Here is a 113,670-nt window from a genome sequence, read left to right as displayed (position 1 = left end):
ACCGTTGCTGGCCGGTTTCAGCCATCGTTTCGGTGCGCTGCTGGGCGCGGGGCTGATCCAGTTCGCGCTTCAGACGGTGGGCACGATCTGTCTGATGCTGACAGTGGGCCGGCACGTGCCGATCACCGTGTTCGCAGGCCTCAGCGTCGCGCTCACAGTGGCGGTCACGAGCGCGATGTGGTTCCAACCGGCCCTTGTGTTCTTTGGTCATCAGGATCCGCTATCGGCCACGGCGGGGAGCATGCGCGCCCTGGCTCTGAACTGGCGCGCGCTGTGTGTCCATATCGTGGTCGGCACCATCGGGCTCGCCGTGCTCGGCGTGACGATTCGGCTGATGGTGATGGTCGTACGCGCGGTAGCCGACATGCCGTCGCTTGCGATCCCACTGGGCGCAATCGGCATCCTATGGTTCGCTCTGCTGGCTCTGGCGACGACGGCTGTGCTCGGCGTATCGATCTATATCGCGTTCCGGGATATCTTTGCGCTGCGCGAGGAAGCCAGTATTCATCTTTGAGCCGATCGGCACGGCCTCTTCGCTGCTCGCCGACGAGTATCGCGCGTACACTGGCTGGACAGCCTGAATTCACCGCACTCCCTGCCATGAACAGCGCCGAGTTCGAGCGCCGATACGGGCGTCATATGGCGCCCCCTGCCAAGCGACTGCTGGCCGGCGAACTGCTTACCCCACTACGGCTCGCGCTCGATCCGGCGCAATGGCGAATGCTCCCGCACGAGCCCGTCGGCGACGGACGCCCTGTAATGCTGCTGCCGGGGCTGGGCGCCGGGCCGGGCTCGATGTGGATGATCCGGCGGCATCTGCGCCGCTGCGGCTTTCGGACCTGGGACTGGGGCCAGGGGACGAATCATGGCGATGTACAGGCGCTCGCGCCGCGCGTGATCGAGCGGCTGGAACGGCTCGGCGCCCGTCTCGCGCAGCCGTTATCGCTGGTCGGGTGGAGCCTGGGCGGCTATATCGCACGCGAGATCACCCGCGAACGCCCGGACCTTGTCCACCGCGTGGTCACGCTCGGCAGCCCGGTGGTGGGTGGACCGAAATATACGAGCGTCGCACACGTCTACGAGCGGCGCGGCATTCGCAGCGACGATGCCGAAGCCGCGACCCTGGCGCGCTATGCCGTACCGCTGCGGCGCCCCGTGTGCGCGCTGTACAGCGCCTCGGATGGCGTGGTGGCCTGGCAGGCCTGTATCGACCGCTTCAGCGATGACGTCGAGCATATCCGAGTGACCGGCAGCCACGTCGGTCTCGGCTTTTCCAAACAGGTGCTGCGACGTCTGCCCGGCCTGCTCGTCGGCGAGTCGTGATCGGCCCGCCCGGCGCGCAGCCGACGCCCGCGTCGGCGGTCCCGCCCTCGCAGCGGAAAGCTGTGTTTTCGATCGCCGCTCTGTCTGCTCACGCCCGCACAGCGAGAGTCTCGACCAGACAGGCCAGGCGGTGCGGTTTTTCCACCATGGCGTCGTGACAAGCATCGAATTCGACGAACGACCAGCCGGGTTGATCACGCGCCCATGCGGCGCTGGGTTCGACCGCCGGGTACCGCGGGCGGGTACAACGAATATAAGTACAAGCGGCCCCGTTACCTACGGGGTGGGCCAACTTCAGCGGCTGGGAAAAGCAGCCGAATGCCTGACGCGTCTGCCGACGCGCCACCCAGGCGATCTGGTCGGCGTCGGTCAGGCCGAAACTCTCCGGCGCGATCGGCTCGATGCTGTTCATGCCGCTCGCCCGCGCCATCTCGCGACGGGTGGCGGCGACCTCCTGTGGCATCTCGTCGAGCACAGAACGCCCGTTCTGCAGAATCATGGCATCGAGAAACAACAGACGCGTAACGATCCCGCAGCCCAGGCGGTCGGCCACCCCGCATGCCACCGCCCCGCCCAGGCTGTGCGCGACCAGAGTCAGATCCGACAGCTCCTCCGCCTCGATGACGGCCACGATATCGGCGATGCCGGTATCCAGATCGATCTCGGGTGTCAGCAGATGGGCCCGCTCGCCGGAGCCGGTGAGCGTCGGTGTGACGACACGATGCCCGAAAGCCCGCAACGTTCGCGCAGTCTCCTGCCAGCACCATCCACCGTGCAGGCCCCCATGAAGCAGTAGAAAATCCATCGTGATCCGCTCGTTCGGCGTTGGCTGTGCCCCGGCATCGGGACACGGGACTATCGACGTCCAGACATACGGACGTCAACCGCCACACCCGTTCCGATACGCCGGCATGCAAGCACGTGGGCGTAAAGGCCGCTCCCCGGATCGCCCGGGCCGGCGGTGGGCGAGCCAATCGCGCCCACCCATGCCGGGGGCGAATTCATATAATCTCTCCGATGGCGGACGTGTGTAGAGCACACGGGCTGCCTGTCGGTCTGAGCGGGGCATGGGTTGCATCCGACCGGCGATTCGGAATCCAGCGCCAGGGAGGCCTTCATGAGACTCGCGACATTGTTTTTTCGACCGACACATCACCGCGCAGATCGCGTTGGCCGCCAGAAAACCCTCGCCCTGCGCTGTGCGGCGATCGGCCTGGCCGCAGCTTGCCAGATAGGCGTTGCAACAGCGCAGTCCGACGACACCGAGCGCGACGAATTCTTCTGGCTCGGCGAGATGAATAAGGCCACCGCCGTGATCAACTCCCAGCAAGGCCTGCTGGACAAGGACAAGACGCCGGCCATCGCCCGCGCGCTTCAGGACGTACTCGACGCCGGCAACAAACCGGGCGGCGAACGGCCGGGCCGCGTGATCAAGTTCGAGCCGTTGCTCATCGACGCCGGCGGCATGGACGTGACCCTGCTGCACGCCGGGCGCTCCAGCCAGGATATGCACGCCACCTTCCGTGCCGCGATCCTGCGCGACGACCTGCTCGAACTGGCCGACCATCTCAATACCACGTCGAAGACCCTGGTCGAGCTGGCCGCCCGCCACAAGGCCACGATCGTGCCCAATTACACCAACGGCGTGGCCGCTCAGCCCAACAGTTACGGCCATCAACTGCTGGGCCACGCAGCGGGGCTGGACCGCGATGCCCAGCGCATCCGCCAGGCTTATGAACGAATCGATCGTTCGGCCATGGGCACCACCGTGCTCAACGGCACGAGCTGGCCTCTCGATCGTCAGCGTATGGCCGACTATCTCGGATTCCATGCGGTGGTCGACAACGCCTACGATGCCTCGCAGATCTCGTCGATGGACGAACCGGTGGAAGTGGGTTCCATCGTCACGGCCATCGCCCTGCATACCGGCAATTTCGTCGAGGACCTGCTGACCCAGTACGCCGACCCGCAGCCATGGATGCTGTTGCAGGAAGGCGGCGACAATACCTACGTGTCCAGCTCGATGCCGCAAAAGCGCAACCCGGGGCTGCTCAACTCCACCCGCAGCGACGCATCCTATGCCATCACGCTGGCGCTGGGCCCGATGATGCAGATGCACAACATCACCCCCGGCATGAGCGACCCGAAGGATGCCACCCAGAACTCGGCGATGGTCGATGCCGGCATCACGGTGGTCGACAAGTTCGACAAGATCCTCAAGGCGTTGCGTATCGACCCCGAACGCGCCCTCGCCGAGCTCAACAGCGACTGGACCGCGTCTCAGGAGCTTGCCGATATCCTCATGCGGGAGCACAAGCTGCCTTTCCGCGTAGGGCATCATTTCGCCTCCGGCGTGGTCAGCTATGCGCGCGAGCACGACATCAAGCCGATGGATTTCCCCTACGAGCAGGCCCAGCGGATCTATACCGAGGTCGTGACCGCCGAGGATCCGGAACAGCCGCACGAACTGCCCATGTCCGAGTCGCAGTTCCGCGATGCCCTGGACCCGACGGCTATTGTCAACAACCGCGCCACACGCGGCGGCCCACAGCCAGCCGAAATGGACCGTATGCTCGCCGAGGCCCGTGAACGGCTGAAAAAGCAGGACCAGTGGATCGCCGATCAGCGCGAACATATCGCGAGTTCGCTCGACAAGCTCGACACGGACTTCAACAAGCTGCTTGCGCCCACCGACAACGGCTGAGGCACCCGGCCGGGCCTGCGGTAGCTGCGAGCCCGGCCGTTTCGCCTTCCTCGCCAGCCCGGCTCGGCCTGGCCGGTGGGTGCCGTACTTTCGCGGCCGGCCCACTCTTGACGATCATGCTCGGCACGTAACGCAGACACACTCGGTGCTCGCGCTGTTGCAGCAGCCGGACCCGATAGACCGCCAACTGCCCCGAGCGCCCAGCGCATGCGCGGACCGCGAATCCGGCCGCGGGCGAAATACGACAACCCGTCGAACGCAGCGACTGGCATATCGGCCAGCCGATGGATCGGCATGATTTGTCTCTGTCAGGGCGCACCTGCCCGCGAAGATCACGGTGACTACGCGTTGCAGCCGCCGCAGTCCCGGGGCAGCCGCATGGCTACCTGTCGAACCGGATCACATGGCTCCGGCGCCCGCATCAGCCGAGCCACCGTGACGGGTAACGCCCGGTTATCCTAATCTAGGCCTACGCTACGTTTCTGTCCTTCGATCTTGGCCACGCTGACCGCTATTACCCGCTATCCGATCAAGTCCACCGCAGGCGAAGCGCTGAACTCGGCCGAAGTCACCGAAGAGGGTCTGTGTCGGGATCGACGTTTCATGGTGGTCAAACCGGACGGGCGGTTCGTGACGGCCCGCACCCACCCACAGCTTCAGCGGGTGACGGCGCGCTTCGACGGCCGCTACCTGAGGCTGCTCTGCGACGATCAGACGGCGCTCGACGCATCGCGGGATCACTTCGGCGAGCAGCGGTTCGCGACCGGCGTCTGGGCCGACGATTTCGAAGCCTTCACCACCACTTTTGCGCTCGATGCCTGGTTCAGCCGTATTGTCGCCGAGCCAGTGCATCTGCTCTGGCTCGGCGAGCGATCGGCCCGTTTTCGAGAAACGATCGGCACCCGCGTGAGCTTTGCCGACGGTTATCCGCTACTGCTGACGAGTACCGCCTCGCTGGCCGACGTCAACGCGCGCACTGACGGCACGCACGTGATGGCGCAGTTCAGGCCGAACGTGGTGGTGGCTGGGGTCGATGCCTTCGCCGAGGACGCCTGGCGGCGCATCCGAATCGGCGACGTGGTTTTTCGTGTGGCCAAGCCCTGCGCGCGTTGCGTCATGATCACGGTCGACCCGGCCACCGGCCGACGCCGCACTGATGGCGAACCGCTGCGCACGCTGTCGAGCTATCGTAACCAGGGCAAGGACGTGATGTTTGGCCAGAATCTGATTGCTGAGAACCCCGGCCGACTGAGGCGTGGCGATACGGTCGAAATACTGGAATGAAGCCGACGCACCGTGCCGCAGGCCGGTTTCGCGCCAGCGTCTGGCCGGCTGCCCGGTGGGCAATCGCGACAGGCGCGGTTGCGATCACCATGCGCCCGTAAAAACCGGTACGCAGCAACCAGCATCGCTTGTAATCGCCCGGCCGATCTCGTTTTGCAGCGCGGCAGGTGCCCACAGCGGCCCGCCTGTTCGGCCACGCACCGGCACTGTTGGGGGGACGCCAACAGCAGAACGATAGCTAGACGAAGCGCCCTGGCACCGTGCCGCCCTGTCGAAACCCGGTGCCAGCACCCTCGTCGATGCCTGGATCGACCACCCTGCGAACGGCTGGCTGCGACCGGCCTGGCCGACGGCAGTCGAGGCGCACCAATGCGTGCCGACCGCTCGTCGGGCCATGCTCAGCCGTATCGGTTCAGGCGGCCTGTTCAGTCGGACGAATGAGTATCTCGTTAATGGTGGCATGCCGTGGGCGTGTCACCATATAGCCGATCGCGTCGGCGATATCTCCGGCCTGAAGAAACCCCAGACCCGACGGATTCCGTGCATCCGGGGCGTACTTGTCGCCGCTGGTGGTCATCTCGGTCGTGACGATGCCCGGCTCGACGACGCCGACCCGTACATGCTGCTCGGCCAGTTCGCGGCGCAGTGCTTCGGAGAAGGCATTCACCGCATGCTTGGTCGCCGAATAGACATTGCTGTTCGGCCCGGGTACGCGACGACCTGCGATCGAACTGACGGTCACGATATCGGCGATCTTGCGCCCGCCCTCGGCCGCTCGCACCAGATACGGCAAGGCCGCATGCGTACAGGTGAGCACGCCGTTGATGTTCACCTCCACCATGGCGCGCCAATCCGACAGACGCGATTCACGCGCCGGCGCCCATGTGCCCACGCCGGCGCCGTTGACCAGCAGATCGATACCGCCGAACGCCTCGGCGATCTCGCTCATGGCGGCTGTGACCGCTCCCTCGTCGGTCACGTCCACGGCCCAGACCCGGGCCCGGCCTGTTTCGCCGGCGTTGATCTGGTCCGCCAGTTCGGTCAGGCGATCGGCACGACGAGCCAACAGCGCGACGTTTGCGCCGAGATCCGCCAGCGTTTGCGCCGTGGCAGCCCCGATTCCGCTGGAGGCGCCGGTAATGATTGCCGTGGTCTGTTGCAGTGGCCGTGTCATGGATCGTCCTTAATTAAGAAATGCTGGACGACCACCATGCCAAAGAAAACGACGGCGACCGATACGCGGTGCGACCGACCCGGGTTCGTCTCGATCCGAGCGGTCTTCCACGGCGACGGATCGGCTCCTGTCGACCGGACGCCTTCGACACGTCCGGATCGCGTTCGAATCATCTGTTTTCGGCAGCCACCGACGACCGCCGATGTACCCGACCCGGCCCCACCGGCGGCCGATCGCTTTGTGGCTGTATCGAACCCGCAAGCGAAAGCGGCCGACGCCGCGCTCCGAGCGCCACCCAAGTTCGAAAACACCGGCCCCTGCGCCGCTTCGAGCCAGCCTAGTCGATCATGCGGTGGGCGCTACGCGGGTGGGCCGGGCTCTCGGCGACCGTTTCATTGCGAAAGATCGAGGCACGCGCGCCGTCGCGGCGCAGGATGCGCGCGTTGACCGTGTTGCTGTAGATACGACCGCGGCTCTGCGGATAGCGCACGGCGATCGCAGTCGAGTCGCGCCGGGCATTGATGACGATATTGTCGTGCACCTTGAAGTCGTGCGCCTTGTTCAGATATATGCCGGTGTCGTGCGTGCCGTAGACCCGATTGCCGCGAATCACGCCGCCGCGGGTTTCATATGTGGTATCGCCGTCGCGAAAGAACTTCGCCCCCGTTCCGCCCCCGCCGAACGACAGGCCCACCGAGCTGTTGAACACCTGGTTGTTCTCGATGACGGTGCCGCTCGCGTTGCCCTTGGCAAACACGGCATAGGCTGCATGGCCGTTGGCCTTGAGGATGTTTTCCAGCCGATTGCCGCGAATCACCCAGCCATTGCCGCCCACGATGTCGATACCCTCGACAACGCTGCGCTGACCGGTGCCGCTGAAGCCGATCAGGCAATTCTCGATGAGGCCATCGTCGGAATAGGACTCGTCTCCCCGGGCATATGACGGGCTGGTGACCTTGAAGCCGGACTCGCCGTTATCCCACGTCTTGAGGTTGCGGGCGACGAAGTTGTCCGAGTCGTGATCGACCTGTACGCCGTGATAGGCCGTGTTTTCAAGTGTCATGTGGGCAATCGTGACGTGCTTCGACGCATCGACGACGATATTGCTGCGCACGCGCTGGTCGTTGATGCCCGGCCCGCTGATGACCGTATCGTTGAAATCGTCGGTGCTGCCGGTCACGGTCAGGCGGTCGCGATCATGGATGATGATCTGGCGCACCTGTCGATAACGACCGGGCGCCAGAACAATCGTCTGGCCCGTGGCCGGCGCGTTGGCAATAGCCTGGCGCAGCGCGGCGATCGAATCGACATGCACCGTCGGCCGGTCGAGCGTGCACCCACTGCCAAGGAGTGCGGCCGCGACACACGAAAGCACGACGCAATTGCGGTTGAACACACGTTTCATGGCATCGGCTGCGGTCTCTGCAGGATTGCCCGGCCGTTGGCCGAGGGCGGCTCCAACCCGGCGAAATGAGGACTCGAATATGCAGCACGGCCGCACCACGGGCAAACCGCTCCGGCGGCACGCGGCGCGCGGAACCACCGCCAGCCGCGTGCCGACCGCTGGTGCCAGGCCGTCTTGCGGCCCACCGAGGTTGTACGCCCGCCCGGCCTACGCCCAAAGCCGCAGGTATGCCCCGGCTGCAATCGTGCTAGTAATAGAAGGGTACGAAATAACCGCGCACGAGGAGACGCTGCAAGGGGGTGGGACGCTACACGTTCATCACGATCATCCTGGTCGCCGTGACGCTGGCCGCCGGCGGCATGGCTGTATTCGACTGGCTCCGTCCGGGCGAGATCGTCGACCTGCCGATCCGGCCCATCGCGGGCACGCTGGGGGCCGTGCTGGCGGCCTGGCTGGCCAGCCGTGGCATCGACCGCCTGGTCGACGGCCTGCACGAAGGCCGCCATGCCTGGCAGCGGCGCCTGCGCCGGCTCTTGCACGTCGAGGCCGAGGAGCGTTTCCGTGAAGCCGATCTGTTCGCCGCGCTGGTGCATCTGCTGATCTGGCTGTCGCTGCCGATGCTGCTACTGCATATCTGGGGGCTGTCCAAGGCAAGCATCGAGCTGCTCAATCATTTCGCCTGGACCGGCTTCAAGATCGGCCAACTGCAGGTGATACCGGCCCAGGTGCTGGTCGGCGCGATGCTGCTGGTGGTCGCAGCCGGCGTGATCCGCTGGGTGACCGCGCGAATGGAAACCCAATGGCTGGCGCGCACGCCGCTGGAAAGCCATACGCGCGAAGCCATCGCCACGCTCACCAGCTACGTGTTGTTCGTGATCGCCACCCTGGCCGTGCTCAGCTACGCGGGCCTGGATCTGTCCAAGCTCGCGCTGATCGCCGGCGCACTGTCGGTGGGCATCGGCTTCGGGTTGCAGAACATCGTCAACAACTTCGTCTCGGGACTGATCCTGCTGTTCGAACAACCGATTCGCCGCGGCAATTTCATCAGCGTCGGCGACACCGAGGGCTTTGTCCGACGAGTGCGTATTCGCGGCACCGAACTGGAAACACTCGATCGCATGACGGTGATCGTGCCCAACTCCGAGCTGATCACCAATCATCTGAAGAACTGGAACCTGCGCGATCGGTTCGGGCGCATCATCTGTACGGTCGGCGTGGCCTACGGCAGCGACGTGCGGCGGGTCCAGACGCTGCTGCTGGAGGTTGCGCACGCCCATCACGAGGTGCTCAGCGACGGCGCAGGCGGTGTGCCCAAACCGCTGGCCCTGTTCCGCAATTTCGGCGATTCCACGCTGGATTTCGAACTGCGCTGTTTCGTTCGCGATATCACGCGGCGCTTCATCGTGATATCGGACCTGAACTTCGCGATCGACGCGGCCTTTCGCGATAACGACATCACGATTGCCTTTCCGCAACTCGACGTCTGGCATCGCAGCGCCCCGCCGCAGCCTCAAACGGCCCCGGACGAGCGACTGCCCGAGCCGGCATCGTCGTCGGCCAACGACGACGACTGATGCTGCCCCGCGGCGGCGGGCTCAACCCGGCGGCCGCCCCAGACGGATCGGCCCGCGCACGCGCCGCGCGTCCACCGGTTCGCCACGCTGAGTCACCGTCAGCCGCCCATCAGCACACAGGTCGGCAGCGACCGCTCTCACCGCCGGCATGAGATCACGCCATGCGTCACTGGCCTCCTTGGGGGCGGCCAGTGCCCGAGCGACCTCCGACGGACAGACGGTCTTGCCCGAACCACGCTCGGCAACGGCCGCGAGGATCGCCGTTTCGATCCGTCGATAGAGCGAGGGCGCGAGCGCGGTTTCCTCCTCTGCCCGCGGCGTGTTCACCTGGTCTGTCTCAGCGGCCGGCATCGGAGTCGGCCGACTCGGTTCCCGGGGCCTGCCCGGCACGGATCGCGACCAGCAGATCGGCGATCAGACGTTGCTCGTGGCCGCCGTTCAGCACACCCTCGACGGTCTGCTTGAGCTGCCCCGTGGTCCGGTCGCGATGGGCCACGATCAGCGGGATATCCGAATCGCGATGGGAGGGGCTGCCGTGCCACGAGTGATACAGCGGCGCGAAATAATACCGCTGTGCGACGTCGTCGCGATCGCCGTTGTGGGCCACGAGAATGATATCGCCGGCCCGATCGCCATACGGGCCGATCGTCAGATCGCGCAGGCGCTGCGGCATGTCGACATAGCTGGGATGCGGATTCGCGGCCAGATAGTCAGCCACGGGCTGGGTCTGCCCATGCCCGGTATAGACTTCGAACACATCGGCCTCGGCCCCGTCCGATTGTCCGGTACGCACCAGAATCATGTCGAGCGCCCCACGCATCTCGGGTACCAGCAGGCCGTCTTCGTTGTTGCGATACAGCGCCTCGGCCGCGCTCTTGATATCCGGGCCCCGGGCTGGCTGCGTCCAGTCGCAGGGACTTTCGTGGGTCGGACAGGTCGTGCGATCCGCCAGATAGACATAGGCCAGTGCGCCCTGATAGGCCAGCACCGCATCGAAGAAGACGTCGTCGTCGATTTCCAGCTCATAGGGGCGCAGCGTGAAGCCAGCCTTTTCCAGTACCTGATCGGGTTCGCCTGCCGCAGCGATGTCCAGTGAATGTTCGTCATCGTGCAACACGCCCGTGTGCCCATGATCGGAGGTCAGCACCACGTAGCGATCGTCGAGGGCACCCACCTCATCGAGCGTTTCCCGCAGCTCTTTCATCATTGGCTCGAGGCCTTTCTGCAGATAGTCGCGGCGCGAGGTATCCGGATCGGCATCGTGGATATGCGCATAATGGTCCAGCCCCGGCAGGTAGATCGTGATGACATCGGCGGCCGGCTCGTCCTCGAGCAGGTCACTCATGTTCTCGATGACTTCCTGATCCAGCTCGCGAAACAACGATAACGACTGCTCGCCGGTCAGACGGTCGGTCACGTGCTTGGCGAACAGGCTTTGAAACGCATCGAGCATGGCCGTGCGGTCGGTCAGGATCAACCGGTCCGCGCCGCTGTAGTACTGGTGCATGCCTACCCAGACACGTACCCCCGGATCGGTCTTTCGCATGCGCTCGTAGATGGTCGGCACTTCCAGCAGCTTGTTGGCATAGCCGTCGTTGTAGATCTCGAACACCGGAGTGGCATCGTGGATCGTCACCGGTACCGGCGCGGCGTACTGGCCGGTATCGCGAATGAAGTACTCGTTACCGGTCACGCCGCTCTCGGCCGGGTTGCGGCCGGTGATCATGGTGGCCCAGGACACGCCCGTGGACGATGGCAGCACGCTGACCATCGAGTCCTGCAGATAGGCATGGGCGAGTTCGCCGTCCTGCGTGCCGCCGAGCAGCGCGGCCATTTCCGGCAACTCGGCGGCCTCGAGCATGTCGTAGAGCAAATGCCGATCGATACCGTCGATCGCCACAATCAACAGCTGCGGCGCCTTCCTGGGCGCCGGGCGCTCATCGGCATCGGTCTCCCGCAGCGCAACCTGGTCGCCGGCCACCCAGAACTGCGCGGCCTGCCAGGCGCAGCCGGCCAGCAGTACGGTCACCATACAGGCCGAAAGCGCCCACAGCCGTGCTTGGCCGGATTGTCTCCGGCTATCGATCGCAATCGTCATTGCCTGTCCCCGACCCCTGATTTCGTCACGGCCCATCCGCAGCCGCTGGCCAAAACCATAGCACTCGAGATGATTGGCCCCAAGCGATCGACGGCTATCGAGCGGTGGGCGCGTCTGCTTGCCGCCCGCTGGCGTACAGAAGTGACCCATGGCCAATCGAGGCAGTATGAACAGACGGCGAATTGCCTTCATCGCGTACCTGAGCCTGTGGCTGGCCGGCTGTTCGGACGCGCCGGATGCCCGCGACGTCGAACAGGCGATCGAGCGCAACCTGCAGGCCACGCTCGCCCAACACGCCCAGCTGGCCGAGCGTATCGGCGGCCATGGCGCGCGCGAATTCACCGAACACATGGGTATGCCCGACGCTCACGGTATCGATATTTCCGATGTATCGATCCGCGACCGGCGCGCGCGTGATAACGGCGATTACGAACTCAACATCACTTATCAGGCCACGGTCGGGGATATCTCGCGTCGATCCTCCACGCCGGTGGTCATCGGCCGCCGCGATGGACAGTGGACGGTGCTCAACTAGGGCCTAGTCCTGCGGGCGCGAATCGGGCGAGTTCTCTGGCGGATTCCCGGTCTTGAACTGAACCGCCATCTCCAGCGCGCTGCGACAGAACGTCAAGGCGTGATCGAAGTCCGCTTCGGAGAGCTGGCGGGCGGCGTCGTTGCCGCGATAGATATTCATCCACTGCCGGTCGCGTTCGATCATGGTAGGCAGCCGGCCGATGCCCCAGTCCTCGAGCAGCGCCCACAGCCGGGGGTTGAAACCGCGAACCAGGCTGATCAGGAACGGAATGGGGTCGTTACGAGCCAGCAGCGAGGTCAGCCGCAGGATCAGCTCGAACGAAACCGTGGCCGAGCCCTGTTCCATGGCCTTCAGCACGGTCTTGTCGTCAAGATCCAGCGCCGCAGCGAGATCGTCGACCGACATGCCGGCGGTCGTGCGCGCATCCTGTATCGCGGCGCCTGCCCGCGCCATCCAGGCACGCTGCTCGGCCGAGAACAGCCGCAGCTGAGCCTGGCTGAGTATGAAGGTCGTGCCAATCCGCAGTGTCAGCCCTCCGACCCGCGCGGCCAGCGTGGTGATCGCCGAGCGCGACAGATCGATGGTCAGGCGGTGGGCCTGTTCGAACAGCCGGAAGCGTTCGCGCTTGTCGTCATCCCGGGCCATGGTCGCCTGCCTGGATCGAACCGTTGACCTTCGAGCATACGGGTTTTATGCAGACGCCGCCGGCCGCCTCTCGTCCATGCTGGCGCGCTCGTCGGCGATCTGACGCAGCGCACCTGCCAGGGCCTGCGGATCCTGGGCACCGCTGAGCAGATAGCGGCCGTCGACGATGAACGACGGTACCGACGCCACGCCGGCCTGGCGGTAATAGTCGAGCTCGGCCTGTACATGCTCGGCGTAGCGATCCGAGTCCAGAATCGCATCCACCTCGGTGGCGTCCAGACCGAGCGAGGCCGCGATCTCTTTGAGCAACGCCGGATCCGTGGGGTTTGCGGCGCGACCGAAATACGCATCGAACAGGGCCAGATGGAACGCCTCGTCGCAGCCCTGGCTCTTGGCCCACGCCAGCACGCGATGCACGTCGAAGGTATTCCAGGAACGCCGCTCGGTCGCATGCGAGAAATCGAGATCCAGCGCTTGCGCGGCGTCCACGATCATCTGCTGGTTGGCCCGTATCTCCTCGGCACTGCGGCCGTATTTCTCCATCAGATGTTCGACGATGGGGCGTCCATCGGGCTCGATGTCCGGATTGAGCACGAACGCATGCCATTCGATCTTGGCCTTCACCTGCCCGGCCAACTGATCGAGCGCCTGTTGCAGCCGCCTGAAACCGATCGGACACCAGGGACAGACGACATCGGAAACGAGATCGATCTTGAGATTGGTCATGGTCACTCCGGGAACACTGCGTATTGCCTGACGTTGACGCCCAGTTGCGGCGCTTTCAATGATCAGCCGCCGCCAATCACCACAGATGCGCGATACCGACCCCGGCGAACACGTCGCTGGCGACGTCGTTGAGCCCACTACCGGCATAGACGTCGAACTGGGTCTTCGGCGTGCCCAGGAACGCAAAACCGCCGTTGATGGCATGCGTATCGCGACCGGTGCGGCGCTTGTCGCCGCTGGGAAAGATCCCGTAATACTCGATATAGCTGCTCAACCGTGTGGTCAGTGAAAACCCGCCCGACAGCGAGGCAGCGGTTTCCAGGTTGTAGTCGCCGCTCGAGTCGATCACCTCTGAGAAATTCAGGTTGCCAGAAAGCGCGAACAGGTCGGTGAGCGTCTTGCCCCAGGCGAAGCGCAGGTTGGGCGAGGCCTTCGGGCTGGCCACCTCATCGTCGCCGGTAGGCAGCGAGACTTCGGGTATCACCGACAGCATGGGGGTATAGCGGCCTTCGTCGGCCAGCCGTATCTTGGCGCCGACGAACATATCGCCCGGCCCGTCATGGCCGGGGGCGTTGATGACATAGCCGGCAAATCCGACCCGCAGTTCGACGTTGGGGTCGATGCCGGTACGCAGAAGCACGTCCGGTACGGTGTGCGTCGAGCCGCCGCCCTGGTTGTCGTCGAAGCGATAACCGCCTTCGGCCACATAATGGCCTTGCGGCACCAGCGCGGCGTTATCGCCAAATCCGGGGCGGTCCGCGGGCACGGACACGTCATCGATTCCGACCCGCTCCACCCCCAGCAGACTACGGTCCGCCGCGCCCGCCAGTGTGGCGTGGACGCACAGCACGAGCAGTACACCCGGCACCCCGAGCTGCCCACCAATCGATCGAGCCATCTGCGTCTCCCCGGACTTCGCACCGAGCGGCGGTGCAGGTGCCGTTGCCACGACACGAACCGGCCTCTCATTTGCGGTTAACGATGATCGATACGACTGTTGTGCGCAATACAGGCAATCGACACGGCATGGGTTTTATGCCGTATGCCGATCCGGTCTGGCCTGCCGCGGCTGCAGCGCACCGCTACCACATCAGATCGTCGGGCACCGTGTAGGCGGCATAGGGGTCGTCCGGATCGGCGGGGGTATCGTCTGGCCGGCTCAGCAACCATATCTGCTCGCCGAGGGTTTCCATCAGCCGCTCAGCGGTGGCGCGGGGCACCAGATCGGCCCGGCCGCGATGACGGACGATGCCCAGCCGCCCGGCGGCCAGCTCTCTGCGTTGCGCGTCGCTGACTTCGATCCGCCGGATCTTGCGGTCCACCGTGTAACTGTAGGCCACGCGCTCGTCGGGTTTGCCGGCGGGCTTCACGCGGTTGCGTTCGATGATCTGGGCCACCGACTGGTCGCGCTCCTGGGCCTCACGCTCGGCCTTGCGCTTGGCGTTGAGCTGGCGGTCGCGCTCACGCTTGGCGGCCTCGGCGCGCCCGACTTCGTCGGCCAGCGCCTGCTTTTCTGCGGGCGTCTTGCCTTGGCGTCGCGCGGCCTGGTCGTGTCGGACCTTTTCGCGGCGCGCCTTCTTGGCCTGCTTGGGTTTGGCTAGGCCGCTTGCCAGCAGCTGTTCCTGGAGTGATTTGGCCATCGTTCGATCGTATTGCTGGGGTGCGAGTCGACACCGGGTGACGCATCCTCCCAGTGTGGCAGGATTTCACGCAAGCTGGGCACCGGCGCCGCCTCAGAGCGTGCGCCACGGCACCGGCTCGGGTTGCAGCAACACCGCGCGCACCGTGTCGAGCGCGCGGGCCAGCGCGGCCTGATCCAGCGCCGCGCTCAGGCAGATACGCACCGCCTGCGGCGCCGGTTCGCTGCCCACGCAAAAGGCCTCGGCCGGGGTCACGCGCACGCCGCGGCGTTCGAGCTGATCGACCATGCCAGCCGCGCGCAGGCCGCCGGGCAGCGGCAACCACAGATAGAAGCCGCCCGGGCGCGCCGCGAACTCGATATCGTGCAGGCGTTCGGCCACCAGCGTCTGACGCGCGGCCAGTTCGGCCTCCTGCCAGGCCAGTAGCCGGTCAGCGTCGCCGCTCGCGATCCATTCGCAGACCAGGCTCGCCATCAGCGGCGGCGGCATCCAGCTCTGGGCACGGATGGCCGCGCGCACCCGTGCCGCCAGCATCTGTGGTACCCGCATCACCCCGGTGCGCAGGCCGCCGCCCAGGATCTTGGAAACCGAGAAGAGATAGATCGTGCGTTCCGGCGCGAGCCGATAGAGCGGCGTGCCGCGGTGCGCCGCCGGCAGGTGCATGACCCCGTCTTCGATAAGCCAGAAATCGCGGGCGCGGGCCAGCGCGACGAGGGCCTCGCGGCGTGTCTCGCTCAGCCGCGTGGTGGTGGGGTTGTGATGATCCGGCATCAGATACAGCGCACGAAAGGGCTGGCGGTCATAGCGGCGCGCAAGCGCATCGATATCGATGCCGTCTTCATCGAAGGGCAGCGCGACCGTCCGCAGCCCGAGCTGCTGGGCCGCACTGATCAGACCGGGGTAGCTGAGCGTTTCGGCCGCCAGGCGCGCGTTCGGCCCGCACAGTGCCGACAGCGCCAGGAAGATGCCGTGCATGCCACCCTGATTGACGATCAGCTCGGTCGGATCCATCGGCAAACCGAGCGTATCGAGCCAGTGCGCGATGCACTCGCGGTGGCGTGCCAAGCCGTCCTCCGGCTGGTAGGACACCGCATGGGCGAGCGTGCTGTCCTGGTCGTGCACCGTGGCAACGGCGCGCTTGAGCCCGGCCGCGCGCGCCGGATGCGGCGGCGGCAGTGACAGGCTCAGATCGACCAGACCGGGCGTCGCGGCCGGCTGCTGTACGTGACCGAACGCCGGCGTCGAGGACGGTCGCGCGCGCACGAACGTGCCGCTGCCGACCCGGGCTTCGACATGACCACGCCGTTCCGCTTCGCTGTAAGCGCGCGTGACCGTGCCGGTCGTGACGCCGAGCGCGTGCGCAAGCCGTCGCTGCGGCGTGAGCTTCGCCCCCGCGACAAGCTCGCCGCGCGCGATCGCCGCGGCGATGGCGTCGGCGAGCTGCCGGTACCGAGGCCCGGCCCCGGACAACGTGGGCACCCAAATTGTCATGGTGACAATAAAGCCTTTGACACAATTCCAACCATCCCCGAACCTCCAATCGTCCATCTCGCAAGAGATTGGGACGAATATTGTACCCATACAATCAAAGAAGTGAAATGCTGTGATGATGTCCGCCAGCTGGTTGTTCTCGGTTGTTCTGTTTGCCGTATCCATGACTGCCACACCCGGTCCCAACAACGTCATGCTCACCGCATCGGGGGCGCTGTACGGATATCGCCGGACACTGCCGCATATTCTCGGCATCATGATTGGCTGTCTGGTGCTGTTCACCGCGATCGCACTGGGTCTCGGCATCGTTTTCCAGCGATTTCCACTGGTCCAGCAGGGGCTGCGCATCGCGGGTGCGGTCTATCTGCTGTATCTGGCCTGGAAGATCGCATCGGCGCCGCCGCCCTCGCTGGCCCATGACGCCGATGCGCGGCCGCTCACCTTGTGGCAGGCCGCGCTGTTCCAGTTCGCCAATCCCAAGGCCTGGGTCATGGGGCTGACGTTGATGGCGAGCTTCCTACCCGACGACGGACCGGTGTTTTTCAACGCCCTGGTGCTGGCACTGCTGATGGAGCTGGTCGCGTTTCCCTGTATCTCGTTCTGGGCGGGCTTCGGCATGGCAATATCACGTGTCCTCACCAGCGCCCGCAGCTGGCGCATCTTCAACGCCGTAATGGGCGGAATGACCGCGGCTTGCGTGGTATTCATCCTGTACTGACGTGCCGCAACGGCACTAGGTTTACAGCCAAGCGCGTGCCTGGGCGAGATCACGGCTGAACTGCGCCGTGGCACGTTTGGCGACCTGGGCGTCGGGCAGGCGCAGCAGATACGACGGATGCACGGTCAGCAGAATGCGCCGATCACCATGGGAGACGATCATGCCGCGCTCGCGAGTAACCTGCACAGGCCGGCCCAGAAGTACCCGCCCGGCCGTTGCGCCCATGGCCACGATCAGGGTCGGCTCGACCAGCTCGATCTCGTTGTCCAGCCAGGGCTTGCAAGCGAAGACTTCCGCATCGTCCGGTCGGGCATGCAGACGACGCTTGCCACGCGGCTCGAACTTGAAGTGCTTGACCGCGTTGGTGAGGTACAGCGCGGCACGATCGATCCCGGCCTGAGCCAGCGCACGATCGAGCAGTTGTCCGGCCGGGCCCACGAATGGCCGCCCCGCCAGGTCTTCTGAGTCGCCTGGCTGCTCGCCCACGATCATCACGCGGGCCGTACGCGGTCCTTCGCCGAAGACTGTCTGCGTGGCCTTCTCGCCCAGCGGACAGTTGCAACAGGTACGTGCCTGCAGTGCGAGCCGGTCGAGCGTATTGGCAGGGCTGCGAGCCAAGGCATGGGCATGTTCGGCTTCCGGACTGATCGGCCGCGGTCCGCAGCGCATGACGTCCCGATCCTTGACCTGCTCCTGCATGACCTCGACGCGCCGATCGGCCTCGCGCAGCAACTGCGGAATGAGGTGCGCTTCAGGCATGTTCTTCCAGTACTTGACAGGCATCTCGGACCGCATGGCCGATATCTTGACCCGGGCCGGATTGAATATGCTGCGGTAGTAGGTTCGCCACGCGTCCTCGAGCACATCGCCCTCGGGCGCTGCCGACTTGTCGGTGCCGGGCGAGAACCAGACGCCGCCAGCACTCGCGCCTTCGTAGTGAGCACAGCGATACGGCGTGAGAATCGACCAGCGCATGTTGGCGAATCGACGCCGGAAAAAGCCGCTGGCCTTTTCCACGATGAAATGCTCCGGTTCGAACCAAGCCACATAACGTGGCGCGTCGTCCGGCGCGTCGGGCTCGGCCACGGCGCGAAAACGTACGAACGCTTTCATCTTGTGGATATCGCGGCGTACGGCCTTGGCATAGGCGTTGACACGCGCGACCTGAGGGTCGCCGCTCAACTCGAGCAGATGTCGTTCGCCGTGGGTCAGCCGCCAGAGCAGCTGATACAAAAGCGCCCATCGATCGGCACTGCGATGACACGCAGCGGTGCGTGCCAGCGAGACGAAAGCGCGCGGCACCCGTGGGGCACTGCCGTCCGTCTCGCCCCCGGCCATGGCCTGGCGGTCGGGCTGCCACCAGATCGCCTCGGGCGGCGTGCCGGCCTGCCATTGGGCTCGGGCCGCGGCCTGCCAGCCGGCAAAATCCGGTACGAACGCCACCGCCACCTGATTGCGCGCGCTCCGAACTTCGCCAAACAGCGACGTCTGCTCCATGTTCAACCTCCTCCGGCCGGGCGCACCATACCCGGCCCCAGCTCGACGAGCGCCGCCCGGGTGACCAGCGCGATGACGATTGCCCAACCGAAACTGGCCAGCGTGCCAATGATCACGATTTCGCTCTGATAAGGCCGGCGGGCATATTCGAATCGCAACACCGACTTGGCGGCCATTACAAAGCCGATGGCATTGAACTGGCCGAGCAGTACGAACAGAAAAACCAGCGTGCGTTCGAGCCAGCCGATCCAGGCCCCGGCCCGCGGCAACTCCTCGCTCTGATCGTTGTGGACGAGCCGCGGCGCGGGCCAGAGGCGGCGGAACCCGGCCATGAACGACACCAGCAGGAGATCACCGACCCGAACAGTCAGCCAGAAGCCGCCGGCCAGGACATAGAACGACAGCAGCCAACGGATGGCATCCGCGTCGAGTATCTTCGGCCAGGCGCCGAGGACAAACGCCTGCGGATACAGCCAGGCGGCCACCACTGCGAATACGACATGCGCCGTTTGATCGAGCAGGAAGATATGCAACGCCCGGAAAGGCGCAGCCGTGGTCCAGCGTTCGTTCAACGCAAACGTCTTGATTGAATCGACCGTTGCGTGTGAAAGGACCACCACCCCCAGCGCCGCCCAACCCGAGGCGGACGCCGTGCCCAGACAGGCGCCGGCCGTGACGGCCACGATGGCGATATGCAGGGCAAAAACAGGCCAGCGGTGCTTGGCGGCGACCATGGCCCGTGTCTGGACAACGAAATCGGCCAGCACGTGCGCGAACAGCAGACAGAGCGCGGTTTCGAGCATCACGTCCGCCTGCGGTGCATCGAGCACAGGACGATCATGGATAGACAGCCATAACAAGCTGCTTTACCGAAAACAGCCTTTTACGACTGTTATCGTCGGACTTCATTCCAGCGCCTGTTCGAACGCATGCACGGCGTCCAGTAGCGCATGGCCGCCGGCCCGGGCGAAATGAACCTGCACGGTCTGGGGCTGCACTGAAAGCCGGTCAGCGAGCGCGGCCATGGTCGGCGCCTCCGGTTGAACCAGAGCCAGAAAGATTTCAGCCTGTCGAGAGGTCCAATGACGTGACAACCCGTCGCAGACCGAAAAAAGCCCCTGGGCGAGCGCACGCTCGCCGGCGGTAGCGAACGCGCCGTCGATCCACCAGAGCTGGTGTGTCTTCAACCGTTCGAGGCCACGGCCCGAGCATTCGAATGCGCTACCGCTCGAGGCGGCGAGCGTGTCGGCACGATCGGCCGACCCGATGCCGGCCGCCAGCCGTGTTTCGCCGGCTCCGCAGGCGCTGCGAATGGCGCCGCGCATACACAGGCTGACTCGAAGCGCCCATTTCGGCTGGCCCAGCAACAACTGCCAACCATCGCCGCGAAAACGTTCGTAGTGCACCGGCGCGATCTGCGGCCACGCCGCGACCGTCTCCGCTGCGGATTCGAGCGCGCCCATGACCGCGTCGAACCGATCGGCTCCGAGCGCGCTGGACTTGACGATATCGCCGGTCAGAACACAGACGCAAGATCGGGTCGAGGGCATTGGCAAACCTTTATCCGGGACGGCACAAGGCTAGAATGCAAAACTCTGCTGCGCCGCGCTCGCCGGGGCAAACCGCGCACGCAAGGCGTCGCTGGCGACTTCGCTCAACCCAGGATGATGATTGGCACAGACGATGAACGGCATGGCTTTTCTGACGCCGGCTTTGAGAGCGACCAGATCCTCGAGACGAATCTTCTGCCAGCGCCGGATCTTCAGCAGCTTGTTCACACTCTTGACTCCCACGCCCGGCACGCGCAGCAGTCGCTCGCGCGGATCTCGATTCAGGTCCACCGGAAAGTAGCTGCGGTTACGCAGCGCCCAGGCGAGCTTGGGATCCAGATCCAGATCGAGCATGCCGTGGGCGGGTGCCGCATCCGCACCGGCGGTGATCTCGTCGTGACCGTAGCCATAGAAACGAATCAGCCAGTCGGATTGGTACAACCGATGCTCGCGTACCAGCGAGGTTCGCTGCGCCGGCAGCTTGGCGCTGGCATCCGTGATCGGCGAAAACGCCGAGAAATAAACCCGCTTGAGCTTGTACGCCGAATACAGGTTCGCAGTGGTGGACAGGATCTGGGCATCGGTCGACGGCTCCGCGCCGACGATCATCTGGGTGGACTGGCCGGCCGGCGCGAAGCGCGGCGGCCTGGCCGGCCGCGGCGTGGCATTGCTGATCTTTCGTGCGCCACGCGAGGCTTCGGCGTATTCATCCTGGCGAGCGCGAATACGTGCCATCGACAACCTGATGGTGCGATGGTCCTTTTCCGGCGCCAGATCGGCAAGCGCAATCCGGGTGGGCAGTTCCACGTTGATGCTGAGCCGATCGGCAAAACGCCCGGCATCGGCCAGCAGTTGGCCGTCGGCATCGGGAATGGTCTTGAGATGGATATAGCCGCGAAAGTCGTGATCCATACGCAGGCTGCGGGCGACCTCTACCAGCTGGCTCATCGTGTAGTCCGGCGACTGGATCACGCCCGAGGACAAAAACAGCCCCTCGATATAATTGCGCTTGTAGAAATCCAGGGTCAGATCGACCACTTCCCGGGTGGTAAAGCGCGCCCGCTGCACATTCGACGAATTGCGATTGATGCAATAGCTGCACTCGTAGATACAGAAATTGGTCAGCAGAATCTTGAGCAGCGAGATGCATCGCCCGTCGGGCGCGTACGCGTGACAAATGCCCGAACCTTCCGACGAGCCCACGCCCTGCCCACCCACCGACGAGCGTCGGCTTGTGCCGCTGGACGAGCACGATGCGTCGTACTTGGCAGCATCGGCAAGGATCTCGAGTTTTTTGAGCAGCTCCATACTGTGCATATATACAGCGGCGCCGGGTTTGGATTCAATCCGTGTTTCGACCGATGCCGCGATAGCGCGGGCGCGATGTCCCGCCGACTCAGTCGCCCAGTGGAGCAGCGGTGTGGCACAGCGTCGAGCGCAGCCTGTAGCGCTCGCCGATATGGAAAGTACGCGTGATCATGAATACGTCGTCGAGCTCGTCGAGATAATGCCGGATCACCCGCAGCGCCGGTGAGCCGGTCGGGACCGCAAGTACGGCCGCCGCCTCGGCCGGCATGGTGGTGGCGCTGGCGTTCTGATTGATGGTCAGTGTTCGGCGGCCGTAGCGGCGCTCGATCAGCGCGCTGATCAGAGTATCGGGCTCCCGGGTGACCTGCTCGCCGATCGCGGCATGTGCGATATCGATGAAGTTGTCCGTCCAGCACACCGGCGTCGGCGGCTGATGGCCGCTGTCCAGACGCTGGGTGGCGATACGCAGCCAACGCGAGCCGGCCGCGCATTCCAGTACATCGGCGGTGTCGATATCGATGACGCAGGTCTGGATATGCTCGACGCGACGCTGATGGGTTTCGCCGAACTGCACCAGATCGTCGATCGACGACAGTTGCTGGCGATAGCCGGTTGCCTGCGCCGGCGCCTGTACGCGGGTACCGATGCCCGCGCGACGGGTCACCAGCTGCTGGCGCTCGAGCTGTTCGATCGCCTTGCGCACGGTCTGTCGGCTGACCCCGTGCCGTCGAGCCAGCTCGACTTCCGGCGGCAGTAGCGAGCCCACCGGGTAATGCTGCTCGCGGATCGCGCCGAACAGCGCGCGGGCGACCCGCTGATACCTAGGTTCGGGCATACGCGACCCGGTCGACGAGAGTTTTCATGCCGCAACGATCCCTGTTTGGCCCTCGTCACGCAACGCCCAATCGCTGCGATACCCGGTTGACACCTCATACCCGCTCGTCTACAAATGTACGTACATTTTATTTAGTAAGTACATTTGGTGACGCCGTGCGCGACTCGTATCTCTATCAGGACAGTTTCAGTACGCCGGCCATGCGGGCCATATTCGCCGACCGGCATCAGCTGGAATGCCAGATTCGCGTCGAGGTTGCGTTGGCCCGTGCTCAGGCACGCCTGGGGATCATCCCCGCCGACGCCGCACAAACCATTGCCGAGGTTGCCGACTACGACCGGCTCGACTTGGAACGGCTGAAACACGACACCGAGAACGTCGGCTATCCGATACTGCCGTTGGTCGAGCAGCTGGGCGAACACTGCGGCGATCACGGCGGCTACCTGCACTGGGGCGCGACCACGCAGGACGTCATGGACACCGCACTCGTACTGCAGATGCGCGAAGCACTGGATCTGGTCGCGACCGATCTGCAGACGCTTCGCGCCACACTCGCCGAACTGGCCCGCCGGCATCGGGACACCCCCATGGCCGGCCGGACCCATCTGCAGCATGCGCTGCCGATCACCTTCGGCTACAAGGCGGCCGTCTGGCTGTCGATGTTCGACCGCCACGACGAACGCCTGGCCCAGCTGCGACCGCGTCTCGAGGTGGTCGCATTCTCGGGCGCGGCCGGTACCCTGGCTTCGCTTGGCAATCGTGGTCTGGAGGTACAGGCTGAACTCGCCGCCGAACTCGGGCTTGGCCAGGCGTCGATCAGCTGGCATACCGCACGCGACAGCCTGACTGAAGCTGTCCACTGGCTGGGTCTGGTCACCGCCTCGCTGGGCAAGATCGCACAGGATGTGATGCTGATGATGGCCACCGAGTTCGGAGAAGTCTTCGAACCGTTCGTGCCCGGGCGCGGCGCCAGTAGCACGATGCCGCAGAAGCGCAACCCGATCTCCTGTGAAATCATCTGTGCGGCGGCCAAGAGCGTGCGCCAACAGGCCGCGACCATGCTCGATGCCTCCATCCAGGATTTCGAACGTGCGACCGGCCCGTGGCAGGCGGAATGGATCGCCATTCCCGAGAGCTTCGCGCTCACTTCCGGGGCTTTGGCACAGGCCAACTTCGCGCTCGCCGGTCTGGAGGTCGACGGTGCGCGCATGGCTGCCAACCTGGACATGACTCACGGCCTGATCGTCGCCGAAGCCGTGATGATGGCACTGGCCGACCATACCGGTCGCCAGGCCGCTCACGACATCGTCTATCGCGCCTGTCGCATCGCCAGCGACCAGGCATTGCCGCTGGCCGATGCGCTGGCGGCCGATGAACGCGTCACCGCCCATCTGGATCGTGCCCGGATCCAGGCGCTGACCGACCCGGCCAACTATCTCGGCCAGGCCCCGGCCATGGTCGATCGCGTGCTAGCGGGCACCCGCTGATCGCTGCTGGGCCGACGTTCGAGGTCATCGTCATGCATGTATTGCTCCTGGTTCTCAAACAGTTCTGTGTGCTGCTGATCGTGTGCCTGATCGCACTGCTGGGCACCAACGTGTTCATGCGCTACGCGCTCGGCTCGCCGCTGTTCTCCACCGCCGAGATCTCGCATCTGCTGATGGTGTGGCTGAGCTTCATCGGGCTGGCGGTGGCCGCGGCCGAACGCCGGCACATGGCCATGGATCTGGTCGACACCCTGCTGCCGGTACGTCCGGCGCGCGGATTATCGATCGTGATCAGTCTCGTGGTACTGGCGACGTGTGTGTACATCGTCTACAGCGGCATCCGTCTGGCGCTGTTCAACCAGTCGCTGTACAGCGAGCAGCTGCAGATCTCCTATGCCTGGTTCTACGGCGCGATCCCGGTCGGCTTCGCCTGCTACGCCCTTTTCGAGGCACAGCATCTGATCGGCCTCGTATCCGGCCGGCGCGGGGGCGCGCCGGTGACAGCCGGCCCCAGCTGAAACGCGGCCGCGCTCAAACCCTAACGACAGGAGGAGATCATGATCGTCATCGTGCTGCTGATGCTGGTAGCTCTGATCGCACTCGGCTTTCCGATCGCGATCGCCCTGCTCGTATCGAGCATCTTCTATTTCTTCATGCAGGATGTGCCAGGCATGCTGATCGTCCAGCAGATGATGACCGGCGCGTCGTCGTTCGTGCTGGTCGCCATTCCGTTGTTCATCCTGGCCGGCCAGCTCATGAACAATGGCGGCATCACCCGGCGCATCGTACGCTTCTGCAACGCCCTGCTCGGGCGCGCCAAGGGCGGCCTGGCGCAAGTAAACATTCTGTCCAGCATGATCTTCGCCGGCATCTCCGGCGAAGCGGTGGCGGACACCGCGGGGCTCGGCGGCGTGCTGATCCCGGCGATGAAGAAACATGGCTATTCCGCCGAAGACGCGGGCGCGATTACCGCGGCCGCCTCGGTGGCCGGACCGATCATCCCGCCGAGCATTCCCATGATCATCTGTGCCTCGCTGGCCCAGGTATCGGTCGGGCAGATGTTTCTCGGCGGCGCGCTTCCCGGCCTGCTATTCATCGCGCTGGCCATGCTCTTCACCTATCTCATCGCCGACCGCGCCGGCTTCCCACGCGGTGAGAAATCCGACTGGTCGGAGCTTCGGCATGCCTTCTTCGATGCATTCTGGGCGTTGATGGCGCCTGTGATCATCGTGGGCGGCCTGGTCACGGGCGTGGTCACGGTCACCGAGGCGGCGGTGATCGCCGTGCTGTATGTATTCATCATCGGCCAATTCGTCTATCGCGAGATCGACCTGCGCCAGGTGGTGAGCGAGCTGTGGTACACCGCTGCGCTCAGCGGAGCGATCATGTTCATCCTGGCGGCGGCCAAGGTCTATACCTATGCGCTGACCCGTGAGCAGATTGCGCACGTGCTCACCCAGAGTCTGGACGTGTTCATCAGCTCGCCCCACCTGCTGTTCATGGTCATTATCCTGATCGCGCTGCTGATCGGCGCGATTCTTTCGACCACCGCGGGGCTGCTGCTGATGGTGCCGTTGCTCGCGCCCCTGGTGGATGCCTCGGGGCTGAACCCGATCCATTTCTACGTGCTGGTCACCATTGCGCTATGTATCGGCACGTTGACCCCGCCGGTGGGTATCAACCTGTATCTGGCCGCCTCTATCGCCGAGGCGCCGCCCCAGCGCGTGTTCCTGCGCGCACTGCCCTATCTGCTGCTGTTGCTGGCGATCATCGTGCTCGGCATCTTCATGCCGTCGCTGGTTCTGGCGCTGCCGCATCTCGTCTACGGGAGCTGATCGCCATGTCGTCTGTCAGGATCCGACCCCTGCACGTCGCGCATCGCCCGCGCCGACTCGGCCTTCTCGCATGCCTGGGGCTTGCGCTGATGGCCATGATGGTAGCCCCTGCGCTGGCTGCCGACGCCGAGGCCCGGCCGCTGGCCGAGCTCGACCCGCTGACGCTGCATTTCGGCACCAATGCCCCGGTCAAGTCGCCCAGCGGTCGTGCGGTGGAGAAGTTCGCCGCACTGGTGCACGAGCGCAGCCAGGGCCAGATCACGGTCCGGATCTATCCGGCCAACCAGCTCGGCAGCAACCGCGATATGGTCGAGCAGACCGCACTCGGCGGGCTGGACATGGCCATGGAGGGTCTGGGCATCCTCGGCTATGTCGAGCCGGTCTACAACCTGCTGCAGGTACCGTTTCTGTTCGACAGCCAGGCGCATATCCACAAGGTGCTGGACGGGCCGATCGGCCAGCGTCTGGCGGCCAGCATTCTGGAAAATCGCAATATCAAGCTGCTCAGCCAGACCTGGGATCGGCTGCCGCGGCAGCTGTGCTCCAAGCAACCGATCCGCAGCCCCGCCGACATGGCCAACGTGCTCATCCGGACCGGCTCCAAGGGCGCGACCCAGACCTTCAAGCTGCTCGGCGCCAAGCCCAGCTCGATACCACTCAACGAGCTGTACCTGGCATTACAGAACAACGTGGTCAGTGCCGTCGACCTGCCGGCCGACTATCTCTACAACCTGAGCCTGTACGAGGTCTGTCCGTACATGGACGTCATCAACCACACCTACGGCACCCAGTTCGTGGCCATGAACCGGCGTGTCTACGACAATCTGCCGGACGCCTACCGCGACATCATCGAACAGGCGGTAGCCGACGCCGGACGCTTCAACAACGAGCTCGACCGCACGCTGGAGGCCAAGTACGCCCGCCAGCTGTCGGATCACGGCATGGAAATCGTGCACATCAGTCCGGCGCAGCACGCGGCCTTCAGCGAACAGGTGGCCGACGATATCGACGAACTGGAAGCGATCTGGCCTGCCACCAAGGGCCTGGGCGCCGAAATTCGTGCTGCCGCCCCCGATGACGCCCCGGACCAACCCGCCACGGCCGACGCACAGCCCTGATTCGAATCCGGTTGAAACCGTCATGAAGATCAAACGCATCGTCGAGAAGGACCTGCCGATCAGTTCGCCCGGCGCCAACGCCGTCGTCGACTTTGCCGGGCTGACCACGAGCGTGCTGGCCATCGAGTCCGATCTGGTACGCAACGGCCGGCCGATAGTCGGCTATGGCTTTGGCTCGATCGGACGCTGGTCGGTGGGCGGTCTGCTCCGCGAGCGCTTTCTGCCCCGGCTTACCGCCGCGCCTGCCGAGACGCTGCTCGACGAGCAGGGCCTGATCGATCCGTTTGCCTGCTGGCATATCGCCATGGCCAACGAGAAGCCCGGCGGCCATGGCGAGCGTGCCGTTGCGCTGGGCACACTGGACATGGCGTTGTGGGATCTACGGGCCAAGGCCGAGGGGCTGCCATTGTGGCAGCTGCTGGCCGAGCGTTACCGCCACGGCGAAGCCGACGAGAGCGTGGCTGTCTACGCCGCCGGCGGCTATTACCGCGGCGACGACACCGTGAAAAGCCTCGCCGACGAGATACGTGGCTATATGGATCTCGGTTATACCGCAGCCAAGATCAAGATCGGGGCCGCGCCGCTGGCGACCGATATCAAGCGTGTCGAGGCCGCCATCGACGTACTCGGGTCGGCCGACGCACTGGCCGTGGACGCCAATGGCCGTTTCGATCTGGACACCGCGCTCGCCTACGGACGCGCGCTGTCCCAGTACGACCTGCGCTGGTACGAAGAGCCGGGCGACCCGCTGGATTTTCGTCTACAGGCCGTGCTCGCCGAAACACTCAGCCTGCCACTGGCCACCGGCGAAAACCTGTTCTCGTCGGCCGACGCGCGCAACCTGCTGCGCTATGCGGGCATGCGGCCGGATCGCGATGTGCTGCAGTTCGACTGCGGCCTGTCCTATGGGCTGCCGGACTACCTGAAGACGCTGGACCTGTTGACCACCCATGGCTGGTCGGCGCGGGCGGTCCACCCGCACGGCGGGCATCAGATGTCTCTGAACCTTGCCGCCGGCCTGGGCCTGGGCGGCAACGAATCCTATCCGGGCGTCTTCCAGCCGCTGGGCGGCTTTGCCGACGGTATCCGCGTCGAATCCGGCCGGGTACGGCTACCCGACGCACCGGGGGTCGGGCTGGAACTCAAATCCGAGCTATGGCGTTTCTTGCGCGAGATGCTCTGACCCGGGGCACCGGCGCAGGGTCGACATCGACCCGCGCAAACCGCTACCGACCGTTAACCACGCCTGCGCAAGCGATGCAGCTCCAATTCCGCGGCGTTTCGGAGTGCAGCGTAGGCTTGCACGCACCCAGAGGATGCTCACTCGTTCAGCGGGGGCGTCGATTGCGGCGCACGACGCGCCGGCATGGCCTGCTCGAAGGCATACGCGGCGCGTAGCAGCAAGGGCTCGCTCCACGGCCGCCCGAGCATGGACAGGCCGACCGGCACACCCAGCGGCGCGTTGTCAGTGGCTGCGGAACGGCCGGCCGACAGCGTGACCACGGGCACACCGGTCAGCGCCGCCAGGATTCCGTTGCGTTGTGGTTGCGCCTGTTCGCTGATGGGCGCCACCAGCTGGCGCTGTTCGGGATAGACCAGGATATCCACATCGTGAGCGGCCATGACGCCTGCCAGGGTCGTCTTGAGCCGGTCGATGCCGGCCAGTCGTTCATAATAGTCGGGCTGGGTCATGCCATCGTCCACGGCGGCAGCGGCGGTCAGGAATTTACCCAGCGTAGCCCGGTTGTATTGTCCCGAGTCCAGGATCTGGGCCAACGAATGCACCGGCACATGATCGCCATGATCGGCCAAATAGGCGTTGATCATCTGCTTGTACTCGTATTTCTGTACGTCGTAGGCGCGGCTGAGGTCATCGGTGAACAGCCGCGAATCATCGATCTCTACCAATGTCGCCCCTTGACTCGACAACGTCTCCAGCGCGGTGTCCATCACCTGGTTGACCGGCGCATTCTCCGCGCCATTGCCGAACAGCGTGCGCAGCACGCCCACCCGCAGGCCGTTCAATCCGCCCGGGGTGACAGCTTTGACGTAGGAGTCTGGAATATGGCCCACCGAAAACGCGCTGACGGGGTCGTTCGGATCGTAGCCAGCCATCGCATCGAGCATGATCGCCACATCGGTGACGGTGCGCGCCAGCGGACCGGCCGCGTCCTGGGTATAGGACACCGGCACGATACCGTCACGGCTGATCAACCCCGCAGTCGGCCGCAGGCCCACCACGCCGTTGGCCGACGCCGGCGAGCGCACCGAGTTGACGGTATCCGAGCCGGTACCGGCCACCGCGAAGTCGGCCGCCAGGGCCGCCCCGGTGCCGCCCGACGAGCCGCCCGGGGTGCGCGTCAGGTCGTAGGGGTTCCGGGTCTGGCCGCCAAGCGAACTCAGGCTGATGCCGGTCAGCGCAAACTCGGACAGATTGGTCTTGCCGATTATCAACGCGCCCTGATCGCGCAGACGGGCGACCGAGAAGGCATCGTGCTCCGGTTGAGCGCCGGCCAGCGAGCGGGACGCGGCGGTGGTGGGCATGTCGGCCGTATCGTAATTGTCCTTGAGCACCACCGGCACACACCATAACGGCGTGGCGACGGCGGCCCCGTCGCGGGCGGCATCCAGTGCCCGGGCCTGTGCCATCGCCGCAGGGTTGACGGTGATCATGGCGTTGATCGCCGGACCCTGCTTGTCGTAGGCCGCGATCCGGTCGAGATAATGGCGAGTGACCTGAGCACAGCTGAGCGATCCATCGGCAAACCCCGCCCGCAGCTCGCCGATGGTGACATTCGCGGGCACGGCGGCGGCATGCGCGCTCCCCGCGACCACGGTGGCAAGAATCAGACAGGTTCGGAACGAAACAGAACGCATGGCGGCTCGATGACGGCGAAAGGATATCGAATACCGAGCAATATCCAGGCCAATTCGAATCCGCTTCATTCCGGTCGGGTCGGTGTCACTGCCAGGGATAGGCCGCCACAGGCAGCCCCCGCGCTTCGAGTTCGTGAACGACCGCGCGCCGGGCCTGCACCACGTCGGGCACGGACAGGGCCCGCAACCGGGCGACCTCGTCAGCGCTGAACGGCGGCACGGGATCGTTCGGCGGCGCCTCGGCCCATCGAGTGAAGATGTAGTTCATGACCTCGGCGATACCGGCATCGTCCAGGCCGGAGGCTGTAATCCCCGGTACGTGCATGAGATAGACCCGGCCGTCATGGACGCGCCCGAACGAACCCACGAAGCCACGCAGATCGGGGATGCCGCCGCGTCGACTGCCTGAGCCGTCGGCGCGATGACAGCCGCTGCAATGGATCAGATAACGGGTATGCGCCGCGGGCGCGGCCTCGACGGACACCGCCGGCCACAGACCGGCCGCGGCCAGTACGACGAGCGCTAGCCCTCCCAGCACGGATCGTATCCTCAGACCGAGGCCTATCCGCTCGATGCGTCGTCGACCTGGCCGACGAGCACGGCGACCGTGCAGTGATAGCCCATGGATGAGTTGGCCATGCACCAATTGATATCGTTGTGAAGGGCCATCTGATAGCCGGGCCGCTCGCGTTCGCTGTTCACGCATTCGGTGCCGGTACAGCTGGCCTTGCCGCAGCAGTCGTTGTAGGACACGACGTAGTCCTTGCCATCGGTCGGGTTGCGACAGGTACCCACCCAGGACACCTTGGATGCCTCGGCGCCCGGGGGACAGCTGGTGAGCGTGCCCCCACAGTCGTTGCACAAGTTCCCGTCGATCGCACAGTAGCGCCAGTAGTCACAGGCCGTCGGATCGTCGTCCTGCAGCGTGCCGCCGTTAGGCGTGGCCGCCAGGGCCCGTCCGCCTTGATCGAACGGCAGGACCGGTAGCAGCCCAGTGCCTGCCACGAACAGCGCGGCACGGCCGACGAACCCCCGCCGGCTATAGCGCTGGGCCGCCAGACGTGCCATCTGCTCTGCACCGGCATCGGTGCGGGCCAGGAGCGTATCAAGAAGTCGTTTCATGGCTGTCTATTCCCCGGTGATAGGTCCGTATTCAGGACTGAGCGCTGGGCGCATAGCCGGCTTCGGTCGGCGCCTCGAGATAACCCTGAATGGAGGCCACGCCCATGTCGTGTGCGTTGAACAGGCTTTCCAGTTGCTCGCGTGTGTTGACCAGCCCCTTGGCCCGCACCACGCCCTGGCGGTCGATGACCACGGCATAAGGCAGGCGGGCCACGCGATAGCCCAGACCCAGCTCGGTGGACAGGACATAGTCGAAGTCGTTGAGAGTGGCGGTATCGATGAAACGACGCTGACGGGACTCGTCGCCGTCGCTGGCCAGCACCACTGACAGCCAATCGCTCTCGCTGGCACGGACCGAACGCAGCACTGGAATCAGCTTCTTGCAGATCGGACAGGTCGGTGAGACGAAAAACACCAGCGTGGCCCGCTCGTCCGGCCTGCCGATCGGCACCGCGCCGCCATTCAGGCTGACCAGATCGAACACGGGCGAGGCCTCGCCGACCTTCGGCCCCGAGTCGTTCATCAGCGCGCCCATCGGCGCGATGCGCTCGTAGAGCACGCCGATCTGGCGGGCAAGCACGATGAAACCGAAACACAGGACCAGGAACGCCAGCCCCAGGAACACCACGGCAAAAGTCAGAGCGGTCATCACAATCCTCGAGATGTCAGATACATGCGGTTGGCATTGAGCTGTTCGAACAGTGCATAGAGCGCCAGGGAGAATGCGCCGGTCGCAACGACGGCCAGCGCCGCTGCCAGCGTCAGCGCACTCGGCGCGCATGCCGCGGCGAACAACGCCAGGCCGGCCAGCATGACGTTGCGAACCACAAGCGATGCGCTGAGCACCTGCGGCGCGCCACCGCACCCGCATTCGATATGGGTATGTCCGCGCCTCAGATTGCGCGCGATGATCGCGCCATAGGCGGCCAGCAGACACGCTGCACCGGTCAGACCGGCCGAACGGGTTGCCGGCCACACGATCAAGCCGACCAGCAACCATTCCGCGATCACCACGACCGCCGCGGTCTGGGCGGCATGGCGCGCCGGCACGATCCGATAGTCGGCCACGAAACCCTGAAACTCCGTGAAATCGAGGCTCTTGTGCACCGCCGCGCGCAGCATGATCAGCAGCACCAGCACGCCGGCGGTGCCCGCGGCCAGAGCGAACATCGGACTCATGGGTTGTCCCGGACCGCGGGTGCGGTCATCAGCGAGGTCGTCCAGCCCACGCGATCGTCCGAGGCCGTCTTCTCGAAGTGAAAATCGCGGTCGGCCTCGAGCGTATACACATCCACGCTTTCATCGTCCTCGTTGGCACCGTACAGCGTGGGCGTTTGCCCCTGGCTGACCGCGAGCGAGACCAGATGCGGTGCCTTCGAACGGCCGACGAGCTTCTCGTCCGCCAGGCTGTAGGCCCAGATCTCGTCAGACATATCCTTGTGACTGCCTTCATAGGCAGCGTCGTGCACGATCAGAAAGATCATGTCGTTGGCTGCGTTATAGGCGCTGACCCCATAGCCACCGGGGGCCCAATGCCCTTCGACGCCGTCGGTCACTGCCATTTTCCGAACCAGCGTCGGCTTGTCGGCGCTGTCGTCGACCACATACAGATTGCCGTTGAACGAGGTGAACACCAGATGACCGTCGGTCGTTCGTACCGAGTGCAGGTAGAGTGCGTCGTGCTCCACATCGAAGAAGGGCTCGGACGGCGTGGCCATCGGTTCGTCGGCGTCGACATCATAGGCGTTGAGCGTGCCCGGCCCGCATAGCGTCGTGAAACGATGGCCTTCGACGCTGGGGAAAATGCCGTAGCAGCCCGGCGTGGGAATCTCGCCGACGACCTTCATCGCCTCCAGGTCGACCACGGTCACCGAAGTACCCGGCGTGGCGTTCTGCACGTACAGGTATTTCTCGTCGGCGCTGATCTCCAGCAGATGCTCCATGCCGATGGACTTGACCGCCTTGTTGGGCACGCTCACTTCGGCGATCGGCTCGAGTGTCTTCAGGTCGAAGACCTGCACTACGCTGTCGATGGGCCCGTAGGTATAACGCTTCATGTAGTCGGACAGACCATAGACCTTGCTGTGGTCATGGCTGACGATGAACTGCGATGTCAGCCCGAGCGAAAGCAGTCCCTGGTAGGTCAGCCCGTCCTGGGCATAGACATGAATGCGGCTGGCCCCGTCCCAGCTGGCCTGGTTGACCAGCACGAGCGCACCGCCGTCGGTCGATGGCTTGACGGTGAACGTCTCCGGCTCGAACGCCTTGCCGGTGGCAGGCGCCGCTGCGTTGCCAGCCGCGTGTGCGGCGCCGGCCAGTGACAGCGCACAGATGGCCCCGACCGCGACCGCCCGACGTGAAATCCGATAGAAAAGACTGACTGTCATCGTTGCCCCTGAACGCCGATTTGCCACCTCCGATGCAAGAGGTAGGCCAGCGGCGCCCGGCGCACGACAACGGCCTTAACCGGAACAGCGGTGCCGGCCTGCACCGCCATCGGTCGGCGTGCGCAACAAGCGTGCCCCACGAGCGAACGAAAGCACCGATCAAGAAAAAGGCCGCGGTCGTCGACCGCGGCCCGAGATCATCGGCGGTGCCGATCGAGCTGGCTAACCGAGGAAGTCGATCAACGCTCGGTTGAACTGCTCGGCGTGCGTGGCGTTGATGCCGTGAGGGCCACCCTCGATGAGCGTCAGCGAGCAATCGGCGATCGAATCCACCGATCGCTTGCCGCTGACCTCGAACGGCACGATGCTATCGGCATCGCCGTGAATGACGAGCGTGGGCAGATCGAAGCGTTCCAGATCGGCACGGAAATCGGTGCGGCCGAACGCCGCGATACAGTCCAGCGTGCCCTTGGGCGATGCGAACCAGGCAATATCGCGGTGATACTGACGACTCGCTTCGCTGACCAACAGGCCGCCCTGCTCGGTAGAGAAGAAGCTCGTGGCGAAGTCCTCGAAGAAGGCCAGCCGGTCGTCGGTCACGCCGTGTTCGAACTGCTCGATGGTGGCATCGTCCAGACCACCGTCGGGATTGTCGTCTGCCTTGTACAGATACGGCGGCACCGCGGCGGCCAGCACCGCACCGGCCAGACGTTCGGTGCCATAAGTCCCGATATAGCGCGCGACTTCACCGCCGCCCATGGAAAAGCCGACCAGCGTGGCGCCGCGCAGATCCAGATGCGTCATGAGCGTGTTCAGATCGGCAGCCAGGGTGTCGTAGTCGTAGCCGCCCCATGGTTGCGACGATTTGCCGAAACCACGGCGATCGTAAGTGATCACCCGATGACCCGCCGCCACCAGTGCCGGCACCTGTTTCTCCCACGAACGACCGGACAGGGGCCAGCCGTGGATGAGCACGACCGGCTTGCCGCTGCCATAGTCTTCGTAATACAGCTCGACCGGCGTGTCGTTTTCTCGTGCGACTTCGACAAATGCCATGGAATGCCTCCTCTGTTCGTACCTGCTGGAAGATATGGCGACGACGGTCCGCCGAGACAACCGCCGCCGGCGGCTTCGATGCCGAGCTGATCGATCGCCCGTGCCGTCGGCAGCTCGCTGGAGACGACACTGATCTGCCCGCCAGCACGCTGCAAAGTCGAACCCGGCCGCCGATCCGACACAGGTGCAGCCGCTGTTGCCGACCACCGGTGGCGGTGTCGGGCATGCGTTCAACACGTGATGCACACGACGCGCACTTGGTGCGGCTCATTCCGGGCAGGACCGGCGCGCTCTGTGGTCACGGCGGCGCGATACGGCCGATCACCGCCAGCCCGTGCGAGTCCGGCCTGACCACGACGATTTCCCCGGACGCCGGGAAAACACCTGTCAACGCCGTGATGTTGACCTGATGGGTGACCAGTATCTGCACGCCGGTGTCGGCCTCGGCCAGTCGCTGTTCGATTGCGGCGGTACGCGCCCGGCCTTTGTCACGATCCTCGAAGAAGGAGTTCAACGCCGGCAGCGGACGCACCGGGCCGAGCCCCAGCAGCCGGGCCGTTTCCAGACACCGGCACCACTGGCTGGAATAAACGCTGGCCCGGGCGATGCCATGTTCCCGAAAACGCTGGCCGATGGCACGTGCCTCGGTGCGACCCGCCGCCGACAGAGTGCGCTGAGTGGCACAGTCGTCGAGCACGAACCCGGCCGGATCGCCCGTGCCCGGCGCGCTGGCATGGCGCATGAGTGCAATGGCCTCGCCGCTTGCCAGGCGATGCCACAGGGCCGTGTCATCGGCCGCCAGCGCGGGCGTGCCGGCGACCATTAGCCACAGGACACCCAGACAGAGGCCGATCGCGATACGGGCATGATTCATGGCTCGATCCTCGCCGAATGACAACCACGATTACAACCTTACCCGCTCCGCACGAGCGCTCGTGTAATCTGTGCCGCCCCGAGATTTACGATGGCGGTCATGGCCCAGCAGAATCCCACGCCGAACGCGCGCGTTTCAGCCCGCGCTATCTATCAGAGCATCCGTCAGGACGGCGAACAGGAACTGGCGCGCCCGGTCGGTTCACTGTGGTGGTCCGGGGTGGCCGCGGGTATTGCGATATCCACCTCGGTGGTGGCCAAGGGGCTGCTCCATCTCCACCTGCCGGACAGCGAATGGCGCTCGGTTGTCGAGAATCTTGGCTATTGCGTGGGGTTCATCATCGTGGTGTTCGGCCGCATGCAGCTGTTCACCGAGAACACCATCACGGCGGTGCTGCCGCTCATGGCCGCACCCAGCCGCGACAAGCTCTGGTGCATTCTTCGGCTATGGAGCGTGGTGTTCGCGGCGAATATGGTCGGCACATTCGTGGCCGCCACGTTCACCGATATCATCGGCTTCGCCACCGCCGACCAGCTCGCCGCCTTCCAGCACGTGGCCCAGGCCCTGCTCGACAAGAGCTGGATGGAGATGCTGCTGCACGCGATCCCGGCGGGCTTCTTCGTGGCCGCGCTGGTCTGGATGCTGCCCAACGCACGCGGCTCGGAGGTCTGGATCGTGGTGATTCCGACCTATGTAATCGCACTCGGCGGTTTCGCCCACGTGGTCGTCGGGTCGATGGAGGTCTTTCTGCTCGTACTCGATGGCCAGGTCAGCGTGTTCTCGGGGCTGGTCGACATGCTGCTGCCGATGTTCATCGGCAACGTGCTGGGCGGCACGGTGCTGTTTTCGCTGCTGGCCTACGGTCAGGTACGTCAAGAGATCGACTGACCGCCAGGCGCGCAGCAGATCGGAACAGCGGGGGCTGGTATTGCGCGGCGTTTGCCGCAACACTAGCGTCGCGGGCCGCCTCCCACCCGTGCCCACCGCGCCCGCCGTGACCACACCAACGCCCCGCCGCACCGACCGCCGTCAGCTCCAGCAACTCATTGCCGGTCTGTCGGAAGGCATCATCCTCATCGACTGCGATCGCCATATCCTGTGGGCGAACGAATCGGCGCTGGCCCTGCACGACGTCGAAGGCGTTGATGAGCTCGGCAAGACTGCCGCCGGCTACCGCCGGCGCTATACGCTGACCTATCGCAACAACCACGCACTCGCCCCGGCGCAGTATCCGATCGACCGGCTGCTGGCCGGTGAGGTCTTCGAAGATGTCGTCGTGCGCGTACAACGTCGTGGCGATCCCGACTCCGAGCGCACCCACAGGATGCGGGGACGCATCCTCACCGATGCCCACGGGGAGACAGACTGTCTGGCCCTGATGATCGACGATGTCACCGAGCGTTTCACCGCAGAGGAACGTTTCGAGCGCACCTTCAATGCCAACCCGGCGCCGGCGCTGATCTGTCGGTTGTCGAACCTGCGCTATCTGAGGGTCAACCAGGGTTTCATGGACATGACCGGCTACGTGCGCGAGGACGTCATCGACCAGTCCGTGTACGCCATCGATGTGTTCGCCGCCTCGACCGGGCGCGATCTGGCCATCGAACGTCTCGGTGAAGGCCGCACCATTCCGCAGATGGAGGCGACCCTGTCGTTGCCGGACGGCACGACCAAGCTGGTAGTGGTCGCCGGCCAGCCGATCGATATCGGCGACGAGGCCTGCATGCTGTTCACGTTCATGGACCTGGAGCCGCGCCGTACAGCCGAGGCGGCCCTGCGTCAGAGCGAGGAGCGTTTTGCCACCGCGTTCCGGCTGTCGCCCGTGCCTACGCTGGTGCTCGATCGGGCCAGCGCCGATATCCTCGACGTCAACGATTCCTTCGGTAGCGTGTTTGGCTACAGCTCGGACGACGCCATCGGGCGTTCGGCGATTGCGCTCGGCCTGCTGGGCGATCTGGACCTGGCCGCCCGACTGGATTCGACCGACGGCGCACACGGGATCGAACTACAGGCCCGGGCCGCCGACGACACGCCGATCGACTGCCTGCTGGCTGCCGATGGCGTAACCATTCACGGTCAGGACTGCGTGCTGGTGGTGCTCCAGGACATCAGCGAACGCAAGCGCTCCGAGGCCGAATTGCTGGGCGCGATCGAAGCGGTGATGCGCGATACCTCCTGGTTCAGCCATACCGTGATCGAGAAGCTGGCCAACATCCGCACCGCCAAGCACACGGTGCCCGACGAAGGCCCCAGCCTGTCCGACCTGACCGCGCGCGAACAGGAAGTGCTGGCGCTGATCTGTCGCGGCCAGGCCGACAAGCAGATCGCCCGGACCCTGTCGGTCTCGCTACACACGGTGCGCAACCACGTGGCCAACGTCTATTCGAAGGTCGGCCTGCACAAGCGGGGCGCGGTCATCGTCTGGGCCCGCGAACGCGGCTTTCCCGGCGACGACCCGGCCTGAACGGCCTATACGCCGGTGCAAACATACTAGTTCGACTGGTGCATTTCCGTCTGTTGCGCCGGCCACGGCAACCGTAAAGTTTCAATCGTGAACCGGACGGTTCGCCCGGGCATCCCCGGTGACTGTCATCTACTTTTCTAGGAGTAAGACCATGGTTGACAAGGAACGCATCAAGGGCAAGGCCGAACAGGTCAAGGGTTCGATCAAGGAGCAGGTCGGCAAGGTGACCGGCAACCGCGAAACCGAAGCCGAGGGTCGGGCCGAAAAAAACAAGGGCAAGACGCGCGACAAGGTCGGCAAGGTCAAGGACACCGCACGCGACGTCGTGAAATAGCCCTTCACGCCCCTGTTGATTGACGAGGCGCGTCGGGCGACCGGCGCGCCTTTTTTTCGCCTCGCACAATCTATTGCAGCGTCTTTTAACGACGATCTGCCACTGGAGATGAATGCCATGGTCACCGCTACCCGTTCCCTGCACGGCGCCACGCTACCGACTCAGATTTCCTGGGGCGCCATCCTGTGTGGTTGCGCCCTGTCTCTGATCGCCTATCTGCTGTTCAGCGTCTTCGGTACCGCTCTGGGTACCAGTTCGCTCGACCCGGGCACCGGGGACGACAGCCTCGCCGGTTTCTCGATCGGTGCCGCCGCGGTCTTTGGCGTGGCCAGCGTGGTGGCCATCGGCCTGGGTGCATTCGTGGCCGGACGTGCGGCACCGGCACTCGGGGGCTTGCACGGGGTAATCAGCTGGGCGGTGACCACGCTGGTCACTACCTTCCTGCTGGCCTCGGTGGTCACCGGTATCACCGGCACCGCTTTCAACCTGCTGGGCAGCGGATTGTCCGCGGCCGGCCAGGGCGTAGCCGCCGCCGCACCGGCAGTCGCCGGGAAAGCAAAGCAGGCGCTCGACGATAATGGCGTCAAGCTCGACTGGAACGATCTGAGCGGACAGCTCGACACGCTGCTCAGACAGACGGGCAAATCCGAACTCGACCCGGAACGGCTGAACGACCAGGCCCGGAACAGTGCCAAGGCCGCGGCCGACGATACGCGCCAAACCGCGGCCAATCCGCAACAGGCCGATGAGACCCTCGGCCAATGGTTCAAGCGGGTTCGCGAACAGGGCGCGCAGGCACTCGATGCGGCGGACAAGCAGGCGCTGGTCAATATCATCCAGGCGCGTACCGGCAAGTCGCAGGCCGAAGCCCGCCAGATCGCCGATCGCTATGAAAAGACCTACAACCAGGCGATGGCGAAATATGCCCAGCTCAAGCAGCAGGCCGAAGCCCAGGCCAAGCAGGCGGCGGCCAAGACAGCCGCTGCGGTATCCAAAGCCGCCTGGGTCACCCTGGCGATACTGATCGTCGGCGGACTGATCGCCTATGCCGGCGGCACCGCCGGCCAGCGTCGACGCCAGGCCGCCTACGAGCCAATCTGAACCCGACGATCGGTAGCGCCCACGCGCCGGGCCCGAACCGGCCCGGCGTGTGGGCGTCCGTCGATAGCCACACGCGCGCTCGTGCGAGCGCGAGCCAGATACTACACTCGAAGGCCCGAACGCCGCCGACGGCCGATGCCGATCCCTTTCGATGCTGCCCATATCCAATACCGTCGCCCTCCCAGATCACGAGATCGACCTGCAGGCCATACGCGCCCAGGGCGCCGGGGGTCAGAACGTCAACAAGGTCGCCTCGGCCATTCATCTGCGCTTCGATATCGCGGGCTCCTCGCTACCGCAGATCTACAAGCAACGACTGATGGCACTGCACGATCAGCGGATCAACGCCGACGGCGTGATCGTGATCAAGGCACAGCGGTTTCGCTCGCAGGACAAGAACCGCGAAGACGCGCTGGCACGCCTGCAGACGCTGATTCGCAGCGCCGTGCGCGAGCGCAAGAAACGCAAGGCCACCCGCCCATCGCGCGCGGCGCGCAACAAACGCATGGATCGCAAGACCCGCCATGGCCGGACCAAATCGCTGCGCGGCACACCGGCGCGCGACGACTGATCCCGCCTGGCCCCGTCCCCGGTGATCGTCATTCATGCGCCCATCGACCGGTACGTGCGGTCGCCGGTCACGGCTTTTTCCCGGCGAACCCTCGACACGGTGGGCATCGACTGGCGCGGGCCGGCGACCCCGTCCGCTCGTCGAGCCTTCGCGATGGATCATATGGGCTTGGCGCAGCTGCCCCCGATCACCGATTACATCCTGTACGTTTTCGGGTCGCGTTGGCCTCGGCGTATGGGCCAGCGGAGCGGACGTGCGCCCGCCCCGGAGACCGATGGCACGATGCTGCGACACGCCGGCACGCTCGCGCCTGCCCGTGACAGTACGAGCGGTTGCCGATCAAGGGCGACTTGCGATCAGACAGCGCTGGCCAAGGTATGCATATGACACGTCGACACGCTCTCAGGCCGTCGCTGATGTCCGATAACCCAAGCAGAAGACAGGCATGACCCGCCGACCCTGTTGGCGTCTGGCCGGGGCCGGCAATATCGGCACCATGGCGGCCTGGTACTTGGGCCGGGCAGGACATGGCGTGCGCCTGGCGCGGCCCGGCGCGGCACGACGGCACAAGACGCTTTTCCTGAGCACGGATGAGGCCGCCCGATCACTCGTGCTCGAACCGCCGGCAGACGACGGCGAACCGATCCGTCACCTGGTGCTTGCCTGCAAGACGCCCTGGAACGCTGCCGTGCTCGACGCGCTCCCACTGGCCGACGACGTATGCGTACTGCGACTGCAAAACGGTATCGGTGACCTCCGCGCCTGGCTTCCCGAAAGCGCTCGTCTGATCGAGACTATCACCACGAACGCGGTCAAGGGCCACGACCCGGTCCACCGGATCATGGCAGAGAACCAGACCTGGATGGGCGACGGCGGTCCGCGACCGGGCTGGTTTGCGTCGCTGGCCGATCATTGGCCCGGCCTGGCATGGACGACCGACATCCGATCGCATCAGTGGGCCAAGCTGGTCGCCAACGCCGCGATCAATCCGCTCACCGCGCTGTACGACGTCGACAACGGCCGCCTGCTTGACGATCCGACGCTCTACGAACGGCTGTGTCTGATCACGGCCGAAGCCGATCAGCTGCTTGCCCGACTGGATCCGACCTGGCCGGGTCGTTCGCAGGCCCACGTGGACGCGGTCGCCCGAGCGACGGCGGCCAATACCTCGTCCATGCGGGCCGATGTCCAGAAAGGCGCGATCACGGAGATCGCGGCAATCAACGGCTGGTTACTGGCCCGAGCCGCCGAACTCGGCCTGGACCTGCCGGCCAATCGCGCGGTGGTCCACGCGTTGGCCGGCCGGGCCGCGGATTAACGTGTATCCGCGTGGCCGGTCCACTCGGCGATCACCTCCGGGTGCTCGCTGATAAACGTCGCGGCCGCCTCGTCATAGGAGGTCTGCTCGGCATTCACCAGCATGGTGTTGATCTGCTCGAGACTGTAGTGCATGCGTTTGAGCATGGCATGCACATCGGGCTCACTCTTGGCCAGGCCCTGGCTGGCAATGGCATCGACATGCTCCTTGCCGCCGAGCACGCCCTTGGGATCGTCCAGGTAGCGCAGATCGAAGCGTTGCCACATCCAGTGCGGGCTCCACGCGGTCACCACGATCCATTCATGGCTGTCGATCGCGCTGGCCAAGGCGGCCGTCATCGCCGCGCTGCTCGCGGTGATCAGTCGATAGTCGTCCAGGCCGTAGGTTTCAAGCGCCTCGGCGGACAACGCCATCTCGCCGGCACCGGCGCTGATGCCCTGGATTGTGCCGCCGAGCTTGTCGGCGACCGCCGGCTTGTCCAGATCGGCGATGCTGGCGAGTTGATCTTCGGGCACGTAGGCCGGTACCGCCCAACCGATCCGTGCGCCGTCGAACAATTCGCCGAGATTGTCGACCTGATCGCCGACGCGTTCCATGTAGGCGGCATGCGTACGTGGCAACCAGGCGACCAGAAACAACGAACGGTCGTCGTTGGCGACCCCGAGAAAAGCCGGGCCGACGGACACGGTCTTGAGCTCGACGGGCACATCGTATTCGGACTCGATCACGTCGCGCGCCACCCGGCTCATGACCTGGCCTTCGGCGTATTCGTCGACATAGATGGTGATCGGCGCGTCCTTGGCAAGCGCGCCGCCGGCCGGCAACAATGCGCCCGCGAGTGCGGCCAGTACCATGCAGACGGCCAGAAAACGGGAATGAGGCATGCAGAGACCTTGGCAGGATAGCCAGAAAAGTGATGATTGGGAGTATTGGCAATCGTCGCTGCGACCGCAAACGCGCAGGCTGCGATGCACGGCCGATCACGACCGGCAGTGGCCGGCGTGATGCGTGATCGCGACGCGCTGTTCGCGGCACTGGCCCGCTCGGACTTCCGTCGCCGCTTCGCCCTGTCTGCGCGTGATGCCGGCTATCTCCAGGCTCGCGGACTCGATGAGGTCATGGCCCATGCCGAGCGGTTTATCGATGAGCGGCTGGCACCGGCGGCACCAGTCAACGATGGCCGCCAGACACCGATGCGCGGGCACCCGGTATTCGTCGCCCAGCACGCCACTGCGGCCTGCTGCCGCAGCTGCCTGGCCCGCTGGCACGAGATTCCTGTCGGCCGCGCGCTGACCGTGGAGGAGCGCGCGCACGTGCTCGCCTCGCTGCGCCGCTGGTTGGGCGATGCCCCGCGACGGCGTCCTGGGCGTTCGACACGCCAGCACGAACTGTTCTGAGCGGTTCTGGCCGACGTTCGCCACGCTTGCGTTGACAACGCTTTCGACGCCGGTGGTCAACGCGCGCCCGGCCAGTCGCATACCCGTTGCTGCAACGCGCGCAGCCGACGATCGACAATGCCCTGCTCGTCGAGATGGCCGACGGTATTGTGCAGATACTCCGCGCTCGCCCCGATCATGCCGTGGCCGGTGGCCAGCAATGCGACCACATCATCGTCATCGAGCCGGCCGCAGTAGCACGGATGCGCCGGGTCGACGACAAACGCGATGGACCACAATCGCGGGCCGCCGTCGTCCGGTCGAAGTTCCACCCATCGCGGCTTGTAGACGCCGGTGAGCATCTCGCGCCGCCAGACCATCAGCAGCTCGTGTTCCAGGTCGTCGCCGATTACGCGCAGCGCCACGCCGCGGCAGGAGCCGCCGGGCACGATGCCGAGCATCATGCCCGGCGCTTCGGGGGAACCCCGGGCATAAGTCAGCTTCAGCTGGAAATCGCGATGAAAGCCGTATAGCCGCGCCATGCGCCGTTCGGCCACCGGCACACACGGGTTCCAAAGCAACGAACCGTAAGCGAAAAGCCAGACGCCGTCTGTCGGATCCACGGGGGCGGGCCTAGTGGCGAGCATGCGCTGCATGGACGCGCGAATGGCGTCGTCGCTGTTCAATGCCACTTCCGGGTGGCGTTGCGACATGGCATGTCGAATACCGTCGCGTTCCAGCACCTCGCGAGTAATGCCGTTGGGCAAAAGCGAGGGTCTGGCAGGCTGGGCTGGATCAGTCATGGTCACCCAGTATCGCGCGCACGGCGGCTGGCGGCCAGCCCAGGGCATGGAAATATCGCCATCGCGCACTGTCGACGACAACCCGGGCGGACGTTCGTCGCCCCCTCGTCGTGGCACGTCCGGCGTGATTGCCGCTAAAAGCGTGGTTTCAGCAGCGAACATCGGAGAAAACCGGACCAAAAAACCGCGGCTCAGTCACCGCGCCGATCGCTTCATACAACAACGCGAAAGGAATTCGGCCCACGTGGCGTGCCAGAATGCAAGGCCGATTGTGAAGGCATACCGACAAGGAGACAGGCATGACGCTCGACGAAGACCTGCAGGCGATCCGCCGCAAGCTGGCCGCCATGAAAGACAACGGGGACACGACCTTCGACGAGCGCGAGCGAGAGTTGCTTGCCGATATGCTCGGCAATGCCGAGCAGCGACATGAAGCCGGCGCCGGCCTGGCGGGAAACGGCCGCCAACGTTCCGGCATGCAGCGAGAGATCGATTTCTTCCTCGTGTGTCTGGGGTGGTCGCTCGCGGTGTTCGCGATTCTGGCGACGCTCAACTGGTCCGGCGATCACGCCATGGACGGCGCCGGCGTTTTCGGAGTGGCCTTCGTGGCCGGCTTGAGCGCGGCGGCCCTGCGCGCATTCTATATCGGGGCCTGGCAGCCGGCGGGCCTTGCCGCCTGGCAGATCGTGGCCGGGCTGGTACTCCTGATTTCGCTGATCACCCTGGCCATGGCCGGTGCCATCGGCGCGGCACTGGGCATGGTCGTGGGCGCGGTCGTGTTCCATGCGCTGGTCCGCAACCGTCATGCCCGCCGCGTATCGGTGTCCGAACAGGGCTGATCCACGGGTCGCGCCCGCGGGCTGCCCGCGAAAGATGCACAAAAAAGGCGGGGCCGAGGCCCCGCCTTTTTCTTGGACGACAACGGCCGAACCGTCGCTACGCCACCATGAGTTGGCTCCTAGCCGAACTGGTTCATGGTGTTGTCCTTGCCGCCGGCCTTCAGCGCGCCTTCGCGCGAGAAGAACTCCTTGTGGTCATCGCCGATGTTGGAACCGGCCATGTCCTGATGCTTGACCGTGGCAATGCCTTCGCGGATCTCGACGCGCTGGACGCCCTCCACGTAAGCCAGCATGCCGAGATCGCCGAAGTAGCCCTTGGCGAGCTGATCGGTCGACAGGGCCGCCGTGTGGTAGGTGGGCAGCGTGATCAGGTGATGGAAGATGCCGGCCTTGGCCGAGCCTTCCGCCTGGAAATCCCGCGTCCATTCGTCGGCGAGCTTGCCCAGCTCGGTGTCGTCGTACTTCACGTTCATGAGCTGATCGCGGTCGTAGCCCGACACATCCTTGCCCTGTTCGGCCCAGGCGTCGTACACCTGCTGGCGGAAGTTCAGCGTCCAGTTGAACGACGGGCTGTTGTTGTAGACGAGCTTGGCATCCGGAACCACCTCGCGAATACGATCGACCATGGAGGCGATCTGCTTCACGTGCGGCTTCTCGGTCTCGATCCACAGCAGGTCCGCACCGTTCTGCAGGCTGGTGATGCAGTCCAGCACGACGCGATCCACGCCGGTGCCCTTCTTGAACTCGAACAGGCCGGAGGCCAGACGCTTGACCGCGACCAGCTTGTCGCCCTGCTTGATCACCACGTCGTTCGGCGTGATCTCGGCGGCGTCGGTGATTTCCTTGCCGTCGAGGAAGCTGTTGTACTGGTCACCCAGGTCACCCGGCTCGTTGGAGACCGCAATCTGCTGGGTCAGGCCGGCACCCAGCGAATCGGTACGGGCGACGATGACGCCGTCGTCCACGCCCAGCTCCAGGAACGCATAGCGCACGGCATTGATCTTGGCCAGGAACGAGGCATGCGGCACGGTGACCTTGCCATCCTGATGGCCGCACTGTTTGACGTCCGAGACCTGATTTTCGATCTGGATCGCGCAGGCACCGGCCTCGATCATCTTCTTGGCCAGCAGGTAGGTGGCCTCTTCGTTGCCGAAGCCGGCATCGATATCGGCGATGATCGGAATGACATGGGTCTCGAAGTTGTCGATCTGTTCCTGCGCCTTCTTCGCCTTGACCTCGTCACCGGCTTCCTTCGCCGCCTCCAGATCACGGAAGTAATGGTTGAGCTCCCACGCATCGGCCTGCTTGAGGAAGGTGTAGAGCTCCTCGATCAGCATCGGCACGGTGGTCTTCTCGTGCATGGACTGGTCAGGCAGCGGGCCGAACTCCGAGCGCAGCGCGGCAACCATCCAGCCCGACAGATACAGATAACGGCCTTTTAAGGTGCCGAAATGCTTCTTGATCGAGATGGCCTTCTGCTGGCCGATGAACCCGTGCCAGCAACCCAGGGATTGCGTGTACTTGGACGAATCCTTGTCGTAGGCCGCCATGTCTTCACGCATGATCTTGGCGGTGTACTTGGCGATATCCAGACCGGTGTGGAAACGGTTCTGGGCGCGCAGACGCGCGGCGTGCTCGGGGTTGATTGCCTCCCAGCCGCCGTTCTGGTTATCACGCAGCGACGCAATCGCGTCCACGTCCTTGGAATACTGTGACATCGTCAATCCTCTCGCTTGAAAGATAGGCCCGGCTCGGGCGATACGCCGTCTGACAGCCGTCGGTCGGCGGCACGATCACCGGATGCCGCCATTCTAGGGGGCGCCTGCGAATACGAAAAGTCAATGCGCGTGATATCCGACATTCATGTCATGAATGCAGATCGCCGCGCGCCATTGCGGGCCTACAACCAGGCGATCCCCGCTCAATACAGGGCATCGCCGGTCCCGCCGACGGTGTAGTAACGGCTGTAGTGAAGCGGAAAGTCCGCCCGGCCGGCCGAGCCGGGTACGCCCGGTCCGATGCCACGGGCACGCGCCAGCGCCGCCGGGTCCCGGGTCAGCACGTCGCCGAAATAAGTGCGCTCCGGGGTATCGTCGGTGATCGCCAGACTGCCGAGGACGTCGCGCGCGGCGGCATCGTCGAGCGGTTGACCGATGGCGCTGCAGTAATAGCCGAACAGCGCGCGCCCGGGCCGGTGAAGCGGATCCTCGGCGACCGTGTCCCACGTTCCCACAAAACTCACGCAGCCACGCTCGCCCGCGCCACCGGTGTGTCGATAACGCTGATAACGCAACGCCCCGGGCTCGCGCCGGAGCAGGCTCACCGCGGCAGATGTCTGGACCGCTGGACGCGCGTTGAATCGCCAGCCCATATTCAGTCCGGCCAGATCGTAGTGCGCGAACTCCAGCGCCGTCTGTCGGCCGTTGGCGACCAGATAGACCATCTCTGCGCGGGCCTGCTCGGCCGTAGCGCCGTGGATGGCGAGATAGGCTTCATAGTCGGCCGGATCGCGATACACAACGCTCACGCGCTCGGCGTCGGCATCGAAACCCTGTGTAAATCGCACCGGCCGGTCGGCCACATCGGCAAAAACGGTTGCCGGCGGTGGACTACGAAACAATGCACAGCCCGTCAGAACGAGCGCGGGCAGGATCACGCCGAACACGGTCTGGCGCGCCGCTCGCCGGCGCCAACCTGGCGTATTCATCGGCGGCTGGCCGGCGAAACCCACATCTCGATCACGGCACGGCAGACCGTCTCGCCGCGCGCGTCGCGAATATCCACCGTCACCGGATAGGCGGCGCTTTCAGCGAGGCCGACCGTGGCGTCGGTGTACGCGGTGGCGCTCAGATCCGTCGCTGCCTTTTTCAGATACTCGACCGTCATGCCGCGCGGAATCCAGCGCTGTTCGGTGGAGAGCGTGACCTCGGTCAACACGCCCGCGGCGAGTTCGGCCATATTGCACATCGCGATCGCGTGTACCGTGCCGATATGGTTGGCGACCGCACGCCGTTTGCGAATCGAGACTTCGACATGCCCCGGCTCGACCCTGTGTACCAGCGGGCGAATGCTGGCGAAGTACGGCGCGCGCAGGCACACCGCTCGGCTGAACAGCCACCGCCCGCCAGGTTTGCTGGAGGCGGTGCGCCAAAGACTCAGTACACGGGGCGTTCGGGACATGCTTGGCTCGATGCAACCGCAGCGGCAGCGGCGGCTGGCAAATTGAAGACTTAACCATAGCCGAACCGCGCCGGCTGGACAGCCAGTCGCACACCTACCCCCGGTCGAGCGCCCCGAACTTGACGACATCGCGACGGCTGCTTAAATCATGAGGACCTGTTGTTTCATCGGAGACCGACATGGCTGAATCGAGCGGCACTTATCACGAACCCATCGAGCTGTTGTCCGCCGAGACGCTGGAGGCCCACCGCGGCATCGTCTCGCTCATGGAAGAGCTGGAGGCCATCGACTGGTACAGCCAGCGTATCGACGCGGCAGACGACCCCGCGCTCAAGGCGTTGCTCGCCCATAATCGGGACGAGGAGAAGGAACACGCCATGATGACGCTGGAGTGGCTGCGTCGTCGTGATCCGGCGCTCGATGCACAGATGCGGACCTATCTGTTCGCCGAGGGGGATATTGTCGACGCCGAGGATGCGGCCATGACCGATACCGGTGCTGCGCCGGGCACGGCCGCCGGGGATGGATCACTGGGCATCGGCAGTCTGCGGGGTCGGTCATGAATCACCTGCACCGCGAACTGGCACCGATCACCCCCGCCGCCTGGGCCGAGATCGACGAGGAGGCGAGACAGACGCTCAAGCGCATGCTCGCTGGACGCAAGTTGTTCGATTTCTCCGGCCCGCATGGCTGGGACCATGCCGCGGTCAACCTCGGCCGTGTCCGAGCGCTGAACGACGCGCCGGTAACCGGCGCCCGCTTGCGCCAGCGCGTGGTCCAGCCGCTGATCGAATCGCGTGTCCCCTTCGAGATAGACCGCGACGAACTTGAGGCCGCGGCTCGCGGGGCCTCCGATATCGACCTGGAGGCGGTCACCGACGCCGCACGCAAGGCGGCGCTCATGGAGGACGGCGCGATCTTCAACGGCTACGCCGCCGCGGGCATCGAGGGCGTCATGAGCGCAGCCGAACACGAGCCGCTAGCCATCGGGGACGATTATTCCCGCTACCCGGCACTGGTCGCCGAAGCCACCAACCGCCTGCGCAGCGCCGGCGTCGACGGGCCCTATGCGATCGCTCTGGGACCGCGCTGTCATACCGAACTCAACCGCACCACCGAACACGGTTACCCGGTCATGGACCATGTCCAGCGTCTGCTCAAGGGCCCGATCGTCTGGGCACCGGCGGTCGACGGCGCCGTCATCGTCAGTCTGCGCGGCGGCGACTTCGAACTGCACGTCGGTCAGGATTTTTCGATCGGCTACAGCAGCCATAACGAATCGACCGTACAGCTGTATATCCAGGAAAGTTTCACCGCCCTGGTGTTCGGGCCCGAGGCAGCGGTGGCGCTACGCCACGGCTGACCCGTGCCGCCCTGCCCGCGAAACCTCCGGTGATGACGAGTCATGGCCAGGTCGCGTCGGCGCAGGCCGCGACCTGACCATGATCGTCCTGGCATCGCATGAGTGGCCGCAACGAGCCGCGCGGCTACGACGGCCGGCAGGTGTTTCATCGGTACCTCACAGGCACCGTCGGCTCAACCGCGAATATCCGCCCGTCGCGGCTGAACGGCCGAAGACCGGTCGTGTCCGCCCGACGCCGTACACGCAACACCTAGGGCAGTGGCGCCATGTTCAGACAGGATTAAGCGACAATCGTTAAATTACGATTGAACAATTCAAACGACTTTCGTACAGGCCGGCCGATTCGGCGGGCGTACGTAGGCCGTATCGATGGGAGGACAGCCATGAAGAACAATTTCCGTAACTCGATCGCCGCTGTCGCGCTGCTGGGCATACTGGTCAGCGCGCCGGCCCTGGCACTGGACGACGACACCGTCGATTCCGCCATCGGCGGCGGCCTGGGCGGCGCGGCCGGTGCAGCCATCGGCAACGAAGTCGGCGGCAAGACCGGTGCCGTACTGGGCGGTGCTGCCGGTGCGGCGGGCGGCACCTATATCACCAACGATGGCGACCGCCGTGATTACGATGATCATGACCATCGCCACGGCCACCGCGACCATCACGATCACGGCCGGCACCGCGGCCACGATTAGCCCATGCGTCGACCGAACGACCGCCTTGGTCGCTCGGTATCAGACAAGCCGCCGCCGGCCTATCCGGCGGCGGCTTTTTTGTCGGTGAGCTTCACGGCGGCGCGATCCACGATGCACCAAAGATATTAAGCACCCGATATAGGTCCGTGGCGTCGCGATCAGCCCGTTCCGTCTTGCAGAAGACCGCTCATGAATCGACACCCCGGCCTGTCGGCTGACCGCACGGCCGTGATTGCCGGCGCAGCGAGCGTCATCGGGGCCGAACTGCCCAGCGAGGCGCTCGAACCGACCGCGGCCGAAGTCGAGATCCATGCCCCGTCGCCGGGCAGCGGGTCGACGTGATCGGCCATGGCCTCGATGTCTCTGTTGTGGAGGTGGTGCCCGGGGTGCATCGATACCGACCCGTCCGGTACACGCCACACACAGCGCCCGCTCGAAGCGTGGACCGCCGATCCGGTGGTCGACCAGCTCTTGGCCGGCCTGGTGGCGAACGACTTCTATATCGTGTGGCCGGACGCCGCGGGGATCATCAAAGATGATCGATATCACGCCCGCTGGGCAATGGACGACCTCATACACCACCGGCCGGCGCGATCGCGCCGGCATCCGGAATATGCCGAGGCGTTCGAACGCGTCATACAGGAATCAGAGTCGCCTGGCGTCAGGTTTTGACGGCCGGCGTGTCGTCGCGCTCTTTCTCGCACCCCCGGGCCGACAGAAAATCGCCGAGCCCGGCCAGCGCCGGAATGTGCTCGCAGAAAACACGAATGGTCACCAGCAGCGGAACCGCGATCAGCATGCCCATGATCGACCATAACCAGGCCCAGAGCGCGACCGCCAGAAAGATCACCACCGCATTCATCTCCAGGCGTCGCCCGACGAAGTAAGGGGTGATGAACTGCCCCTCAATGGTAGTCGCCGCAAAGAACAGCAGGCCGGGGAGTATGGATGCGCCGAGGGTATCGAAATTGATCAGCCCCACGATGGTGGCGATGACGATGCCCGAGACCGCCCCCACATACGGCACGTAGTTGAAGACGAAACCGATGACGCCGAACAGCAGCGGATTGGGCATGCCGATCACCCACATCGTCAGCCCGATGGCCACGCCCAGGCCGAGATTGATGGTGGTGATGGTCAACAGATAATGCGATAGCTTGCGCTCGATATCGTGCACGATGGTCATCGCCCGACGCTTGTCCTTGAACGTCGGCAGGACGTGGACGAGCTTTTCATAGAACATGTCCCCGGACAGCAGCAGAAACAGCAGCAGGATCAGCGTGAACAGCGCCTGACCGACGATACCCGGGGCGAGATAAGCCGCGCCCTCGACTACCCCTGGCTTGCGCACGACCACTTCCTGGGCGTTGTCGCCGGCTCCGGGCGTCGTGAGTTCGTTGACTTTCTTGCCCGCGTCGAGCACGGCCTTGGCCGAACCCATGACTTTCTGCAGTTTATGTTCGACCTGGTAGCCGATCTCCGGCGCCCGATCGACCCATCCCCGAATCGGACCGGACAAGGAATACAGCCCGCCGACCAGCGCAGCCACCAGCACGCCGACGATCAGAAACGCCGACACCGCGACCGGAATATGCCGCCGTTCGAGAAACCGCCGGATCGGGCTGAAGATCAGCGCCAGCAGAAACGCCAGCACCACCGGCATGAGGAAATCCCGTGCATAGGCTATGCCGGCCAGCAGCAGCATCAGGAAGATGCCGATTACCGCCCAGCGCGGGGCCGATCCCCCCGCCGGGCCCCGGCGATGCTCCGATCCAGACTCGCTCATCCGTTGTCCCCCCGTCCCGGTCACCCATGTCGCCCGGCGGCGCCGGACTGGGCACGACAGCCAATCCGCCGAACGCTCATTATCATACGAACTGAACGATCGCAGCGGAATTGTGCGGAATTTATTTCAAGATATCAGCCAATCGAACGAGGCGGTCCCGCTCAGGCCGTCGCATGGGCGATCAACGCCGCTACGCCCAGTGTGGCCATGCCTGCACCGACCGTATACAACACGTTGCGGCTTCGCCAGGCCACCAGCACGGCGACCATGGCCGCCCAGACGCGCGGGCTGGCCGGACCGGCCCACACGCCGGCCTGAACGACGACCGGCGGGCACGCCATCGCCGAGAAAACGGCTACCGGCACATAGCGCAGGGCCTGGCGTACACGCGGACCCAACGTCAGATGATCGACCAGCGCAATGAACGAGCAACGCAACCCGAATGTGATCAGCCCTCCGCCGATCAATACGAGCCACAGCCGGATATCGTTCATGGCCGGCCTCCCCGGCCGAGTACGCGCTCGACGGTCAGGCCGGTGGCGATGCCGGCCAGCGCGCCCGCCATCAAGCCAAGATTCCACGGCAGCCCATGCGCTGCGGTGGCGACCACGGCACCGACTATAGCCGCGGCCAACATGGCGCGATCGACGATGGCCGGTACCAGCAATGCGATGAAGGTCAGCGGTACGGCGAAGTCCAGACCCCAGTCGGCCGGCAGGCGCGCGCCCATCAGGGCTCCGACGATCGTACCGGTCTGCCAGGCGGCCCATAGCGGCAATGCGCCGCCCAGAAAGAACGCGATTCGGCGGGCGCGCTCGGGGCGGTGCTCGAAGGCATACAGGCTGAGCATGTATGGCTGATCGGTGAGCGTGTAGCCAACCAGCATCTTGGTCAGACGACTAGCCCCTCGCAGCCATGGCGCCAGCGAGGCGCTGTACATGGTAAAACGCAGGTTGATGAACACGATCGTGAGCAGAATGATCGCCACCGGCGTGCCGTCGACGAGCAGCTGCATCGCCGCGATCTGCGAGGCCCCGGCGAAGATGAAGAGCGAAAAAGCGCTGGCCATCCATGGCGTGTATCCGAGCCGTACCGCGACCACCCCCACGATCAGTGCGAACGGCATGATGCTGATCAGCAACGGCAGGATCGCACGTGCCCCGTCGGCCGCGTCGCGTTTGATCCGGGCCGGTAAAACGTCTGTCATGGCCATCGACCGTACAAGCGGGCGCCGACGTTACCACCGTCGCCGCCACAGGCATACCGGATTCACCGCGCCTGGCCGAGATCGCAGCCGCGCGGTGGGCTATCATCGGTGCTGATATTGTCCCGTCCCGGCCGTGTCCGCCGCCTCATGAATCCGTCTTCGATCCATCGGCTCGCTATGGTCTGTCTGCTTGTACTGACCGGCTGCACCTCGGCCGTCAACCGGCCGCAAACAGCCTCGACCGTACCGGTCGCCGCCGCTACACCCTCGAACCGACCGGTCGACTGGATCGGCCGCTGGCACGCGCCCGACGGCCGCTTCCTGCAGATCATGCCGACCGCACAGCCCGACGCGTACCAGCTGACATTCGGCGCCGACGACGGCACTCAGACCCGGCTGGCCGGCATGGCGAGCATGGATCGCCTGTACTTCACCCGTCGCGGTGAAGCCCTGGCGTTGCGTATCGGGCGCGGCGAGGAGACCGGTCTGCCGGCACTGGCCGGCCGCGCTCCCTGTCTGATCGTCGCACCCGGCACGGAGGGCTATTGCCGTACGCCTGGTACGGCCGACGCGCTACCGCTGACGCCAGGCGCCTATGCGCCGGTCACCGCCGACTGCTGGGCGCCGCCGGCCGCGTCAATGGTGTATTTCGACGGTCAGGCGCTGGAGCCGGCCGAGGCGGCACGCTGCCAGACGCCACTGGTCGATCAACAGGGCGTGATCTTCTCGCTCGCTCGACGGTGTGGCAGCGCGCCCGATACGCCACCGGCGGCGATGGGACAGCGGCGAGTCACCGTGGCCGACGACCAGCGCTTCGCACTCGATTCGGCAACTCACGACACCCGACTATACAAATACTGCCCGGCCGCACAGCTCCCAGCCTCGCTGCGCAGCCCTATGCAGTAACCGCGCTTGCTCAGCCCCCGCCGGATGCCCGCTCCGCCGTCGCCGTTTCCATACGGTACGGCTGGCAGGCCGAGCCCTGAACCACGTCGATGAGTTCGTCGACCGGAAACGCCAGCGCTCGCGCACGCGCTACCAGACGAGTGTGCGTGGTCTCGTCAATCATCGGGGTGCGTGCCAGTATCCATAGATAATCGCGGTCGGAACCGGCGATCAGTACGTGGCGGTAGTCCTCGTCGAGAGCCAGGATGTTGTAGCCGCCATAGAACGGGCCGAAGAAGCTGACCTTGAAACGCCCCGTCTGCGGATCGTCGACGAAATAGGCCTTGCCTTCGGCCTGGCTGATCTCGCCGCTGGCCAGATTCACGCCGCGGTTGATCACGCGTACGCCGCCGTCGTCGCGCCGACTATAGCTGGCACTGACACAGTCCAAGCCGCGTTCGAAGCCGTGATCCAGGCGCGCGATCTCGTACCAGCGGCCCAGATAGCGGTCGAGCTCGAAACCCTGAACCGCGGACGTGCCCTTGGGCAGACCGGCACAGCCGACCATCGCCAGCCCCAACAAAGCAGTGAGCAGACCACGAAACAGTCGGTTCAAAAGGGTGACATGACGCCGCACCGACGGTCTCCGTGAGAGGATGTGTCACGCTATTCTGCCACGCGCTGCTTATGGCATGCGCTGGCTTGACCAAGACAGCCGTCGAGCGTCCGCCGGCCCAATCACGACCCTATCCCCCGCATGAGCAAAAACCCCAACCCGCAGGGCAAAGGCACCTCGCCGGTACTGGCCACGCTGGAATCCCAGCGCAGCCAACTGGCGACGGTACCGCCGAAGCAGATCGATCAGGTCACCACCGAACTCTTCACCAGTCTGTTCGTGCTGGACAGCGAGTTCCGTTTCAAACCGGTGCCTGGGCGGGTCTGTTATCTGTACCGCCGTGACGGCGGCTACTGGCTGGGGCTGACACCACCGGACATGCTGGGCGAAGCCGTTGCCGGGCGTTTCATCGGCACCTGCGTATTGCAACGGGATCTGACCTGGACACTGGCGCTGGCAGACGATGTCGCCGCCGACGAACGATTCATGGCGTGGCTGTCGCGCCGGCGGGCCGCGTTCGAACAGGCGCTGGCCGGCGCCGAGCGGCTCGACGATGTATTGCCGCGCTATGAGTCGCATCTGCCTTTCTACCGCCGCGCTGCCGCGTTCGCGGTGGCGCATTCGCTCGGGCGCTCGATGTCGGCGGCAGGCATCGCCGGGCTGTCCTACGATGCGGCGCTCGGGCGCCTCGCGCGACCGTCATCGTCCGACGACCGAGTCTCTTAGCGGCAGGTCAGTCGCCCGGGTCGGTGATCCGGTGATCGTCGCGTTCGGCCCCGCGCTCGGACAGGAAGTCCCCTACGCCGCGCAGCTCATCGATATGCTCGCAGAACGTCTTGAGTGCAAGCAGTAACGGCAGCGCCACGATCATGCCGATGGCCGACCACAGCCAGGCCCAGAACGAGATGGTCACGAACACCACGACCGTGTTCAGCCGCAGACTGCGTCCGACGAAATACGGCGTGACGAACTGCCCCTCGATGGCGTTGCACAGGAAATACACACCGCCGGCCGCTGCGGCCCAGCCGATCCACTCGAACGACACCATCGCCACCGCTGCGCTGATGAGAATGCCGGCCAGCGCACCCAGGTAGGGCACGAAGTTGAACGTGAACGCGATCACGCCGAACACCAGCGGGCTCGGCATGCCGAGCAGCCACATGCCGACGCCGACGCTCACCCCCAGACCGGCGTTGATGATGACGATGGTCATCAGGTAGTTCGAAAGCTTGCGCTCGATCGTATAAGCGATCGATATCGCCCGGCGCTTGTCCTTGAACGTCGGCATGACATGCACGAGCTTTTCATAGAACATGTCGCCCGAAGCGAGCAGGAACAGCAGCAGCACAAACGTGAATACGAACTGCGCGACCACTGACGGCGCCAGCATCGCCAGGCTCACGGTCACACCCTTGTCTTGCATCTTGACCGTCTGGACCGGCTTCGCGCGTTCCTCGGTCTGCGATTCGGCGAGCTCCTCGATCTTCTCCCGGGCTTCGAACACGCCACTGAGCGATCGTGACACCTTGGCCAGCTTGTCTTCGACCTGACGTTCGATCGAGGGCGCCTTGTCCACCCAGTGCGACACCGGCATCGCCAACGCTGCTACCACCGATGTGAAGCCGATCAACAGGGTCATGACGATCAGCAGAGACGCCAGGGCGCTGTGCAGCCCCCGGCGTTCGAGAAACCGGCGCACCGGCCCGAACACCATGGCAAGCAGAAACGCCAGCACTATGGGGACGAGAAAATTCTTGGCCGCGCCCAAGGCGAAGACCGAGGCGTAGATGAACAGCCCGAGGACGGCCCACCCAGGTAGCTTGGACCTGCGCGTACTTGGAGCGGACGCCGACTCGGCATCGTGATCGGAATCGTTCAGTGCCAAGCCAGACAACTCATATAAAAGGCGGGAAAGCGCTCCAGTCTAGGTACGGGCGGAGCGCCCCGAAACCATCGGTCGCCCATGAATTAACCTTGGTCCGCGCGTGCCAGCGCGGGCTGTTTCAGTCGCCGACGGCGGTTACGGCATCGAACCATTCGACGCGCGGGAAAGATCAACGGCAATGGCTCGAGATCACGGTCGCGATCTGCGGCATGGCATCCACGATTTCCCGCCGCGCACGCCCGCGTACGCGCTTGTAGCCGGAACTGATCGCACGGCTGTGAATACGCTCGGCGCGCTCGTCGGCCATATTGAGCATCGCATCGGCCACGGTATGCCCATGCGCGATGAGGTAGTCGTGAAAATTCTCGTCTCGCGTCTGGCAATCGGCATACAGCGGTTCCAGCTCGGCGACGAACCCCGGCATGAGTTCGCGCACGGTCCGGGTGACAAGATCCGGCTTGAGCCGGAGCGCTACGCTGTAGGCGGTACGCATGGTCATGCCGCGCTTGCCGATCTCTCGCTCAACCAGCGCACACGCATCGCTCACCAATCGCGGAAAGGTATCCGGGGCAAGCAGCTGAGCGCCCAGCGGGCCTTGGGCGCCGACCGGCATATCGGCAGCACGGGTCTGGGTCTGAGTCTGGGCCATGAGATGATCCCCGAAGAAAGAAGACACAGTATGTGTCGGAAGATTGGCGCGCAGTCGAACACGATGCGGTTTAAGGTCAACTGAACATCGACGGCGGGGCTGCAGACTATACCGCTACCGCCGACGCGTATTGACGACCACCAGAATGATGCCCGCCACCACGGCCATGAGAAACCATTGCGAGGCGTAAGCATAGTGGCCGGCCGGCGACAGCCCGACCAGATCTTCGTCCCAGTCGCGTACGAAACCGCCATCGGCGGCCGGGTCCAGCAACAGCAGCCCGTCGGCGACCGGTGCGCCATACTGGCAGCTCACCGCCGCCGCATCCGGATAATTGAGTGCGCGCGGCCACGCGCGCTGCGTGCACGCATTGCCTGCACCGAGGTTGAGCCCCGGTTGCGGAAAGCTGCGCCAGAACCCGAGCACGCGAACCGGTCCGTCCGGTGCCGGGGGGTCGGGCGGCGCCACATGCCCGTCGCCGCGGCGTGGCACCCAGCCACGATCGACCATCACCCGGACGCCGTTGTCGAGTATCACCGGTGTCCAGATCCGATACCCCAGTGCCTGACCGTTGACCTGATCGTTGAGCACGATCTGGTGAGCTCTATCGTACTGTCCGCTCACAATATAGTGACGGCCATAAGTCAGGGCACCGGTGTCGCTGCGCGCCGAATCGCGTGCAGCAGCCGATTTCATGGCCGTAGGGCCGGCCGCGCGTGCGGCCTGTTCGATGGCGACCAGTCCTTCCTTGTAGTGGGCCCGCTGAATCTGCCAGGCGCCGAGCGAACACAGGATCGCCGCAACGATTACGAACAACGCCACGCCCCACCACGGCGGCGAGAAACGGTAAGGCCCTAGCTTCATCACGAGATCCGTTCGCTGGGTACGACCAGGCAGGCACTCGCCGGACGATTCGGCATTCCGGCGCGTGTTTCAAGAGCAAGGATGCCGATGACGTCTCGACGGGTTAATTGATCAGCGTTCAGATGCGGTTCAGGGCACGCATCGTTAAATATTTACTGAACAAACAAAACAACGTGTGCCAAACACGTCAGGAGAGCATCATGAACAAGTCGATTCGCAATACGCTGGCCGCCGGTGCGCTGATCACCTCGCTCGCCAGCGCCCCGGCAATGGCCTTCGACAGCGATACCTGGTCTTCGGCGCTCGGCGGCGGTATCGGCGGCGCGTTGGGCGCAGCCGTCGGCAACGAGATCGGCGGCAACACCGGCGCGGTGATCGGCGGTGCCGTCGGCGCCGCTGGCGGCACCCTGATCACCAACCGCAATGACCGCGACGATCGCTACGATCGCTATGATCGGCGCTATGACGACCGGCGTTATTATGGCCATCGCGGCGACGATCGACGCTTCGGCCGCTACTTCCGGTGATCGTGGATCCGATCGCGGGGCGCACGGCAGCGAACCGGCGCCCCGCGATCAACCGAGCCGCCGCAGGCGACCCGGCCATGCCCGGCTGCTACCGGTCGGCGGCCAGCCGCACCAGGGCCTGGCGAGTCTCGGCCCATCCGAGACAGGCATCGGTGATCGACACGCCGTAATGCAACGCCGACGATATCGGCTGGTTGCCGCTATTCAGATGGCTCTCGATCATCACCCCTGCGATCGCCTGTTCGCCGTCCCGACGCCGGGCGAAGATATCGGCCAGAATCGCCGGCTGACGGCTCGGATCCTTGCCGCTGTTGGCATGGCTGCAGTCGATGATCAAACGCGGATTGAGTCGTGCTGCCTGTAGGGTACGCACGGCGCCCGCCACACTGACCGCATCACAATTGGCCCCTGTCCGGCCGCCCCGCAATATCACATGGGTGTCTGGATTGCCCGGCGTATGAATGGCCGCCGCACGGCCGGCGTCGTCGATACCCATATGAACATGTGCATGCGCCGCGGCCCGCAGGGCATCGCGCGCACTGGCCACGTCGCCGTCGGTGCCGTTCTTGAAGCCGACCGGCATCGCCAGGCCGCTGACGGTCTCTCGATGCGTCTGCGATTCGGTGGTGCGCGCGCCGATCGCCGCCCAGCTGAGCGTATCCTCGATATAGCTCGCCGCGGTCGGCGTGAGAATCTCGCTGGCCACGGGGAGTCCCAGTTGTGCCAATTCGACGAGCAGCGCACGCGCGGCGCGCAGTCCGCCGGCCAGGTTCTGCCCGTCGTCCAGGCCCGGATCATGCATGAGACCTTTCCAGCCCACGGTCGTGCGCGGCTTCTCCACGTAAGCACGCATGACGATCAGCAGACGATCGCCCAATTGATCGGCCAAGGCGGCCAGGCGGCGACCATAGGCCAGTGCGGCATGCGCGTCATGTAGCGAGCAGGGGCCGACGATGACGAGCAGGCGTTCGTCGCGACCGTGGATCACATCGCGTACGGCCTGACGATGGGCGTGGATCTGGGCGATCACCGGCTCTGGCAACGCCAGCTCGCGGCGCAGTTCGGCCGGGCTCGGCAAGCATCGACTGGTGCGGGCCTGACCCGCGGCCACGTCAGGCGGCGACAGAACGGTTTCAAGATCGTTATGGACAGTGGCAACACGCGTGTTCATGGCATTTCCTTGAGCAGACGAGCCCGGATCGGGCAGATGATCGACGGTCGGTCAGGGGGCGATTCGGGATATCGCCCCAGCTAAATCGGACGCGGCTGCGGTATCGGAAATCGTTGGCTTTCATTGGTTCTGTCTCCATGTCGGTTCACGCGCGTGCGTAAACAAAAAACCCCCGGTCGGGATGCCGACCGGGGGTTTTTGAAGACTCTTCGGCAGGCAACCCTAGCGGGGCGCCTGCCGGGTACGGTCAGACGCCTGAGCGGCTAAACCAGTACCCGAAATAAATCGACGACACACCGACGCACGACGGCGCACAGATGGCGTCATCGAGTCGAACGGACGTGTCGGTGGCTATATGCATGAGCCTGTCTTGTTGAACAGCTCGCCGTAGCGTAAACCGCTTCGAGCGCAGGCTCAACAGGGCGGACAGCCAGACGCCCTAACGTCGCAGGCGCCGGGCCGCAGGCAGGTCGCAATCTCCAGACCGGTGCAGCCATGCACATCCTCATATGACGCCTCTGCCCGCAGGCAGTCGCGCGAGCCACGCCGACGGTCGGGACACCGTGAGTGAAATGCCGTGCGTACGATTGCCCACACGGCGGCAGGCGATCTGCGATAGCATCGGAACCTGTTCAATCGTTCAAGAGACGCGCGGCCCTACCGACGCGAGCACAGCATGGATCGAGAAAGCGCAATCTGGGCGGCCCTGGCTGCCGGCACCGCCATTGGCGCGGGCATCATTGCCCGAAAAAGCGCGGCTGCGGCCTGGCGACGCGCGCGCCATGAGGAACCGCCGCTGAATCTCGACAACGAGGATGCGAGCTGGCGATCCATACTAGCCTGGGCCGCGGTCAGCGGATTCTGTGTCGCGTTTGCGCGAGTAGTCGGGCGTGGCGCGGCCACCGGTGCCTGGCGCAAGGCGCTGGGACGCACGCCGCCCTCGGTCTGATTGCCCTACGAGCGGCCGGCACCACGGTCCGGCCGGCCGGTCGAGCTCGACAGCCCAACCATTCGTGGACCGACGGCGCAGCCGGCGCGTAGCCAGGCCGCAGTCCGGTGCCGATCGCCTCTGTGCTGCGCCAAACCCTGTAGGCGCACACTACGCCTGCCCACGCGGGCTGGCTTGCGGCCACCGGCCCATCCGGCATGCCGCTCGCGCCCGGCACCCGAGCGCGCTTTGCTAGACGGTGAGATTGCCCTTGCGCACGGCAAGCTGATCGAGCCGGTGTGCAAGCAACGATGGAAAACGTTTGTACCAGGTCGCGTTCAACGGCGACGGATGCGGTAGCGGATACACACTGAACGTGGCCGCCGACCCGTCCATCCCGTTCAGCGTGACATCCAGCGCTTCGTCGAACCGATCGGTGCGCTGCCAGAACGCTTCGATCCGGGCGCGTTCGACTCGCGACTGACCGATGCCGAACCACAGAAACGCCTCACGGCCCAGCGTGATCAGCGACCGGCCCTGCCATTGTTCGACCAGCAACGCAGTCATCAGCGGATGAAACCGCCGCTTGACCCGCATCGACCACGCCTTGTTGCCGACCGGCTTGTACGGCACCGTGTTGATCCAGAAAAACTCGCGCCCGATGGTCCGGGACGATTCGAAATCCGGCAGCTCGCTACCGTACAGCTGCCGATAGAGCGCGCGACGAACCAGCTGCCCGCCGGCACCGATGAACGGCTCGCCGTGGCGGACTTCATCGCGGCCCGGATCACGCCCGAAAAAACCGACTCGGGCGTCCGGGCGCCCGAGCCCGATGATCGGCTCCAGCGGATCGCGGTCGTAGCGCTGATAGACGTCGTGATCGATCCCCTCGATGTCGGCAGCCAGCTCGCGAAAGCGCTGCCTCTGCGGCGTATCGCAGGCGCTCATCGCCGCGCCGCCCGGCTTTCCCAATGGCTCAAACGTCCTCCACCTGATCGAGATAGGCCCCATAGCCTTCGGCGTCCATTCGCTCGCGCGGGATGAACCGTAGCGATGCCGAATTGATGCAATAACGCAGACCGCCGCGATCGGCCGGCCCGTCGGGAAACACATGTCCCAGATGACTGTCGCCGTGGGCCGAGCGAACCTCGGTGCGAGTCATCCCGTGTGAACGATCCTGAAGCTCGGCGACGTGAGCCGGCTCGATCGGCTTGGTGAAGCTGGGCCAGCCACAGCCGGAATCGTACTTGTCGGACGAGGCGAACAACGGTTCGCCGGAGACGATATCGACATAGATTCCGGCCGATTTATTGTTCAAGTACTCACCGGTACCCGGTGCTTCCGTACCGCTTTCCTGGGTCACCCGATACTGCTCACGGTCGAGCCGGGCGATGGCTTCCGGGTCTTTCGTATAGTTGGCCATGTCGATATCGCAATGAACGTATGAGCAGCCGATGATGCAGCCCGCGGACTGAAAATCAAGCCGACGTAGCCGCGAGCCGGCCCGGCGATCAACAGCTGGCCGGAACCTGTCCTCGGGCGTGTTCTAGAGCGGGCGGCGCGCCGATTGCACGACCGCGGGTATGCCCGGCGCGAGAGGCTCGGCCCGGGCTAGCCCGGCCGCCCCCTTCTTTACGCCAGAGTCGGCACCGTCTTTCGGCGGGCCGGCGACGGTCACGCGGTCGCGACCGGCACTCTTGCTGCGATACAGCGCGCGGTCCGCGCGTCCGATCGCCGCCTCCAGACTTTCTGGCGCCTCCAGGGTGGCCACACCGAGCGAGATGGTACAGGCGACCGTCCCGTCCGGCAGTGGAATCCGGGCATCGGCGATCGTTTTGCGCAAGCGTTCGGCAAAGCCGCAGGCCGCCGCGGTATCGGCATCCGGGAGCAAAAACAGAAACTCCTCGCCGCCCCAGCGCGATGCCGTATACGGGGGCGGGCAGTGTTCCAGAAACAGCGCCGACACACCGCTGAGCACGCGATCCCCGGCATCGTGACCCCAGCGATCGTTGATGTGCTTGAAGCCATCGATATCGGCAATCACGAGCGAGGTTCGGACGGCGCGCTCGGTGCCGAGCGCAAGCTGGGTTGCGGCCACCTCCGACAGATGGCGTCGATTGAACAGGCCGGTCAGCGTGTCGCGTGTGGCCATGTCGCGTAGCCGGCGTTCACTGCGCTGCACCAGGCCGTAGTAGTACCGCGCCGTATAGCTCGCCATCGCGAAGAAGATCGACATGTTGAACAGGCTTAGAAGCCAGAGTGCGGGCTCGAAGAGCGGGTCCAGCGGGCCATAGTGGCGCGCGACTGCATGCAGAATCACATACAACCCGAACAACACGACCAGCGGCCCGATCACCGCGCGCCGGCTACCGCTGACCATGATCGCGGGTATGAACATCAACAGGTAATAGTTGAAGCCGGCATCCCAACCAACCAGCAGCGTACCGACCACGGCATGGCCGATCACCTCGAACCATATCAGGGCCAGTGCCAGGCGATTTCGACGCGCGACCAGTAGCCGGTACGCGCCGATGTACATAGCGACGCTGAGCACGTTCATCCACGCTAGCAGCGGCGAATCCGCCCAGAGAAAGAACACGAAGAAGCCGATGTCGACACTGGCCGCGAGCAACGTGACTCGTCGCGTCATCACCCAGAATGCGGCGTGCGCGGTCGTCGGTCGCCTGACGTTGTTCATGTTGTCCCCCTCATCTGGCGCGCCCGCTTTCGCAGCCGCCACCGATTACGACGCGCCCTGACCTGCCGCTGTGGATCGCCGCAGTCGAGCCGACCGTCTACGAAAAAGCATACAACAGCCGCCCCACCCGACCGCGAAAATGCGGCCGCCGTCCGGCGGCGGCCAGTCGCGCCGGCCGTGATCGTCGGCATGCAGCGTGGGATACACCGCACCGGGCGCCACGCCGCCGCTTCGATGCCCGAAACCGGGCTGTCGCTTTACTTCTTCTACACGCACGCCGGAATCCCGTTCGGTCGCTCGGTGCCGGAGCGTGCACTCGACCCAGGCGTTACCGGCGTCACATGAGAGCTACGTCGGTGGGAGATCGTTGGCCCTGCCCCGGGGCAGCGGTCGACCGCGGATTCGCCCGCTGTCTCAAGTGCGGGTCGCGGCGCCTGTCGACTACGCCAACGCAGCCTGCAGACTTGCGCGTGTCCGCATAAGTCGGGATGGTCCACGATCGTTTCAGCGCGCAGGGTCGAGATCTCACTTATACAGTCGCTGCCGGCCAGGCCGCGGCAGAGGACGCACCATGAATACCGATCTGTTTATCGCCCGCGTGCACGAGGGCTGCTCGCAGCTGGATGTTGAAGCGGTCCACGAACACACTCTGATAACGCTCGACACCCTCTGCGAACAGCTGCCCCAGGAGCAGGCAGAGCATATGGCCGGGCAATTGCCCGACGAGATCGCCGAGGCCGTGCGGGCGGGCGGCAATCGCGCCGATACCAGCGGCGTACCGATGACGCTGGACGAGTTCTACGACAAGCTGATGTTCCGTACCGAACTGGGCACGGAGGATGTACGCGATCTGGCTCGATCGGTCGTGCGCACGCTCGAGCAAGCGCTCAGCGACGGCGAAGCCGATAAGACTATAGCCAATCTCCCCGGCGAGCTTTCGCAGCTGGCCAGGTAAAGACCGGCGGACGAATCGCCAAAGATCGTGTCATCGGTAACCAACCGCTCGATCGGCGGGGCCGGCACGGTCGCCTCACGCCTTGCCTGTTGCGACGATGACCCGTTCTGGCTTCGCTCGCCTGCATCCTGTGAGGAGCCGTCGACAATCCAGATGTTTCCGGGAGTCTTGCCAATGACGCCGATTCTTTATGCACATCGCCTATCGCAGCCATGCCGAGCCGTGGAAATCCTGTTGCTCGAACTCGGGGCCGCATACCGTTGGCACGAGATAGATTTCGCCCAAGGAGAGACGCGTACTCGCTGGTTCCGTGAACAGGTTGCCGGGCAGCAGACCGTGCCCGCGCTGGCGATTCCGCCTGGCGATGACGGACACATGTCGAAGGGTTTCGTACTGGCAGAGAGCCACGCGATCATGCGGTATCTCTGCCGAACCAGTCAGGCGCAGGACATCGCGCAGCGCTGGTACCCCGATCGGCAGGACCCCGTTGGTGCGGCTCGTACTGACCAGTGGATGGCATGGCATCACGGTCACCTGCGCCGGTACGACATGTTTCATGACATCATGAATCTGCACTTGACGCTCCCGATGCTCAAGTCCGAGATTCAGGCGCTCCGCTTGAGGCCGCTCCAGACACGGCTGAACGAGAGCCTCTCTCATCTGGATTCCTGTCTGGGCCAGCCGGCCACGGCTTCGGGTGCAACGCGTTACCTGAACGATTCGGATCACCCGAGCATCGCCGACCTGTCCATGGCATGCGAACTCTATCAACTCGTCGCCGTGGGATACCGTTTCGATCGATATCCGAACGTGTGCGAATGGCTGAAAAGGATTTCACGGCGGACTCATTTCGCGGCTGTATCTCAAGCCATCGCGGAACAGGGCCATACGATCGGCGAAGACAACGCCAGCTATCTCGATCTGGATAACGCGTTCGCCTGAGCCGTACAGGACATCGAGTGCGCCGTTCGCTCACCTGGCCCGCGACGACCGTAGTCGCCCCGCGTCAAGTGCCCGAGGCTCGTTTCTGTTCGTACATACGCTTGTCGGCGCTGGCCAACACGGATTCCAGCGTGTCATCCGCGTCAGCGTTGATATCGGTGGGAACCGACTCGATCCCGTGGTTGAAGAGCAGCCGTTCTGCGGGCTCCGATAGGCCGTTATGAGTCTCGACGGTCTGCGCCAGCCGAGCGACCATCCGTTCGGCGTCGCGCAGGCGGGTGTTGCCGGCGAACAGCACGAATTCGTCGCCGCCCAGGCGTGCGAAGACGTCCGATTCGCGGAAGGTTTCCCGCATCAGATCGGCAAAGCGTCTCAGTGCCCGGTCGCCTGCGGCATGCCCATAGCGGTCGTTGATCTGCTTGAACTGACGCAGGTCGAAATAGATCAGACAGGCCGGCAGCCCGTTGAGCTGGCAGACGCGATAGACGTGGCGCGCCAGAATGCTGAAGCCGCGTCGGTTGGTGATGCCCGTCAGCTCGTCGATGGTCGCAGACTGCACGGTGGCCAGTTCGTGTTCCACCATCACGGCCAGATCGTCGAGCATGGCCAGTTCGCGTTCGCTCATTTCGCGCGGCTGCACATCGAGGATGCACAGCGTACCCAGCGCACAGCCGTTTTCGGCGCGTAGCGGGCGCCCGGCATAAAAACGCATACGGGGCGCACTGCGGGTCAGGGGATTGTCGGCAAAGCGCTCGTCCTCGGTCAGGTCGGGAACGACCAGCGTGGCATCTTCGCAGACCGCGTGGGCACAGAACGATTGCTCGCGCGGCAGGTTGACGATCTGGGTACCGTTCTGCGACTTGGTCCACTGGCGATCGTCAGCGATCAGGTTCACCAGCGCGAACGGCACCCCGAACACACCCCGGGCCAGACGCGTGATGCGATCGAAACGTTCTTCGGCGTCGGTGTCCAGTATTCGCAAAGCCACGAGCGTCTGTAGCCGCTCGCGTTCGTTGGCGGGAATCTCGGGCGATCTCACGATACAACTTACCCCCTGGTCGCTGAATCATCGGTCAGGTTCGCCGTGCACGCGCCGGTTGCCCTCGACGCGGCCATACAAATGTCACCATACCAGTCCACCGCGGGCGTCGCTTTTCGACGGAACATCCCCCGCATCGCGGACTACACGGCGGACAGGCCCGTCAACCGGGGAGCCTTCATGCGCCGCACGCATTGCTGTCCGTCGCTGGTTCTGATCGCCGGCGGCGTAGCCGGGTGCGCCCACCGCCCGACCGAGCAGAGGGCCGACTACGTCTGTCGGCGTGATCGACATATCACGGTGACCTATCGCAGCGCCGACACGGCGATCGTTCAGAGAGGGCCACGCCAGCTGGGCATGCAGGCCGCAGACACGCCGATCGGCGCACGCCATGTGGGTCTCCGTTTGCAATCGCTGGGCACCAGGGGCAACGACGACCGCCTGGGTACGCTGGTCACTCGCGGCTACGACGGCAGCCCGGGCGATGTCGCCGAACGATGTCGCGAGACACAACGCAACTGAGTTGAGCGGCCGGCCTATGCCGGCGGACAAGCGATACGAGTCATATGGACGCACAGACGAAGGCGGGCTGCGGTCGCCGTACTAGCGGATAGACCGTCTCGAACCGACCAGGCCGGCCCTATGAAAGGCCTCGCCCGGGCCGCGGTAACGACCGATAGCCGCAGGGAATCCATCACGAGACGGTACAGCCCGGGCGAGAGATGTCAGTACACCTCAGACCCCGCGCTGTTGCCATCAGTAAAAAGGCCGATGTGACAAGTGCAGCCCGGGCCGGGCTTCTCCGTTGGATATGACAGGGGGAGCCAATCCGGAGAGGGGCACCCCAGCCCAGGGCAGCCGGCCTAGTAGACGCGTCGTACACAGATTACGACAATCAGTATTTCCCCCGACCCCGAAGCGGTGCCATGTCTGACCCCAGGTTCGCCCCGGACCGAGCCCGGGCGTGGTCGGCCGCATCGTCTAGCCGAACCTCCACCGGCGCCCACGTGCGCGTCGATCAACGCCCAACGCCAAATGGCCGAACCGGCCGGTGTGGGACGCCCGGCCAGGCTGAGCGCCATCCCGTCGCCACGCACGGCCGAATGCAGGCATCACCGAGGGCCTAGTCGTCGTGCGGCTCGGCCGGCGCCTCGGCCCGACGGGTTCAACACCGGGGCCGCCAGTCACCGGCGTCAATCCGCCCGGCGTGGCCCCAGCGGCTGCTGGGGCACCTGGCGCAGCTGCGACACGTCATAGCCGATCTGTCTCACCCGTTCGACCAGATCGTCGTAGACCTTGGCTTCGATCTGCGGCTCGCTGGCCATGATCCATACGAAATCGAGCCGCTCGCGGGCCACGATCGTCTGTCGGTAGTCGTCGGCAACATAGGCGATCACGAACTGCATCTTGATCGGCCGGACGAACTGCATGGCCCATACCGCGTTGCCCGTATCGGCGACCACAAACCCGGTCGGCCGCAGGGTTTTTCGGTCACCGTCGAAGCCGTTTTTACGGAAGGTGAACCGCACATCGACACGGTTATCGTCCCCCCGCCGATACCGCTCCACGGCATTGTGCGCGGTGCGCGTGATCGACGGCGGCTTGTGGGCAATGACATACCAGTCGCGCATGTAGCGATCGATATCGACATGCCTGGCGCGAGGAAAATCCCGGCGCGGTCTGATGCTGTCGACGCTCAGACCAAAGGATCGAGTCATGAAAGAGACCACGGCGGCTCCCGGTGCACGCATGGATCGCCTGTATCACGAATCGGCGTGAATGATTGTCGTGCTACTTTCATCGCGGCGGCGCCCCGTTGGCAATCAGTCATACTGCGCATGGGCGGTTTGACACGTCGCAAGCGCGCGCGAATCGCGCGCCTGTTCGTCCGGTCGAAACACGCACCGCCTATCGTCGCGGCTGACTGGTACCCGAATGGCCTGGCGCGGCGGACGACGGCGTGATCGTCAACGCGTGGGTGTTAGTGCGGACAGACAGCCGAGGCCGGTTCTGTTGCACTGGTCGGAGACAATCAAACGAGAGAACTGCATGACCCACGATCCGACACGCCTGGCTTCTTACCTGGAAGGCGCCTCATTCCCGGCCACGGGCGGCGAGCTGGCGGGCGTTGCGGCGAGCAACGGCGCACCCGAGGAAACCCTCGAAGCGCTGCGCGCCTTCGAAGGCGACCACTTCGACAACGCCAACGCAGTCATCGAAGCACTCGGCCAGCGTTCGTCTTAGGACCACGGCCGGCCCGAGCCAGGCATAGTCGGCGACTGTCGAATATGCCCTTTCGGAGTCTGGCCTCTAAACCTGTTGTTGCGGGGCTCTGGATTGGGCTGCAAGCCGGCGTTGGTGGTGGCAGGCCGTTTTCGTGTCAGCGATGCCTTTCCAAATCTCGCGAATGGCCACTTGGTTGCGCCGTGCGGGCGCGCCGCTGTTGGCATTGGCGTCATACGACGCAAACTCACGCGCCGTCGACCGCTTCTTTCAGCTGGGCACGACGCCTTCTCCGGGCCTGTATCTCGGCCTTTCCAAATGGATGATTCATGAGCACACACGCAACTCAGCGTGCGCCCAGCAAGGGCGTCGAATGGCTGGCCCGTTTCGGTTACGCCGCCAAGGGCGTCGTCTATGTCGTCATCGGCGTGCTCGCGGCGATGTCGGCCTTTCATATCGGTGGCCGAACCACAAGCACGCATGGCGCGATGAGCACCATCGGCAGTCAGCCCTTCGGCCAGATCCTGCTTATCGTCATGGCCGCGGGGCTGATCGGCTACGTAATATGGCGCTTCGTTCAGGCGATAAAGGATCCGGAACATCGCGGCCGCAGCCCGGGCGGGCTGCTCAAGCGCGTCGGCCTGCTCGGCAGCGGTGTAATCTATGCATCACTGGCGGTCTACACCATCCGCTTGCTGATCGGTAGCCACAGCAGCGGTGGAGGCAGTACCAAACAGAGCATGACCGCCCGGCTCATGTCGCACGAAGGCGGGGTCTGGCTGGTCGCGGCGATCGGCGCGCTCATCGTCGGCATCGCCATCATGCAGTTCGTGCGCGCCTACAAGCGCGGCTTCGAAAAACGCTGGTCCGTGGCCACGATGGGCCCGACGCAACGGCGCTGGGCAGGCCACATCGCACAATGGGGGCTGAGCGCTCGCGGTGTGGTATTTCTGATCATGGGCGCATTTCTGCTGCTGGGCGCCTGGCAAACCGACCCGGACGAAGCCACCGGCCTCGACGGCGCACTCAACGCACTGTCCGGCGAGAGCTACGGCCTCGTACTGCTCGGCGTGGTGGCTCTCGGTCTGATCTGTTACGGGCTGTATTGCTGGGTCAACGCGATCCATCGTCGGATCGATCCCTGACCCAAAGCCGTCATGTGCCGGCGTGTAGGTCGCTGATCAGACCTCGAGCCACTCGCGGCGCACACGTTCGTCCGCCTCGAGGCTGTCCGGTGTGCCTTCGAACACGATCCGCCCGTGGCCCATCACATACACGCGATGCGATACGCGCATGGCGATGCTCAGGCGTTGTTCGACCAGCAGCACCGACAGCCCCTTGTCCGCGATCGCCAGCAGGAAATCGCCCACCTGCGACACGATCTGCGGCGCGAGGCCCTCGGTGGGCTCATCGATCATGATCAGCTTCGGGTTGCCCATGAGCGTTCGGCACATGGTGAGCATCTGCTGCTCGCCACCGGACAAGCGATCGGCCTGCACGTCCGCGCGCTCCGACAGGCGTGGAAACAGCCGGTAGGCATCGTCGATGGTCCAGTCGGCCTTCGCGCCGACCTTCTGGACGCCCATCTCCAGATTTTCTCTGGTACTCAGCCCGCTGAAGATGAGCCGGTCCTCGGGTACGTAACCGATGCCCTTGCGCGCCACCTGGTGACTTTTCAGGCCGGCCAGCTGCTCGCCGTCGAACCGCACCGACCCGTGCGGTGCCACCAGCCCCATGATCGCCTTGCAGGTGGTCGAACGGCCCACGCCGTTGCGCCCGAGCAGGCTCACGATCTCACCACGGCCAACGTCGAAGTCCACCCCCTGCAGGACATGGCTCTTGCCGTAATAGGCATGCAGATCTCGTACTTCCAGCATCATGGCACCCTCTGATCTATTCGTCCGGCTCGTTCGAGCGCGGCTTGTTCTTGTATGCCGAACGGTCCGGCCCGGGCGGCGTATTCGGGCGCCCGACGTTGGTGGTCGATACGTCTCGCTTTCGCCGAACCACGACCTGGGCCCTGCAGGTCGGCCGCGGCTAGTGCGCCTCGCCCAGATAGGCTTCCTGGACCGCCTCGTTGCCTCGAATCGCCTCCGGTGTGTCGCTGGCGATGACCTGGCCATAGACCAGCACGCTGATCCGGTCGGCCAGTTCGAAGACCACGCCCATGTCGTGTTCAACGATGAGCAGGGTCTTGTCGCGGGTGACGTCCAGGATCATGGCGATGGTGTGGTCGCGCTCGGCCAGCCCCATGCCCGCGGTCGGCTCGTCGAGCAGTATCACATCGGCGCCGCCGGCGATCGTGGAGCCGATCTCGAGCGTGCGCTGCTCGGCATAGGTGAGCAACGAAGCCGGTACATCGCGCCGTGCGGTCAGGCCCAAGCGCTCCAGCCATTGCTCGGCGGCTTCGTTGAGCGCGGTCTGGCGGCCGACCAGATGCCAGAACGAGTACTTGTAGCCCTTGGCCCAGAGCAGCGAGCAGCGCAGATTCTCGAACACCGTCATGTTGTGAAACAGGTTGGTGATCTGAAAGCTGCGGCTCAGCCCGCGACGATTGATCTGGTGCGGCGCCAGCCCGCTGATCCGGCGCCCGTGGAGGTCGATATGGCCCTCGGTCGGGGTATAGCGGCCGCTGATCAGATTGAACAGCGTGGACTTGCCGGCCCCGTTGGGCCCGATGATGGCATGCCGTTCGCCTGCAGCGACGTTCAGATCCACCCCGCGGATGATCGGCGTCTGACCGAAGCGCTTGTGCACGCCCGCCAGCTTCAATGCATCGCTCATGGGCTGTCTCCGGTGGCACTCATGGTTCGGTTGACCTCGGCCCAGCGCGAGCGCACCAGGCGCCGCGCGCCGATCACGCCGGCCAGGCCGGCGGCGAACACGAGCACGGCCACGGCCCATGCGCCTACGTGGGTCGCGGTGACCTCCATATAGAACAGATCGATCGGGCGCGACGGGTCGTAGGCCAGCGACAGCTGGTAGCCCATCTCCACCACGGCCACCAGACCGGCGACGGCCAACAGGGCCGGCACGAGCGCCAAGGCATAGATCGGCAGCAGCCGATGCATCACGCCCGCACGCCAAGGCGCGAAGTGTGCCGTGATGATGCCGGCGATACCGCCGGGTGCGTACATCACCATGAATACGAACAGCAGGCCGAAATAGAGTATCCAGCCTTCGGAGAAGCCGCTCAGCGCGGTATGCATGTAGGTCACGAGCACCGCGCCCAGAATCGGGCCGAAGAACGCGCCGACGCCGCCGATGAAGGTCATCAGCAGCACCATGCCGGACTGCACCAGCCCAACGTTGGGCGCGGTCATGATCTCGAACATGATCGCGAACAGCCCGCCCGCGATGCCGGCAAAAAAACCCGACAGCGAGAACTGGATGAAACGCGCGATGGTCGTGTTGTAGCCCACGAACTGGGCCCGCTCGGGGTTGTCGCGCACGGCGTTGGAAATGCGCCCGAGCGGTGTCCTGGTCAGCAGATACATGAGCAGCGCAGCGACAACCGTCCATGCCCCGATCAGGTAGTAGACCTGGATCGACGGCCCGTAGCTGAACGGCAGCAGGGTCACGTCCAGCACGCGGTTGCCGGAGATGCCGCTTTCGCCGCCGAAGAAATCGGTGAACATGTTCGCGCTCGACTCGACCATCGAACCGATGCCCAGCGTGATCATGGCGAACGTCACCCCGGCCCGCCGGGTCGATATCGAGCCGAAGACGATGCCGAACATCAGCCCGCCCAGACCGCCGATCAGCGGCATCAGCTCGAGCGGAAAACTCCAGACGCCGTCGTTGACTCCCCGGATCGCATGCAGGGTGAAAAAGCCGCCGAGACCGAAGTAGACGGCATGCCCGAAAGAAAGCATGCCGGCTTCGCCGAGCAGCATGTTGTAGGACAGCGCGAAGATGATGAACACGCCCATCTGGCTCATCATCGAAATCGAACTGCTGGAGGTGAAGATATAGGGCAGCACAGCGATGATCAGGCCGAACAGCACCCACATCGCGACCGGCCATAACAATGTACGACGCGCGGATCGACTATCGCTCATGATTCGCGCGCTCCCATCAATCCACGCGGCCGGAAGATGAGGATCAGCACCATCATCAGATAAGGCAGCATCTGGCCGATTCGCGACAGGTTGATATGCGCAAGCCCGCTGCCGACGGTGTCGTTGCCAACGACCACACCGAGGCCGGCCAGCACGTCGGCGATGGAATAGTTGAGACTGATCGCGAACGTGGTTACCAGGCCGATGATCAACGACGACGCGAGTGCGCCGCCCAGCGAGCCCAGGCCGCCGAATACGACCACAACGAACACGATCGGGCCCATGGAAAAGGCCATGCCCGGCTCGGTGACGTAGTAGTTGCCGGCCATCACGCCGGCCAGGCCCGCAAGCCCGGTGCCGAAGGCGAACACCAGCGTGAAGATGCGCGGCACGTCGTGGCCGAGCGCGCCCACCATTTCCGGGTGCGACAACGCCGCACGGATGATCATGCCCACGCGCGTTCGCACCAGCAGCAGATAGATCGCCACGAACATGGCAACGGCCACGAACAGGATGAACCCGCGATAGGCCGGGAAACTGGTGTCGAACAGCGTGAACAGGGTGAAATCCAGCGAGGGGGGAATCTGGTAGTTCACCGGGATCTGGCCCCAGATCAGTACCACCAGTTCGTCGATCACATAGACGAGTCCGAAGGTCAGCAGCAGTTCGGCCACATGCCCGTGCTGGTGGACGTTGCGCAGACCGAAGCGCTCGGTCAGCGCGCCGAGAAACCCCACGAACAGCGGCGCGACAATCAGCGCCACCCAGAACCCGGCTACGGAACTGATGGAATAGGCGCAATAGGCGCCCAGCATATAGAAGCTGGCGTGGGCGAAATTGAGCACGCCCATCATTCCGAAGATCAGCGTCAGGCCGCTGGCCAGCATGAACAACAGCATGCCGTACAGCAGACCGTTGAGTATGGAAAACACAATCGATTCGAGCATCACCGAGCGACCCGCGATGGCTGAATGGGAAAGGCGTGCTTCATCGAAACGACCGACGCGCAGAGCGCGCGCCGGCCATTTGCGACGATCGAACCGGCGTCAGCCGCCGGTCGACGCGAGCTTCAGCTCGACGGCCGCTGCATCTTGCAGCTGCTGTCGACCGCCGTGTCCGCGGCGTCGATCTTGGCATCCATCTTCCAGCCGATGCCGGTGCCCTCGGAGTCGTACTTCGCGTAGTCGGCGGTGAACGTGGAGATGAACAGCGGCTGCAGCAGCTGGTGGTCCTGCTTGCGCATCGTGACCTCGCCGAACGGGGTGTCCATCGTCATGCCTTCCATGGCCTGCGCCACGGCCAGCGGATCGGTGGAACCCGCCTTTTCCATGGCTTTCTTCAGCATGTCCATTTCGGTCTTGATGCGCAGGTAGTAGAACTCGATGCCGTCGTAACGATCCTCGAACTCCTCGAGGATCTCGCGCAACTCGGGTGCGTCGTATTGCTCGACGAGATTCTCCTGCCACTCGGTGACCATCTTCACGTGTTCTGCGCCCGCCTTGCCGAGCGCGGTGGGCGTGCCCAGGCCACCGGCGTAGTAGGTATACCAGTCCACGTCGAGGCCGGCCTGCGAGCCGGCCTTGACCAGCAGCGACAGATCATTGCCCCAGTTACCGGAGATGACCGTGTCGGCGCCGGAGGATTTGATCTGGGACACGTAGGGCGAGAAATCCTTGACCTTGCCCACCGGGTGCAATACGTCGCCCACGATCTGGATATCCGGGCGTTTCTCCTTGAGCATTTGCTTGGCGATACGCGAAATCGCCTGGCCGTGGGAGTAATCCATGTTGATCAGGAAGACTTTCTTGATGTCTTGCTGCTTGGCCATGTAGTCGGTGATGGCCTGCAGCTTCATCGCGCTGTTCGCATCGAAACGGAAATGCCAGAACGAGCATTTGTCGCCGGTCAGCGCCGGGTCGACCGCGGCATAGTTCAGGTAGACGATACGATCGTCGGGGTTGCGACGGTTGTGTTTCTCCACCCCGTCGACGAGCGCACCGCCCACGTGCGAACCGTTACCCTGAGTGATGTAGTGCACGCCCTCGTCGGCCGCCTCACGCAGAATCTGCAGCGACTCCTGTGCACTCGACTTGTTGTCGTACCCGATGATCTCGACGTTCTGGCCGAGAATGCCGCCGTTGGCGTTGATGCGCTCGGCAAGATACTTGAAGTGTTTCAGCCCGGCATCGCCCACGTTCGCGAACGGGCCGGACAACGGGTCGATATAGCCGATCTTGATGGTGTCGTCGGCAGCCTGGCCGATCGCCGGCACGGCCAGCGCTGTCAGCAGGCCGAGCGCGGCCACGGCTCGCCGCACGAGCCTCGGGTAGTTATTCATCACGTCTCCTCCGATTTTTTATCGTGACGTACGCGCCACTTGTAATGGATGTCCTCGCAGCATCCTGACTGGACGCTAGCACCGTCCATCAAAGACCGCAAAGCCTTTGAACAAGGCGCTGCGCGCCTGCGTGATACAGCTATATCAATAGGTTCGGGCGGGCCAGAGGCTCGAACCCACGCCCTGTGCGAGCCACCGTCCCCGGCACGCCGCCGCGTGTGGCTCCGTGTCCGCAGCGCGTTGTACCCGGTCCTACAACCAACGTTTTAGACCGGCCCGGCGACAAGTCCATCCCGGCACGGCCGATCCGCGACAAAAGTTGGCCCGAAAGCGAAAGACAGCCCGAGGGCCAACTGGGCACATTGATCCTGGCGGCATCGATCGGCCGCTGCGAGACCACACAACAACGCCGGAACAGCGGGTGCAACGACATGGACGGGGTACTCGGTCCGCGCAATACCAAGGGGAGAATGGGATGACCACCACAATCAACCGACGAGGCTCGACCGGCGCGCTGCTGCTCGCAGGCGTGGCGCTATTGCTCAACGGCTGCAGCGACGACAATGATCACGACACCCGAGTCGATGACGGCGAGCCGGGCGGCGCCTCGCGCACCGCCGTGATTCAGACCGCGGACGGCCCCGTCCAGGGCAAGCTCAGCGACGATGTCAGCCAGTTTCTGGGTATCCCTTTCGCCGCACCGCCTGTCGGCGATCTGCGCTGGCAGCCGCCACAGGATCCGCCGCCGTGGCAGGACACGCGCGACACGACCGCCTATGGCGATATCTGCGCACAGACGGTCAACCTGGTCGACTTCGCCGTCGAAAGCCAGAGCGAGGACTGTCTTTATCTGAACGTGTTCGCCCCCGCCGATATCGACGCATCGGATGAGCGACCGGTGATGGTATGGATCTATGGCGGCGGCAATTCCGAAGGCGCCACGAACGACTACGACGGCAGCAAGCTGGTCAAGCAGGGCGACGTCATCGTGGTGACCATCGCCTATCGGCTGAACGTGTTTGGCTTCTTCGCCCATCCGGCGATCGACGCCGAGGCGCACGACATCGTCAACTACGGCCTCATGGACCAGCAGGCCGCGCTGCGCTGGGTTAAGAACAACATCGCGGCGTTCGGCGGCGATCCGGGCAACGTCACCATCTTTGGCGAATCCGCGGGCGGCCAGGACGTGCTCGCCAACATGGCCTCGCCGACCGCCGCCGGACTGTTCCACCGCGGCATCGTCGAGAGCGGCGCCTATTCCCTGGACCAGCCCGACCTGGCGACGTCCGAGGCCAACGGCCAGGCGTTCGCCGAGTCCGTCGGTTGCGATGATCAGACGGCAGAGTGTTTGCGCGCGCTTTCCGTCGAACAGATTCAGGAGCTGGGCAGCGGCAACCGTTACAGCAATTCGACGCTGACGGTCGACGGGACCATCCTGACCCAGACCGTCCGGGCCGCGCTCGGCTCGGGCGACTTCAACCAGGTGCCGGTGATCAACGGCGCCAACCGCGACGAGGGCCGTTTCTTCGTGGCCCAGACCGAGTTCGCAAGCGGCACGCCGCTTACAGCCGATGAATACAGCACACAGGTCGAAACCACGTACGGCGCCAACGCGCCTCAGGTGCTCGGCGAATATCCGCTCAGCGATTTCGATTCGCCCAGCGAGGCGCTTAGCGCAATCCAGGGCGATTCGCGCTTCATCTGCCCGATCGAGACCGTATCGACGCTGCTTACTGCGTACGTGCCGGTCTACGAATACGAGTTCGCGGACGAGAACGCGCCGTCCTACTCTCCGCCGACCTCGTATCCGCTCGGCGCCTACCATACGGGCGAGCTGCAGTACCTGTTCCCGCTATATCGCGGCGCCACCGGCCAGGCCAGACCGCTCGACGACGAACAGAGCCAGCTCTCCGATGCAATGGTCAGCTACTGGTCGACATTCGCCGACGCGGGTGACCCGAATTCCGCGGCCGCGCCGGCGTGGCCGGCCTACGACGTCAACGATCCGCGGATCCAGGTCCTCGTCCCGCCGCAACCGCAGACCGAGGATGCCGCGACATTCCGCGAGCGGCACAAGTGCGATTTCTGGGACGGCTTCATGTAACGCCATGAACCGGCCGAGCGCTGCTCGCCAGGGCCGCGCTCGGCCGGTCCATACTGCAATCGATCGCCGCACCGGCCGCTATACCGAGCCGGCGACCGGCCGGGACTGACGTATGCGTGCGCTGCGCCCGGGCTGGCGCAACCCACCGGGTGTAAGCCACCGCTTTTTCGCGTCATCATCCGAAAGAGCCCTGGGCCGCTCGGCCATACGCCGCGTGCGGTCGATTAATGGTGGATCGCGGTCGGCACGCCCGGCCCATTGCCCGCAGCCGGGGCCAATGGCCTAAACTCGGGTGGCCCGGCGACCTATCGACCGTCATGAATAGAGCCGGGCGCCGCGACTCCCAACGCTCAGGAAGCTCTGCATGAAACCCGAAACCATCGCACTGCACGGCGGCTACACGCCGGACGAACAGCACGCCGTGGCCGTACCGCTGCATCAGACCACTTCGTATGCGTTCGACGATGCCCAGCACGCCGCCGACCTGTTCGATCTGAAGGTCCCCGGCAATATCTACAGCCGCATCATGAACCCGACCTGCAGCGTGCTCGAACAGCGCGTCAACGCGCTGGAAGGCGGCGTCGGCGCGCTGGCCATGGCGTCGGGCATGGCCGCGATCACCGCCGCGATTCAGACGATCGCCGAGGCTGGTGACAATATCGTATCGATCAGCGAACTCTACGGCGGCACCTACAACCTGTTCGCGCATACGCTGCCGCGCCAGGGCATGGGCGTGCGTTTCGCCGACAAGGACGATCTGGACGCCATGGCGCAGCTTATCGACGAGCGCACCAAGGCAGTCTATTGCGAATCGATCGGCAACCCGTCCGGCAATATCGCGGACATCGCCCGGCTGGCCGAGATCGCCCATGCCCACGGCGTGCCCTTGATCGTGGACAACACGGTGCCCTCGCCCACGCTGCTGCGCCCAATCGAGCACGGCGCGGATATCGTGGTCCATTCGGCCACCAAGTACATCGGCGGTCATGGCACCACCATCGGTGGGCTGATCGTCGACGCCGGACGCTTTCCCTGGCTCGAGCACGCCGAGCGCTTCCCGCTGCTGACCACGCCCGATGCGTCCTACCACGGCATCAACTACGCCAAGGACGTGGGCGAGGCGGCGTTCATCACCCGCGCCCGGGTGGTGCCGCTGCGCAACATGGGCGGTGCGATGAGCCCCTTCAACGCCTGGATGTTCCTGCAGGGGCTCGAAACCCTGGCCCTGCGCATGGAGCGCGTCTGCGACAACACCCAGCGCATCGCCGAATACCTGGAGGCCCACCCGCGTGTGACCTGGGTCAACTACGCGGGGCTGGCCAGCCACCGCGACAACCATCTGGCACAGCGCTACATGGGCGGCCAGGCCTCCGGGATCCTGTCGTTCGGCATCGAAGGCGGGCTGGATGCCGGGGTGCGCTTCTACAACGCCCTCGAGCTGTTCATCCGACTGGTGAATATCGGCGATGCGAAAAGCTGTGCGGCCATGCCGGCGGCCACCACCCACAGCCAGCTCAACGAGGCCGAACTCGAAAGCGCCGGCGTCACCGCGGACATGGTGCGGCTGTCGGTCGGCATCGAACATATCGACGACCTGATCGCGGATCTGGACCAGGCGCTGGCCGCGGCCAGCTGAGGCGCAGCGGGCGGCCACGCGCCCGGGAGTCTGTTCGTGAGGCCCGTGCGGGCGATGGCACGGGCCCAAATGCCCTGCGAGTTGCAGCGTTTGGCGTATCGAGCCAGGCCTGTCGGTGCGTGTCGCGGGCAGCGGTCGAAAGCGCGTTGAACCCGTCGAACGCTATTGGACAGCGGCTCGGTACGCGCGGCGTCGAGCCGCTGCCATCACCCGATTTCGGCCAGCGTCAGATCGTTGCGGGTGATGGGCACCGCACCATGATCGGTAATCCGCACGGTTTCGCTGAAACCGACGCCGAACGCCGCGGGCTTGCGCAGGCAGATCGGCAGGTGGAAGACCATATCCGGTTCGAACAGCCGCTCGTTGCCGCGCGCGATGAACGCCGACCCCGCCACCCAGGAGGGTGGAAACTGGATTCCGACCGGATAGCCGTACACGCCGGAGAAGAAGGCATCGGCCGCGATCGGCGCCAGTGCCTGTTCGCCGGCGCGGGCCGCAGCATCGAACGTGGCACCGACACGCGCAGCATCCATGACCGCGGCCAGCACGGCCAGACAGACCTCGTGAAAACGACGGATCTCGGCGCTGGCCGTACCGACCACGGCCGTACGCATCAACGGCGCCGTGTAGCGACGTCGGACGGCGCCGAATTCGGTGAACACCACGTCGCCGCGGGCGATGCGATGACCGTCGTGGTTGGTATGAATAATGCCGCTGCGCCGACCGGTCGTCACGATCGGCTGCATGCTCATGAATTCCGAGCCTGCCGAGAGCATGGCCGCCGCGCCGGCGCTGGCGATTTCGTGATCGATCACGCCCGCATCGATCACCCGGGCCGCGGCATCAAGGCCGGTCGCGGTGATCGCCGCGCTCTCGTCCAGATAAGCCAGTTCCGGGGCCGATTTAACCAGCCGCACGTTCTCGACCAGATCACCGATATCGATGAATTCGTGCACGGGCCCGGCTTTCTGCAGAGCGGCCAGCAGCCCGGGGCGCAGCGAGCCGCTCCACAGCCCGGCCCCGACGCGACTGTCCGCATGGCCGCCCAGGCGTCGCATCTGTGCGCTGAGATTGCGTGCCATCGCCACCGGCGATTCCCATGCGTAGCCGACCACCTCGTCGACCCGGCTCAGATAGACCGCCGGGCCGATTTCGATCGCCGGCACGAACAGCACCGTGGCCGTGTCGGAAACCAGCAGCGCGCACTGCACCGAGACCTCGAATGTCCGATAGCCGGTGAGATAGCACAGATCGCCGGGCTCGGTGAGCACGAGCAGATCGAGGCGCGCACTCGCCATTGCCGCACGAACCCGGCTCAGACGCGCGTCGTATTCGCTCGTGTCGAATGCCAGCTCCGGCCGGTCGATCGCCTGTATCAACCGCGCCCGATAGTCTGCGTAATCCATAACCGCCTCGTCTGACCCCTGGCGGACAGCGTATCGATGCCGGCGCCGCAGCGCGAACGGTATCGAGCACGCCCAAGCGATCGGCGGCTGTAGACAACGCAAACAACCGCCGCTGCACCCACCGGCCTAGTCGAAGCGCCAGACCTCGATATTGTTTTCGCGGGCCACGCGGTAATCGCGGCCGAGCGGGACGGCGCGTTCCAGGCCGACACGAGCGAGGGCGTCCATGACGCGCCGGGCTTCGGCGCTGTCCAGCGATTGCACCGTATCGACCGCACGCTGGAGCACGTACAACAGATACGGCTCGGCGCCGACCTCGATCGGCACGCCGCGATAGTGCGTGTTCACCGCGCCGAGCTGACGCCGATGCGGCCGGTCGGCCACCGGTGCGCCGTCGTCCGGACGCTGCTCGGCGATCAAGGCGTCGAAGAAGGCCAACTTGTCGTCGAGCTCCGGAAACATGTCCTCGGCGATATACGCCAGGAACGGTTCCAGCGAAGGCGGAATCGCGTCGTCCGCGACGAAGGCCGGCTCGACGTCCGGATAGTCGACCGTATCCAGGCCCGGCGCCGTCATGCGCTCCACCCATCGAAAAACCCGTGGCGCCCGGGTCTTCATCAGGTTCGCCGGCACCGGATCGCGCCCGAGATGTGCAAACAGCGGTGCGATCAGCCCGTAGTCCGCGATCGACGGCCGCCCGCCCAGCAGATACGGCATGACCGCGAAGTGGGCATCGAGCGTATCCAGCAGGGTTTCGAACGAGCGCTCGATCAGGGCCACCGTTTCGTCGGTGACCCCGAGCATGGGCAGGTAGGAATTCATCCGCCCCATGACTTTTTCCGCGATGGCCTCGCCCGAGCCGCTGACGAAGGCGTGCCAGAGAAAATCACGCTGCTGCTCGAGATACGACCAGCGATAGTGCATGGCGTGCTTGCGCATCGCCTGACCGCCGAAATACTCGATGACGATCGCGAGCACGCGCTGCAACGGCGTTTCCGGATAGACCGGCCAGGCCGATCCGGCGCGTTCGAAATGATCGATGATATCGATCGTGTCCTGAATGATCTCGCCGTCCGGCGTTTCGATCACGGGGATGATCGCGCGGCCCAGCTTCGGCGCGATACGCGCCACGAAATCCGGGTGCGACGTCGGCCGCTCGACATAGGCAATGCCCTGATTGCGCAGATAACAGCGGGCCTTGCCCGTGTACAGCGAGTGGGGCGCCCCGTAGAGCAGCAGGGGGGTGACGGGATCGGACATCGGGCATCTCCTCGGGCGGTTATTCTGCCGCGCTACTGTGCCACAGCGAAACGTCGTTTCGTTTTTGAGGCGACTTGTACCCGACACGGCTGTGGATAACGCGTAAGGGAAGATACTCATGGTGCGACGCAGTATGTGCATGTTGCACTGTTTTGCCATCGGGATGACCCGATGCGATCGACCGCCGAACGTTTTGATGTGGCCCCGGGGACCGGCCACGGCGTCGATCGAAACGAGGAGGCACGACTTATGTCTGCAACCACTGCGCCGAAGAGCGAGGATCTCGGCCGGCTGAGCGCGCACGAGCTGCGCACGCTGTACGAATCCGGCGAGGCCAGCCCGGTGGACGCCACCCAGGCCGCGCTCGACCGGATCGATCGCTTCAATGACGCCGTCAACGCCTATTGCCACGTCGATCACGAAGGCGCGCTCGCCGCGGCCCGTGAATCGGCCGAACGCTGGGCGCGCGGCGAACCGCTGTCGCCGGTCGACGGCATCCCCTGCTCGATCAAGGATCTGGCCGAAGTCAAAGGCATGCCGGCCCGTGCCGGTTCGTTGACCACCAGCGACGAGATCTGCGACTACGACTCGCCGCCGGCGGATTTCATGCGCCGTGCTGGCGCCGTGATTCTGGGCAAGACCAATACCCCGGAATTCGGCTGGAAAGGCGTCACCGACAATCGCGTGTTCGGCGCCACCGGCAACGCCTGGGATACGTCGAAGACGTCCGGCGGCTCGTCCGGCGGTGCGGCTTCTGCGGCCGCGCTCAACATGGGCGTGCTGCATCAGGGCAGCGATTCCGGCGGCTCGATCCGGATTCCGGCCGGCTTCACCGGCGTGTTCGGCTTCAAGCCGACCTTCGGCTGGACGCCGCAGTGGCCGCCGTCCAAGTCGGCCATGCTCGCGAGCATCGGCCCGCTGACGCGCGACCCGCGCGATGCCGCGCTGATGCTCAATCAGATCGGGCGCTATCACCCGGACGATGTCTATGCCCGCGGCGGCCAGCCCGAGGACTGGGGCGCGGACATCGAGCCGTCCGTCGCCGGCCTGCGCATCGCCTATTCGCGCACGCTGGGCTTTGCCAACGTCGACCCGCAGATCGCGAAGGCGGTCGACCAGGTCGCCGAGCGCCTGGAAGCCCTGGGCGCCGAGATCGTCGAGGCCGATCCCGGCATCGAGGAGCCGATCGATATCTATCGCAAGATCTGGTTCACCGGCGCCCGCGTGATCTGGGAAAACATCGACGAGGACCAGCGCGAGATGCTCGACCCTGGCCTGGCGGAGAACGCCGAGCGCGCCGAGGACTGGGCCTCCACCGATCTGTTCCAGGCCATGGACGGCCGCGTACGTCTCGGCGCGCATATGGCGCGCTTCTTCCAGGACTACGACCTGCTGCTGACGCCGACGCTGCCGCTGGAAGCCTTCGCGGTGAATCATCAGGTGCCGCCGGATTCGGACATGCACGACTGGCAGGAGTGGGCCAACTTCTCCTACCCGTTCAACCTGACCGGCCAGCCGGGCGCCTCCGTGCCCTGCGGCTTCACCGACAACGGGCTGCCGATCGGCTTCCAGCTCACCGCCGAGCGCTATCAGGACACGCGCATCATGTCCGCCTGCCGGGCCTATATGGACGCGTACCCGCCGCGCTATCCGGACGTGCCCAACGAAAGCGCGCCGTCGGGAGGCCGGTGATGGCAGCAAACGACAAACCGGAAGCGCCCGATCGCGGCCAGACCCGGGCCGAGCCGGATACCGACCGCGTGATTCGCGATCTGCGCGACTACGTCGAGCGTGACGATCAGAACTTCGTCGAACTGCTCGAAGAGTCGCTGCGCAAGGCGCGCAGCCGCGCGGCCGACGCGCTCGACGATATTCTGTTCGACGCGCTGCGCTGGCCCGAGGATTTCGAGGCCTACACCGAATACGTCGCCGGCTTTCTGCGCTGGGTGCCCTATCAGGGACAGAACGAGGCCTGGAAGAAGCTCGGCGAGCGCGACCAGTACGAACAGGAAGTCTTCGACCGCCTCTGTCATTTCTTCTGGCTGATCGATCAGGATGTCGGCGACCAGCAGGACGCCGTGATCGAGAACGTCGACTGGTTCCGCGATTGGCTGCTCGAATGCGCCCGCGACTGGGGCACATTCCTGAACACCACCGATTCCTTCTCCGAAGAGATCCTGGAAACGTTCATCAAGAACGCGCCGCAGTACCGGATCGAGGAATCGCTGATCGACGGCAAGCCGAATCAGCCGAGCGGCTGGCTGACCTTCAATCAGTTCTTCGCCCGCGAACTCAACGCCGGCCTGCGCCCGATCGCATCCCGTACCGACAACCGGGTGCTCGCCTGCCCGGCCGACTGCAGCTATCAACGCCAGTTCACGATCGGCGAGGATTCCAAGATCCCCGGCACCCGCGTCAAGCGCACCCACCAATACGGCGACGTCTCCGAACTGCTCGGCGACAGTGAATACGCCGAGGCCTTCGCCGGCGGCACCTTCGTGCACTATGCCCTGCCGCCCTCGGCCTACCACCGCTACCACGTGCCGGTGTCGGGCCGGGTACGCGAGAGCTTCGCGGTCGACGGCCGGGCCTATCTGAAGGTAAGCCTCGCCGATGGCGGCTTCAATTCGCACGACGATGCCACCACCGGCTACGAGTTCTCGCAGACCCGCGGCGTGGTGATCCTCGATACCGCCGAATCGGAAGACGGCGACATCGGCCTGGTGGCCGCGGTGCCGGTCGGCATGTCGCATGTCGGCTCGATCAACCTCACCGCCGTGGAAGACACCGACGTCGCCAAGGGCGAGGAGTTCGGCTACTTCCTGTTCGGCGGCTCGGACATGATCCTGATCTTCCAGCGCGATGTCTCGCCCCAGTTCGATACCGAAGGCGGCTTCAGGCCGTTCGGTTCCGAAATCGGCCGTTGCGACCTCCGGTCATAGCCCGAATTTTTCTTAACCACCCGAAGGAGATAGAGCCATGCTCATCCGTACTCATAAAGATGCCGAAAACGATGCCGTCGAAGACGACAAGTGGATCAGCCGCCGCTATACGCTGCGCGCCGACGGCATGGGCCACTCGATGCACGAGACCTACATCAAGCCCGGCAAGGAACTCCACATGTGGTACAAGAACCACAAGGAAACCGTGCTGTGCATCGAAGGCGAAGGCAAGATCCAGGACCTGACCGAAGGCGGGGAATGGGAGCTCAAGCCCGGCGTGCTGTACGCGCTGGACAAGAACCAGCAGCACATCCTCTCCAGCGAGAAGGGCATGACCGTGATCTGTGCCTTCTCCCCAGCGCTGGTCGGGCCTGAATCGCACGACGAACAGGGCAGCTACCCGCTGCTGGACGACGACGGCACCGTGATGCGTCGCTAGCAAGGCCCTCGTATATCGTCGGCTACAAGGCTCGGGCTCGGGCTCGGGCATACGCCGGGGCCATTGTGGCCGCCGGTGTACGGGTTGCGTGTCAGCGCAGGGCATAACACGTGCCGTTCAACCGCGCTCGTTGACTGAAGTGTACCTATCGCGCCTGAGCGTTATACCCCCCACACGCGCCGCCTATACACAACATCATGCGCATGTTTCCGTATAGGACGGCCCCATCGTTGCGCCCGTTTTTCTTGCTTCGATGCGCTAGCGTAGGTAGCCGCATTCGCTGCGATCGGCCCACGCCGGCGAGCGTGTGAAGCGCTTACACATCTGCGAGCGAAATGCTCGTACACCGTGTTCGAGCCGGCCGCCCGTCGTGTGCTACGCCAGTCGCTGCTCGCCGGGGCGTCTCGCCGGCGAAGGCGGCTTGACCGGTGACGAGGCCGGCAAGATCGAGATCACGACCGTGCGTGCCTACGTTGCCTTGGTCCACAACAAGGCCCGGCCGGCATCAAGAAACGCCGCTTCCGGGTCGGGATATTGGGCGACTGAACACCGGCGAACCAGTTCCGGAGACCCGGCGGTTCAGCCGCTAGGCCGCCCCGGTCGCCACCGGTCGCGACGGGTCGCTACTCCAGGCGCTCCACGAGCCGGGATACAGGCGCGGCAACGGCCGGCCCAGCACCGCGCAGGCCAGGATCAGCTGGCAGGCGCTCACCCCGGAACCGCAGTAGCTGATCACGGCGTCGCCGGCGGGCAGCGCCCGGGCCAACTCGTCCGGCGATAGCAGACGGGACTGCGTATCCAGCAGCGACGAGGCGGGCACGTTGTGTGCGCCCGGAATATGGCCGGCCGCCGGATCGAGCGGTTCGTACTCGCCGCGAAAGCGCTCGCCGGCGCGGGCGTCGAGCAGCACCGCATCGCCGCGCGCCACATCGTCGGTCGTGGCGATCAGGCTGTCGTCGAACGTCGGCGTCCAGTCGCTGGGCGTCGGCTCCGTGGTGTCGCTCGACACCGGATAATCGCCAGCACGCCAGGCAGGCCAGCCGCCATCGAGCACACAGGCCGCGGGATGGCCGACCCAGACGAGCATCCACCAGGTACGCGCCGCGGCAATGGCCCCGCCCTGATCGTCGTAGACGACCACCGGGCGCTCAGGCGTGACACCCCAGCGCCGCAAGCGCTCGGCGAACGCCGCCTTGTCCGGCAACGGATGGCGCCCGCCTTCGGGCGACGGCGGCGCGGACAGGTCGCGATCCATATCGGCATGGCGCGCGCCGGGCACATGGGCCTCGCGCCAGAGCGCACGGCCGGCGTCGGCATCCTGCAGCCGCGCTCGCGCATCGAGCACGACGACATCGCGCCCTTCGTCCAGCCACTGCGCGAGCGTGCTCGGCTCGATCAATACGTTGTGCATGACAATCCCTTTGGAAACCCGCGAATCGAAAAGCCGGCATTGCATCACGGTCGATCGAATCTATGCCCGCCGGCGCGCGCGCACAACCACGTAACGGGTCCCGCGGCGTGCGGCGTACTCGACACGAATAAGATAGGCGGTATGACGGCAAGGACCCTGACGGACCGCGTACCGGCGGGGATTCACGGCTGCCATGTGGTTGAGTCGGCAAAAGAATCGCACAGAAATACCTTGCGCGTCGGGTTGTTTCCCGGCGGCCCCGTTCGTAAGCTTTGCGACGCCGACTCGAGCCGATACGAGTTCGGCACGCCGACTTCCCTGGCGGACTTGTGGCGCGCGTTATTCACCACCTGCGCCCTGTCCGGGGAATCGTTCGGCCGCGATTCGGCGCCGGTCCGGTCGCGGTGACAGCCAGAGCAACACGGAATGACATCGCCGGGGCATCTGACATACCACCATGATCGCGCCGATCTGCGCGGTGCCGCCGTGCTGGCGTTCTTCGGCGGGCTGGTCCTGCTGGCGATCGCGCTGCCGATCCTGCATCACGTCGTCGCCGGACCCGTGGCGCTCGGCGTGGGTGCTACCGCCGTCGCGGCCTGGGTGCTGGCCTGGGGCGTGCTCGGGTATCGGTCGCGGGCTGCTCGCGGTCGCGAGGAAGTCGTACGGTTCGACGATACCGGCTTCGAATCACGGCTTTTCGGGCGTATCGCCTTCGCCGATGTCCGTACACACACCACCGACTGCGATTCGCGGCTGTTCCGCTGGGAGATCAGCGCCCCGTCGATGACGCTGCGCCTGGCCGACGGACGCCGGCTGCGCTTTCATCTGGACAGCCGCTATTACCAGCAGGACCTGCAGGACTATGTCGCCTTCATCGATGCCGTACAGGCCGGTCTGCAGGGCGAAGGCGCGGCGTCGGCTTCACTGCCCGGCGCTGCTGCCCTGTTCGGCGAGACGGCGAACGTGGCGCCGGCCGACCGGCCGGAGCGCGTAGCACATTCGGCCGGCGCCACAGCGCCGCGACAGGCCGAACCGGCGCCCGCTAAGGCCCGGCCGACCCAGCCTGCCCGCTCGAGCCGGCGTGCCACCGACGACGACAAGCCCGGGAAACGAGAGCGCCGGTCGGCAGCATCGACCATGAGCCGCGCCAACCGCGACGCCGATCGTCGTTTCAGCCAACAGATGGCACGACACAGCAAGTGGGTTGCACTGGCGGTCGTCCTGCTACCGCTGACGTACAGCATGCGTGCCTGCGATTCCGGCCCGATCAAATCGATGATCGCGCCGAATCCGTTCGAGGGCATGAAGGAGGAGGCGCCCAAGGCGCTCGAACGCAGTGCGGGCGTGCTGCAGCTCGCGGTGGCCGAACAGGGCCCGGTCTATATGTGGGGCCCGGCCGACAGCGACCGCCGGTTCAAGCCCCTGCTCGCGCCGAACATCAAGACGCGCCAGAGCGGTATCGACATGCTGGATACGATGAACACGGCCGGCAGCATCACCGACTTCATCGTCGGCGGTGAGGCCGAAGGCTATCGCATGGGCCTGCAGCACGACGATACGGCCACGCTGACGTCGTATTCACAGATCTCGCTGCGCCCGGTGGACGGCGAATACACGCTGGCGTTTTTCGTGTTGCCGCCACCCGAGGCAGACGACGCCGCACGCCCCGGCGGCTTGCCGCAGATGCACTGGCGTATCCGTTATCGCGAGGTCGCCGATATTTCCGCCAAGCTCGATGAATTCAACGGCGGGCTGCCCATGCCGATCATCACCCGCTGGCTGAAGATGACCCCGCGGCCGACCCTGGTCGTGACCGCATCGCGTTACCAGGGCATGACCGACGAGGCGTTCGAAGCGGCCATCGAGGCAGTGAAAGCGGACTTCGCACGCCGCGGCATCGAGACGAACGGTTTCGAAATACAGCGTTTCGACGACGGTACGGTCGAAAACGCCGGCCCGGCACAGCGCCCCGCCTCGCAAGCCGATGGCGTAGGCGCGGCGCCCGACACATCAGACAGGAGCTCGGGCCCCGATGTCGTCCAGTAAACCCGACCCCTCTACGCCCGAGCGCACCGGCACGGTATTTTTCGTGCGTGCGGCCTGTCGCGAACTCAAGCAGATGTCGATCGAAAACGGTATATCGATCGGCCGGCTGTGCACCGACGCCGGCGTGTTCTTCTTCGATCGCGACCGCTTCGATAGCGCCCTGCTCGGCCGCGGCCTGCGGGGCGACGAACAGGTGGTCATCGGCGCCCATCGGCTGGCCGATGGCACGGCATGGCTGCACTGGCTGGCGCGCAGCAACGGCGATATCTGGGCGCCCGAGCCCGATCGCCGGCCGTGGCTGGCGCCGCTGGCGCTGGTGCTTTCGCCGCTGCCGGTGGCCGCGGCGCTGGCGTTGCCGACGGCCGCCAATATCTTTGTCGTGCTGCTACAGATCATCCTGTGCGTGGTGGCCGGTTTCACCCTGATATGGGCGCTCTACCGGCTCGCGGTGATGGTCCACCCCGGCCGGCGCAAGGTTCGCCGCGGGCTGCGGGCGTTTCGGGCCGGCGAACTCGATCCCCCGCACCGGCCCGGCCCATGCCGCACGCCGGACACGCTCCAGCTTGCCGACGGCGTGCACGGCGGTCTCGGCGTTCTGCAGGACCGGCTCAGCGGCGTGTCGGTGGCGTTTCGGACCTACGGCGCCGGCCGTACCAGCTACAGCGTGCATGAATATCGCCTTGCCTGTGCCGGCGAGCTGTTCTCGCTGCGCACCGGCGCGTGGGAGCTGCGACGCTTCATCGACCCGATCCTGATCCGCCGTGCGCCGCTGTTCCTGGCCGCTGGCGATCAAGTGACGTTGTTGTCCCTGGTCGCCGACGGCGAGATCCGCGGCGTGCTCAACGGCAACGACGGTCTGGCCCATGTCACCTACAAGGGCACCGGCAATACGCCCATCGCACGGCGGTTCGTGCTTGGGCTCGCCGCGTTCTTCATGGTCTTGTTGCCGGCAATGGGCATCAGCTTCGAGGTCTACGACTGGTACGCGCGCGGCGTCGGGCCCGACTACTGGGACTGGGTCGGCCTGCTGAGCTTCAATGCCGGCATGCTGCTGATCGTCATGCTCATCCTCAGCGGGCTGGGCCTGATCGGCGCCATTGCGCATTCGTTTTATATGCGTAAACGCGGCGATCGGCCGATCGAGAAAATCCTGGGCATCGCGTTCGCATGGCGCCGGCGCGCCGGCCATCGCCCCACCGTCAACGAGTTCTACTGATCATGCTGCCCGTCTGGATACGCCCGTGGCTGCTGGCAGCGTTGCTGTGCTACTGCATTTTCGGCGTGTACTGGTATCTGATGGTCGGCTATGCCCAGGGCTGGCACGAAGACGAGCGACAGACGCTGGCGAGCACGCTCGTCGAGCCCATGGCCTGGGATTCGCTGGAGGCCACCGCCGCCGGCGACGATGCGCTGATAAGTGTGGAATCGCGGGGTCGCGATCCCGAAGCCGAAGCCTGTGCCAGCGACGGCGCCTGCCGCAGCCGTTGCCACGCCGAAGGCCAGGTGGCCGCCGGGCCGGACCGGCCGGTGCTCAACTGCCTGGTGAGTCTGCCGCCCACCGACAAGAGCGAAGCCGAGCAGCGTGTCGACCGGCTGATGCGCCAGCGCCATCCGCTCGGCCTGAGTTATCTGCTGCGTAGCGATGGCCGCAAGGTCACCGCAGTCGCGCGCCTGCAGGGCGAGATTCAGGCGATGCGCTGTGGCACCGAGGGGCGCTGCTATCTGCTCGCCAAACTGCCCGATGTCGACGACCGGAGCGTCTTCGTATCCGACGATTTCGGCCATCACTGGCGTCTGGCCGCCCAGGGCGTGCTCGAAAGAGCCTATGTACCCAGGATCGTCGGCATCGACGGGGACCGCGTCTGGGTCGACGGCTTCAAGCGCCTGTATCTGTCGTCCGACGGCGGGCGCCACTGGCGGGTGCTCGCCGACGACGAACGCCTGCTGACCTATCGACCGGAACTGATGAGCGGGTCGTTGACCCACGACAAGAACACCGACCATTTCGACTGGTACCGGGACGACACCGGCATGCTCCATGCCGTGGCCGGCGGACGCTATCAGAGCACGCCCGACTCGGTGATGCTCCAGGTGGATGCCGACAGCGGCGAGATCGTGTCCGCAACGAAATACGACGGCGGCTTCTCCTATATCGAGAACGGGCCCGGCGGGCAGCTTTTCGGCATCTATCGGTCTAACCGACGCGAACGCGACACGCTCTACCGGATACGCGGCGGCGAATTGCAGCCGATACGGGTCGGCGGCCACCAGCCCTTGCGCACGCTGGTGGCCAACGACCACTGGCTGTTGCTCGACGTCGGCCAGAACGACGGCGAACACCGCTCGCTCAGCCGCGACGGCGGCCAGACCTGGCAGGCCATGGACACGATCCGCGTCCGCGATCGCGACGTGTTCGACCCCACCGGCGCCGGCCTTCTGCGCTTCGGCTATACCGATCGCAGCGAATACTTCCCCTATTACTGGATTCGGCCGTAGTGCGTTGCCGGGCCGTCTGCCGGTGCTTGTACAACGCGCCGCGAACCGTTTATGCGGCAGTCATTGTTCAAACGTCGACCGCGTGCAGCCTGGCCTGATCGTCTTTCGACGAGGCGCAAATTGCCAGTCACGCACGACTGCAGATGATCATCCAGAAACAATCGGAGTCGTGATAATCCGTTTGTGTACTGTCCGTTGCCCGCACGGCCTGTCCCTGGGCAAACCGTTGAGATAAAAGCTCCAGGATCCGCTGACACAGGGCTCGACGTACGAAGATCGGAGCGCGCGACGACTAGTCGTCTCTGCGCGTGGTTCGCCCATCCACGAAACGGAACGACAGACCGTGAGTATCGTGCTCGACATATCCGGCGTGGGGGGCCATGAAATGGCCCGGCAGTAGTAGCGTCCCCTGACTCAGACAACGTTCCAGTATTCTCGCCCGCGTACGGTTGGCATCGGTCGGATTCTCACACCCCATGCAACTCCAGTCGGGGTGGTGAATCTGAATCGGATGGTGGATCACATCGCCGGTGAATACGCCGGATTCACGGCCCGCGTGCAGCCAGATGGCAACATGCCCCTCCGTGTGACCAGGCGCAGCTTCGATGGTAATGAGATCATCCAGTTCGTAGCCATCATCGACGATCAACGCCTTGCCGGCCTCGACGATCGGTAAAACACTATCGATGAAACTCTGCAAATGATGGCCGGGTTCATCGGCCGTATTCGTCTCGAAGCGTGCCTGCCAGATTTCGTGTTCCCGACGGCTGATCACGTATTTCGCGTTGGGGAAGGTCGGCACCCATCGTCCATCCACCAAACACGTGTTCCAGCCCACATGATCGGCGTGCAAATGGGTACACATGACGTAGTCCACGTCGGCGGGCTTGACGCCCAGCGCTGCCAGGCGATCGAGAAACGGTGTGTTCAACTCATGCCAGGCCGGCCGCGTCGGGCGCTGCTTGTCGTTGCCGACACATCCGTCGATCAACACTGTCAGCCGCGGCGTGCGAACCAGCCAAGAATGCATGCTCAACGCGATACGATTGGTGTGCGCATCGAAATGCAGCGGCGAAATCCAGTCCTCGTGTCTGGCGAAGTCTTCGCGTGTCGAGTGTTTAAAGAATTGTTGCGCATCGAAGCTGTGGTCATCGGTTTCCCAGACCACATCTAAGCGCGTATCTCCAAGCTTGATCATTCGGTCGCTCAATAGACCCAGGACACCAGGCCCGGGAAGAGAATGATGAGTAGCAGTCCGAGCGTCATCAACAAAACGACGTGGATGAGCTCGGGCCACATGGCACGGACGTCGATAGCGATGATCTTTGCGGCCACGAACGCACAGACCCCCAACGGAGGCGTGATCGCGCCGAGCGATAGATTCACGATCATCAACACACCGAATACCACCGGGTCGACGCCAGCGGTCGTCACCACGGGCAGCAGCACCGGCGTGAGAATGACGATGATCGCGATCGTCTCCATGAACGTGCCGAGTACGAGCAACAGTACGTTGATCATCAGCATGACGAGTATCGGATTGTCCGATACCGACAGCACGAGCGTGGTGAAATGCTGCGGGACCTGTTCGGCTGACAGAATCCAGGCGAGCGGCGAAGAGGTGGCAATGATCAACATGATCGATGCCGTCGATCGGCCGGACGCGACCAACGTCGACACGACGCCGCGTAAATCCAGGCCACGATAATAGAACACGCCGATGAGCAGTACGTAGATCGCGCCAACTGCCGAAGCTTCCGTGGCAGTGAACACGCCGCCGAATATGCCGCCAAGGATGATCAACGGCATGACCAACGCGGGCAATGCGGCCTTGCTCGCCTCGCCTAAGCTGATCTGAGCCAGCTCGGCTTTTGCAAGCCCATAGCCCCGCCGGCGGCTTACGACGTACGCATAGGCACACAGCATCGCCGCTATGAGCAACCCCGGCACCACGGCGCCGGCAAATAGCGACTTGATCGACGCGCCGGCAATCGCGCCGTAGGTCACGAGCGCAATGCTTGGCGGCATGACCGCCCCGAGCGATCCAGATGCTGCCTGAAGCGACGCAACAAAGCCCGGACGATACCCTTGGCGGACCAACTGCGGTTCCATGATCTGACCGATCGCCGCAGTCGAGGCGACCGCAGAACCTGTCAAGGCGCCAAAAAACGTCGTGGCAACAACGCTCGCGATCGCCGAACCGCCCGGCAGGCGCCCGATCAGATACAGAACCAGCCGCATCAAGCCTTCGCTGGCGCCGCTACGCTCCATCAGCACGCCGCACCAGATGAAAAGTGGCAACGCCAGCAGCACGAATGAATCGATACCGGCCACGGTCTGCTGGGCAAGAATCGGAATCGGCGGGTATCCGCTGAGCGTGACGTAGAGCAATACCGCGCACGCCTGTGCAAACGCGATCGGGACGCCGGCCAGAATCAGCGCCAGCAGCACCGCGAGCATCAATAGAATGGCAGTCGACATCAGCTAATCTCGAATCGAAAGCATCGGTTGGGCTAACGCGAGATCGGCCGACGCCGGGCCATGAACAGATCGAAGACGCTCGCTGCCATACGCAACACGGCAATCAATATAAAACCGCCCCCAGCCACCGCGGCGGCGAGGTACATGTACACCGACGGAATACCTGTGGCCGGCATCTTCGAGATGGAAACCACCGGATAGAGCTTCCACGCACCGTAGGCCAGCATCACGCCCGTGGCGCCGATCGCGGCGTACTTGACGAATGCCAGGAAACGGCCGAGCACGCCGTCAGGCTTGAACACCTCGATAGCGATGTGTTCGTCCACGATGGCCAACTCGAGTGCGCATAAGAACGTGAACCAAATCAGCGACAGGCGAGCAATTTCGTCTGCCCAGGACAAGGCGGATCCGAACACATATCGGGCCACGACCTGGCCGAGCGTCGCCACGATGAAGATGAACCACCCCACCACCGACACCGACTCAATCGCGCGGACGACCGCGGTGGCTACCTTTCCGGAGCCGAATTTATGCGCAGTAGCCACGGTGATCTCAGTCGTCGCCGAGAGACGAATATTTCTTCAATGCAGCCCATACGTCCGGCGAGAACTCTTTTTTGTATTTTCTATACACCGGTTTGAGTTCGGCGCGCATCGCATCGCGATCGATATCCGTGACGATCTGCATGCCTTGGTCTCGCAAAAACGCCAGAATTTCTTTTCGGTTCGACTCAAGTTCCGCGGTTACCTGCGGACCGATCTTCGCCGCCTGCGCAAGCAAAATGTCGCGCTGCGCCTGTGTCAACGATTTGAACCGCGACGAATTCATTCCGAGAAAATAAGTCGACGCAATATGGTTCGTGAGCGTCAGATACTTCTGCACCTCGAAAAAGCGCGATCCTTTGATAATGAACAGCGGGTTTTCTTGGCCGTCTACCGTACCCTGCTGCAGGGCCGTGAATAGCTCCGGAAAGGCGATGGGTACCGGACGCGCGCCAAGCGCCTTGAAGGCATCGATACGGATCGGCACTTCAGCCACACGCAGCTTGAGCCCTTTGATATCCGAGGGCTTTTCGACCGGCCGCACGTTATTGGTGAGCTGACGAAAGCCGAATGGGAAATAGCCGATAGGACGCACGCCAAGCGCGGTCAACTTCTTGCCGAGAATCTCTCCAAGGTCGCCGTTATAGGCCGCAGCCATCTGGGCATAGCTGTCCCAGACATATGGCACCTCATCGATAGAAAAATCGTCGCCAAGAGGTGCCTGCGTATTGACACCCAGCGCCGCCATGTCGATCGCCCCGAGACGAACCTGTTCGCTGAGCTGTCGGTCGGAGCCGATCGTAGCGCCGCCATATACCTTCACGCTGATGTCGCCGTCCGACGCTTCGTTCACGTTTTCAGCGAAGGTCTCCAACGCCCGATGAATCGGTGAGTCGATAGGCAGCTCATGGCCCAGCCGTAAATTCAGACTCTTCGCAGCCGCGTTGCCAGAGAACACGGCGGCCGCGGATACGGCGATCAGCAGTCCGCAACGGACCCATCGGATACTAAGACGTTTCATGATTATCTCCCCGGCTGTCTCTTTTGATTAATTGGTTATGGATCCCGATCAAATCGGGATATCGATATCCAGCAACGGTGCATGCTGCTGCGCCCCATAGACATCGGTATCACCGATATCGCCTGCGCTCACCGCGCGAGGAATCGTTGCCTTGAACGCTAATGCAGGTGCGTAGGGCGTAAACAACACGTCTGACTCGGCAACGTCGTAGAGCCTGGCGAACAGCGCTGCGTTGAGCACGTCGCTGTCGGCGACGCGCTTGAAGGTATCGACATCGTCGAACACGACATCGATCGTGAGATGGAACGGTCCCGCATTCTTGCTTTTGCAGACCTTGGCGATATCACGAATCAAAGCCATCGTTAGCCTCCCACCTGCTCGTATTCAATTGGAAACATAGCGGTCGGACTGTCGGTGTCCACTATGTGGTACACGCTGAACCGATAGTGAGGGCCTAACTCGATATCCGAGGGAGAGAACGGAATAGCCATATTTCCCTCCTTGCAGAGACGCCCCGGAAAATCGGAATGCAGCAGTGTGGTGCGGGCGATGGCCACAACCGCATTCGCCTCGTCCTGCGTCGAGGCCACGACTTCGATCACGAAACCAAGCTCGTGGCTCGTAATCTCGGTGACGGGTTCGCGGGCGCCCATCACGCCGTTGCGGCCATAGACCCGGAACGACAAGCCATAACTCTCGGGTGACACACCGAAGGCAGCGGTCTTCTCGGCCACGATTTCGCGTGAACGCTCCAGATAGGGCTCGATCGTATCGATGAGCACCGGGTCTCGGGTACCGCAGATCGCCAGCGCTCTGAATCCGGTCTGTTCGACGCCTTCAAGTTTGACGGTGTATTGCGAAGCCGGCAGCCATTTCATGCCGGTGATCCGCACGGCGCGATCGCTTACGGCCTCGAAGACACATTCGGTGGTGTCCAGCATGCCACCCGGCTCGAAATGATGGACCGGACTCGCGTTTTCGTGGAGGCTGAAATTAGCGACCGATAGCGGCGTACAGCGACGCTCCTGGCTGGTCGGCTCGCATTCGACGTAGTCGGCGCCCACGGTGACGAACAGGCAATCCTCTTTCTTGGGCAGTGCCGGCTCGGCGCCGCATTCCAGCATCTTGCCGGCATACCATGCCTGGGCTTCCGGCAGGCCGGCCCGACGGACCATGGCGACCCACGGCGCGGGATCGGTGCTCCGACCCGAGATGATGACATCGGCACCGGCATCCAAGGCGTCCATGTAAGGCTCTGGCCCCATGGCACCGACGATACGAGTGGCCCGCTCCACGGTATCGGTGGTCAACGGTGGCCGGCTGCCCAGGGCGTTGACTCGCCCTGCTTCAACCCACTCGATGACATCCGCTTGCGCCTGCTCCGAGTGAATGATGGCAAGCTTGAAATGCAGCCCGTCCTCCTGGGCGATCTGGCGAACCATGTCCACGATATTCGCGACGTGCGGCGAACCGCCGGCGCCTCCCGCAGTCGACACGGCGACCGGAATTCCCGCCTCAACGCCGGCGTTCAGCATGAGACGCAGGTCACGGCGCATGGCCAGGTTGGAGCAGAATGCCTTGCCGGCTCCTAGGAAGTATGGGCCGGGATCGACGCTGCCGCCGTCGACGCCGATCATATGCGGCTTGCGCGCTAGTCCCGCACGCAGCGATTCTTCTGGAAAGCCGTAGCCAAGAATCGCGGTCACGGCGAGTAGTCGGACCTCGTTCAAAATAATCTCCTGCAGCGAAAGACACCGCTGTTCGTGGGTGCGAGACGACGATATGCATATTGTCGACAATAGTCAATACACCTGTCGACATTTGTAACATTGCGGCCGTTGTGTTGAATTATGCGCAACAGCCGCTCACCCATACGCAGGAAAACACTTGGAATTCGACCGCCCTCCCTCTCTCAGCGCGGTCACGGCGAAGGCCATCGCGGACGCGATCATGACCGGCCAGTTCGCGCCGGGACAACGCCTACGCGAAGTGGAAATTGCGTCATTACTGGACATAAGCCGTGCCCCGTTGCGGGAGGCTCTACGCGAACTAGCCTCTGACGGCCTGGTTGAGATTCGTCCTAACCGCGGCGCGTTCGTGGCCGATCCGTCTCGGGAGGAGATCGCGCAGATGAGTGTCACGCGCGGGCTGATCGAAGGCGCGGCTGCGCGGCTAGTTACGCATCGCGCTCAGCCAGCATCGCTGCGTCGGCTCGAAGATCTCATGACCACGCTTCTGTCAGCGAACGAACAGAACGATCGTACGAACGTGTTCCGCTCCCATTGGGATTTCCATCGCGCCGTCTGCGAGGAGTCCGGCAATGCATCGCTTCTGCGTGCGTGGTCATCGGCGAGCAGTCTGTTGCGCATTTACTATCGAATGCAGCGCACCGACGCGATCGTGACAAGCAATCGCGCTTTTCTGAAAATTATCCAGGAGGGCCGGCCATCGATAGCCGAGGCGGTATTCCGTGGCCAGATTATCCGTGTGGCGTTTCAGGTCGTCGAACTCGAGATTCCGCCCGAAGTCGCGGCCTACACATCGCACTACCTGGACGCCGACGGAGCCGTGGTGGAGGCGCGCTAGCCAAGTTCGTGTTCGCGTCATGTCAGCCATAAAGACCAACGCTCGACGTGGCCCGAGCCAACGGCGTGCCCGACGCATCGCCGGCGCAGCGCCACTGGCGTCTGTACGCCTGCGACTTGTCGCAAGTCACCGCACCCCGGCCCGCCACCGAGCGCCACCGCTAATCGTCAGCGCGACGGTGCGGCAGGACAGGCGCTGACGCGCACCGGTTCGCCGACTACAACGCCTGGCGCCCGACCGTCACGCACGCCGACGACGGGCCGGGGCACCGCGTAATGCCTCTCCGACCCGCCCTCCCGACGGACGCAGCGTGTCTCAGACGATCATGCCGCCCGTCTTGGTCTCCAGATATTCGGCGATGCCTTCTTGGGCGCCCTCGCGGCCGAGGCCGCTGTCCTTCATGCCGCCGAACGGCGCGGCCGCGCTCGTCGGGTTGATATCGTTGATCCCGATGATGCCGAAGTCCAGGCCCTCGAACGCGCGCATGGCGGTCGAGAGTTTGTCGCTGTAGACATACGCCGCCAGGCCGTACTCGGTATCGTTGGCCAGCGCGATCAGGTCGTCCTCGTCGCGATACGTGATCACCGGCGCGACCGGGCCGAAGGTCTCTTCGCGATAGATCTTCATCGCGGGGGTGACGCCCGACAGAATCGTGGGCGCATAGAAATGCCCGGCCGCGAAGGTCCCTTCACGCAGGCGCTCGCCGCCGTGGTGCAGCTGTGCGCCCTGGGCAACGGCGTCCTGGACCTGGACCTCGATCTTGTCGATGGCGGCTTCGTTGATCAGCGGGCCGATGCCGATGCCCTCGTCCATGCCGTTGCCGACCTGCAGACGGGCGACCCGCCGGGTGAGCTCGCCGAGAAACGCCTCGGCGTGGTCTTCGTGCACATAGATCCGGTTGGGGCTGATACAGGCCTGGCCCATGTTGAGGAACTTGACCAGCGACAGCCCCTTGGCCGCATACACCGGATCGGCATCGGGAAACACCAGCGCCGGGGCGTGGCCGCCCAGTTCCATGGACACCCGCTTGAGATGGAGTGCAGCCTCGGCGTTGAGCTTGCGCCCGACCGCGGTCGAACCGGTGAAGGTGAGCTTGCGCACGCGCCGATCGCTGCAGAAGGCGCGGCCGGTGGCCGTCGGGTCGGACACGGTCAGCAGGTTGACCACGCCCTTGGGAAAACCGGCTTCCTCAAAGATCTCGAACATGGCACGGGCGCACAACGGCGTGCTTTCGGCCGGCTTGAGCACCACCGTACAGCCGGCGGCCAGCGCCGGACCGAGCTTGCGCGTGATCATGGAGATCGGATAGTTCCAGGGCGTGATCGCGCCCACCACGCCCACCGGGTCGCGGCGCACCATGAATCGCTGGTCCGCACGGGCCGACGGCACCATCTGGCCATAGACGCGCTTGGCTTCCTCGGCGAACCAGAGCAGGAAATCCGCGCCGTAGCCCACCTCGGCCAGCGAGGCCTTGAGCGGCTTGCCCTGCTCGCGGGTCATCAATTCCGCCAGCTCGCGCTTGCGCTGGTTCATCAGCTCCCAGGCACGATAGAGCAGTCGGGCGCGGTCATAGGCCGTGGTCGCACGCCAGCCGGCGAACGCCGTATGCGCCGCACCGATCGCGGCGTCGATATCCGCGTCGTTGCAGTCGGGCACCGTATCGATGGTTTCGCCGGTCGCCGGATTGGTGACCGCGAACGTGGGCCGGTCGGTCAGCCATTCGCCGTTGATGAACATCCTCTACTCCAGAAAGTGGGATAGCCCGCTCGGGCAAGCACGCCCATTAACGGCTATTCAGATCAAACACGTGCACCGCGTAGGTCTATACAGAACGGCCCCGGCGCACGCAGACGCCGGGGCCGCAGTGTCGCGCGACGAGGTCGCGAGGCAGGCAGACGCTAGTAGATACCGTTTGTATCCGGTGCTTCCAGCTTCCCGGCATCCACGACGAGGTTGATCGTGGCCAGGTCGTCGCCGGAGAGCGAGTCCATGCCGTCGACCGCTTCGATGAAGCGGGCGCGTTCGCCATCCGACACCAGGTCCTTGGTGTAGTCGGCGAGCTTGGCTTCGTAGTCGGGGCGCTGCCAGGGGGTGTCGCCGCCCGGGTGGGCGTTGGCACGGGTCTTTTCGTCGGCGACTTCCTTACCGTCGGCCAGGCTGATGATCATGCGGCCGCCGTAGGCCTGCACGTTCGGGTCCTGGTCGTGGTAGAGGTCTTCCCAGCGCTGGTCGAACTGGGTTTCGATCCGCGCCATGATCGCGCGCAGCTCGTCTTTCTCGGACTGCGTCGTCTGGTAGGCGCGATCCTTGTGGAATTCACCGGCCTGAATACAACGGGCGATGGCGAACATGATGCTGTGATCCAGCGTGCCGCGCGGCGAATCCGGATCGATCTTCTGCGGGTCCTGGGCGTCGGTGCCGATCACGTGGTGGGTGTGATGGCTGGTTTCCAGCACGATCTTTTCGATCTGATCGAGGTCCACGCTGTCGCCCTTCTTGGGCAGCTGCTCGCGCAGTTGCAGCGCCAGGTCGATGATGGCCTGCCCCTGGTATTCAAAGGCGTACTGCTTCGGATAGGTCTTCATGATGTTGCGCAGCGCGTCGACGCCCGGCTCGGCCAGCTCGACCTTGTAGACCGCATTTTCGTCATCGCGACCGTTCAAGAAGCGGCGGATGATGGAATCCACGCCTTCATAGACCGGGTTCGGGCCCTTGAGGCCGTGCATGGCGTGATTGACAGCCTTGATGGAGATCTCGGCCGAAAAGCCCGGCACGAATTCCTTCTGGGCGCCGATATCGCCCTTGCGCGACTGGCGCGAGGAAATGGCGTTGTGCACCGCGAAGTTGATCGCGTGGTAGGTCTGCTCGGTGTCGAGCCCCAGCATGGACGAAATACCGGCGGCCGTGCCCGCGGCGATATGGGTCATGTGATCGACCTTGTGCTTGTGCAGGCAGATGCCGGTGCCGTCGCCGGTGCCCACCAGCGCCACGTGCACTTCATAGGCCACCACGATGCCGCGCAGGATGTCGGCACCAGATACGCCCAGGTGCTGGCCGACGGCAATGATCGGCGAGATGTTGTCGTCCGGGTGCGAATACTCGGCGGCCAGATAGCAGTCGTCGTTATCCAGAAAACGTACGGCCACGGCGTTGGCAAAGGCGGCCGGCACCGGGCCGAACGTATCCGTCAGCCCCCAGACGGTCGCCTTGCCGGTGCCCTTGGCACTCATGGCGTCGGAGCGTGCCACCTTGACCGCGCGTTCGTTGGCCGCGCCGAGTGCGATCGCGGCGTTGTCGATGATGCGGTTCTTGGCCATCGCCACGGCTTCGTCGTCCTGCGGCGCGTCTTTCGCGCGCGTGGCCAGTTCGGCCAGCTTCCAGGCGAGTTGCTGTTCGCGGGCGAGGTCGCCGCTGGTTTTCTCGACGGCAACGGTGTGGATCGTAGCGGTCATACAACACATTCCTTCTGATTGAACGGGCTCGCCGGCAAGGCACGGCATTTTTCTAGGGCACCGATGTTAAACGATTTGGCGATCGGCCACGCCCACGACGACATCGAGACCGGCCTGAGCCGAATAATCAGCGTTACCGTACCGATCGGCCGGCACGTCATGGCCGGGCACGGCGACGTGATCGAGCGCGCAGCCGCCAGCGACCACACAGCGACCCAAAAACGGCACGGTACCTACGCCGGGCATCTTTTCGATGAGGTGGCAAACCCGCTGACGAGATCGGTCGTTTCGATACCGGAACAACGAGTAATCGGACGGCGACGCGCCCGGCATTGCGCAGCACGACCGGACGATCCCGAAAACGCGCGCGATGGAGAGCCCGTCGATAGTCGCGCTTGTAGGGACGGCCTTCGCCGGCTGGCGGGCGCCAGGCCAGCGTCTCCTCCGGCGCGGATGTGACTGAACACGCAGGAAAACTTCGACAGCCAACGGTGGCCGGGGCTGCGGCGCTCACCGGCATAGCATACCAACGACACGAATCCCTAGGCTCGCATCAGCGCGCGGGCCGACGAGCAAGCGCTGGTATGGCCTGCTATTCTTTTACATGTATATAGCAATTAATGGCACAAGGGGTGTCAAAACGATGGAACGAAGGAATCGTCTGACCGTGGTCATGGGTGTGGCTGCGGTCGTTTTCGGCCTGCTGCTGACGGCCGAGGGCATCTGGCTGACGCGTGTCGGCGGCACGCCGGCGTATCTGGTGGGTGGCATCGGTTATCTGCTCGTCGGCGGGCTGCTGATCGCACGCCGCGGCATCGCCTTCTGGCTGCACCTGGTGCTGTTCGCGGCCGTCGTCGTCTGGTCGTTCGCCGAAACCGGCTTCAATCAGTGGACGGTTTTCACCGCGATCCCCCGGCTCGACGTAACGCTGTTGATCGCCTTGCTGTTGATGCTGCCCTGGGCCTGGCGCGGCATGGCCTCGGCCAAGGCGCCGGCGCTGACGACCGGCCTGGCATCCATCGGGCTGATCGTCGCCGGTATCGGCGTGCTGCTGAGCATGCCGTGGATCAGCCATCCCGATGGCACGGTCGCGAATAACGACAGCGACGACCACGTCACCCTGCCGACGACATCGGTCGACCCTGACGACTGGCCGAGCTGGGGCCGTACCAAGGGCCAGAGCCGATTCTCGCCGCTCGACCAGATCAATGTCGATAACGTCGCCCAGCTGAAAAAAGCCTGGACATATCGCAGCGGCGACATGAACCACGCCTATGACGAATCGCCGCATTGGGGCTCGGAGGCCACGCCGATCAAGATCGGCAACACAGCCTATACCTGTACGCCCAACGCCTGGGTCGTGGCACTCGATGCCACCACCGGCAAACAGCAGTGGAAGTTCAAACCCACGGGAATCGACGATTCGGTCAACAACTTCGTCAACTGCCGCGGCGTGGCCTTTTACAAGGCACCGTCCGATTATCAGGCACCCGACGGGAGCCAGATGTGCGCCACGCGCATCATCGCGCCCACCATGGGTCGGTATATCGTCGCTCTGGATGCCAGGACCGGCAAGAAATGCCCGGGCTTCGGCACCAATGGCATGATCGACCTATCGCAGAACATCGGCCCGATGAAGCCCGGCACGCTGGTACAGACCTCTGCACCGTTGGTGATGAACGGCCGCGTCTATACCGGCGGCAACGTCTTCGACAACTGGTACTGGGGCGAGCCGTCCGGCGTCGTGCGCGCCTGGGACGCCGTCACCGGCCAACTCGTCTGGCACTGGGATCTGGGCAAGACCAACCCCACCGCGCCGTTGGCAGACGGCGAGATCTATACGCCGTCGACCCCCAATGTGTGGGGCCGTATCAGCGGCGATCCGGACAACGATATCGTCTACCTGCCCACCGGCAACGCCACGCCCGACTACTACGGCGGCAATCGCCGGCCGTTCGACGATGAATACTCCGGCTCGATCGTGGCGCTCAACGCGAAGACCGGCAAGGAACTCTGGCACTTCCAGGAAGCGCACACCGACCTGTGGGATTTCGATATCCCGGTCGGCCCGACTCTGGTGCAATGGCCCGACGGGCATGGCGGACACACGCCAGCGCTGGTGTCGACCAACAAACGCGGCCAGGTGTTCGTACTCAACCGGCTGACCGGCGAGCCGATCAAGCGCGTCGTGGAACAGCCCGTCCCCGGCGGGCCGAGCGACGGTGTCTACAACAACGGCTGGCTGTCCAAGACCCAGCCCTACTCGCCCGACGAACCGCAGTTTCCGAAACACGACCTGAGCGCCACCGATATGTGGGGCGCAACGCCGTTCGATCAGATGTGGTGCCGGGTGCGGTTCCAGCAATCGTATTACAAGGGTGATTTCACGCCGCCCACCCGGCAGGGGTCGATCATGTTTCCGACCTTCGACGGCACCAGTGACTGGTACGGCGCATCGTTCTCACCCGACGGTCAGATGAATATCGTGGCCAACTATCTGCCGTTCATTGGGACCCTGATCCCGCGGGACGAAGCCGATCACCCTCCGGCGATACAGCGTTGGGATGGCAAGGGCCTGCCGCCGGACGGTTATGGCGGCGGCACCTGGAAGCCGCAGTACGGCCTGGCCTACGCGATCCACCTGCATCCGTTCCTCAGCCCGATCAAGATGCCGTGCAACGCGCCGCCCTGGGCCACGATCAACCAGATCGATCTGGCCAGCGGCAAAACAAAGTGGTCCGCGCCGCTGGGCAACAGTCGCCATACCGCCCCGTTCAACCTCAAGCAGAATCTGCCTTTGCCCAGCAGCGTGCCGGATCTCGGCGGCGGCGTGATGACGGCCGGCGGCCTGACCTTCATCGCCGGCACCGCCGACAACATGCTGCGTGCCTACGACACCGATACGGGCAAGGTGCTGTGGTCGACCTACCTGCCGGCCGGCGGGCAGGCGAATCCGTCGATTTATCGCGGCGCGGACGGCCGCGAATATGTCGTGATCACGGCCGGCGGCCATCAACCGTTGGGCACGTACCGCGGCGATTACACCATCGCCTTCGCGCTGCCCCAAAAGCCGTCCACATAGACGATACGGCGCAGGGCCTTGCCGGCAGAGGATGATTGGCGTGTCGGATCGAGCGCGTAGGCGTATGCCTGCGCGCCAAGGTCAGCGGCCGCGAAGCCTCTGAACAGCAACGCCGGACAACCTCCGGCGTTGCTTTTTGATCGCGTGGCTATCGACGCCGGCTGCCAGGCTCGGCAATGCAATCGCATCGGTATGGGCAGCAGACACGTCGCAGAAATCGGCCGCCGGCAGCAAGCACTCGGCGTCTCCCCCGGGCGCGGCGGCAAGCTGCGCTGGAACGGCTGCTGTTTCGAATGCATCCGATCGACGAACGCGTCGTCTCAGCCGTATCCGATTCGCAGACTCGTCGGCCGGCGAACGAGCGCGTGTCCGGCTACGCGTGTTCCAGGCAACGGAATCAATAACCTGCGCCATAGCCCGGCTCACGAATTTCAGCCCCGGGCCAGAATCTTTCAGCGGTCACGTGCAACCCGGCCCCACATCGCCGCGAACAGTCGGTGGAACAGCGCATTTGCATCCATAGTTCGACTCGCGTCCAATAGAACGCATAGGCAATCAGATTGCCTGCCATCGAATTACCCGACTCGCCGAATGTCCGATCGAATATCGCGATCTGCGTAAGTGGCCTCGCGGTTTCGATGCTTGGGTTCGTCTGCCGATCGGCCGGCGAGGCCCCGCCAACTTTACGAAAAACCACCACCCAAGGGGTAAGCGATGGAAATGCTGCAGCACGCGTGGGAAAGCGTGCGGTCTTTTCTACACAGCCTGTTCACGACCAACGTGGTCGATGGTCAGAGCCTGTCGGACTACATCACGCTCAAGGCGATGCTGACCGTGGCCGGCGACGTCGTGCTGGCCATCATCATTCTGATGATCGGGATGATGATCGCGCGCTGGGTCGCCCGGCGCCTGCGTCGTACCGCGCAGGCGCGCGGCGATCTCGACAATACGCTGTTCAAGTTTCTCGGCTCGATCGCGCGCTACGTGATCCTCGGGTTCACGTTTCTCTTCATCCTCAACACCTTCGGTATCCAGACCACATCCATCATTGCAGCACTGGGTGCCGCCGGTCTGGCCGTCGGCCTCGCTCTGCAGGGCACGTTGTCCAACATCGCCTCCGGCGTGATGATCATTCTGTTTCGTCCGTTCGCCGAGGGCGACTTCGTCAGCGTGGGCAACGGCGAGATGGGCACGGTGAACGAGATCTCGATCAACTACACGGAGCTTGCGACCGTCGGCAACGTGCAGGTGATCGTGCCGAACTCGGATGTTTGGGGTAACACGATCCACAACTACTCGGTCTACCCCAACCGGCAGGCAGAGTGGACATTCGGCGTCAGCTACGACGCCTCGCTTGCCGAAGCCGAGCGCGTGATCAGCGAGGCCATCAAAGCCGACGACCGTACCCAGACCGACAACGAACCGCTCGTGAAGGTGAGCGGCCTTGGCGCCAGCTCGGTGGATTTTCTCGCCCGAGCCTGGGTCTCGGCGGACGATTATTTCCTCTATCAAAAGGACATCCTGCGCGCGGTGAAAGAGGCCCTGGACGAAGCCGGCATCGGGATCCCCTACCCGCATCGTACGATCGAGTTCCGCAACGGCCTCCCGGAGACCGGAACGGCGGCCGAGGACGGCAACGAAGACACGCCGGCGCGAGACGGCTAACGGACCGCTTATCGCGTGCTGACGAGCAACGATCGCCGGCTACCACGCGCCTCGATGTTCTGGCACCCGCGCAATGACCGGTATCGCACAGAGCAGAACCACCGCAGCCACGAAGTAGATCCATGACTGGGCCTCGGCAGGGTCGCTGGAGCTGGCAATGATCGCGGTCGCGATCGAGATGGTCGCGATCCGCCCCACCTGCATGCACATGGACCGCAACGCCGCGATTGAAGGTGCCCTGTCCGGCGCCAGCTGCAATCCGGCGTTGCGGCTGGACGGGTTCATGGTGCCACCGCCGACGCCGAACAGGAACGTCGCCCCCGCCAGCCAGACATACGGCGGCACGCCCCACCAAGGCGCGGTGGATAACAGCACAAAGCCCATCACGATGAACGCGGCACCGAAATACATCGGCGGCCGATAACCGGTACTACGCAATGCGAATGCGGCCAGCGAGGAAAACGTAATCGCAGCAATACCCTGAGCGGCGAGCAGGGTACCGGCATCGAAAGCGTTCATGCCGTACCGGTTGATGGCATACAACGGCACCAGCACCAATAGACCGATGCTCGCACCCCCATAGAGGATATTGATCAAATTGACGGTGCCGAAACCCGTCCCATGAATCAGCCGCGGATCGATAAAAGGATTGGGCTTGTTCCTGATATGACGCAGGAAATAACCCAGCGCGCCGACGCCCAGAACAAGCGGTGCCAGGAACGACACCGACCCTGCGTGAATTTCCGGCTCGGCCAGATGCGTTACCGCAAACATGGCAAGCAGCAGCCCAACGCCAAAGATCACCAGACCGGTCATATCGAACCGTGCGCGGCGCAACGGCGTTCGCGGTTGATCGCGCGGTACGTATAAGTAGACCAGCGCAGCGACCGTCAGGCCAATGGGCACATTAACGAGGAAGATGCCGCGCCAACTCCAATACGTTACGAACAGGCCGCCGAATATCGGCCCGATCATCGCACCGACCGGAAAGATGCTGCCGAACAAACCCACGTAGCGGTCGCGCGCCGCGCCGAAATGCTGAACGATAATGCCCGTGGCGGCGGGCGTGAAACCCGCCCCGCCTGCGGCTTGTAGCGCACGCAGTGCGATCAGCGTGGCGATATTGTCGGACAGGGCACAGCATAGCGAGGCCGCACTGAACACGGCGACCGAACCCAAGAAGACGTTGCGGTTGCCAAAGCGCACAGCGAGCCGACCGCTGACTGGCAGCATCACGACGAAACCGAACGAGTAAATCGTGATGGTCCAGCTGGCCCAGTTGACTGAAGTATCCAGCCCGGCGGTGAGGGATTCCAGCGCGGTCGCGACTATCGTGCCGTCCAGCGCCATCATCATCAGCGCACAGCCGATCGTGGCAAAAATCCGAACCCGCGGCACCGGTACGTGCTGTTCGGCTAAGCCTGTTGGCTCTTCGGCGGGCTCGTCATCGCAGTCGGCGCTCATCATGTGCATTATACAGCGTCAGGGCGCGTCTAAGCGCTCGTTTTAGAACCGCTGCGGCCTCTAGCGAAACCAGGCCGAACACGCCTGCCACTTTTTTATACACAGTGGTTTACGCTCAACGCCCATCATCGAACGCGCCGGTATTCACGAACCGCACTCGGCGGTCCGCACGACCCGGCTGACCGTCGAATAATGCACGCCGAAATAGGCCCCGATCTCGGCCATGCTGTAACCGCCGGAGCCGAAGGCCGCAACGATTGCTTCATTACGCGTATTGCTCTGGGCAGCATAGTCGGCCAACGGCCTGGCCCGCCCGGCCCGCTGGGCACGCGGCACTTCGGCAAGCGAGCGGTTGGATTGATCGATCTTCGCGCGCATGCGATCGACGAACGCATCGTCGCCCAGCAGCACTTGATTGGCGAGCGCTGCCCACGGCGCGGGCTGGCCGCGACCCTCGGTCACGAACCGCCGGTAGGCGAGCTGTGATTCTTTCAACCGATCGCCGAACGCCGACAGAACCCAATCGGTGGTGAGAAAACCTGGCACGCCCGCACGCCCGGACGTTGCGCGGTAACTGCTCCACGGCCAATCGCCGGCACTGCGCACCATCTGCGCTCGTACCGGGTTGAGCACGACATAACGAGCCACTTCCAAGAGATACGATTCCTTCTGCACGAGAATCGCCTTGTAGCGTTCCTGGAACAGATGCCCCACGCGGCCGTGCCGGCGATTGCTGTACTGGGTATACACCCCGTTCAATTGCCGCATGCCCTTAGACAAATTGCCGTCCGGCGTTTCGATCAGCAGGTGATAGTGGTTCGTCATCTCGCAGTAGGCGTGCACCAACCAGTTGAAGCGATCGGCGACACGCGCGAGAACATCCAGAAACGCGTGCCTGTCTTCATCGTCCTCATAGATCGCTTCCTGGCGATCGCCGCGGGCGGTGACGTGATAGAGCGCGCCGGCGAATTCGAGGCGGAGCGGTCGGGCCATAACTGGCTTGCTGTTGCGGTTTTGAGTTGATTCTAACGCGGTTATGCACGATGCAAGACCTGACCCCAACGCACGGAAACCGGCGGGCAAGCATGGGCGGCTCAGGCATCGATATACGCCGCGAGCTCATCCGGCGTGCCGTTCGGGAATGCCTCTTTCAGATGCGCCACGAACGCCGAGACACGCGCGCTCAGAAACCGGCGGGACGGATACAACGTCCAGAGCGCGATCTCCGGCGCGTCCAGCTCGCCCCATTGCACCAATCGGCCGTCGGCCACATCCCGGCTGGCCAGCGACAGCGGCAGACACGCCGCACCGGCCCCCGCGCGTACCGCGTCCCGAACCATCAGCATCGATGACAGGCGAAGAATCGGCTGAACCGCGATAGACGACGGGCCGCTCGTGGTCACCACGTCCCACGTATCGCGCGTGTCCTCCTGACCGCGGACCACCACCGGCACCGCGTCGTCGCCGGCGGGCCGAGCGACCGCCGGGCTCGCCACCACGACCAGCCGGTCGCGCATGAACACGCGGCCGACCAGGCGTTCCTGCGGCGCCGGGTTGATACGAATCACCAGGTCGTAGGTCTCCTCGACCATATGAACCGCCCGATCCTCGGTGGTGATCTCCACCCGCACCTCGGGATACTTGAGCGCGAACTCGGCGGCGAGTTTGCCGAGCGCGACATGCGAAAAGAGCAACGGCGCGCTGATGCGTAGCCGCCCGCGCGGGCGCTGGCCCCCGGCGCTGATCGCGGCCGTGCTTTCTTCCAGATCCGCCAGCAGCGCGCCTGTTCTCTCATAGAGCGCCTGGCCTTCCTCGGTCAGCTTCAGGCGGTGGCCGCCGCGTTCGAACAGGCGCAGATCGAGGCTGGCTTCCAGCTCCGCGACACGCCGCGACAGCGTGGCTTTCGGGCGCGATGCAGCGCGCGCCGCCTTGCCGAACCCGCCGTGCCGGGCCACGAGGTTGAAGTCGGCAAGCGCAAGCAGATTCATGTGTTCCACCAGTGAGACAGAGCGTCCAAATATAGCGTCTATCGCTACGAAATCGAGCCCGTAGACTTCAAATCGTTCCTCAACACACCTCGGAGATTCACATGACCATCCTCATTACAGGCGCTACCGGCCGCGTCGGCCGTCAGGTTGTCGACCAGCTGGTCGCACGTCAGACCGATGTCCGCGTTCTCGTACGCGACCCGTCGAAAGCGACATTCCCGGCCGGCGTCGATGTCGTGCAGGGCGAGATGCTCGATATCGATGCGATGCGGCGCGCCTTCACCGGCGTATCCACCTTGTTCCTGTTGAATGCGGTGGCCGGCGACGAATTCACCCAGGCCCTGATCGCCCTCAACATCGCCCGCGAGGCCGGCGTCCAGCGCGTCGTGTACCTGTCGGTGATTCACGCCGAGCGTTTCGTGAACGTGCCCCACTTCGCGGTCAAATCCGGCGCCGAACGCATGATCGAGCAGATGGGCTTCAGCGCCACGATTCTGCGCCCCGCGTATTTCATCGATAACGAAATCATGGTCACGGATGTCATCCGTGAGCACGGCGTATACCCGATGCCGATCGGCAGCAAGGGCGTGGCCATGATCGATGTGCGCGATATCGCCGAAGTCGCCGCCCTCGAACTGATCCGCCGCGACCAGTCACCGGCCACGCTGGCAAGCGATACCATCAACCTGGTCGGCCCCGACACGCTCACCGGGTCGGACATCGCCGCGATCTGGTCCGACGTGCTCGGCCGTTCCATCGCCTATGGCGGCGACGACCCCACCGGCTTCGAGCAGAACATGGCCCACGTCATGCCCAAATGGATGGCCTACGAAATGCGTCTGATGGCCGAGCGCTATGTCAGCGACGGCATGGCCCCGGAAGCCGGCGACATCGAGCGACTCACCACGCTGCTGGGCCGGCCGCTGCATTCCTACCGCGACTTCGCCGACCAACAGGTGGTCCCGAATTGATCAGCCGCTTCGGCCACCCCGACTAATCGAACGCGTACCGGGCGCCAACCACCGCCCGCCCTTGGCCAAGTCAGTTCGCTTGGTTAAACGACGAGGCGCCGCACCCGCGGCGCCTTGCACATTACAAGACCCGACTTAGCGTGCGGCTCCAAGCGACGCAAGACTTTTCAAACGCTGTCGCCTGAGCCATCGTCGTTGCATTCTCGCTCAGGATTAATCGATCGCACCAATGTCGAACGCAGTATTTACCGCTTCTGAAAGTTCGATCTACGACGACCTTATAGAAAGCCACTACCACTTCCCGGCCACTTACCGTCGGCAAGTCGAAGCCGCGGTCGGCGATTGGATTGTTTATTACGAGCCGCGGCCTCTCCTGAGTGGGCAGGCGCGCGCCAACTCGCGAATTAAATATACCGCCCCCGGATCAGAACGGATCAGAACGGATCAGAATTCAAATATGCAGTCGACGGATTCTGGATCGCGCTTTCATTCGTCGGACGATCTCAGAATTGCAGACGATTCGAGTAGAAAAAGTTCGTTAAGCGCGAGGAACTCAGTAACATCAGCTGGGCGAGGGCCATCGTCAATAGCCCTCGGGTTATGCATTCTCGGGTTTCTATACATACCGAAAACAGCCTCAAAAAGCTTGGCTCTAGCGATATGTTCCGCAGTGGGCAATTCGCACCCCCAATAGAGGCTAGATTGAACGCCTTGAAATACAGCGGAAAACAAACCGACACCTGACTTTTCTCCTCCACCTATACGGGCTTTAACTTGCGCTTCTAACCGTCGGTAGCCCTCTATCAAAGCCCCGTCTGGATCAACACTAAAACGCAATGCCAGGTCTTCAATCCGCTTATCTACGCCAGCCAAAGGAAGGCGTGACGGGAACAGCCTTGCGAAGTCGATAGGCAATTCTTCGTAATCGCCTTGGATCGCTAGTATGTAGTCGTAAATTCGGCGGGGCCAAATAGGGGATGCGCATTCAATGGAAGATATGTCGCTATATGTGAGAGCGGTATGCTCAAAACGAAACATTAGTGCACTCGATACTTCAACCTCTTCGATTTCGACGCCAAAGAACTCGAATAGCCTAAAGGCCGCCACCAAGCCGCGCGGCCCTTCTCCGGAATACCCTGAACGAAAACCCACGGCTATGGCAATTCGATCAGATTCATTTATTTCCAACAAAAAACCGTGTTTATCCCCCCGTGTTACTAAGTAAGCGAACCGAATTCGATCACCATAGTGGATAAGTCGAGCAAGCGCCTTCAAACACGACTGGGTTGAGCCAGAAGTGCCGTGGTACTCGATAATTGCGATCTTCTCCAAGTCCACTTTCAACCCGACTATTCCTTTTCACGAGAGCAATGAATCAACGCCGCATCACACACAATACAACCCCTGACGCCAGATCTACTTACAAACTTTCTGTGCAACGAGGTTGGCTCTCGAGTCAAATATACTGCTCCCTGATCGAGAATCAGCACCGATCGACTCGAGAATTTCTAGCGATGGGCATCTTCATGGGTTATCGCGGGCGGCTTTTAAGCTATACGGCTACCGCTGTCTCGCACCAAATTTAACTATTATTTAGCAGCTACCTGTTGGTTGTCTTACGCGATCAGCGTATACACCTCTGCTGAGAGAAGTATCTACCCCGTTTCGTACAAAGTTGGAATACCGGCCGCCCGCAAATAGCGGTACGTTTCGTCGTAGTAAGTGGGCTCCCGCGTTGGATCGTCGACATCGCCTGGCGGCACAAAGATCGCCATACCTTGGCGAGCGCGTGTGAGTAACACGCGGTAGGCGTTCAACAAATAACGCTGACGCTCTCGCTTATGGGTTTTGGTCCACCGTGAGCCGCGAAAGCCATGATAGCTCCAATCATCGTTGACACGGCGGAGGTCCGCGTCCCAGGTCATACACACCCAATCCAACTCCAGACCTTGGATATGGAACTCGGTTGCCACGTCTTCCAAGTAGTAGCTCGAACGCGTATCGCGCGCGTCGTTCAGAAACCAATGAACCGGATCAATATTCACCCGAATATCGACGGCATGCGGTTTCATTCGATGGGCCTGCGACGAAGCGACCAAGCCGAATCGCTCATTCCCCCGCGCCTTTTCGCGAACCCAACGTTTTGCGGCGTCGAGATCGCGCGTCACGACAATCGGATACCGTTCAATAAGGGTGGCAGCGATCTCGTGCGCCGTGCCGGGCTCAGAGTCGAGTAACGCTTTGACGAACGCCGAGAGATTCTCGGCGCGAAACGATCGCATCGACACCGCTAGATGCAGGCTTTCTACGGTAAGCAGCTCGCGCTGTTTGGCGAGGTTTTCAAGTGCGCCGCCGGCTGCGTATTCGCGATCGGTCAGCTCTGGCGAAATATAGATCTGCCAGTGCGGAAAGCGGTTATAAAGCGATTCGAGCCAGCCGGCGATCCCGTCCTCGCCCGTATTAATTTCCTGCCCGCCGCCGACTAGACATACGATCACCGCCCAATCTGAGTGGCGGTCCATATAGTCGATTAGAAACTCAGGCTCGGATTGATCAAAGTTCGCAATCCCTTTTCTCCGCGCCATAAAGCTCGACGTACGATCTTGGTTCCATGCCCGCTGGGCCTCATCGAAGATCACGACGTGATCATGCGGCGGCGTTTCACGATCACGAACGCCTTCATCACGAAAGTGATGCACGTTTTGTATAAACGGCTTCACCTTCTGTTTCACCGCCCCCTTACGAACCGGCTCGCCACGCGCCTTAGCCCGAGCTACCTCATCGCGGGTGAGTGCTTCTTGCAAGACCATCACGAGCGGGCCATTGCCGGAAAGGAATACCGCGTGGGTAGGCGCGTCGATATCTCGACGCCTTGTTGCCACGTCGAGCCCCACGAGCGTTTTGCCCGCACCGGGCACGCCGGTAACGAACACAATCGATTTCGTTCGATTCGCCTGCGACTCCAGAATTATTTGATCGACTCGTCCAGAGGTCGCAGCAAGGTTCTTGGCGCCGGCATCATTACGCGCGATCGCATCTACGGAATGCTGGGCGTATAACGCTTGTGCCGCTTCAACAATGGTCGGCGTCGGTTGATACGCAGAGATAGCCCAACGGCGTGTATCGATTGAACCAACGCCTCGGCTAGCGAGCGCCTCATCGATCAAATCAGCTAAACCATTAACGCCACTGCATGCGGGAGGTCGTACGCCGTCAGCGTGCGTCGGCTGCCATGTTTGGTCGCTATGGGCCGCCTTCGTCGCGACGAGAACAGGAAAAATATCCGCCGTGTGGCTGCCGGCGTGGAAATTCTTAAGGTCCAGCCCGTAATCCCACGTCTGGTTAATATCGCCACGATGAAATCGATCGGCGCCGCATTTAAATTCCAGTACGAATAAGGCGGTATCGATGATGACGACCGCGTCGATACGGCTTGCCAGTCGCGGCACCGCGAACTCAAGATAAATCGCGCCTTCGCGCGCTTCTAGCAGCGTTCTGAGAATGCCAATCTCTTCGAGATAAGCGTTCTTCTGCGTTTCCTCGAGGTCTATGCCAGCCGATGCCAGCTGGCCGAGCACAGCGTTCGGTGGCGCCGAACAAAACTCGCGAATGCTCGCACCGTAATAAGCAGGTATCCGGCTTGCCGCATACGGCATGGACGCTTCCAAGTCAGGATCCCCCAGCACAATACATCGCCAACCATCACTCGCAAACGCTTCAAACCTAACAGGTCATAGCTGGCAAATTTTGGATACCGCCCAAGTGTTGCTCTGCAGCCAACCTGCCGATAACAGAAAAAGGGCTAGCGATCGTCAAATCGAGGCGAATAGAGGCACTTTGCCCGCTCGCCCGATAATCATAACGACATAGCGGGGGTTCGAATGATTACTCAGTTTGGAGTGCTTGCAGGCGCACTGGCGATCATTTCACCGCCGTTCTTTATGGTGATAGTCCAACTTCGTTGGAATGAATACCAGGATAAACGAACCGGCCGGCGCCACCCGCTTACCCGCGGTATGCTTCGCCCGCCCGGCCACGAGCTTTCGGAGAAGCGTCGCTCACATGGCATGGATGCCATGTACTGCTTGGCGTTAGGTCCACTATTCGGGTTTATTACGCTGGCGACAGCGTTAGGCATTCCTTATTTCAGGAACGAGCCCGTCTCTGATTTTCTCGTCGCTCTCGCGATCATCACGGTACTGGCCGCCTCAATCTACTCAGGCTTTAGATTACGGCGGATCTTTCGTGAGTTACAGGCCTACCGCCTCGGCTGGGAGGGCGAAGTCGCAACGGCCGAAGAGCTCAACAAGCTCATGCGCGACGGCTTCGAAGTGTTCCACGACCTACCGTGCGGCCGGTTTAATATCGATCATGTTGTGATCGGCCCAACAGGCGTATTCGCCGTAGAAACCAAAGCGCGCTCAAAGCAAAAGCGCAGCGATACGGCAGAAAATGACTACACCGCCAGATTCGACGGCCGGACAATCAACTTCGCAGGCTGGCAGGATCGTAAATGCCTCGAACAAGCCAAACGGCAAGCGCAATGGCTGAGCGAATGGCTTAGTTCAGCGACGGGAGAGCCGACGGTAGCAACGCCTGC

General features: G+C 64.0%; 109 protein-coding genes (2 of these 109 running past the window's edge). 47 read left to right on the top strand and 62 right to left on the bottom strand.

Going from position 1 to position 113,670, the window contains the following annotated elements; translation table 11 throughout:
- Positions 1–514, top strand: the 3' portion of a protein-coding gene (locus T31B1_RS06525) for a hypothetical protein (protein ID WP_353248630.1). The gene continues 293 nt to the left of window position 1, outside the view; only the last 514 of its 807 coding nucleotides appear in the window; its start codon lies beyond the left edge, outside the window; the stop codon is at positions 512–514.
- A gap of 86 nt (positions 515–600) precedes the next feature.
- Entirely contained in the window at positions 601–1,323 is a 723-nt protein-coding gene (locus tag T31B1_RS06520) for an esterase/lipase family protein (RefSeq protein ID WP_353248629.1), read from the top strand.
- 88 nt (positions 1,324–1,411) lie between these two features.
- Here the strand turns inward: T31B1_RS06520 and T31B1_RS06515 are convergent, their stop codons facing one another.
- Positions 1,412–2,128 carry an alpha/beta fold hydrolase gene (locus T31B1_RS06515; RefSeq protein ID WP_353248628.1) on the bottom strand — a complete coding sequence of 239 codons (717 nt, stop codon included), beginning with the start codon at positions 2,126–2,128 and terminating at the stop codon, positions 1,412–1,414.
- 312 nt (positions 2,129–2,440) lie between these two features.
- Here T31B1_RS06515 and T31B1_RS06510 point away from each other — a divergent pair, with 312 nt between their 5' ends.
- Together T31B1_RS06510 and T31B1_RS06505 are read left to right on the top strand one after the other, a co-directional pair.
- Positions 2,441–4,027, top strand: a complete 1,587-nt coding sequence (locus tag T31B1_RS06510; protein WP_353248627.1) for an argininosuccinate lyase — start codon at positions 2,441–2,443, stop codon at positions 4,025–4,027.
- Positions 4,028–4,522: 495 nt separating this feature from the next.
- Positions 4,523–5,311, top strand: a complete 789-nt coding sequence (locus T31B1_RS06505) for an MOSC domain-containing protein (protein WP_353248626.1) — start codon at positions 4,523–4,525, stop codon at positions 5,309–5,311.
- A 412-nt stretch (positions 5,312–5,723) separates the two neighbouring features.
- On the opposite strand, the gene T31B1_RS06500 is transcribed toward T31B1_RS06505, so the two are convergent.
- On the bottom strand, positions 5,724–6,485 hold the full coding sequence (locus tag T31B1_RS06500) for an SDR family oxidoreductase (protein WP_353248625.1): 762 nt from the start codon (positions 6,483–6,485) through the stop codon (positions 5,724–5,726).
- A 337-nt stretch (positions 6,486–6,822) separates the two neighbouring features.
- Entirely contained in the window at positions 6,823–7,890 is a 1,068-nt protein-coding gene (locus tag T31B1_RS06495; protein ID WP_353248624.1) for a right-handed parallel beta-helix repeat-containing protein, read from the bottom strand.
- A 299-nt stretch (positions 7,891–8,189) separates the two neighbouring features.
- Here T31B1_RS06495 and T31B1_RS06490 point away from each other — a divergent pair, with 299 nt between their 5' ends.
- Positions 8,190–9,464 carry a mechanosensitive ion channel family protein gene (locus tag T31B1_RS06490; RefSeq protein WP_353248623.1) on the top strand — a complete coding sequence of 425 codons (1,275 nt, stop codon included), beginning with the start codon at positions 8,190–8,192 and terminating at the stop codon, positions 9,462–9,464.
- A gap of 21 nt (positions 9,465–9,485) precedes the next feature.
- Here the strand turns inward: T31B1_RS06490 and T31B1_RS06485 are convergent, their stop codons facing one another.
- Both T31B1_RS06485 and T31B1_RS06480 read right to left on the bottom strand, forming a co-directional pair.
- Entirely contained in the window at positions 9,486–9,791 is a 306-nt protein-coding gene (locus T31B1_RS06485) for a DUF3253 domain-containing protein (protein ID WP_353248622.1), read from the bottom strand.
- A 10-nt stretch (positions 9,792–9,801) separates the two neighbouring features.
- Positions 9,802–11,562: an alkaline phosphatase family protein gene (locus T31B1_RS06480; protein ID WP_353248621.1), complete on the bottom strand. Its 1,761-nt coding sequence runs from the start codon at positions 11,560–11,562 to the stop codon at positions 9,802–9,804.
- Positions 11,563–11,728: 166 nt separating this feature from the next.
- On the opposite strand from T31B1_RS06480, the gene T31B1_RS06475 reads away from it, so the two are divergent.
- Positions 11,729–12,097: a hypothetical protein gene (locus T31B1_RS06475; RefSeq protein WP_353248620.1), complete on the top strand. Its 369-nt coding sequence runs from the start codon at positions 11,729–11,731 to the stop codon at positions 12,095–12,097.
- Positions 12,098–12,100: 3 nt separating this feature from the next.
- Here T31B1_RS06475 and T31B1_RS06470 read toward each other — a convergent pair whose 3' ends face one another.
- The 5 genes from T31B1_RS06470 to T31B1_RS06450 form a co-directional block, all read right to left on the bottom strand.
- Positions 12,101–12,742, bottom strand: coding sequence for a hypothetical protein (locus T31B1_RS06470; protein WP_353248619.1), 642 nt, complete (start codon positions 12,740–12,742; stop codon positions 12,101–12,103).
- A gap of 45 nt (positions 12,743–12,787) precedes the next feature.
- The gene (locus T31B1_RS06465) at positions 12,788–13,468 is read right to left on the bottom strand and encodes a DsbA family oxidoreductase (RefSeq protein ID WP_353248618.1); all 681 of its coding nucleotides are present in this window, start codon (positions 13,466–13,468) and stop codon (positions 12,788–12,790) included.
- A 76-nt stretch (positions 13,469–13,544) separates the two neighbouring features.
- Entirely contained in the window at positions 13,545–14,366 is an 822-nt protein-coding gene (locus T31B1_RS06460; RefSeq protein ID WP_353248617.1) for a transporter, read from the bottom strand.
- 184 nt (positions 14,367–14,550) lie between these two features.
- The gene (locus T31B1_RS06455) at positions 14,551–15,108 is read right to left on the bottom strand and encodes a DUF2058 domain-containing protein (RefSeq protein ID WP_353248616.1); all 558 of its coding nucleotides are present in this window, start codon (positions 15,106–15,108) and stop codon (positions 14,551–14,553) included.
- Positions 15,109–15,201: 93 nt separating this feature from the next.
- A complete protein-coding gene (locus T31B1_RS06450; protein WP_353248615.1) occupies positions 15,202–16,599 on the bottom strand; it encodes an aminotransferase-like domain-containing protein in 1,398 nt (465 codons plus the stop codon).
- Positions 16,600–16,714: 115 nt separating this feature from the next.
- Between T31B1_RS06450 and T31B1_RS06445 the strand changes: the two genes are divergently transcribed.
- Positions 16,715–17,317, top strand: coding sequence for a LysE family translocator (locus T31B1_RS06445; RefSeq protein WP_353248768.1), 603 nt, complete (start codon positions 16,715–16,717; stop codon positions 17,315–17,317).
- Between the two features lie 21 nt (positions 17,318–17,338).
- Here T31B1_RS06445 and T31B1_RS06440 read toward each other — a convergent pair whose 3' ends face one another.
- From T31B1_RS06440 to T31B1_RS06420, 5 genes are all read right to left on the bottom strand, one after another.
- Positions 17,339–18,814: a UdgX family uracil-DNA binding protein gene (locus T31B1_RS06440; protein ID WP_353248614.1), complete on the bottom strand. Its 1,476-nt coding sequence runs from the start codon at positions 18,812–18,814 to the stop codon at positions 17,339–17,341.
- A 2-nt stretch (positions 18,815–18,816) separates the two neighbouring features.
- Entirely contained in the window at positions 18,817–19,644 is an 828-nt protein-coding gene (locus T31B1_RS06435) for a DUF3307 domain-containing protein (RefSeq protein WP_353248613.1), read from the bottom strand.
- A gap of 75 nt (positions 19,645–19,719) precedes the next feature.
- Entirely contained in the window at positions 19,720–20,364 is a 645-nt protein-coding gene (locus tag T31B1_RS06430) for a hypothetical protein (protein WP_353248612.1), read from the bottom strand.
- 30 nt (positions 20,365–20,394) lie between these two features.
- Entirely contained in the window at positions 20,395–21,672 is a 1,278-nt protein-coding gene (locus T31B1_RS06425; RefSeq protein WP_353248767.1) for a putative DNA modification/repair radical SAM protein, read from the bottom strand.
- 88 nt (positions 21,673–21,760) lie between these two features.
- Complete coding sequence (locus T31B1_RS06420; RefSeq protein ID WP_353248611.1) at positions 21,761–22,507, bottom strand: GntR family transcriptional regulator; 747 nt, start codon at positions 22,505–22,507, stop codon at positions 21,761–21,763.
- A gap of 200 nt (positions 22,508–22,707) precedes the next feature.
- Between T31B1_RS06420 and pcaB the strand changes: the two genes are divergently transcribed.
- From pcaB to T31B1_RS06395, 5 genes are all read left to right on the top strand, one after another.
- Complete coding sequence (pcaB, locus tag T31B1_RS06415) at positions 22,708–23,994, top strand: 3-carboxy-cis,cis-muconate cycloisomerase (protein ID WP_502950933.1); 1,287 nt, start codon at positions 22,708–22,710, stop codon at positions 23,992–23,994.
- A gap of 32 nt (positions 23,995–24,026) precedes the next feature.
- Positions 24,027–24,512 carry a TRAP transporter small permease gene (locus tag T31B1_RS06410; RefSeq protein WP_353248609.1) on the top strand — a complete coding sequence of 162 codons (486 nt, stop codon included), beginning with the start codon at positions 24,027–24,029 and terminating at the stop codon, positions 24,510–24,512.
- 39 nt (positions 24,513–24,551) lie between these two features.
- Complete coding sequence (locus T31B1_RS06405) at positions 24,552–25,829, top strand: TRAP transporter large permease (RefSeq protein ID WP_353248608.1); 1,278 nt, start codon at positions 24,552–24,554, stop codon at positions 25,827–25,829.
- Positions 25,830–25,924: 95 nt separating this feature from the next.
- Positions 25,925–26,947, top strand: coding sequence for a TRAP transporter substrate-binding protein (locus tag T31B1_RS06400; RefSeq protein WP_353248607.1), 1,023 nt, complete (start codon positions 25,925–25,927; stop codon positions 26,945–26,947).
- A gap of 22 nt (positions 26,948–26,969) precedes the next feature.
- Complete coding sequence (locus T31B1_RS06395; protein WP_353248606.1) at positions 26,970–28,130, top strand: mandelate racemase/muconate lactonizing enzyme family protein; 1,161 nt, start codon at positions 26,970–26,972, stop codon at positions 28,128–28,130.
- Positions 28,131–28,267: 137 nt separating this feature from the next.
- On the opposite strand, the gene T31B1_RS06390 is transcribed toward T31B1_RS06395, so the two are convergent.
- From T31B1_RS06390 to T31B1_RS06355, 8 genes are all read right to left on the bottom strand, one after another.
- The gene (locus tag T31B1_RS06390) at positions 28,268–29,824 is read right to left on the bottom strand and encodes an amidase family protein (protein ID WP_353248605.1); all 1,557 of its coding nucleotides are present in this window, start codon (positions 29,822–29,824) and stop codon (positions 28,268–28,270) included.
- Positions 29,825–29,909: 85 nt separating this feature from the next.
- The gene (locus T31B1_RS06385) at positions 29,910–30,362 is read right to left on the bottom strand and encodes a c-type cytochrome (protein ID WP_353248604.1); all 453 of its coding nucleotides are present in this window, start codon (positions 30,360–30,362) and stop codon (positions 29,910–29,912) included.
- A 23-nt stretch (positions 30,363–30,385) separates the two neighbouring features.
- Entirely contained in the window at positions 30,386–30,946 is a 561-nt protein-coding gene (locus T31B1_RS06380; RefSeq protein WP_353248603.1) for a methylamine dehydrogenase light chain, read from the bottom strand.
- 31 nt (positions 30,947–30,977) lie between these two features.
- The gene (gene mauD, locus T31B1_RS06375; protein WP_353248602.1) at positions 30,978–31,595 is read right to left on the bottom strand and encodes a methylamine dehydrogenase accessory protein MauD; all 618 of its coding nucleotides are present in this window, start codon (positions 31,593–31,595) and stop codon (positions 30,978–30,980) included.
- Positions 31,595–32,125 carry a MauE/DoxX family redox-associated membrane protein gene (locus T31B1_RS06370; protein WP_353248601.1) on the bottom strand — a complete coding sequence of 177 codons (531 nt, stop codon included), beginning with the start codon at positions 32,123–32,125 and terminating at the stop codon, positions 31,595–31,597. Before T31B1_RS06370 ends, mauD begins: the two co-directional genes overlap by 1 nt.
- Positions 32,122–33,333: an amine dehydrogenase large subunit gene (locus tag T31B1_RS06365; RefSeq protein ID WP_353248600.1), complete on the bottom strand. Its 1,212-nt coding sequence runs from the start codon at positions 33,331–33,333 to the stop codon at positions 32,122–32,124. The genes T31B1_RS06370 and T31B1_RS06365 overlap by 4 nt, the downstream gene beginning before the upstream one ends.
- A gap of 222 nt (positions 33,334–33,555) precedes the next feature.
- On the bottom strand, positions 33,556–34,389 hold the full coding sequence (locus tag T31B1_RS06360; protein ID WP_353248599.1) for an alpha/beta fold hydrolase: 834 nt from the start codon (positions 34,387–34,389) through the stop codon (positions 33,556–33,558).
- 298 nt (positions 34,390–34,687) lie between these two features.
- Complete coding sequence (locus T31B1_RS06355; RefSeq protein ID WP_502950918.1) at positions 34,688–35,263, bottom strand: histidine phosphatase family protein; 576 nt, start codon at positions 35,261–35,263, stop codon at positions 34,688–34,690.
- A gap of 99 nt (positions 35,264–35,362) precedes the next feature.
- On the opposite strand from T31B1_RS06355, the gene T31B1_RS06350 reads away from it, so the two are divergent.
- From T31B1_RS06350 to T31B1_RS06325, 6 genes are all read left to right on the top strand, one after another.
- The gene (locus T31B1_RS06350) at positions 35,363–36,151 is read left to right on the top strand and encodes a formate/nitrite transporter family protein (protein ID WP_353248598.1); all 789 of its coding nucleotides are present in this window, start codon (positions 35,363–35,365) and stop codon (positions 36,149–36,151) included.
- A gap of 106 nt (positions 36,152–36,257) precedes the next feature.
- Positions 36,258–37,727, top strand: coding sequence for a helix-turn-helix transcriptional regulator (locus T31B1_RS06345; RefSeq protein ID WP_353248597.1), 1,470 nt, complete (start codon positions 36,258–36,260; stop codon positions 37,725–37,727).
- Between the two features lie 151 nt (positions 37,728–37,878).
- A complete protein-coding gene (locus T31B1_RS06340; protein WP_353248596.1) occupies positions 37,879–38,061 on the top strand; it encodes a CsbD family protein in 183 nt (60 codons plus the stop codon).
- Between the two features lie 117 nt (positions 38,062–38,178).
- A complete protein-coding gene (locus T31B1_RS06335) occupies positions 38,179–39,162 on the top strand; it encodes a hypothetical protein (protein ID WP_353248595.1) in 984 nt (327 codons plus the stop codon).
- Positions 39,163–39,313: 151 nt separating this feature from the next.
- Entirely contained in the window at positions 39,314–39,733 is a 420-nt protein-coding gene (gene arfB, locus T31B1_RS06330) for an alternative ribosome rescue aminoacyl-tRNA hydrolase ArfB (protein ID WP_353248594.1), read from the top strand.
- Between the two features lie 445 nt (positions 39,734–40,178).
- Positions 40,179–41,051, top strand: coding sequence for a ketopantoate reductase family protein (locus T31B1_RS06325; protein WP_353248593.1), 873 nt, complete (start codon positions 40,179–40,181; stop codon positions 41,049–41,051).
- Here the strand turns inward: T31B1_RS06325 and T31B1_RS06320 are convergent.
- A complete protein-coding gene (locus tag T31B1_RS06320; RefSeq protein WP_353248592.1) occupies positions 41,048–41,935 on the bottom strand; it encodes a glycine betaine ABC transporter substrate-binding protein in 888 nt (295 codons plus the stop codon). The two genes, T31B1_RS06325 and T31B1_RS06320, sit on opposite strands and share 4 nt — an antisense overlap.
- A gap of 120 nt (positions 41,936–42,055) precedes the next feature.
- On the opposite strand from T31B1_RS06320, the gene T31B1_RS06315 reads away from it, so the two are divergent.
- Complete coding sequence (locus T31B1_RS06315; RefSeq protein WP_353248765.1) at positions 42,056–42,448, top strand: DUF4186 domain-containing protein; 393 nt, start codon at positions 42,056–42,058, stop codon at positions 42,446–42,448.
- 56 nt (positions 42,449–42,504) lie between these two features.
- Here the strand turns inward: T31B1_RS06315 and T31B1_RS06310 are convergent, their stop codons facing one another.
- Positions 42,505–43,230 (bottom strand): gamma-glutamylcyclotransferase, encoded by a 726-nt coding sequence (locus T31B1_RS06310; protein WP_353248591.1) that lies wholly within the window; start codon positions 43,228–43,230, stop codon positions 42,505–42,507.
- 299 nt (positions 43,231–43,529) lie between these two features.
- On the opposite strand from T31B1_RS06310, the gene T31B1_RS06305 reads away from it, so the two are divergent.
- Entirely contained in the window at positions 43,530–44,069 is a 540-nt protein-coding gene (locus T31B1_RS06305) for a hypothetical protein (RefSeq protein WP_353248590.1), read from the top strand.
- Positions 44,070–44,188: 119 nt separating this feature from the next.
- Here T31B1_RS06305 and T31B1_RS06300 read toward each other — a convergent pair whose 3' ends face one another.
- The 3 genes from T31B1_RS06300 to T31B1_RS06290 form a co-directional block, all read right to left on the bottom strand.
- A complete protein-coding gene (locus tag T31B1_RS06300; RefSeq protein WP_353248589.1) occupies positions 44,189–45,787 on the bottom strand; it encodes an isocitrate lyase in 1,599 nt (532 codons plus the stop codon).
- Positions 45,788–45,990: 203 nt separating this feature from the next.
- Positions 45,991–46,776 (bottom strand): hypothetical protein, encoded by a 786-nt coding sequence (locus T31B1_RS06295; protein WP_353248588.1) that lies wholly within the window; start codon positions 46,774–46,776, stop codon positions 45,991–45,993.
- The gene (locus T31B1_RS06290) at positions 46,773–47,249 is read right to left on the bottom strand and encodes a hotdog fold domain-containing protein (protein WP_353248587.1); all 477 of its coding nucleotides are present in this window, start codon (positions 47,247–47,249) and stop codon (positions 46,773–46,775) included. The genes T31B1_RS06295 and T31B1_RS06290 overlap by 4 nt, the downstream gene beginning before the upstream one ends.
- A gap of 179 nt (positions 47,250–47,428) precedes the next feature.
- On the opposite strand from T31B1_RS06290, the gene T31B1_RS06285 reads away from it, so the two are divergent.
- The 5 genes from T31B1_RS06285 to T31B1_RS06265 all read left to right on the top strand — a co-directional run bounded on the left by T31B1_RS06285 (position 47,429) and on the right by T31B1_RS06265 (position 49,976).
- A complete protein-coding gene (locus tag T31B1_RS06285; RefSeq protein WP_353248586.1) occupies positions 47,429–47,812 on the top strand; it encodes an encapsulin-associated ferritin-like protein in 384 nt (127 codons plus the stop codon).
- Complete coding sequence (locus tag T31B1_RS06280; RefSeq protein ID WP_353248585.1) at positions 47,809–48,612, top strand: family 1 encapsulin nanocompartment shell protein; 804 nt, start codon at positions 47,809–47,811, stop codon at positions 48,610–48,612. Before T31B1_RS06285 ends, T31B1_RS06280 begins: the two co-directional genes overlap by 4 nt.
- Positions 48,613–48,995: 383 nt before the next feature.
- On the top strand, positions 48,996–49,304 hold the full coding sequence (locus tag T31B1_RS06275) for a YMGG-like glycine zipper-containing protein (RefSeq protein WP_353248584.1): 309 nt from the start codon (positions 48,996–48,998) through the stop codon (positions 49,302–49,304).
- Between the two features lie 189 nt (positions 49,305–49,493).
- On the top strand, positions 49,494–49,646 hold the full coding sequence (locus T31B1_RS06270) for a hypothetical protein (protein WP_353248583.1): 153 nt from the start codon (positions 49,494–49,496) through the stop codon (positions 49,644–49,646).
- 114 nt (positions 49,647–49,760) lie between these two features.
- Positions 49,761–49,976: a hypothetical protein gene (locus tag T31B1_RS06265; protein WP_353248582.1), complete on the top strand. Its 216-nt coding sequence runs from the start codon at positions 49,761–49,763 to the stop codon at positions 49,974–49,976.
- On the opposite strand, the gene T31B1_RS06260 is transcribed toward T31B1_RS06265, so the two are convergent.
- The 3 genes from T31B1_RS06260 to T31B1_RS06250 form a co-directional block, all read right to left on the bottom strand.
- Positions 49,966–51,090 (bottom strand): AI-2E family transporter, encoded by a 1,125-nt coding sequence (locus T31B1_RS06260; RefSeq protein ID WP_353248581.1) that lies wholly within the window; start codon positions 51,088–51,090, stop codon positions 49,966–49,968. The genes T31B1_RS06265 and T31B1_RS06260 overlap by 11 nt on opposite strands.
- Before the next feature lie 161 nt (positions 51,091–51,251).
- Positions 51,252–51,584 carry an AzlD domain-containing protein gene (locus T31B1_RS06255; RefSeq protein ID WP_353248580.1) on the bottom strand — a complete coding sequence of 111 codons (333 nt, stop codon included), beginning with the start codon at positions 51,582–51,584 and terminating at the stop codon, positions 51,252–51,254.
- The gene (locus T31B1_RS06250; RefSeq protein ID WP_353248579.1) at positions 51,581–52,297 is read right to left on the bottom strand and encodes an AzlC family ABC transporter permease; all 717 of its coding nucleotides are present in this window, start codon (positions 52,295–52,297) and stop codon (positions 51,581–51,583) included. The genes T31B1_RS06255 and T31B1_RS06250 overlap by 4 nt, the downstream gene beginning before the upstream one ends.
- 147 nt (positions 52,298–52,444) lie before the next feature.
- Between T31B1_RS06250 and T31B1_RS06245 the strand changes: the two genes are divergently transcribed.
- Positions 52,445–53,203, top strand: coding sequence for a hypothetical protein (locus T31B1_RS06245; RefSeq protein ID WP_353248578.1), 759 nt, complete (start codon positions 52,445–52,447; stop codon positions 53,201–53,203).
- A gap of 10 nt (positions 53,204–53,213) precedes the next feature.
- On the opposite strand, the gene T31B1_RS06240 is transcribed toward T31B1_RS06245, so the two are convergent.
- Positions 53,214–53,750, bottom strand: a complete 537-nt coding sequence (locus tag T31B1_RS06240) for a lipocalin family protein (RefSeq protein ID WP_353248764.1) — start codon at positions 53,748–53,750, stop codon at positions 53,214–53,216.
- A gap of 189 nt (positions 53,751–53,939) precedes the next feature.
- Between T31B1_RS06240 and T31B1_RS06235 the strand changes: the two genes are divergently transcribed.
- Complete coding sequence (locus T31B1_RS06235) at positions 53,940–54,524, top strand: C1orf50 family protein (protein WP_353248577.1); 585 nt, start codon at positions 53,940–53,942, stop codon at positions 54,522–54,524.
- Positions 54,525–54,531: 7 nt separating this feature from the next.
- Here the strand turns inward: T31B1_RS06235 and T31B1_RS06230 are convergent, their stop codons facing one another.
- The 3 genes from T31B1_RS06230 to T31B1_RS06220 all read right to left on the bottom strand — a co-directional run bounded on the left by T31B1_RS06230 (position 54,532) and on the right by T31B1_RS06220 (position 57,196).
- Positions 54,532–55,683: an AI-2E family transporter gene (locus T31B1_RS06230; RefSeq protein WP_353248576.1), complete on the bottom strand. Its 1,152-nt coding sequence runs from the start codon at positions 55,681–55,683 to the stop codon at positions 54,532–54,534.
- Positions 55,684–55,852: 169 nt separating this feature from the next.
- Positions 55,853–56,332, bottom strand: coding sequence for a DUF6918 family protein (locus T31B1_RS06225; protein WP_353248575.1), 480 nt, complete (start codon positions 56,330–56,332; stop codon positions 55,853–55,855).
- Between the two features lie 114 nt (positions 56,333–56,446).
- Positions 56,447–57,196 (bottom strand): SURF1 family protein, encoded by a 750-nt coding sequence (locus T31B1_RS06220; RefSeq protein ID WP_353248574.1) that lies wholly within the window; start codon positions 57,194–57,196, stop codon positions 56,447–56,449.
- 200 nt (positions 57,197–57,396) lie between these two features.
- Here T31B1_RS06220 and T31B1_RS06215 point away from each other — a divergent pair, with 200 nt between their 5' ends.
- A complete protein-coding gene (locus tag T31B1_RS06215) occupies positions 57,397–57,723 on the top strand; it encodes a YMGG-like glycine zipper-containing protein (RefSeq protein ID WP_353248573.1) in 327 nt (108 codons plus the stop codon).
- 88 nt (positions 57,724–57,811) lie between these two features.
- On the opposite strand, the gene T31B1_RS06210 is transcribed toward T31B1_RS06215, so the two are convergent.
- Positions 57,812–58,894 (bottom strand): 3-deoxy-7-phosphoheptulonate synthase, encoded by a 1,083-nt coding sequence (locus tag T31B1_RS06210; RefSeq protein ID WP_353248572.1) that lies wholly within the window; start codon positions 58,892–58,894, stop codon positions 57,812–57,814.
- A gap of 676 nt (positions 58,895–59,570) precedes the next feature.
- Here T31B1_RS06210 and T31B1_RS06205 point away from each other — a divergent pair.
- Positions 59,571–59,843, top strand: coding sequence for a DUF4235 domain-containing protein (locus T31B1_RS06205; protein ID WP_353248571.1), 273 nt, complete (start codon positions 59,571–59,573; stop codon positions 59,841–59,843).
- 231 nt (positions 59,844–60,074) lie between these two features.
- Here the strand turns inward: T31B1_RS06205 and T31B1_RS06200 are convergent, their stop codons facing one another.
- The 3 genes from T31B1_RS06200 to T31B1_RS06190 all read right to left on the bottom strand — a co-directional run bounded on the left by T31B1_RS06200 (position 60,075) and on the right by T31B1_RS06190 (position 62,520).
- Positions 60,075–60,770, bottom strand: coding sequence for a uracil-DNA glycosylase family protein (locus tag T31B1_RS06200; RefSeq protein WP_353248570.1), 696 nt, complete (start codon positions 60,768–60,770; stop codon positions 60,075–60,077).
- Between the two features lie 28 nt (positions 60,771–60,798).
- Positions 60,799–61,245, bottom strand: coding sequence for a peptide-methionine (R)-S-oxide reductase MsrB (gene msrB, locus T31B1_RS06195; protein ID WP_353248569.1), 447 nt, complete (start codon positions 61,243–61,245; stop codon positions 60,799–60,801).
- Between the two features lie 123 nt (positions 61,246–61,368).
- The gene (locus T31B1_RS06190; RefSeq protein WP_353248568.1) at positions 61,369–62,520 is read right to left on the bottom strand and encodes a GGDEF domain-containing protein; all 1,152 of its coding nucleotides are present in this window, start codon (positions 62,518–62,520) and stop codon (positions 61,369–61,371) included.
- A 571-nt stretch (positions 62,521–63,091) separates the two neighbouring features.
- On the opposite strand from T31B1_RS06190, the gene T31B1_RS06185 reads away from it, so the two are divergent.
- Together T31B1_RS06185 and T31B1_RS06180 are read left to right on the top strand one after the other, a co-directional pair.
- Positions 63,092–63,475: a DUF2267 domain-containing protein gene (locus T31B1_RS06185; protein ID WP_353248567.1), complete on the top strand. Its 384-nt coding sequence runs from the start codon at positions 63,092–63,094 to the stop codon at positions 63,473–63,475.
- 174 nt (positions 63,476–63,649) lie between these two features.
- On the top strand, positions 63,650–64,417 hold the full coding sequence (locus T31B1_RS06180; protein WP_353248566.1) for a glutathione S-transferase family protein: 768 nt from the start codon (positions 63,650–63,652) through the stop codon (positions 64,415–64,417).
- Positions 64,418–64,481: 64 nt separating this feature from the next.
- Here the strand turns inward: T31B1_RS06180 and T31B1_RS06175 are convergent, their stop codons facing one another.
- Entirely contained in the window at positions 64,482–65,456 is a 975-nt protein-coding gene (locus tag T31B1_RS06175) for a sensor domain-containing diguanylate cyclase (RefSeq protein WP_353248565.1), read from the bottom strand.
- Between the two features lie 180 nt (positions 65,457–65,636).
- On the opposite strand from T31B1_RS06175, the gene T31B1_RS06170 reads away from it, so the two are divergent.
- Entirely contained in the window at positions 65,637–65,978 is a 342-nt protein-coding gene (locus tag T31B1_RS06170) for a hypothetical protein (RefSeq protein ID WP_353248564.1), read from the top strand.
- Between the two features lie 671 nt (positions 65,979–66,649).
- Here T31B1_RS06170 and T31B1_RS06165 read toward each other — a convergent pair.
- Positions 66,650–67,174, bottom strand: coding sequence for a lipocalin family protein (locus T31B1_RS06165; RefSeq protein WP_353248563.1), 525 nt, complete (start codon positions 67,172–67,174; stop codon positions 66,650–66,652).
- A gap of 331 nt (positions 67,175–67,505) precedes the next feature.
- Here T31B1_RS06165 and T31B1_RS06160 point away from each other — a divergent pair, with 331 nt between their 5' ends.
- Both T31B1_RS06160 and T31B1_RS06155 read left to right on the top strand, forming a co-directional pair.
- A complete protein-coding gene (locus T31B1_RS06160; protein WP_353248562.1) occupies positions 67,506–67,700 on the top strand; it encodes a DUF2795 domain-containing protein in 195 nt (64 codons plus the stop codon).
- Between the two features lie 308 nt (positions 67,701–68,008).
- The gene (locus T31B1_RS06155; RefSeq protein ID WP_353248561.1) at positions 68,009–68,824 is read left to right on the top strand and encodes a DUF1206 domain-containing protein; all 816 of its coding nucleotides are present in this window, start codon (positions 68,009–68,011) and stop codon (positions 68,822–68,824) included.
- Positions 68,825–68,860: 36 nt separating this feature from the next.
- Here the strand turns inward: T31B1_RS06155 and T31B1_RS06150 are convergent, their stop codons facing one another.
- The 5 genes from T31B1_RS06150 to T31B1_RS06130 form a co-directional block, all read right to left on the bottom strand.
- On the bottom strand, positions 68,861–69,556 hold the full coding sequence (locus tag T31B1_RS06150) for an ABC transporter ATP-binding protein (protein WP_353248763.1): 696 nt from the start codon (positions 69,554–69,556) through the stop codon (positions 68,861–68,863).
- Positions 69,557–69,716: 160 nt separating this feature from the next.
- Positions 69,717–70,463 carry an ABC transporter ATP-binding protein gene (locus T31B1_RS06145; protein WP_353248560.1) on the bottom strand — a complete coding sequence of 249 codons (747 nt, stop codon included), beginning with the start codon at positions 70,461–70,463 and terminating at the stop codon, positions 69,717–69,719.
- Complete coding sequence (locus tag T31B1_RS06140; RefSeq protein WP_353248559.1) at positions 70,460–71,740, bottom strand: branched-chain amino acid ABC transporter permease; 1,281 nt, start codon at positions 71,738–71,740, stop codon at positions 70,460–70,462. The genes T31B1_RS06145 and T31B1_RS06140 overlap by 4 nt, the downstream gene beginning before the upstream one ends.
- Positions 71,737–72,687 (bottom strand): branched-chain amino acid ABC transporter permease, encoded by a 951-nt coding sequence (locus T31B1_RS06135; protein WP_353248558.1) that lies wholly within the window; start codon positions 72,685–72,687, stop codon positions 71,737–71,739. Before T31B1_RS06135 ends, T31B1_RS06140 begins: the two co-directional genes overlap by 4 nt.
- Positions 72,688–72,809: 122 nt before the next feature.
- Positions 72,810–74,078 carry a branched-chain amino acid ABC transporter substrate-binding protein gene (locus T31B1_RS06130; RefSeq protein WP_353248557.1) on the bottom strand — a complete coding sequence of 423 codons (1,269 nt, stop codon included), beginning with the start codon at positions 74,076–74,078 and terminating at the stop codon, positions 72,810–72,812.
- A gap of 475 nt (positions 74,079–74,553) precedes the next feature.
- Between T31B1_RS06130 and T31B1_RS06125 the strand changes: the two genes are divergently transcribed.
- Both T31B1_RS06125 and T31B1_RS06120 read left to right on the top strand, forming a co-directional pair.
- Positions 74,554–76,182, top strand: a complete 1,629-nt coding sequence (locus T31B1_RS06125) for a carboxylesterase/lipase family protein (RefSeq protein WP_353248556.1) — start codon at positions 74,554–74,556, stop codon at positions 76,180–76,182.
- 364 nt (positions 76,183–76,546) lie between these two features.
- Positions 76,547–77,818, top strand: coding sequence for an O-acetylhomoserine aminocarboxypropyltransferase/cysteine synthase family protein (locus tag T31B1_RS06120; protein WP_353248555.1), 1,272 nt, complete (start codon positions 76,547–76,549; stop codon positions 77,816–77,818).
- Between the two features lie 206 nt (positions 77,819–78,024).
- On the opposite strand, the gene T31B1_RS06115 is transcribed toward T31B1_RS06120, so the two are convergent.
- Positions 78,025–79,224 carry a M24 family metallopeptidase gene (locus T31B1_RS06115; RefSeq protein WP_353248554.1) on the bottom strand — a complete coding sequence of 400 codons (1,200 nt, stop codon included), beginning with the start codon at positions 79,222–79,224 and terminating at the stop codon, positions 78,025–78,027.
- Between the two features lie 126 nt (positions 79,225–79,350).
- Positions 79,351–80,484: a glutathione S-transferase family protein gene (locus T31B1_RS06110; RefSeq protein ID WP_353248553.1), complete on the bottom strand. Its 1,134-nt coding sequence runs from the start codon at positions 80,482–80,484 to the stop codon at positions 79,351–79,353.
- A gap of 249 nt (positions 80,485–80,733) precedes the next feature.
- Here T31B1_RS06110 and T31B1_RS06105 point away from each other — a divergent pair, with 249 nt between their 5' ends.
- From T31B1_RS06105 to T31B1_RS06095, 3 genes are read left to right on the top strand one after another with little or no spacing between them, the layout of a single operon-like run.
- Positions 80,734–82,176, top strand: a complete 1,443-nt coding sequence (locus T31B1_RS06105) for an amidase (RefSeq protein ID WP_353248552.1) — start codon at positions 80,734–80,736, stop codon at positions 82,174–82,176.
- Positions 82,176–83,426 (top strand): phosphatidylserine decarboxylase, encoded by a 1,251-nt coding sequence (locus tag T31B1_RS06100; RefSeq protein ID WP_353248551.1) that lies wholly within the window; start codon positions 82,176–82,178, stop codon positions 83,424–83,426. The genes T31B1_RS06105 and T31B1_RS06100 overlap by 1 nt, the downstream gene beginning before the upstream one ends.
- A gap of 37 nt (positions 83,427–83,463) precedes the next feature.
- Positions 83,464–83,865, top strand: coding sequence for an ectoine synthase (locus T31B1_RS06095; protein WP_353248550.1), 402 nt, complete (start codon positions 83,464–83,466; stop codon positions 83,863–83,865).
- Between the two features lie 586 nt (positions 83,866–84,451).
- Here T31B1_RS06095 and T31B1_RS06090 read toward each other — a convergent pair.
- The gene (locus T31B1_RS06090) at positions 84,452–85,276 is read right to left on the bottom strand and encodes a sulfurtransferase (protein ID WP_353248549.1); all 825 of its coding nucleotides are present in this window, start codon (positions 85,274–85,276) and stop codon (positions 84,452–84,454) included.
- 426 nt (positions 85,277–85,702) lie between these two features.
- Between T31B1_RS06090 and T31B1_RS06085 the strand changes: the two genes are divergently transcribed.
- The 3 genes from T31B1_RS06085 to T31B1_RS06075 are packed head-to-tail and all read left to right on the top strand — an operon-like array spanning position 85,703 to position 89,818.
- Positions 85,703–87,322, top strand: a complete 1,620-nt coding sequence (locus T31B1_RS06085; protein WP_353248548.1) for a hypothetical protein — start codon at positions 85,703–85,705, stop codon at positions 87,320–87,322.
- Positions 87,309–88,538: a hypothetical protein gene (locus T31B1_RS06080; RefSeq protein ID WP_353248547.1), complete on the top strand. Its 1,230-nt coding sequence runs from the start codon at positions 87,309–87,311 to the stop codon at positions 88,536–88,538. Before T31B1_RS06085 ends, T31B1_RS06080 begins: the two co-directional genes overlap by 14 nt.
- Positions 88,539–88,540: 2 nt before the next feature.
- The gene (locus T31B1_RS06075; protein ID WP_353248546.1) at positions 88,541–89,818 is read left to right on the top strand and encodes a WD40/YVTN/BNR-like repeat-containing protein; all 1,278 of its coding nucleotides are present in this window, start codon (positions 88,541–88,543) and stop codon (positions 89,816–89,818) included.
- Positions 89,819–90,110: 292 nt separating this feature from the next.
- On the opposite strand, the gene T31B1_RS06070 is transcribed toward T31B1_RS06075, so the two are convergent.
- Genes T31B1_RS06070 through T31B1_RS06045 form a run of 6 tightly spaced genes read right to left on the bottom strand, consistent with a single transcriptional unit; the run spans position 90,111 to position 95,499 of the window.
- A complete protein-coding gene (locus T31B1_RS06070; protein WP_353248545.1) occupies positions 90,111–91,016 on the bottom strand; it encodes an MBL fold metallo-hydrolase in 906 nt (301 codons plus the stop codon).
- Positions 91,017–91,024: 8 nt separating this feature from the next.
- Positions 91,025–92,299: a TRAP transporter large permease gene (locus tag T31B1_RS06065; protein WP_353248544.1), complete on the bottom strand. Its 1,275-nt coding sequence runs from the start codon at positions 92,297–92,299 to the stop codon at positions 91,025–91,027.
- A 32-nt stretch (positions 92,300–92,331) separates the two neighbouring features.
- Complete coding sequence (locus tag T31B1_RS06060) at positions 92,332–92,844, bottom strand: TRAP transporter small permease (protein ID WP_353248543.1); 513 nt, start codon at positions 92,842–92,844, stop codon at positions 92,332–92,334.
- A 7-nt stretch (positions 92,845–92,851) separates the two neighbouring features.
- Positions 92,852–93,862: a TRAP transporter substrate-binding protein gene (locus tag T31B1_RS06055; RefSeq protein ID WP_353248542.1), complete on the bottom strand. Its 1,011-nt coding sequence runs from the start codon at positions 93,860–93,862 to the stop codon at positions 92,852–92,854.
- A gap of 48 nt (positions 93,863–93,910) precedes the next feature.
- Positions 93,911–94,222, bottom strand: coding sequence for a DUF4387 domain-containing protein (locus T31B1_RS06050; protein WP_353248541.1), 312 nt, complete (start codon positions 94,220–94,222; stop codon positions 93,911–93,913).
- Between the two features lie 2 nt (positions 94,223–94,224).
- Positions 94,225–95,499, bottom strand: coding sequence for an acyclic terpene utilization AtuA family protein (locus T31B1_RS06045; RefSeq protein ID WP_353248540.1), 1,275 nt, complete (start codon positions 95,497–95,499; stop codon positions 94,225–94,227).
- A 250-nt stretch (positions 95,500–95,749) separates the two neighbouring features.
- Between T31B1_RS06045 and T31B1_RS06040 the strand changes: the two genes are divergently transcribed.
- Entirely contained in the window at positions 95,750–96,448 is a 699-nt protein-coding gene (locus tag T31B1_RS06040; protein ID WP_353248539.1) for a GntR family transcriptional regulator, read from the top strand.
- A 315-nt stretch (positions 96,449–96,763) separates the two neighbouring features.
- Here T31B1_RS06040 and T31B1_RS06035 read toward each other — a convergent pair whose 3' ends face one another.
- A complete protein-coding gene (locus T31B1_RS06035) occupies positions 96,764–98,185 on the bottom strand; it encodes an NAD-dependent succinate-semialdehyde dehydrogenase (protein WP_353248538.1) in 1,422 nt (473 codons plus the stop codon).
- A 161-nt stretch (positions 98,186–98,346) separates the two neighbouring features.
- Complete coding sequence (locus T31B1_RS06030; protein WP_353248537.1) at positions 98,347–99,900, bottom strand: MmgE/PrpD family protein; 1,554 nt, start codon at positions 99,898–99,900, stop codon at positions 98,347–98,349.
- Positions 99,901–100,543: 643 nt separating this feature from the next.
- Between T31B1_RS06030 and T31B1_RS06025 the strand changes: the two genes are divergently transcribed.
- Together T31B1_RS06025 and T31B1_RS06020 are read left to right on the top strand one after the other, a co-directional pair.
- The gene (locus T31B1_RS06025) at positions 100,544–102,982 is read left to right on the top strand and encodes a membrane-bound PQQ-dependent dehydrogenase, glucose/quinate/shikimate family (protein WP_353248536.1); all 2,439 of its coding nucleotides are present in this window, start codon (positions 100,544–100,546) and stop codon (positions 102,980–102,982) included.
- 720 nt (positions 102,983–103,702) lie between these two features.
- A complete protein-coding gene (locus T31B1_RS06020; RefSeq protein WP_502950932.1) occupies positions 103,703–104,647 on the top strand; it encodes a mechanosensitive ion channel family protein in 945 nt (314 codons plus the stop codon).
- Positions 104,648–104,686: 39 nt separating this feature from the next.
- Here T31B1_RS06020 and T31B1_RS06015 read toward each other — a convergent pair whose 3' ends face one another.
- The 3 genes from T31B1_RS06015 to T31B1_RS06005 all read right to left on the bottom strand — a co-directional run bounded on the left by T31B1_RS06015 (position 104,687) and on the right by T31B1_RS06005 (position 108,099).
- Complete coding sequence (locus T31B1_RS06015) at positions 104,687–106,120, bottom strand: MFS transporter (RefSeq protein WP_353248534.1); 1,434 nt, start codon at positions 106,118–106,120, stop codon at positions 104,687–104,689.
- Positions 106,121–106,255: 135 nt separating this feature from the next.
- Positions 106,256–107,104 (bottom strand): REP-associated tyrosine transposase, encoded by an 849-nt coding sequence (locus tag T31B1_RS06010; RefSeq protein WP_353248533.1) that lies wholly within the window; start codon positions 107,102–107,104, stop codon positions 106,256–106,258.
- 101 nt (positions 107,105–107,205) lie between these two features.
- Positions 107,206–108,099, bottom strand: coding sequence for a LysR family transcriptional regulator (locus tag T31B1_RS06005; protein ID WP_353248532.1), 894 nt, complete (start codon positions 108,097–108,099; stop codon positions 107,206–107,208).
- A gap of 101 nt (positions 108,100–108,200) precedes the next feature.
- Between T31B1_RS06005 and T31B1_RS06000 the strand changes: the two genes are divergently transcribed.
- Complete coding sequence (locus T31B1_RS06000) at positions 108,201–109,070, top strand: SDR family oxidoreductase (RefSeq protein ID WP_353248531.1); 870 nt, start codon at positions 108,201–108,203, stop codon at positions 109,068–109,070.
- A 486-nt stretch (positions 109,071–109,556) separates the two neighbouring features.
- On the opposite strand, the gene T31B1_RS05995 is transcribed toward T31B1_RS06000, so the two are convergent.
- Together T31B1_RS05995 and T31B1_RS05990 are read right to left on the bottom strand one after the other, a co-directional pair.
- A complete protein-coding gene (locus T31B1_RS05995) occupies positions 109,557–110,414 on the bottom strand; it encodes a hypothetical protein (RefSeq protein ID WP_502950917.1) in 858 nt (285 codons plus the stop codon).
- Positions 110,415–110,725: 311 nt separating this feature from the next.
- Entirely contained in the window at positions 110,726–112,738 is a 2,013-nt protein-coding gene (locus T31B1_RS05990) for a DUF2075 domain-containing protein (protein WP_353248530.1), read from the bottom strand.
- Between the two features lie 213 nt (positions 112,739–112,951).
- Between T31B1_RS05990 and T31B1_RS05985 the strand changes: the two genes are divergently transcribed.
- On the top strand, positions 112,952–113,670 hold the 5' portion of the coding sequence (locus T31B1_RS05985) for a nuclease-related domain-containing protein (protein ID WP_353248529.1). 202 nt of this gene lie beyond the right edge of the window; 719 of the gene's 921 nt are visible here — the first part of the coding sequence; it begins with the start codon at positions 112,952–112,954; its stop codon lies beyond the right edge, outside the window.

This window comes from Salinisphaera sp. T31B1 (assembly GCF_040361275.1).
Classification (GTDB): domain Bacteria; phylum Pseudomonadota; class Gammaproteobacteria; order Nevskiales; family Salinisphaeraceae; genus Salinisphaera.
This window is presented reverse-complemented; position numbering and strand designations above follow the sequence as displayed.

Bases quoted from the DNA above. Each gene is read 5' to 3' on its own strand.
- T31B1_RS06025 (WP_353248536.1), top strand. From the start codon at position 100,544: ATGGAACGAAGGAATCGTCTGACCGTGGTCATGGGTGTGGCTGCGGTC.
- T31B1_RS06125 (WP_353248556.1), top strand. From the start codon at position 74,554: ATGACCACCACAATCAACCGACGAGGCTCGACCGGCGCGCTGCTGCTC.
- T31B1_RS06300 (WP_353248589.1), bottom strand. From the start codon at position 45,787: ATGTCACAGTATTCCAAGGACGTGGACGCGATTGCGTCGCTGCGTGAT.
- T31B1_RS06370 (WP_353248601.1), bottom strand. From the start codon at position 32,125: ATGAGTCCGATGTTCGCTCTGGCCGCGGGCACCGCCGGCGTGCTGGTG.
- T31B1_RS06325 (WP_353248593.1), top strand. From the start codon at position 40,179: ATGACCCGCCGACCCTGTTGGCGTCTGGCCGGGGCCGGCAATATCGGC.
- T31B1_RS06160 (WP_353248562.1), top strand. From the start codon at position 67,506: ATGACCCACGATCCGACACGCCTGGCTTCTTACCTGGAAGGCGCCTCA.
- T31B1_RS06425 (WP_353248767.1), bottom strand. From the start codon at position 21,672: ATGGAGCTGCTCAAAAAACTCGAGATCCTTGCCGATGCTGCCAAGTAC.
- T31B1_RS06350 (WP_353248598.1), top strand. From the start codon at position 35,363: ATGGCCCAGCAGAATCCCACGCCGAACGCGCGCGTTTCAGCCCGCGCT.
- T31B1_RS06285 (WP_353248586.1), top strand. From the start codon at position 47,429: ATGGCTGAATCGAGCGGCACTTATCACGAACCCATCGAGCTGTTGTCC.
- T31B1_RS06030 (WP_353248537.1), bottom strand. From the start codon at position 99,900: ATGACCGCTACGATCCACACCGTTGCCGTCGAGAAAACCAGCGGCGAC.
- T31B1_RS06120 (WP_353248555.1), top strand. From the start codon at position 76,547: ATGAAACCCGAAACCATCGCACTGCACGGCGGCTACACGCCGGACGAA.
- T31B1_RS06215 (WP_353248573.1), top strand. From the start codon at position 57,397: ATGAACAAGTCGATTCGCAATACGCTGGCCGCCGGTGCGCTGATCACC.
- T31B1_RS06015 (WP_353248534.1), bottom strand. From the start codon at position 106,120: ATGCACATGATGAGCGCCGACTGCGATGACGAGCCCGCCGAAGAGCCA.
- msrB (WP_353248569.1), bottom strand. From the start codon at position 61,245: ATGGCCAACTATACGAAAGACCCGGAAGCCATCGCCCGGCTCGACCGT.
- T31B1_RS06390 (WP_353248605.1), bottom strand. From the start codon at position 29,824: ATGCGTTCTGTTTCGTTCCGAACCTGTCTGATTCTTGCCACCGTGGTC.
- T31B1_RS06335 (WP_353248595.1), top strand. From the start codon at position 38,179: ATGGTCACCGCTACCCGTTCCCTGCACGGCGCCACGCTACCGACTCAG.
- T31B1_RS06165 (WP_353248563.1), bottom strand. From the start codon at position 67,174: ATGACTCGATCCTTTGGTCTGAGCGTCGACAGCATCAGACCGCGCCGG.
- T31B1_RS06470 (WP_353248619.1), bottom strand. From the start codon at position 12,742: ATGGCCCGGGATGACGACAAGCGCGAACGCTTCCGGCTGTTCGAACAG.
- T31B1_RS06105 (WP_353248552.1), top strand. From the start codon at position 80,734: ATGTCTGCAACCACTGCGCCGAAGAGCGAGGATCTCGGCCGGCTGAGC.
- T31B1_RS06085 (WP_353248548.1), top strand. From the start codon at position 85,703: ATGACATCGCCGGGGCATCTGACATACCACCATGATCGCGCCGATCTG.
- T31B1_RS06475 (WP_353248620.1), top strand. From the start codon at position 11,729: ATGAACAGACGGCGAATTGCCTTCATCGCGTACCTGAGCCTGTGGCTG.
- T31B1_RS06155 (WP_353248561.1), top strand. From the start codon at position 68,009: ATGAGCACACACGCAACTCAGCGTGCGCCCAGCAAGGGCGTCGAATGG.
- pcaB (WP_502950933.1), top strand. From the start codon at position 22,708: ATGCGGGCCATATTCGCCGACCGGCATCAGCTGGAATGCCAGATTCGC.
- T31B1_RS06185 (WP_353248567.1), top strand. From the start codon at position 63,092: ATGAATACCGATCTGTTTATCGCCCGCGTGCACGAGGGCTGCTCGCAG.
- arfB (WP_353248594.1), top strand. From the start codon at position 39,314: ATGCTGCCCATATCCAATACCGTCGCCCTCCCAGATCACGAGATCGAC.
- T31B1_RS06255 (WP_353248580.1), bottom strand. From the start codon at position 51,584: ATGAACGATATCCGGCTGTGGCTCGTATTGATCGGCGGAGGGCTGATC.
- T31B1_RS06110 (WP_353248553.1), bottom strand. From the start codon at position 80,484: ATGTCCGATCCCGTCACCCCCCTGCTGCTCTACGGGGCGCCCCACTCG.
- T31B1_RS06290 (WP_353248587.1), bottom strand. From the start codon at position 47,249: ATGTCCCGAACGCCCCGTGTACTGAGTCTTTGGCGCACCGCCTCCAGC.
- T31B1_RS06065 (WP_353248544.1), bottom strand. From the start codon at position 92,299: ATGTCGACTGCCATTCTATTGATGCTCGCGGTGCTGCTGGCGCTGATT.
- T31B1_RS06365 (WP_353248600.1), bottom strand. From the start codon at position 33,333: ATGACAGTCAGTCTTTTCTATCGGATTTCACGTCGGGCGGTCGCGGTC.
- T31B1_RS06050 (WP_353248541.1), bottom strand. From the start codon at position 94,222: ATGGCTTTGATTCGTGATATCGCCAAGGTCTGCAAAAGCAAGAATGCG.
- T31B1_RS06220 (WP_353248574.1), bottom strand. From the start codon at position 57,196: ATGAAGCTAGGGCCTTACCGTTTCTCGCCGCCGTGGTGGGGCGTGGCG.
- T31B1_RS06140 (WP_353248559.1), bottom strand. From the start codon at position 71,740: ATGAGCGATAGTCGATCCGCGCGTCGTACATTGTTATGGCCGGTCGCG.
- T31B1_RS06305 (WP_353248590.1), top strand. From the start codon at position 43,530: ATGACGCTCGACGAAGACCTGCAGGCGATCCGCCGCAAGCTGGCCGCC.
- T31B1_RS06395 (WP_353248606.1), top strand. From the start codon at position 26,970: ATGAAGATCAAACGCATCGTCGAGAAGGACCTGCCGATCAGTTCGCCC.
- T31B1_RS06310 (WP_353248591.1), bottom strand. From the start codon at position 43,230: ATGACTGATCCAGCCCAGCCTGCCAGACCCTCGCTTTTGCCCAACGGC.
- T31B1_RS06035 (WP_353248538.1), bottom strand. From the start codon at position 98,185: ATGTTCATCAACGGCGAATGGCTGACCGACCGGCCCACGTTCGCGGTC.
- T31B1_RS06250 (WP_353248579.1), bottom strand. From the start codon at position 52,297: ATGACAGACGTTTTACCGGCCCGGATCAAACGCGACGCGGCCGACGGG.
- T31B1_RS06510 (WP_353248627.1), top strand. From the start codon at position 2,441: ATGAGACTCGCGACATTGTTTTTTCGACCGACACATCACCGCGCAGAT.
- T31B1_RS06445 (WP_353248768.1), top strand. From the start codon at position 16,715: ATGATGTCCGCCAGCTGGTTGTTCTCGGTTGTTCTGTTTGCCGTATCC.
- T31B1_RS06000 (WP_353248531.1), top strand. From the start codon at position 108,201: ATGACCATCCTCATTACAGGCGCTACCGGCCGCGTCGGCCGTCAGGTT.
- T31B1_RS06430 (WP_353248612.1), bottom strand. From the start codon at position 20,364: ATGCCCTCGACCCGATCTTGCGTCTGTGTTCTGACCGGCGATATCGTC.
- T31B1_RS06225 (WP_353248575.1), bottom strand. From the start codon at position 56,332: ATGGCCCAGACTCAGACCCAGACCCGTGCTGCCGATATGCCGGTCGGC.
- T31B1_RS06150 (WP_353248763.1), bottom strand. From the start codon at position 69,556: ATGCTGGAAGTACGAGATCTGCATGCCTATTACGGCAAGAGCCATGTC.
- T31B1_RS06210 (WP_353248572.1), bottom strand. From the start codon at position 58,894: ATGAACACGCGTGTTGCCACTGTCCATAACGATCTTGAAACCGTTCTG.
- T31B1_RS06400 (WP_353248607.1), top strand. From the start codon at position 25,925: ATGATGGTAGCCCCTGCGCTGGCTGCCGACGCCGAGGCCCGGCCGCTG.
- T31B1_RS06245 (WP_353248578.1), top strand. From the start codon at position 52,445: ATGAATCCGTCTTCGATCCATCGGCTCGCTATGGTCTGTCTGCTTGTA.
- T31B1_RS06020 (WP_502950932.1), top strand. From the start codon at position 103,703: ATGCTGCAGCACGCGTGGGAAAGCGTGCGGTCTTTTCTACACAGCCTG.
- T31B1_RS06320 (WP_353248592.1), bottom strand. From the start codon at position 41,935: ATGCCTCATTCCCGTTTTCTGGCCGTCTGCATGGTACTGGCCGCACTC.
- T31B1_RS06080 (WP_353248547.1), top strand. From the start codon at position 87,309: ATGTCGTCCAGTAAACCCGACCCCTCTACGCCCGAGCGCACCGGCACG.
- T31B1_RS06055 (WP_353248542.1), bottom strand. From the start codon at position 93,862: ATGAAACGTCTTAGTATCCGATGGGTCCGTTGCGGACTGCTGATCGCC.
- T31B1_RS06200 (WP_353248570.1), bottom strand. From the start codon at position 60,770: ATGAGCGCCTGCGATACGCCGCAGAGGCAGCGCTTTCGCGAGCTGGCT.
- T31B1_RS06280 (WP_353248585.1), top strand. From the start codon at position 47,809: ATGAATCACCTGCACCGCGAACTGGCACCGATCACCCCCGCCGCCTGG.
- T31B1_RS06355 (WP_502950918.1), bottom strand. From the start codon at position 35,263: ATGAATCATGCCCGTATCGCGATCGGCCTCTGTCTGGGTGTCCTGTGG.
- T31B1_RS06010 (WP_353248533.1), bottom strand. From the start codon at position 107,104: ATGGCCCGACCGCTCCGCCTCGAATTCGCCGGCGCGCTCTATCACGTC.
- T31B1_RS06135 (WP_353248558.1), bottom strand. From the start codon at position 72,687: ATGCTCGAATCGATTGTGTTTTCCATACTCAACGGTCTGCTGTACGGC.
- T31B1_RS06045 (WP_353248540.1), bottom strand. From the start codon at position 95,499: ATGATCGGCGTCGACGGCGGCAGCGTCGATCCCGGCCCATACTTCCTA.
- T31B1_RS06070 (WP_353248545.1), bottom strand. From the start codon at position 91,016: ATGATCAAGCTTGGAGATACGCGCTTAGATGTGGTCTGGGAAACCGAT.
- mauD (WP_353248602.1), bottom strand. From the start codon at position 31,595: ATGACCGCTCTGACTTTTGCCGTGGTGTTCCTGGGGCTGGCGTTCCTG.
- T31B1_RS06205 (WP_353248571.1), top strand. From the start codon at position 59,571: ATGGATCGAGAAAGCGCAATCTGGGCGGCCCTGGCTGCCGGCACCGCC.
- T31B1_RS06260 (WP_353248581.1), bottom strand. From the start codon at position 51,090: ATGAGCGAGTCTGGATCGGAGCATCGCCGGGGCCCGGCGGGGGGATCG.
- T31B1_RS06405 (WP_353248608.1), top strand. From the start codon at position 24,552: ATGATCGTCATCGTGCTGCTGATGCTGGTAGCTCTGATCGCACTCGGC.
- T31B1_RS06380 (WP_353248603.1), bottom strand. From the start codon at position 30,946: ATGAAACGACTTCTTGATACGCTCCTGGCCCGCACCGATGCCGGTGCA.
- T31B1_RS06315 (WP_353248765.1), top strand. From the start codon at position 42,056: ATGCGTGATCGCGACGCGCTGTTCGCGGCACTGGCCCGCTCGGACTTC.
- T31B1_RS06360 (WP_353248599.1), bottom strand. From the start codon at position 34,389: ATGGCATTTGTCGAAGTCGCACGAGAAAACGACACGCCGGTCGAGCTG.
- T31B1_RS06520 (WP_353248629.1), top strand. From the start codon at position 601: ATGAACAGCGCCGAGTTCGAGCGCCGATACGGGCGTCATATGGCGCCC.
- T31B1_RS06145 (WP_353248560.1), bottom strand. From the start codon at position 70,463: ATGAGCGATGCATTGAAGCTGGCGGGCGTGCACAAGCGCTTCGGTCAG.
- T31B1_RS06130 (WP_353248557.1), bottom strand. From the start codon at position 74,078: ATGAATAACTACCCGAGGCTCGTGCGGCGAGCCGTGGCCGCGCTCGGC.
- T31B1_RS06480 (WP_353248621.1), bottom strand. From the start codon at position 11,562: ATGACGATTGCGATCGATAGCCGGAGACAATCCGGCCAAGCACGGCTG.
- T31B1_RS06100 (WP_353248551.1), top strand. From the start codon at position 82,176: ATGGCAGCAAACGACAAACCGGAAGCGCCCGATCGCGGCCAGACCCGG.
- T31B1_RS06275 (WP_353248584.1), top strand. From the start codon at position 48,996: ATGAAGAACAATTTCCGTAACTCGATCGCCGCTGTCGCGCTGCTGGGC.
- T31B1_RS06190 (WP_353248568.1), bottom strand. From the start codon at position 62,520: ATGAACAACGTCAGGCGACCGACGACCGCGCACGCCGCATTCTGGGTG.
- T31B1_RS06235 (WP_353248577.1), top strand. From the start codon at position 53,940: ATGAGCAAAAACCCCAACCCGCAGGGCAAAGGCACCTCGCCGGTACTG.
- T31B1_RS06270 (WP_353248583.1), top strand. From the start codon at position 49,494: ATGAATCGACACCCCGGCCTGTCGGCTGACCGCACGGCCGTGATTGCC.
- T31B1_RS06450 (WP_353248615.1), bottom strand. From the start codon at position 16,599: ATGACAATTTGGGTGCCCACGTTGTCCGGGGCCGGGCCTCGGTACCGG.
- T31B1_RS06460 (WP_353248617.1), bottom strand. From the start codon at position 14,366: ATGGCTCGATCGATTGGTGGGCAGCTCGGGGTGCCGGGTGTACTGCTC.
- T31B1_RS06240 (WP_353248764.1), bottom strand. From the start codon at position 53,750: ATGGTCGGCTGTGCCGGTCTGCCCAAGGGCACGTCCGCGGTTCAGGGT.
- T31B1_RS06295 (WP_353248588.1), bottom strand. From the start codon at position 46,776: ATGAATACGCCAGGTTGGCGCCGGCGAGCGGCGCGCCAGACCGTGTTC.
- T31B1_RS06420 (WP_353248611.1), bottom strand. From the start codon at position 22,507: ATGCCCGAACCTAGGTATCAGCGGGTCGCCCGCGCGCTGTTCGGCGCG.
- T31B1_RS06095 (WP_353248550.1), top strand. From the start codon at position 83,464: ATGCTCATCCGTACTCATAAAGATGCCGAAAACGATGCCGTCGAAGAC.
- T31B1_RS06340 (WP_353248596.1), top strand. From the start codon at position 37,879: ATGGTTGACAAGGAACGCATCAAGGGCAAGGCCGAACAGGTCAAGGGT.
- T31B1_RS06440 (WP_353248614.1), bottom strand. From the start codon at position 18,814: ATGGAGCAGACGTCGCTGTTTGGCGAAGTTCGGAGCGCGCGCAATCAG.
- T31B1_RS06005 (WP_353248532.1), bottom strand. From the start codon at position 108,099: ATGAATCTGCTTGCGCTTGCCGACTTCAACCTCGTGGCCCGGCACGGC.
- T31B1_RS06170 (WP_353248564.1), top strand. From the start codon at position 65,637: ATGCGCCGCACGCATTGCTGTCCGTCGCTGGTTCTGATCGCCGGCGGC.
- T31B1_RS06495 (WP_353248624.1), bottom strand. From the start codon at position 7,890: ATGAAACGTGTGTTCAACCGCAATTGCGTCGTGCTTTCGTGTGTCGCG.
- T31B1_RS06500 (WP_353248625.1), bottom strand. From the start codon at position 6,485: ATGACACGGCCACTGCAACAGACCACGGCAATCATTACCGGCGCCTCC.
- T31B1_RS06075 (WP_353248546.1), top strand. From the start codon at position 88,541: ATGCTGCCCGTCTGGATACGCCCGTGGCTGCTGGCAGCGTTGCTGTGC.
- T31B1_RS06515 (WP_353248628.1), bottom strand. From the start codon at position 2,128: ATGGATTTTCTACTGCTTCATGGGGGCCTGCACGGTGGATGGTGCTGG.
- T31B1_RS06410 (WP_353248609.1), top strand. From the start codon at position 24,027: ATGCATGTATTGCTCCTGGTTCTCAAACAGTTCTGTGTGCTGCTGATC.
- T31B1_RS06180 (WP_353248566.1), top strand. From the start codon at position 63,650: ATGACGCCGATTCTTTATGCACATCGCCTATCGCAGCCATGCCGAGCC.
- T31B1_RS06455 (WP_353248616.1), bottom strand. From the start codon at position 15,108: ATGGCCAAATCACTCCAGGAACAGCTGCTGGCAAGCGGCCTAGCCAAA.
- T31B1_RS06090 (WP_353248549.1), bottom strand. From the start codon at position 85,276: ATGCACAACGTATTGATCGAGCCGAGCACGCTCGCGCAGTGGCTGGAC.
- T31B1_RS06465 (WP_353248618.1), bottom strand. From the start codon at position 13,468: ATGACCAATCTCAAGATCGATCTCGTTTCCGATGTCGTCTGTCCCTGG.
- T31B1_RS06115 (WP_353248554.1), bottom strand. From the start codon at position 79,224: ATGGATTACGCAGACTATCGGGCGCGGTTGATACAGGCGATCGACCGG.